Annotated in this window: 103 protein-coding genes, 4 tRNA genes and 10 pseudogenes (2 of these 117 cut by a window edge); 57 read left to right on the plus strand and 60 right to left on the minus strand. The window is 72.2% G+C overall.

The window, feature by feature from the left end:
- Positions 1-230, minus strand: partial view of an O-antigen ligase family protein gene (locus tag DAA34_RS04150; RefSeq protein ID WP_106817741.1) — the start only. The gene continues 1,090 nt to the left of window position 1, outside the view; only the first 230 of its 1,320 coding nucleotides appear in the window; the start codon lies at positions 228-230; the stop codon falls past the left edge of the window.
- Between the two features lie 475 nt (positions 231-705).
- Between DAA34_RS04150 and clpB the strand changes: the two genes are divergently transcribed.
- From clpB to DAA34_RS04165, 3 genes are read left to right on the plus strand one after another with little or no spacing between them, the layout of a single operon-like run.
- A complete protein-coding gene (gene clpB / locus DAA34_RS04155) occupies positions 706-3,288 on the plus strand; it encodes an ATP-dependent chaperone ClpB (RefSeq protein ID WP_106817742.1) in 2,583 nt (860 codons plus the stop codon).
- Positions 3,289-3,320: 32 nt separating this feature from the next.
- Complete coding sequence (locus tag DAA34_RS04160) at positions 3,321-4,013, plus strand: LppX_LprAFG lipoprotein (protein ID WP_106817743.1); 693 nt, start codon at positions 3,321-3,323, stop codon at positions 4,011-4,013.
- Positions 4,010-5,758: an MFS transporter gene (locus tag DAA34_RS04165; RefSeq protein WP_106817744.1), complete on the plus strand. Its 1,749-nt coding sequence runs from the start codon at positions 4,010-4,012 to the stop codon at positions 5,756-5,758. The genes DAA34_RS04160 and DAA34_RS04165 overlap by 4 nt, the downstream gene beginning before the upstream one ends.
- 1 nt (position 5,759) lies before the next feature.
- Here the strand turns inward: DAA34_RS04165 and DAA34_RS04170 are convergent, their stop codons facing one another.
- The 6 genes from DAA34_RS04170 to DAA34_RS04195 all read right to left on the minus strand — a co-directional run bounded on the left by DAA34_RS04170 (position 5,760) and on the right by DAA34_RS04195 (position 10,301).
- Positions 5,760-6,647: an alpha/beta fold hydrolase gene (locus DAA34_RS04170; protein WP_106817745.1), complete on the minus strand. Its 888-nt coding sequence runs from the start codon at positions 6,645-6,647 to the stop codon at positions 5,760-5,762.
- Positions 6,644-7,480 (minus strand): exodeoxyribonuclease III, encoded by an 837-nt coding sequence (locus DAA34_RS04175; RefSeq protein ID WP_106817746.1) that lies wholly within the window; start codon positions 7,478-7,480, stop codon positions 6,644-6,646. The genes DAA34_RS04170 and DAA34_RS04175 overlap by 4 nt, the downstream gene beginning before the upstream one ends.
- A gap of 54 nt (positions 7,481-7,534) precedes the next feature.
- On the minus strand, positions 7,535-8,122 hold the full coding sequence (locus DAA34_RS04180) for a hypothetical protein (RefSeq protein WP_234354099.1): 588 nt from the start codon (positions 8,120-8,122) through the stop codon (positions 7,535-7,537).
- Positions 8,123-8,156: 34 nt separating this feature from the next.
- A complete protein-coding gene (locus tag DAA34_RS12715; protein WP_106817748.1) occupies positions 8,157-8,480 on the minus strand; it encodes a putative toxin in 324 nt (107 codons plus the stop codon).
- A protein-coding gene (locus tag DAA34_RS04190) for an IS3 family transposase (protein WP_234354100.1) occupies positions 8,431-9,686 on the minus strand; the annotation gives its coding sequence in 2 pieces (ribosomal slippage) (positions 8,431-9,401 and positions 9,401-9,686; 1,257 coding nt in all). The genes DAA34_RS12715 and DAA34_RS04190 overlap by 50 nt, the downstream gene beginning before the upstream one ends.
- Positions 9,687-9,881: 195 nt before the next feature.
- On the minus strand, positions 9,882-10,301 hold the full coding sequence (locus DAA34_RS04195; RefSeq protein ID WP_325027825.1) for a nuclease-related domain-containing protein: 420 nt from the start codon (positions 10,299-10,301) through the stop codon (positions 9,882-9,884).
- On the opposite strand from DAA34_RS04195, the gene DAA34_RS12425 reads away from it, so the two are divergent.
- On the plus strand, positions 10,234-10,398 hold the full coding sequence (locus DAA34_RS12425; protein WP_234354101.1) for a hypothetical protein: 165 nt from the start codon (positions 10,234-10,236) through the stop codon (positions 10,396-10,398). The genes DAA34_RS04195 and DAA34_RS12425 overlap by 68 nt on opposite strands.
- Before the next feature lie 347 nt (positions 10,399-10,745).
- Here the strand turns inward: DAA34_RS12425 and DAA34_RS04200 are convergent, their stop codons facing one another.
- Complete coding sequence (locus DAA34_RS04200; RefSeq protein WP_199847417.1) at positions 10,746-11,141, minus strand: DoxX family protein; 396 nt, start codon at positions 11,139-11,141, stop codon at positions 10,746-10,748.
- A gap of 27 nt (positions 11,142-11,168) precedes the next feature.
- Entirely contained in the window at positions 11,169-11,600 is a 432-nt protein-coding gene (locus DAA34_RS04205; protein ID WP_047310897.1) for a MarR family winged helix-turn-helix transcriptional regulator, read from the minus strand.
- Between the two features lie 114 nt (positions 11,601-11,714).
- On the opposite strand from DAA34_RS04205, the gene DAA34_RS04210 reads away from it, so the two are divergent.
- The 4 genes from DAA34_RS04210 to DAA34_RS04225 all read left to right on the plus strand — a co-directional run bounded on the left by DAA34_RS04210 (position 11,715) and on the right by DAA34_RS04225 (position 15,411).
- On the plus strand, positions 11,715-12,143 hold the full coding sequence (locus DAA34_RS04210) for an organic hydroperoxide resistance protein (RefSeq protein WP_106817751.1): 429 nt from the start codon (positions 11,715-11,717) through the stop codon (positions 12,141-12,143).
- Between the two features lie 90 nt (positions 12,144-12,233).
- On the plus strand, positions 12,234-13,622 hold the full coding sequence (locus DAA34_RS04215; protein WP_106817752.1) for an NAD-dependent succinate-semialdehyde dehydrogenase: 1,389 nt from the start codon (positions 12,234-12,236) through the stop codon (positions 13,620-13,622).
- 73 nt (positions 13,623-13,695) lie between these two features.
- Positions 13,696-14,379 (plus strand): type 1 glutamine amidotransferase domain-containing protein, encoded by a 684-nt coding sequence (locus DAA34_RS04220; RefSeq protein WP_047310894.1) that lies wholly within the window; start codon positions 13,696-13,698, stop codon positions 14,377-14,379.
- 27 nt (positions 14,380-14,406) lie between these two features.
- On the plus strand, positions 14,407-15,411 hold the full coding sequence (locus DAA34_RS04225) for an NADP-dependent oxidoreductase (RefSeq protein ID WP_106817753.1): 1,005 nt from the start codon (positions 14,407-14,409) through the stop codon (positions 15,409-15,411).
- A 252-nt stretch (positions 15,412-15,663) separates the two neighbouring features.
- Here DAA34_RS04225 and DAA34_RS04230 read toward each other — a convergent pair.
- The 3 genes and pseudogenes from DAA34_RS04230 to DAA34_RS12720 form a co-directional block, all read right to left on the minus strand.
- Positions 15,664-15,957 (minus strand): annotated as a pseudogene (locus DAA34_RS04230) (integrase core domain-containing protein); the annotation flags it as partial.
- A gap of 4 nt (positions 15,958-15,961) precedes the next feature.
- Positions 15,962-17,401, minus strand: a complete 1,440-nt coding sequence (locus DAA34_RS04235) for an IS30 family transposase (RefSeq protein WP_456077578.1) — start codon at positions 17,399-17,401, stop codon at positions 15,962-15,964.
- A 12-nt stretch (positions 17,402-17,413) separates the two neighbouring features.
- Positions 17,414-17,593: pseudogene (locus tag DAA34_RS12720) on the minus strand (IS481 family transposase); the annotation flags it as partial.
- 22 nt (positions 17,594-17,615) lie between these two features.
- On the opposite strand from DAA34_RS12720, the pseudogene DAA34_RS04240 reads away from it, so the two are divergent.
- The 4 genes and pseudogenes from DAA34_RS04240 to pyrE all read left to right on the plus strand — a co-directional run.
- A pseudogene (locus DAA34_RS04240) lies at positions 17,616-18,068 on the plus strand (integrase core domain-containing protein); the annotation flags it as partial.
- A gap of 166 nt (positions 18,069-18,234) precedes the next feature.
- Positions 18,235-19,002, plus strand: coding sequence for an SDR family NAD(P)-dependent oxidoreductase (locus tag DAA34_RS04245; RefSeq protein WP_106817754.1), 768 nt, complete (start codon positions 18,235-18,237; stop codon positions 19,000-19,002).
- Positions 19,003-19,281: 279 nt separating this feature from the next.
- Positions 19,282-19,704: a hypothetical protein gene (locus tag DAA34_RS04250; protein ID WP_106817755.1), complete on the plus strand. Its 423-nt coding sequence runs from the start codon at positions 19,282-19,284 to the stop codon at positions 19,702-19,704.
- A gap of 121 nt (positions 19,705-19,825) precedes the next feature.
- Positions 19,826-20,398, plus strand: a complete 573-nt coding sequence (pyrE, locus tag DAA34_RS04255; protein ID WP_106817756.1) for an orotate phosphoribosyltransferase — start codon at positions 19,826-19,828, stop codon at positions 20,396-20,398.
- 19 nt (positions 20,399-20,417) lie between these two features.
- Here the strand turns inward: pyrE and DAA34_RS04260 are convergent, their stop codons facing one another.
- Positions 20,418-21,056 carry a DedA family protein gene (locus DAA34_RS04260; protein ID WP_106817757.1) on the minus strand — a complete coding sequence of 213 codons (639 nt, stop codon included), beginning with the start codon at positions 21,054-21,056 and terminating at the stop codon, positions 20,418-20,420.
- A gap of 176 nt (positions 21,057-21,232) precedes the next feature.
- Between DAA34_RS04260 and DAA34_RS04265 the strand changes: the two genes are divergently transcribed.
- The 4 genes from DAA34_RS04265 to DAA34_RS04280 are packed head-to-tail and all read left to right on the plus strand — an operon-like array spanning position 21,233 to position 24,361.
- Entirely contained in the window at positions 21,233-22,093 is an 861-nt protein-coding gene (locus tag DAA34_RS04265; protein ID WP_106819794.1) for an ABC transporter substrate-binding protein, read from the plus strand.
- Between the two features lie 20 nt (positions 22,094-22,113).
- Entirely contained in the window at positions 22,114-22,992 is an 879-nt protein-coding gene (locus tag DAA34_RS04270) for an amino acid ABC transporter permease (protein ID WP_106817758.1), read from the plus strand.
- Positions 22,989-23,720 carry an amino acid ABC transporter ATP-binding protein gene (locus DAA34_RS04275; RefSeq protein ID WP_106817759.1) on the plus strand — a complete coding sequence of 244 codons (732 nt, stop codon included), beginning with the start codon at positions 22,989-22,991 and terminating at the stop codon, positions 23,718-23,720. Before DAA34_RS04270 ends, DAA34_RS04275 begins: the two co-directional genes overlap by 4 nt.
- Positions 23,717-24,361, plus strand: a complete 645-nt coding sequence (locus DAA34_RS04280; protein WP_106817760.1) for a TrmH family RNA methyltransferase — start codon at positions 23,717-23,719, stop codon at positions 24,359-24,361. The genes DAA34_RS04275 and DAA34_RS04280 overlap by 4 nt, the downstream gene beginning before the upstream one ends.
- Here the strand turns inward: DAA34_RS04280 and DAA34_RS04285 are convergent.
- Together DAA34_RS04285 and DAA34_RS04290 are read right to left on the minus strand one after the other, a co-directional pair.
- Positions 24,340-24,966: a GtrA family protein gene (locus DAA34_RS04285; RefSeq protein WP_106817761.1), complete on the minus strand. Its 627-nt coding sequence runs from the start codon at positions 24,964-24,966 to the stop codon at positions 24,340-24,342. The genes DAA34_RS04280 and DAA34_RS04285 overlap by 22 nt on opposite strands.
- Positions 24,967-25,017: 51 nt before the next feature.
- Positions 25,018-26,010: an endonuclease/exonuclease/phosphatase family protein gene (locus DAA34_RS04290; RefSeq protein WP_106817762.1), complete on the minus strand. Its 993-nt coding sequence runs from the start codon at positions 26,008-26,010 to the stop codon at positions 25,018-25,020.
- 75 nt (positions 26,011-26,085) lie between these two features.
- Between DAA34_RS04290 and fbaA the strand changes: the two genes are divergently transcribed.
- Genes fbaA through DAA34_RS04305 form a run of 3 tightly spaced genes read left to right on the plus strand, consistent with a single transcriptional unit; the run spans position 26,086 to position 28,835 of the window.
- Positions 26,086-27,117, plus strand: a complete 1,032-nt coding sequence (gene fbaA / locus DAA34_RS04295) for a class II fructose-bisphosphate aldolase (protein ID WP_106817763.1) — start codon at positions 26,086-26,088, stop codon at positions 27,115-27,117.
- Positions 27,114-27,527 (plus strand): DUF3151 domain-containing protein, encoded by a 414-nt coding sequence (locus tag DAA34_RS04300; protein WP_106817764.1) that lies wholly within the window; start codon positions 27,114-27,116, stop codon positions 27,525-27,527. Before fbaA ends, DAA34_RS04300 begins: the two co-directional genes overlap by 4 nt.
- A gap of 3 nt (positions 27,528-27,530) precedes the next feature.
- Entirely contained in the window at positions 27,531-28,835 is a 1,305-nt protein-coding gene (locus DAA34_RS04305; protein WP_106817765.1) for an adenylosuccinate synthase, read from the plus strand.
- A gap of 126 nt (positions 28,836-28,961) precedes the next feature.
- On the opposite strand, the gene DAA34_RS04310 is transcribed toward DAA34_RS04305, so the two are convergent.
- The 4 genes and pseudogenes from DAA34_RS04310 to DAA34_RS12600 form a co-directional block, all read right to left on the minus strand.
- Positions 28,962-29,723, minus strand: coding sequence for a hypothetical protein (locus DAA34_RS04310; protein WP_106817766.1), 762 nt, complete (start codon positions 29,721-29,723; stop codon positions 28,962-28,964).
- A gap of 3 nt (positions 29,724-29,726) precedes the next feature.
- Positions 29,727-29,888: pseudogene (locus tag DAA34_RS12725) on the minus strand (hypothetical protein); the annotation flags it as partial.
- Between the two features lie 154 nt (positions 29,889-30,042).
- Positions 30,043-32,247, minus strand: coding sequence for a HelD family protein (locus tag DAA34_RS04315; RefSeq protein WP_106817767.1), 2,205 nt, complete (start codon positions 32,245-32,247; stop codon positions 30,043-30,045).
- 93 nt (positions 32,248-32,340) lie between these two features.
- Entirely contained in the window at positions 32,341-33,381 is a 1,041-nt protein-coding gene (locus DAA34_RS12600) for a helix-turn-helix transcriptional regulator (RefSeq protein WP_158707607.1), read from the minus strand.
- 290 nt (positions 33,382-33,671) lie between these two features.
- Between DAA34_RS12600 and purD the strand changes: the two genes are divergently transcribed.
- From purD to purL, 6 genes are all read left to right on the plus strand, one after another.
- Positions 33,672-34,952 (plus strand): phosphoribosylamine--glycine ligase, encoded by a 1,281-nt coding sequence (purD, locus tag DAA34_RS04325; RefSeq protein ID WP_106817769.1) that lies wholly within the window; start codon positions 33,672-33,674, stop codon positions 34,950-34,952.
- Between the two features lie 221 nt (positions 34,953-35,173).
- Entirely contained in the window at positions 35,174-35,602 is a 429-nt protein-coding gene (locus DAA34_RS04330) for a hypothetical protein (protein ID WP_158707608.1), read from the plus strand.
- Positions 35,603-35,629: 27 nt separating this feature from the next.
- On the plus strand, positions 35,630-36,523 hold the full coding sequence (locus DAA34_RS04335) for a phosphoribosylaminoimidazolesuccinocarboxamide synthase (protein ID WP_106817771.1): 894 nt from the start codon (positions 35,630-35,632) through the stop codon (positions 36,521-36,523).
- A 53-nt stretch (positions 36,524-36,576) separates the two neighbouring features.
- The gene (gene purS / locus DAA34_RS04340; RefSeq protein WP_106817772.1) at positions 36,577-36,894 is read left to right on the plus strand and encodes a phosphoribosylformylglycinamidine synthase subunit PurS; all 318 of its coding nucleotides are present in this window, start codon (positions 36,577-36,579) and stop codon (positions 36,892-36,894) included.
- Entirely contained in the window at positions 36,891-37,562 is a 672-nt protein-coding gene (purQ, locus tag DAA34_RS04345; RefSeq protein ID WP_106817773.1) for a phosphoribosylformylglycinamidine synthase subunit PurQ, read from the plus strand. The genes purS and purQ overlap by 4 nt, the downstream gene beginning before the upstream one ends.
- On the plus strand, positions 37,559-39,889 hold the full coding sequence (gene purL, locus DAA34_RS04350; RefSeq protein ID WP_106817774.1) for a phosphoribosylformylglycinamidine synthase subunit PurL: 2,331 nt from the start codon (positions 37,559-37,561) through the stop codon (positions 39,887-39,889). The genes purQ and purL overlap by 4 nt, the downstream gene beginning before the upstream one ends.
- Before the next feature lie 49 nt (positions 39,890-39,938).
- Here purL and DAA34_RS04355 read toward each other — a convergent pair whose 3' ends face one another.
- From DAA34_RS04355 to DAA34_RS04375, 5 genes and pseudogenes are all read right to left on the minus strand, one after another.
- Complete coding sequence (locus tag DAA34_RS04355; protein WP_106817775.1) at positions 39,939-41,459, minus strand: aldehyde dehydrogenase family protein; 1,521 nt, start codon at positions 41,457-41,459, stop codon at positions 39,939-39,941.
- Positions 41,456-41,947, minus strand: coding sequence for a hypothetical protein (locus tag DAA34_RS04360; protein ID WP_199847418.1), 492 nt, complete (start codon positions 41,945-41,947; stop codon positions 41,456-41,458). Before DAA34_RS04360 ends, DAA34_RS04355 begins: the two co-directional genes overlap by 4 nt.
- Entirely contained in the window at positions 41,944-43,350 is a 1,407-nt protein-coding gene (locus DAA34_RS04365; protein WP_106817776.1) for an FAD-dependent oxidoreductase, read from the minus strand. Before DAA34_RS04365 ends, DAA34_RS04360 begins: the two co-directional genes overlap by 4 nt.
- 208 nt (positions 43,351-43,558) lie before the next feature.
- Positions 43,559-44,044 (minus strand): annotated as a pseudogene (locus tag DAA34_RS04370) (ISL3 family transposase); the annotation flags it as partial.
- 44 nt (positions 44,045-44,088) lie between these two features.
- Positions 44,089-44,559: pseudogene (locus DAA34_RS04375) on the minus strand (transposase); the annotation flags it as partial.
- On the opposite strand from DAA34_RS04375, the gene DAA34_RS04380 reads away from it, so the two are divergent.
- Together DAA34_RS04380 and DAA34_RS04385 are read left to right on the plus strand one after the other, a co-directional pair.
- Positions 44,558-45,819, plus strand: a protein-coding gene (locus tag DAA34_RS04380) for an IS3 family transposase (RefSeq protein WP_106817777.1) whose coding sequence is annotated in 2 segments (ribosomal slippage) — positions 44,558-44,909 and positions 44,909-45,819 — 1,263 coding nt in all. Because the reading frame shifts where the segments join, the coding sequence is not laid out codon by codon here. The pseudogene DAA34_RS04375 and the gene DAA34_RS04380 sit on opposite strands and share 2 nt — an antisense overlap.
- 35 nt (positions 45,820-45,854) lie before the next feature.
- Positions 45,855-47,000, plus strand: a complete 1,146-nt coding sequence (locus DAA34_RS04385; RefSeq protein ID WP_019310328.1) for a glycerol-3-phosphate dehydrogenase/oxidase — start codon at positions 45,855-45,857, stop codon at positions 46,998-47,000.
- Positions 47,001-47,241: 241 nt separating this feature from the next.
- Here the strand turns inward: DAA34_RS04385 and DAA34_RS04390 are convergent, their stop codons facing one another.
- The 5 genes and pseudogenes from DAA34_RS04390 to DAA34_RS04410 all read right to left on the minus strand — a co-directional run.
- Positions 47,242-48,627 carry a Dyp-type peroxidase gene (locus DAA34_RS04390; RefSeq protein ID WP_044496630.1) on the minus strand — a complete coding sequence of 462 codons (1,386 nt, stop codon included), beginning with the start codon at positions 48,625-48,627 and terminating at the stop codon, positions 47,242-47,244.
- Entirely contained in the window at positions 48,627-49,343 is a 717-nt protein-coding gene (locus tag DAA34_RS04395; RefSeq protein ID WP_044496629.1) for a hypothetical protein, read from the minus strand. The genes DAA34_RS04390 and DAA34_RS04395 overlap by 1 nt, the downstream gene beginning before the upstream one ends.
- A gap of 24 nt (positions 49,344-49,367) precedes the next feature.
- The gene (locus tag DAA34_RS04400) at positions 49,368-50,447 is read right to left on the minus strand and encodes a catalase family protein (protein ID WP_154594327.1); all 1,080 of its coding nucleotides are present in this window, start codon (positions 50,445-50,447) and stop codon (positions 49,368-49,370) included.
- A gap of 82 nt (positions 50,448-50,529) precedes the next feature.
- Positions 50,530-51,015: pseudogene (locus DAA34_RS04405) on the minus strand (ISL3 family transposase); the annotation flags it as partial.
- 19 nt (positions 51,016-51,034) lie between these two features.
- Positions 51,035-51,676: pseudogene (locus tag DAA34_RS04410) on the minus strand (ISL3 family transposase); the annotation flags it as partial.
- Between the two features lie 143 nt (positions 51,677-51,819).
- Here DAA34_RS04410 and DAA34_RS04415 point away from each other — a divergent pair.
- Positions 51,820-53,019: pseudogene (locus DAA34_RS04415) on the plus strand (ISL3 family transposase); the annotation flags it as partial.
- A gap of 314 nt (positions 53,020-53,333) precedes the next feature.
- Positions 53,334-54,404: an IS110 family RNA-guided transposase gene (locus DAA34_RS04420; protein WP_106817779.1), complete on the plus strand. Its 1,071-nt coding sequence runs from the start codon at positions 53,334-53,336 to the stop codon at positions 54,402-54,404.
- A gap of 142 nt (positions 54,405-54,546) precedes the next feature.
- On the opposite strand, the pseudogene DAA34_RS04425 reads toward DAA34_RS04420, so the two are convergent.
- The 6 genes and pseudogenes from DAA34_RS04425 to DAA34_RS04450 all read right to left on the minus strand — a co-directional run.
- Positions 54,547-54,906: pseudogene (locus DAA34_RS04425) on the minus strand (transposase family protein); the annotation flags it as partial.
- Positions 54,907-55,203: 297 nt separating this feature from the next.
- Positions 55,204-55,881 (minus strand): hypothetical protein, encoded by a 678-nt coding sequence (locus DAA34_RS12090; protein WP_158707609.1) that lies wholly within the window; start codon positions 55,879-55,881, stop codon positions 55,204-55,206.
- A 128-nt stretch (positions 55,882-56,009) separates the two neighbouring features.
- Positions 56,010-57,317 carry an AAA family ATPase gene (locus tag DAA34_RS04435; RefSeq protein ID WP_106817781.1) on the minus strand — a complete coding sequence of 436 codons (1,308 nt, stop codon included), beginning with the start codon at positions 57,315-57,317 and terminating at the stop codon, positions 56,010-56,012.
- 181 nt (positions 57,318-57,498) lie between these two features.
- Positions 57,499-58,344 carry a spermidine synthase gene (locus DAA34_RS04440; protein WP_234354102.1) on the minus strand — a complete coding sequence of 282 codons (846 nt, stop codon included), beginning with the start codon at positions 58,342-58,344 and terminating at the stop codon, positions 57,499-57,501.
- A complete protein-coding gene (locus DAA34_RS04445) occupies positions 58,341-58,715 on the minus strand; it encodes a sterol carrier family protein (protein WP_106817782.1) in 375 nt (124 codons plus the stop codon). Before DAA34_RS04445 ends, DAA34_RS04440 begins: the two co-directional genes overlap by 4 nt.
- Positions 58,716-58,735: 20 nt before the next feature.
- Entirely contained in the window at positions 58,736-59,776 is a 1,041-nt protein-coding gene (locus DAA34_RS04450; RefSeq protein ID WP_234354103.1) for a Gfo/Idh/MocA family protein, read from the minus strand.
- Between the two features lie 34 nt (positions 59,777-59,810).
- On the opposite strand from DAA34_RS04450, the gene DAA34_RS04455 reads away from it, so the two are divergent.
- The 5 genes from DAA34_RS04455 to DAA34_RS04475 are packed head-to-tail and all read left to right on the plus strand — an operon-like array spanning position 59,811 to position 64,131.
- On the plus strand, positions 59,811-60,023 hold the full coding sequence (locus DAA34_RS04455; RefSeq protein WP_106817783.1) for a hypothetical protein: 213 nt from the start codon (positions 59,811-59,813) through the stop codon (positions 60,021-60,023).
- 4 nt (positions 60,024-60,027) lie between these two features.
- Entirely contained in the window at positions 60,028-60,732 is a 705-nt protein-coding gene (octT, locus tag DAA34_RS04460) for a diglucosylglycerate octanoyltransferase (protein WP_106817784.1), read from the plus strand.
- Positions 60,733-60,774: 42 nt separating this feature from the next.
- Positions 60,775-62,361 carry an amidophosphoribosyltransferase gene (gene purF, locus DAA34_RS04465; RefSeq protein WP_106817785.1) on the plus strand — a complete coding sequence of 529 codons (1,587 nt, stop codon included), beginning with the start codon at positions 60,775-60,777 and terminating at the stop codon, positions 62,359-62,361.
- 4 nt (positions 62,362-62,365) lie between these two features.
- Positions 62,366-63,499, plus strand: coding sequence for a phosphoribosylformylglycinamidine cyclo-ligase (gene purM, locus DAA34_RS04470; RefSeq protein ID WP_106817786.1), 1,134 nt, complete (start codon positions 62,366-62,368; stop codon positions 63,497-63,499).
- Positions 63,496-64,131, plus strand: coding sequence for a response regulator transcription factor (locus DAA34_RS04475; protein ID WP_158707610.1), 636 nt, complete (start codon positions 63,496-63,498; stop codon positions 64,129-64,131). Before purM ends, DAA34_RS04475 begins: the two co-directional genes overlap by 4 nt.
- 38 nt (positions 64,132-64,169) lie before the next feature.
- Here the strand turns inward: DAA34_RS04475 and DAA34_RS04480 are convergent, their stop codons facing one another.
- The 7 genes from DAA34_RS04480 to DAA34_RS04510 form a co-directional block, all read right to left on the minus strand.
- A complete protein-coding gene (locus tag DAA34_RS04480) occupies positions 64,170-64,361 on the minus strand; it encodes a DUF3073 domain-containing protein (RefSeq protein WP_106817788.1) in 192 nt (63 codons plus the stop codon).
- Between the two features lie 291 nt (positions 64,362-64,652).
- On the minus strand, positions 64,653-65,789 hold the full coding sequence (locus DAA34_RS04485; RefSeq protein ID WP_199847419.1) for a glycosyltransferase: 1,137 nt from the start codon (positions 65,787-65,789) through the stop codon (positions 64,653-64,655).
- Positions 65,786-67,510 carry an ABC transporter ATP-binding protein gene (locus DAA34_RS12650; RefSeq protein WP_325027420.1) on the minus strand — a complete coding sequence of 575 codons (1,725 nt, stop codon included), beginning with the start codon at positions 67,508-67,510 and terminating at the stop codon, positions 65,786-65,788. Before DAA34_RS12650 ends, DAA34_RS04485 begins: the two co-directional genes overlap by 4 nt.
- On the minus strand, positions 67,497-68,399 hold the full coding sequence (locus tag DAA34_RS04495) for an ABC transporter permease (RefSeq protein WP_106817789.1): 903 nt from the start codon (positions 68,397-68,399) through the stop codon (positions 67,497-67,499). The genes DAA34_RS12650 and DAA34_RS04495 overlap by 14 nt, the downstream gene beginning before the upstream one ends.
- Entirely contained in the window at positions 68,396-69,658 is a 1,263-nt protein-coding gene (locus DAA34_RS04500; RefSeq protein WP_106817790.1) for a nucleotide sugar dehydrogenase, read from the minus strand. The genes DAA34_RS04495 and DAA34_RS04500 overlap by 4 nt, the downstream gene beginning before the upstream one ends.
- On the minus strand, positions 69,648-71,528 hold the full coding sequence (locus DAA34_RS04505) for a glycosyltransferase family 4 protein (protein WP_199847420.1): 1,881 nt from the start codon (positions 71,526-71,528) through the stop codon (positions 69,648-69,650). The genes DAA34_RS04500 and DAA34_RS04505 overlap by 11 nt, the downstream gene beginning before the upstream one ends.
- 67 nt (positions 71,529-71,595) lie before the next feature.
- Positions 71,596-72,279, minus strand: a complete 684-nt coding sequence (locus DAA34_RS04510) for a hypothetical protein (protein ID WP_158707611.1) — start codon at positions 72,277-72,279, stop codon at positions 71,596-71,598.
- Between the two features lie 151 nt (positions 72,280-72,430).
- Here DAA34_RS04510 and DAA34_RS04515 point away from each other — a divergent pair, with 151 nt between their 5' ends.
- The 3 genes from DAA34_RS04515 to DAA34_RS04525 all read left to right on the plus strand — a co-directional run bounded on the left by DAA34_RS04515 (position 72,431) and on the right by DAA34_RS04525 (position 76,474).
- Complete coding sequence (locus tag DAA34_RS04515) at positions 72,431-72,976, plus strand: YceI family protein (protein WP_106817792.1); 546 nt, start codon at positions 72,431-72,433, stop codon at positions 72,974-72,976.
- 145 nt (positions 72,977-73,121) lie between these two features.
- On the plus strand, positions 73,122-74,216 hold the full coding sequence (gene wecB / locus DAA34_RS04520; protein WP_106817793.1) for a non-hydrolyzing UDP-N-acetylglucosamine 2-epimerase: 1,095 nt from the start codon (positions 73,122-73,124) through the stop codon (positions 74,214-74,216).
- A complete protein-coding gene (locus DAA34_RS04525; RefSeq protein ID WP_106817794.1) occupies positions 74,213-76,474 on the plus strand; it encodes an acyltransferase family protein in 2,262 nt (753 codons plus the stop codon). Before wecB ends, DAA34_RS04525 begins: the two co-directional genes overlap by 4 nt.
- 85 nt (positions 76,475-76,559) lie before the next feature.
- On the opposite strand, the gene DAA34_RS04530 is transcribed toward DAA34_RS04525, so the two are convergent.
- Positions 76,560-78,725, minus strand: coding sequence for a glycosyltransferase family 4 protein (locus tag DAA34_RS04530; RefSeq protein WP_106817795.1), 2,166 nt, complete (start codon positions 78,723-78,725; stop codon positions 76,560-76,562).
- Between the two features lie 63 nt (positions 78,726-78,788).
- The gene (locus DAA34_RS04535; RefSeq protein ID WP_106817796.1) at positions 78,789-80,642 is read right to left on the minus strand and encodes a glycosyltransferase family A protein; all 1,854 of its coding nucleotides are present in this window, start codon (positions 80,640-80,642) and stop codon (positions 78,789-78,791) included.
- Positions 80,643-80,747: 105 nt separating this feature from the next.
- Here DAA34_RS04535 and DAA34_RS04540 point away from each other — a divergent pair, with 105 nt between their 5' ends.
- The 10 genes from DAA34_RS04540 to DAA34_RS04585 all read left to right on the plus strand — a co-directional run bounded on the left by DAA34_RS04540 (position 80,748) and on the right by DAA34_RS04585 (position 92,842).
- Positions 80,748-82,046, plus strand: a complete 1,299-nt coding sequence (locus DAA34_RS04540; protein WP_158707612.1) for a serine/threonine-protein kinase — start codon at positions 80,748-80,750, stop codon at positions 82,044-82,046.
- 157 nt (positions 82,047-82,203) lie between these two features.
- Positions 82,204-83,208 (plus strand): acyl-CoA dehydrogenase family protein, encoded by a 1,005-nt coding sequence (locus DAA34_RS04545; protein ID WP_106817798.1) that lies wholly within the window; start codon positions 82,204-82,206, stop codon positions 83,206-83,208.
- The gene (locus DAA34_RS04550; protein ID WP_106817799.1) at positions 83,205-84,680 is read left to right on the plus strand and encodes a bifunctional PIG-L family deacetylase/class I SAM-dependent methyltransferase; all 1,476 of its coding nucleotides are present in this window, start codon (positions 83,205-83,207) and stop codon (positions 84,678-84,680) included. The genes DAA34_RS04545 and DAA34_RS04550 overlap by 4 nt, the downstream gene beginning before the upstream one ends.
- Positions 84,677-85,405, plus strand: a complete 729-nt coding sequence (locus DAA34_RS04555; protein WP_106817800.1) for a glycosyltransferase — start codon at positions 84,677-84,679, stop codon at positions 85,403-85,405. Before DAA34_RS04550 ends, DAA34_RS04555 begins: the two co-directional genes overlap by 4 nt.
- Positions 85,402-86,499, plus strand: a complete 1,098-nt coding sequence (locus DAA34_RS04560) for a glycosyltransferase (RefSeq protein WP_106817801.1) — start codon at positions 85,402-85,404, stop codon at positions 86,497-86,499. Before DAA34_RS04555 ends, DAA34_RS04560 begins: the two co-directional genes overlap by 4 nt.
- Complete coding sequence (locus DAA34_RS04565; protein WP_158707613.1) at positions 86,496-87,578, plus strand: glycosyltransferase; 1,083 nt, start codon at positions 86,496-86,498, stop codon at positions 87,576-87,578. The genes DAA34_RS04560 and DAA34_RS04565 overlap by 4 nt, the downstream gene beginning before the upstream one ends.
- Positions 87,575-88,444, plus strand: coding sequence for a glycosyltransferase family 2 protein (locus DAA34_RS04570; RefSeq protein ID WP_106817803.1), 870 nt, complete (start codon positions 87,575-87,577; stop codon positions 88,442-88,444). The genes DAA34_RS04565 and DAA34_RS04570 overlap by 4 nt, the downstream gene beginning before the upstream one ends.
- Positions 88,441-89,538, plus strand: coding sequence for a glycosyltransferase family protein (locus tag DAA34_RS04575; RefSeq protein WP_106817804.1), 1,098 nt, complete (start codon positions 88,441-88,443; stop codon positions 89,536-89,538). Before DAA34_RS04570 ends, DAA34_RS04575 begins: the two co-directional genes overlap by 4 nt.
- Positions 89,535-90,464, plus strand: a complete 930-nt coding sequence (locus tag DAA34_RS04580; RefSeq protein WP_106817805.1) for a WcbI family polysaccharide biosynthesis putative acetyltransferase — start codon at positions 89,535-89,537, stop codon at positions 90,462-90,464. The genes DAA34_RS04575 and DAA34_RS04580 overlap by 4 nt, the downstream gene beginning before the upstream one ends.
- Positions 90,461-92,842, plus strand: a complete 2,382-nt coding sequence (locus DAA34_RS04585; RefSeq protein WP_106817806.1) for a glycosyltransferase — start codon at positions 90,461-90,463, stop codon at positions 92,840-92,842. Before DAA34_RS04580 ends, DAA34_RS04585 begins: the two co-directional genes overlap by 4 nt.
- Positions 92,843-92,864: 22 nt before the next feature.
- On the opposite strand, the gene DAA34_RS04590 is transcribed toward DAA34_RS04585, so the two are convergent.
- Together DAA34_RS04590 and DAA34_RS04595 are read right to left on the minus strand one after the other, a co-directional pair.
- A complete protein-coding gene (locus tag DAA34_RS04590) occupies positions 92,865-93,863 on the minus strand; it encodes an NAD(P)H-binding protein (RefSeq protein WP_106817807.1) in 999 nt (332 codons plus the stop codon).
- Positions 93,864-93,943: 80 nt separating this feature from the next.
- Positions 93,944-94,681, minus strand: coding sequence for a CPBP family intramembrane glutamic endopeptidase (locus DAA34_RS04595; protein WP_106817808.1), 738 nt, complete (start codon positions 94,679-94,681; stop codon positions 93,944-93,946).
- A gap of 117 nt (positions 94,682-94,798) precedes the next feature.
- Between DAA34_RS04595 and DAA34_RS04600 the strand changes: the two genes are divergently transcribed.
- A complete protein-coding gene (locus tag DAA34_RS04600; protein WP_106817809.1) occupies positions 94,799-95,293 on the plus strand; it encodes a pyridoxamine 5'-phosphate oxidase family protein in 495 nt (164 codons plus the stop codon).
- A 49-nt stretch (positions 95,294-95,342) separates the two neighbouring features.
- Positions 95,343-95,588, plus strand: coding sequence for a hypothetical protein (locus DAA34_RS04605; RefSeq protein ID WP_106817810.1), 246 nt, complete (start codon positions 95,343-95,345; stop codon positions 95,586-95,588).
- A gap of 61 nt (positions 95,589-95,649) precedes the next feature.
- Here DAA34_RS04605 and DAA34_RS04610 read toward each other — a convergent pair.
- The 4 genes from DAA34_RS04610 to DAA34_RS04625 form a co-directional block, all read right to left on the minus strand.
- Positions 95,650-95,723: transfer RNA gene (locus tag DAA34_RS04610), tRNA-Phe, on the minus strand.
- 35 nt (positions 95,724-95,758) lie between these two features.
- Positions 95,759-95,832, minus strand: a tRNA-Asp gene (locus tag DAA34_RS04615).
- A 27-nt stretch (positions 95,833-95,859) separates the two neighbouring features.
- Positions 95,860-95,932, minus strand: a tRNA-Glu gene (locus DAA34_RS04620).
- 110 nt (positions 95,933-96,042) lie between these two features.
- Complete coding sequence (locus DAA34_RS04625; protein ID WP_106817811.1) at positions 96,043-97,107, minus strand: PHP domain-containing protein; 1,065 nt, start codon at positions 97,105-97,107, stop codon at positions 96,043-96,045.
- Positions 97,108-97,444: 337 nt separating this feature from the next.
- Here DAA34_RS04625 and DAA34_RS04635 point away from each other — a divergent pair, with 337 nt between their 5' ends.
- Together DAA34_RS04635 and DAA34_RS12095 are read left to right on the plus strand one after the other, a co-directional pair.
- Positions 97,445-98,710: a DUF445 domain-containing protein gene (locus DAA34_RS04635; RefSeq protein WP_234354104.1), complete on the plus strand. Its 1,266-nt coding sequence runs from the start codon at positions 97,445-97,447 to the stop codon at positions 98,708-98,710.
- Between the two features lie 85 nt (positions 98,711-98,795).
- Positions 98,796-99,110, plus strand: coding sequence for a hypothetical protein (locus DAA34_RS12095; RefSeq protein ID WP_158707614.1), 315 nt, complete (start codon positions 98,796-98,798; stop codon positions 99,108-99,110).
- Positions 99,111-99,152: 42 nt separating this feature from the next.
- Here the strand turns inward: DAA34_RS12095 and DAA34_RS04640 are convergent.
- From DAA34_RS04640 to DAA34_RS04650, 3 genes are all read right to left on the minus strand, one after another.
- Positions 99,153-99,225 (minus strand) — tRNA-Lys (locus DAA34_RS04640).
- A 44-nt stretch (positions 99,226-99,269) separates the two neighbouring features.
- Positions 99,270-101,123 (minus strand): hypothetical protein, encoded by a 1,854-nt coding sequence (locus tag DAA34_RS04645; RefSeq protein WP_106817813.1) that lies wholly within the window; start codon positions 101,121-101,123, stop codon positions 99,270-99,272.
- A 131-nt stretch (positions 101,124-101,254) separates the two neighbouring features.
- Positions 101,255-102,841 (minus strand): phytoene desaturase family protein, encoded by a 1,587-nt coding sequence (locus tag DAA34_RS04650; RefSeq protein WP_106817814.1) that lies wholly within the window; start codon positions 102,839-102,841, stop codon positions 101,255-101,257.
- Positions 102,842-102,957: 116 nt separating this feature from the next.
- Here DAA34_RS04650 and DAA34_RS04655 point away from each other — a divergent pair, with 116 nt between their 5' ends.
- The 4 genes from DAA34_RS04655 (at position 102,958) to DAA34_RS04670 (ending at position 106,188) form a co-directional block, all read left to right on the plus strand.
- Complete coding sequence (locus DAA34_RS04655) at positions 102,958-103,674, plus strand: enoyl-CoA hydratase/isomerase family protein (protein WP_106817815.1); 717 nt, start codon at positions 102,958-102,960, stop codon at positions 103,672-103,674.
- Positions 103,671-104,321 carry a hypothetical protein gene (locus tag DAA34_RS04660; protein WP_234354105.1) on the plus strand — a complete coding sequence of 217 codons (651 nt, stop codon included), beginning with the start codon at positions 103,671-103,673 and terminating at the stop codon, positions 104,319-104,321. The genes DAA34_RS04655 and DAA34_RS04660 overlap by 4 nt, the downstream gene beginning before the upstream one ends.
- Positions 104,322-104,576: 255 nt before the next feature.
- The gene (locus tag DAA34_RS04665) at positions 104,577-105,197 is read left to right on the plus strand and encodes a DUF47 domain-containing protein (protein ID WP_106817817.1); all 621 of its coding nucleotides are present in this window, start codon (positions 104,577-104,579) and stop codon (positions 105,195-105,197) included.
- A 1-nt stretch (position 105,198) separates the two neighbouring features.
- Entirely contained in the window at positions 105,199-106,188 is a 990-nt protein-coding gene (locus DAA34_RS04670; RefSeq protein WP_106817818.1) for an inorganic phosphate transporter, read from the plus strand.
- A 71-nt stretch (positions 106,189-106,259) separates the two neighbouring features.
- Here DAA34_RS04670 and pstB read toward each other — a convergent pair whose 3' ends face one another.
- The 7 genes from pstB to DAA34_RS04705 form a co-directional block, all read right to left on the minus strand.
- The gene (pstB, locus tag DAA34_RS04675; protein ID WP_106817819.1) at positions 106,260-107,039 is read right to left on the minus strand and encodes a phosphate ABC transporter ATP-binding protein PstB; all 780 of its coding nucleotides are present in this window, start codon (positions 107,037-107,039) and stop codon (positions 106,260-106,262) included.
- Positions 107,040-107,067: 28 nt separating this feature from the next.
- Positions 107,068-108,141: a phosphate ABC transporter permease PstA gene (gene pstA / locus DAA34_RS04680; protein WP_106817820.1), complete on the minus strand. Its 1,074-nt coding sequence runs from the start codon at positions 108,139-108,141 to the stop codon at positions 107,068-107,070.
- Positions 108,141-109,091, minus strand: coding sequence for a phosphate ABC transporter permease subunit PstC (gene pstC / locus DAA34_RS04685; protein WP_106817821.1), 951 nt, complete (start codon positions 109,089-109,091; stop codon positions 108,141-108,143). Before pstC ends, pstA begins: the two co-directional genes overlap by 1 nt.
- A 149-nt stretch (positions 109,092-109,240) precedes the next feature.
- The gene (pstS, locus tag DAA34_RS04690; protein ID WP_234354106.1) at positions 109,241-110,332 is read right to left on the minus strand and encodes a phosphate ABC transporter substrate-binding protein PstS; all 1,092 of its coding nucleotides are present in this window, start codon (positions 110,330-110,332) and stop codon (positions 109,241-109,243) included.
- 198 nt (positions 110,333-110,530) lie between these two features.
- Complete coding sequence (locus DAA34_RS04695; protein ID WP_106817823.1) at positions 110,531-111,487, minus strand: NUDIX hydrolase; 957 nt, start codon at positions 111,485-111,487, stop codon at positions 110,531-110,533.
- A 457-nt stretch (positions 111,488-111,944) separates the two neighbouring features.
- Entirely contained in the window at positions 111,945-112,817 is an 873-nt protein-coding gene (gene mshD / locus DAA34_RS04700) for a mycothiol synthase (RefSeq protein WP_106817824.1), read from the minus strand.
- A complete protein-coding gene (locus DAA34_RS04705) occupies positions 112,814-113,515 on the minus strand; it encodes a winged helix-turn-helix transcriptional regulator (RefSeq protein WP_106817825.1) in 702 nt (233 codons plus the stop codon). The genes mshD and DAA34_RS04705 overlap by 4 nt, the downstream gene beginning before the upstream one ends.
- A 36-nt stretch (positions 113,516-113,551) precedes the next feature.
- On the opposite strand from DAA34_RS04705, the gene DAA34_RS04710 reads away from it, so the two are divergent.
- Both DAA34_RS04710 and DAA34_RS04715 read left to right on the plus strand, forming a co-directional pair.
- Positions 113,552-114,403, plus strand: a complete 852-nt coding sequence (locus DAA34_RS04710; RefSeq protein WP_106817826.1) for a hypothetical protein — start codon at positions 113,552-113,554, stop codon at positions 114,401-114,403.
- Positions 114,404-114,434: 31 nt separating this feature from the next.
- Positions 114,435-114,494, plus strand: partial view of an FABP family protein gene (locus DAA34_RS04715; protein ID WP_106817827.1) — the 5' portion only. It continues 438 nt past the right edge of the window; the window shows 60 of its 498 coding nt (coding positions 1-60); its start codon is at positions 114,435-114,437; the stop codon falls past the right edge of the window.

The following is a 114,494-nucleotide window of genomic DNA, read 5'->3' on the forward strand; positions in this document are numbered from 1 at the left end:
GTGCGCCATCGGCTGGGCCGCAGACCGGCGACGATGAGGGCGATGAGGCCGAGGGCCGTGATGACGCGGATCGGGGTGATGAACAGGAAGATCGGGTCGTCGGGCAGGACGTCGACCGTGGCCTCGAGGAGGGCGGCGACGAGGGCCAGGAGCGCGACCGCGGTGGCCGCTCCGGGGACGAGCCCGGGGTCTGGCAGGTTGCTCCGTCGTGTCTCGACGCTCGTCGCCACGACATGACCCCTTTCCCGCCGACGTCCCAGGGCCACTCCATGACCCGTCTGTTCCCGGCGAGCGTATCGGCCGGGTGTGGGCGCGGCACGTCACCCCGTCGGGCGGCCCGGATGGCCTGCGGCGGGGCGCCGATCCCACGCCGCCCGCGCGGGCAGCGGCGGGCCAGGCGGGCGACCGCCGTGGCGGCGCCGGCGGTGCCGAGGCTGCCGACGAGCATCGTCAGGCAGCCGATCGGCAGGCAGCACCCGCCGACCGTGACCCGGGTGCCGCCGCGCGTGCGGGTGCTCCAGTGGGGGAAGGGGAGGAGGCCCCCACGGCTGCGGTCGGTCGGCTGCGTCATGCCCGGCACGCTACGCGGCGACGGGGGTGCAGGCTTCACCCGAGAGGGCGAGACACGGGCGGGTTGAGCGGAATAGGCTCAACTTCGAGCCGGTTGCAGCAAGCAGGTCCCGATCCACCCCCAAGGAGACGCCCATGGAGCTCAAGCCGACCGCCAAGGTCGCCGAGGCGATCGCCCTCGCCCAGCGCGCGGCGCAGTCCGACGGCCACGCCGAGGTCACGCCCGCCCACCTCGTCAGTGCCCTCGTGCGCCTCGACACCCCGCAGGTCGACGCCCTCGTCACCGCCGCCGGGACGGGCGCCGCGCACGTCCTCGCGATGGCCGACAAGGCCGTCGCCGCGCTGCCCCGCACGTCCGGCTCCAACCAGACGCCCGGGATCGGGCGGGAGCTGCTCGCCACGCTGCAGCACGCCGACACCCTCATGCGCGCGAAGGGCGACACCCACCTCGCCCTCGACGTCCTCCTCCTCGCGCTCGCCGAGAAGGGCCACCTCGCGGCGATCGAGGCGCGGGGTGCCAAGGACATGGAGGCGAAGATCGACGAGCTGCGCGGCGGCCGGAAGGTCACCTCCGAGACGCCCGCCGAGGGCGGCGACTCCCTCGCGGAGTACGGCACCGACCTCACCGCGGTCGCGCGCGAGGGCAAGCTCGACCCGGTCATCGGCCGCGACGCCGAGATCCGCCGGGTCGTGCAGGTCCTCTCCCGCCGGACGAAGAACAACCCCGTCCTCATCGGCGAGCCCGGCGTCGGCAAGACCGCCGTCGTCGAGGGGCTCGCCCAGCGGATCGTCGACGGCGACGTGCCCGAGTCCCTCCGGGACAAGCGGCTCATCAGCCTCGACCTGGGCGCGATGGTCGCCGGCGCGAAGTACCGCGGCGAGTTCGAGGAGCGGCTCAAGGCCGTCCTCGAGGAGATCCGGGCGAGCAACGGCCAGGTCGTCACGTTCATCGACGAGATCCACACCGTCGTCGGCGCCGGCGCGTCCGGCGAGGGCGCGATGGACGCGGGGAACATGCTCAAGCCGCTGCTGGCCCGCGGCGAGCTGCGCCTCGTCGGCGCGACGACGCTCGACGAGTACCGCCAGCACATCGAGAAGGACCCGGCGCTGGAGCGGCGGTTCCAGCAGGTCTTCGTCGGCGAGCCGAGCGTCGAGGACACGATCGCGATCCTCCGCGGCCTCAAGGAGCGCTACGAGGCGCACCACAAGGTCGAGATCGAGGACTCCGCGCTCGTCGCCGCCGCCTCGCTGTCCGACCGGTACATCACCGGCCGCCGCCTGCCGGACAAGGCGATCGACCTCGTCGACGAGGCGGCCTCCCGCCTGCGGATGGAGATCGACTCCAGCCCCGTCGAGATCGACGAGCTGCAGCGCGCCCTCGTCCGCCTGGAGATGGAGAAGAGCCACCTCGTCAAGGAGTCCGACGCCGCCTCGCGCGAGCGCCTGACCAAGCTCGAGGCCGAGATCGCCGAGCGCTCCGAGGAGCTCGCCACGCTCACCGCCCGGTGGGAGGCCGAGAAGGCCGGCCTGAACAAGGTCGGGGACCTGCGCGCGCGGATCGACGAGCTGCGCACGACGGCCGACCGCCTGCAGCGCGAGGGCGACTACGAGGAGGCCGGGCGCCTGCTCTACGGCGAGATCCCCGCGCTCGAGGCGCAGATGCGCGACGCCGAGGCTGCGGAGTCGCTCGTCGCCACCGAGGACCCGATGGTCAAGGAGCGGGTCGGGGCCGACGACATCGCCGAGGTCATCTCGGCGTGGACGGGCATCCCCGCCGGGCGGCTGCTGCAGGGCGAGACCGAGAAGCTCTTGCACATGGAGGAGATCATCGGCAGCCGGCTCATCGGCCAGACCGCCGCCGTGCGGGCCGTCTCCGACGCGGTGCGGCGCAGCCGGGCCGGGATCGCCGACCCCGACCGGCCGACCGGCAGCTTCCTCTTCCTCGGCCCGACCGGCGTCGGCAAGACCGAGCTCGCGAAGTCGCTCGCGGACTTCCTCTTCGACGACGAGCGGGCGATGGTGCGGATCGACATGTCCGAGTACTCCGAGCGGCACTCGGTCGCGCGGCTCATCGGTGCGCCGCCCGGGTACGTCGGGTACGAGGAGGGCGGTCAGCTGACCGAGGCCGTGCGGCGCCGCCCGTACTCCGTCGTCCTCCTCGACGAGGTCGAGAAGGCTCACCCGGAGACCTTCGACATCCTCCTGCAGGTCCTCGACGACGGTCGGCTCACGGACGGCCAGGGCCGGACGGTCGACTTCCGCAACGTCATCCTCGTCCTCACGAGCAACCTCGGGTCGCAGTTCCTCATCGACCCCCGGCTCGACGAGCACGCCCGCCACGAGGCGGTCATGGGGACGGTGCGGGCGTCGTTCAAGCCCGAGTTCCTCAACCGGCTCGACGAGGTCGTCGTCTTCGACCCGCTGAGCACCGAGGAGCTGGGCACGATCGTCGAGCTCCAGGTGCGGGCGCTCGCGACGCGTCTGGCCGACCGGCGCATCGAGCTCGAGGTCACCGATGCCGCCAAGGCGTGGCTCGCCCGCACGGGGTACGACCCGGCCTACGGCGCCCGTCCCCTGCGGCGGCTCGTGCAGAAGGAGATCGGCGACCGCCTCGCGACGGCGCTGCTCGGCGGCGAGGTCCGCGACGGGCAGAGCGTGACGGTCGACCTCGCGGGCGACGGCGAGGACCACCTCGTCCTCGTCCCCGCGCAGGCCTGAGCGGCGGGGGCGAGGGCCAGTACGGTGTCGCCATGCTGCGCCGCACCGCACTCGCCCTCGTCCCCCTCGCCGTCGTCGCGGGGGCGGCGGGTTGCTCCCGGACCCCCGAGGCCGCACCGCCGGACCAGGCGCTGAGCACCGCGAAGCAGCGCCTCGACGAGGCCTCGACCGTCCACGTCGAGCTGACCTCGCAGGGCGTGCCGAAGGGCAAGAACGGGGTCACCGCGGCCAAGGGCGACGGGATCGTCAGCGCCACCCAGCCGAAGTTCGAGGGTGAGGTCACCGCCACGATCCAGGGCAACAACGGCGCCGTGCGCATCATCGCCATCGGCGAGAAGACGTGGATGTCCTTCTTCACGGAGGAGTACAACCCGATCGACCTCTCCGAGCTCGGCGCCCCGAACCCGTCCGGCTTCTTCGTCCCCGAGAAGGGCCTCTCCCGCCTGCTCACCGAGACCACGGGCGTGAGCGCGGGCGAGGCGAAGCGGCAGGGCGACACCGTCCTCCAGACCTACACCGGCACCCTGCCCGGCGCGCCGGTCGACGACCTCCTGGGTCTCGGCGACGGCAAGGGCACCTTCCAGGTCACCTACGGGATCGACCAGGCCTCGGGCGAGCTGCGCACCGCCGACATCAGCGGACCCTTCTGGACCGGGTCGACCTCGACGTACACGGTGAAGCTGTCCGACTACGGCAAGCCCGTGACGATCGAGACCCCGCGATGACCGGTCACGGCGGGCGGCGGGGCGTCATCGCCGCGCCCCCCGTCGTGCTGCTCGGGATCGCCGCCGTGGCCGTGGCCCTCGCCGCGGCCGACACGTACGTCGTCGTCCTCGCCCTCACGGACATGATGGCCGGCGTCGGGATCGGGCTCGACGCGTTGCAGCGGGCGACCCCGATCCTGTCCGGCTTCCTCCTGGGGTACATCTCGGTGCTGCCGCTCGTCGGACGCCTGTCCGACCTCGTCGATCGCCGCCGGATCCTCCTGTGGTGCCTCGTCGCCTTCGCCGTCGGCTCGGCGGTGACAGCCGTCGCGGTCGAGCTGCCCGTCCTCGTCGCCGGCCGGGTCGTCCAGGGCGCCGGCGGCGGCGGGCTCGTGCCGGCGACGCTGGCGCTCGTCGCCGACCTGTGGCCGCCCGGGAAGCGAGGGGTGCCGCTGGGGATGGTCGGCGCGGTGCAGGAGATCGGGTCGGTCCTGGGCCCGGTGCTCGGGGCGGCGGTCCTCGCGATCGCCGACTGGCGCGCCATCTTCTGGCTCAACGTCGTCCTCGCGATCGTCCTCGCGCTCCTCGTCGCAGTCGTGCGGCCGGTCGGTGCCCGGCAGACCGCCGATGGGCCCGACCCCGACGGCGCCCAGGCACCGGCCCCGACGACCTCGCCCACCCGGCGGTGGGCAGGGGCCGGCGTCGGAGCTCTCGCGCTCGCGACGGGCCTGCTCGCCCTCGCCGCGCCGGCCGTTTTGGCCACCGACGTGACCTTCGGGATCCCGTTCGTGCCCTTCGTCGGCGACTCGCGCGTCCTCACCCCCGTCGGCATGGCGGCCCTCGCGCTCGCCGTCGGGTGGCTCGTCCTCGAGGCACCGAGGTGGCTGCCCGTGCTGCGCCGCGCCGACGTACCGGGCGCGATCCTTCTCGGCGGGGCGCTCGGCTGCGTCGTCCTCACCTTCGCCGCGGCCGACCCCGCGCGCGAGGTCGTGGGTCCGCTCGGCTGGGTGCTCCTGCCGGTCGGGCTCGCCCTCGCCGTCCTCTACGCGTGGCGCGCGCGCCGGGTGCCGGCGCCGCTCGTCCCGCGGGAGGCGCTGCAGGGGCGCGCCCGGTTCGCCCTCGCCGTGAGCGCGCTGTCCGGGGTGGCGCTCGTCGCGGTCGTCGTCGACGTCCCGCTGCTGGCCCGGGTGGCGATCGGCGCGACCCAGGAGGAGGCTGCGCTCGTCCTCGTGCGCTTCCTCGTCGCGGTGCCGCTCGGCGCACTCGCCGGCGGGTGGATGCTGCGCCGCGCTGGCGCGGGCACGGTCGCCGGTCTGGGGCTCTTCCTCGCGGCGCTCGGGCTGCTGACGATGTCGACCTGGGGCAAGGACGCGCTCGACGCGTGGTTCGCCACCCCCGTCCTCGTCGTCGTCGGGCTCGGCCTCGGGCTCGCTCTGGCACCGGTCAACGACGCCGCGCTCGCCGATGCCCCGGCGGACGCCCACGGCACGGCGTCGGCGCTCGTCGTCGTGGCCCGGATGGTCGGGATGGTCGTCGGCCTGGCTCTGCTCACGGCCGTCGGGCTCCACCAGTACTACGAGGCCGTCGGCCGGCTGGCGGACAAGACGGACGGGGGCGCGCTCGTCGACGCGGCCGTCGTCCAGGTCCGCACCGTCTTCCTCGGGGCGGCGCTCGCCGCGGCCCTCGGCGGACTCGCGGCCTTCCTCCGGCTCGGGGTCCGGCCGCCCAGGCGCACCGACGTGCCGGACGGGATCCCCGCGGCCTGAGTCAGACGTTGCCCGGCAGCTGCTCCCCGGTGAGCAGGCCGGCGAGGACGTCGGCCACCTCCCCGGTCGCCTCGTACATCGGCATGTGCCCGACGCCCTCGATCATCGTCAGGTGCGCCCACGGCATCGTCGCGTGGTACTCCCGGACCCACCGGTGCGAGATGAGCCGGTCGCGTCGGCCCGCGACGACATGGGTCGGGACGGAGGCGAAGGCTGCGAGCGAGGCATCCTCGTCGAGTCGGTTCAGGGCCCCGAAGTAGAGCCCTGTGGTGCGCGCCGACGTCCGCCGCATGATCCGCCCCGCGGCGGCGACGTGCTCGGGGTCCGGGTTCGGGCCGAAGGTGTTGCGGACCATCTGGGCGCTGAGCCCGGGGATCCGGGGGACCGGCCCGGGGATCCGGGTCAGGACCCGCATGGCCATCGCCTCACCGCGGATGGCCTTGCGCTGCGAGAGGTTCGGTGCGGTCGCGACGAGGGCGACGCCGGCCAGGCGCGAGGCGACCTCGTCCGGGTACAGCCCACCCCACGCCATGACCGTCATGCCGCCCATCGAGTGCCCGGCGAGGACGATCCGTCCGGTCGGCACGGCCGCGTCCAGCACGCACTGCAGGACGTGGCCCAGGTCGCGAACCTCGGCCGGGCCGTCGCCGAGCCGGGAGCGCGCGTGACCCGGCTGGTCGTACGCGACGACCCGGACGCCGAGGCGGCGCTGCAGGTCGGCAACCACCGGCAGCCACGTCTCGTGGCTCAGGGTCCACCCGTGGGCGAGCACGAGCACCGGGAGGTCGGGGTCGGCCTGCGGGGGATCGAACTCGAACACGGCGATGCGCGCCCCGTCGGACGTGACGACCTGTCGCGTCCGTGCCGCCGTGATCCCGGTCCCGCTCATGCCGTCTCCTCGATGGTCTCGATGCTTCCGGTCGCGACGTCCGCGCCGTCGATCTCCACGACGACCGGGGCGTGGTCGCTCGCGCCCTTGCCCTTGCGCTCCTCGCGATCGATCGCCGCCCCGACCACCCGGTCGGCGAGGGCCGGCGTCGCGAGGACGAAGTCGATCCGCATCCCCTGCTTCTTGGGGAAGCGCAGCTGCTGGTAGTCCCAGTAGGTGTACACGCCCGGGCCCGGTGCGTGGGGCCGGACGACGTCGACGAGCCCGTCGTCGAGGAACGCCCGGAACGCTGCGCGCTCCGGCTCGGAGACGTGGGTCGAGCCCTCGAAGGCGGCCATGTCCCAGACGTCGTCGTCCTGCGGGGCGACGTTGAAGTCCCCGCACAGCGCCAGCGGGAGCCCCGGCTCGGCGCTGCGCCACGCGGCGGTCTGGGTTCGCAGGACCTGCAGCCAGTCCAGCTTGTACGCCATGTGCGGGTCGTCGAGGGTGCGGCCGTTCGGGACGTAGAGCGACCACACCCGGACGCCGCCGCAGGTGGCGCCGATCGCTCGGGCCTCGGGGGCTGCCGGGTCCCCGAAGCCCGGGACGTCGGGGAAGCCGACGGAGACGTCGTCGAGCCCGACGCGGGAGACGATCGCGACCCCGTTCCACTGGTTGAGCCCGTGGTGGGCGACCTCGTAGCCGAGCTCGGTGAACCGCGCGTGGGGGAACTGGTCGTCCCGGGCCTTCGTCTCCTGGATGGCCAGGACGTCGGTGTCGGAGCGCTCGAGCCACGCGGCGACCCGATCGATCCGGCTGCGGATGGAGTTGACGTTCCACGTGGCGAGGCGCACGACCGCACCCTAGCCCCGACCTCTGACGGCCGTCCCGTCGCGGCGCGGGTCTGGTCAGGTCTTGCGGGCCTTCTTCGCGGCTCGCTTCCGAGCGCGGGTGACGAACGCCGTGGCCTCCTTGCCGACGACCGGGTCATCGACGAGGGACTCGATGACCCGCCGGCCACGCTCCCCACCGAGCTTCCCCAACGTCTTGACGAAGAACACCCGAACCTCTCCCTGGGTGTCGTCGGTCAGCAGCTCGATCAGGTCATCGACGTGATCGGCGGTGGCGCACGCACTCAGGGCGATCGCGACACCGTCCTGCTCCGGCTCGCTCTGCGCGTTCTCGTGGCAGGCACGAAGCCGGTCCCAGTAGCCGATGGAGTCCCGCACCGCCAGCGCACGCCCGATGCCCTCCATGATGACCGGCGGGTACCCCCCGGCCTCGAGGTGCTTCATCAGGACCGGCAGCGCCTGGGGGTATGGCTCGGAGGTGTTGACCAGGTCGTACACCGACTCGGTCACCGGCGCCCCCACCTCTTCGAGGTCCGCCACCAGCGGCCGCTGAGCCAAGTTCAACTCGCGGCGCCTGGCCACGCGCTTCTCCTCCTCCGCGCGTTCACGTGCCTGGAACTCCGGGTCGTTCGCCAGCTGGTCCATCAGCTCACCAGCCGTGATGTCACCTGATTCTCGTCTACCCATTCGGGATGTACCTCACCTTGATCGATCCGTCGCGAATCTTTTCCTTGAGCCTGCCGGACAGCCGGGTGTCGCTCCGCACATACAGGTAGAACGTCTTGTCACCCTTGTAATCAAGATAATCCCGGATCTGTCGCGTCAAACCTTGGTATTTCACATTCTTGATCTCCGTGATCGAATCTCTCGTGACCCCGTCGGCAATTCGGGGCTCTTCCCAGATGAGGGTGGAGTCGGTGGTGTGAGGTGGTGAATCGCACTGGGTTGAGTTCCTATGCGTTCCCTTGGCCAGCGAGTGCCGGCTGGGCTGATTCTTGGGCAGCGTAGTACGCCGCCTCGACCTCGAGCGGGGTGCGCATCTCTAGCTCCCCGTGCAGGCGCTGGTTGTTCCACCACCACACGTACTCCAAGGTCGCGAGCTCGACCTGCTCGATCGTGCGCCACGGTCCGCGCCGTCTGATGAGCTCGGTCTTGTAGAGCCCATTGACGGCCTCGGCGAGCGCGTTATCGAAGGAGTCCCCGACGGTTCCCGTGGATGGCTTCGCGCCGAGCTGGCCGATGCGGTCGGTGTAGACGATCGAGAGGTAGTTCGACCCGTGGTCGGCGTGGTGGACCAGGCCCGTGAGGTCGACCGCGCCCTCGCGCTTGGCTTCCCAGGCGGCCATGTCGAGGGCTTGTAGCGGGAGGACGTCGGACTTCAACGTCGCAGCGACGTTCCATCCCACGATCCGCCGCGAGTAGACGTCGGTCACGAACGCGACGTAGGCGAACCCCGACCAGGTCGCGACGTAGGTGATGTCGGCAACCCACAGCCGGCGCGGTGCAGGCGCCTGAAAGCGGCGTTGGACCAAGTCAGCCGGCTTCACCGCCGCGGGGTCGGACTTGGTGGTGAAGACCTTCTTCGACCGCTTCACGCCCCGCACGCCCGCGATCCCCATGAGCCGGGCGGTCTGGTCGCGACCGACTTCCCATCCCTGGCGCCGCATCAGGGCGTGCATCTTCCGCACGCCGTAGACGCCGTAGTTCTCGCCGTGCAGCCGGAGGATCTCGGGCACCAGCAGCTCGTCCTTGAGCGACCGGGCCGAAGGTGGCCTGGTCTTGGCGGCCCGGTAGCCGCGGGAGGTGATGAACCCACGAACTGCCGGGCGCAGCACCCGGCAGATGGCCTCGACCCCGAACTGATCCTTGTGCTCGTCGATGTAGCGGATCATCTCGTCGTGGGACGGTCGAGCTCCTTGGCGAAAAACACCGAAGCGGACTTCAAGATCTCGTTCGCCCGGCGAAGCTCGGCCACCTCACGCTTGAGCCGCTTGATCTCATCAGCCTCCTGCGACGTCGTCCCCGCGCGTTGTCCGCTGTCGATCTCGGCACGATGCACCCAGAGCCGAAGAGTCTCGACGTTCATCCCCAACAGCCCCGACACATGCCGCAGAGCGGCCGTCTCGTGCGGGTGCTCGGAGCGAACCTCGGCGACCATCCGGACCGCGCGCTCACGCATCTCGTTCGTGTACCTGGCCATCGTTCCCATCCTGACTGATCAAGCGGAACTCAACCCAGTGCGATTCACCGTACAGGNCGTCTCGTGCGGGTGCTCGGAGCGAACCTCGGCGACCATCCGGACCGCGCGCTCACGCATCTCGTTCGTGTACCTGGCCATCGTTCCCATCCTGACTGATCAAGCGGAACTCAACCCAGTGCGATTCACCCGTCAGACCTCGGGATGTCACGCGGGCGGGAAATATGAGGCCAATGTCTCGCGGGCCGCCTGTACATCGACTGACCCTTTCGTCTCGATGAGTAACTTCGCGAGCCGCTTGGGCCAGAGCGCGTGGACGCCCCTCGTAGCGAAGGCTCCGCCGATAAGCGGCCAGTCCGCCTCGACGAAGCAGAGCGCACCCGTGACAGGGATGTCGCCGACGACGTCACGCACGAGGTCGATCTGCTTCAGCACGCCGTCGACGAGCTTGGTGCAGTCGCGGCGACCGACCAGAACCTTCTCGACGCGGGCTCGAAGGATGCCGCCTTCGATCTTCAGTTCGGGCCGCCCCTTGTACCTCTTGGCGTCGATCACCCAGATGCCGGCGGCCGTGATGGCGATGTGGTCGACGTTGGCCTTCGTGCCGGCGATGCGCCGGTCATGCAGGACCGCGACCGACTCCGCCAGCGACTTCTACGTCAGCCAGTTCGTCGACAAGACCACCGGCGTGCACGGCCTGATCCGCAAGTCCGACTTCTGCTGAGACCGGGGCCCGACCGCCGTGACAGGGCTCATGGCGGCCGGTGGCACCGTCGCGCTCCGACGGGGTGCCGGCCTGCATGCCAGGGCTGGCACTCCAGCGTGCCTCCCGGGTTGGACGGTCAAGGCCGCGAAGCCGGTTCCGCAGGGCCCGGGAGGTGCCACCCGTCGCGTTCGACCTCCTTCTCCACACCTGCGCGTCGTCCACGCCCAGCACGGTGTGCTGGGCGTGACGGCCATGGTCGAGACCTCCCCGTCCTGACAGGAGGTGCGCTGCGCGTGCACCTCCACGTCGCGATGCCGACCGGTTGCGCCCGGCCCCTGGGCGTGGGGCCCGGGGTCGGTCTTCTGCTACGACCGGGGCAGGCCGGCCGACCACAGCGCCGCGGCGATCAGGGCGGGCTGGCCGAACAACCGCGCGAGTCGCTTGCCATCGGTGTCGAGGCCAAAACTGTCTCGCCGCGCCGCATACTGGTCGATGTTGCCGGGGAAGACCGCGGCATAGAACCCAGCCAGGGCACCACCGGTCAGCATGCGATGACGCGGCAGCGCCAGCATCGCGCTGCCGGCCAAGACTTCGGCGACGCCGGAGCCGATGACCACGGGATCCTTGTCACCGGGGAACCAGTCGGGCACCTGTGCCTGGAACTCCTGGCGCTTGAAGCTCAGGTGGGAGACGCCGGCGTAGACCATGAACGCTCCGAGCGCGATTCGTGCGAGTTCTTGGGAGCGGTGTGTGGTGGGCATGGAAATGATCCTCCTGGATGGTGGTTGTCACTCGAGTTGGGTGGACAGGTCGTCCAGGAATGCCTTCACCTGGACGAGCTTTTCTGGTGGGCCCGGGTAGAGCGCGAGCATCTGTGCGGGAACTCCGGTTGCCCTGCACCGCAGCGAACTCCCCTCCTGGGTCAGGCTGATCAGGCGGCGCCGTTCATCGTTGCCACTCCACGACCGGGTGACGAGACCAGCCTGCTCCAGCCGTCGCAGCAGGGGGGTCAGGGTGCCGCTGTCGAGGTGCAGCCGAGCTCCGATGTCATTGACACCGACGGGCTTGTCAGCGTGCCACAGGACGAGCATGACGAGGTATTGGGGATAGGTGAGGCCGATGTCCTCGAGCAGTGGCCGGTAGGCGCGCGTCACCGCCCTGCTGGCCCTGTACAGGGAGAAGCAGAGCTGGTGGTCGAGGTCGGGGATCTGGTCACTCACACCCCAAGCCTACCTCAGACACAATCTGATTGTGCGCAATCCACTTGTGCGCTATGTTGTCTCTGCAATCGCGAGGCAGGAGAGGCCTCGCACAGACGCCGCCCAGGAGGCACCATGATCGAGATCGAGCCCGTCTACACCACCGAGGCCATCGCCACCGGCGCAGGCCGCAACGGCCACGTCCAGACCGCCGACGGCCGGCTCTCGTTCGACCTGGCCATCCCGCAGGAGATGGGCGGCAGCGGTGAGGGCGCCAACCCCGAACAGTTGTTCGCCGCCGGTTACGCCGCCTGCTTCCACTCCGCCCTGCAGATGGTGGCCCGCCACGCGCACAAGGATCTCGGCGATTCGTCGGTGGGTGCCCAGGTGAGCATCGGCAAGGCCGGTGAGGGGTTCGGCCTGGCAGTCACCCTTGAGGTCGTCATCCCCGACCTGCCCGACGACGAGGCGCAGCAGCTGGCCAACCAAGCCCACCAGGTGTGCCCCTACTCGAACGCCACCCGCGGCAACATCCGCGTCGACGTCGTCGTCGTCGACGACTGACCCTCCCGCCTCGCCGCGACACCAACGCGTTGGGCCCCACCCACCGCGCCACCTGCACCGCCCCAACCCATCGACACAACGGAGGCAACCATGACCACCTACCGCACACAGAACCCCTCGACAGGCAAGGTCGTCCGCAGCTGGGGCTCCCTCGACCCACGCGAGGTGGGCACGGCCATCGACACCGCCGAGGAGGCCTTCACCTCCTGGCGGCGCACGAGCGTCGAGGAGCGCGCCGGTGTGCTGGCCCGGACCGCGCACCTGTTCGAGCAGAGGGCGGAGGAGCTTGCCGGAATCGCGGCCTCCGAGATGGGAAAGCCCGTCTCCCAGGGCATCGCCGAGGCGCAGCTGGTCGCCCAGATCTTCGACTACTACGCCCAGCGCGCCGACGAGCTGATGGCCGACGAGGTCCTGCCGGACCAGGGGGCGAACTCCTCCCGCGTGGAGAAGCAGCCCCTGGGCGTCCTGCTGGGCGTGATGCCGTGGAACTTCCCCTACTACCAGATCGCCCGGTTCATCGCACCCAACCTGCTGCTCGGCAACACGCTGCTGCTGAAGCCGGCCTCGATCTGCGCTGCTTCCGCCCTCGAGATGGAAAAGCTCCTCGACCAGGCCGGTCTGCCGAAGGGAGTCCACCAGACGCTCCTCGTGGACAGCTCCCAGATCGAGGACATCATCGCCGACCCGCGCGTGCGCGGTGTCTCCCTCACCGGGAGTGAGGGCGCGGGGGCCTCGGTCGCCGCCGCAGCCGGCAAGCACCTCAAGAAGGTGGTGCTGGAGCTCGGAGGTTCCGACCCGTTGATCGTCCTCGGTGGTGACATCGACGCGGTGGCGAGCACCGCCGCCCGGGCGCGGTTGAGCAACGCCGGCCAGGCCTGCAACTCGCCCAAGCGGATGATCGTGCTCGACGAGTTCTACGACACCTTCGTCGACAAGCTGTCGGCTGCCTTCTCCGCAGCGGTCGTCGGGGACCCCCAGGATGGGGCCACCGACGTGGGCCCCATGTCGAGCACCGATGCCCGCGACGAGCTGATGGAGCTTGTCGACGATGCCGTGGGCCACGGCGCCCACGTCCTCGTCGGCGGCTACCCGCGCGAGGGTGCCGGCGCCTTCATGGAGGCGACCGTACTGACCGACGTGACCCGCGACATGCGGGCCTGGTCGGAGGAGCTGTTCGGACCGGTCGCGGTCGTGTGCCGCGCCGCGGACGTGGACGAGGCCGTTGCCCTGGCCAACGAGACCGACTTCGGACTGAGCGGCTCGGTGTGGTCCGACGACCTCGAACTCGCCGAGGCCACCGCCCGCCGCCTCGACGTGGGCATGGCCTACGTCAACGAGCACGGCACCAGCCTCGCCGGACTGCCCTTCGGCGGCGTCGGCCGCTCTGGCTTCGGCCGGGAACTGGGCGACTACGGCGTCGACGAGTTCGTCAACAAGCGTCTGGTCCGCGTTTCCGACCCCGTGGGTCCTGAGCAGTGAACCCCGCCCCAACCCGGGGCACAGCCACCCCTGACCATGGAACCACTCCACGAGACATCGAAAGGAAGATGCCATGTCCCGCATCCTGATGATCCTCACATCCCACGACCAACTCGGTGACACCGACCGTAGGACCGGTTTTTGGCTCGAGGAGTTCGCCGCTCCCTACTACGTGTTCCGCGATGCCGGACACGACATCACCCTGGCCTCGCCGAAGGGCGGGCGACCGCCGGTCGACCCGACCAGCACGCTGCCGCAGATGCAGACCGACTCCACCCGTCGATTCGAGGCCGACGACGCGGCCAAGGCTGCCCTGACGACCAGCACCCCTTTGTCGGAGGTTGACGTGAGCCAGTTCGACGCGGTCTTCTACCCGGGCGGCCACGGCCCGCTGTGGGACCTCGTGGAGGATCCCACCTCGCAGCAGATCATCCTCGACAGCGGCGCCGCCGGCAGGCCGCTGGGCCTGGTCTGCCACGCCCCCGGCGTGCTGCATGCCATCAAGAAGCAGGACGGGACGTCGTTCATCACCGACCGTTCGGTGACTGGCTTCACCAATGGCGAGGAGGAGGCCGCCGGGCTGACCGACATCGTCCCGTTCCTGGTCGAGGACTCCCTCAGGGAAGCGGGCGCCCGCTACAGCAAGGGCCCCGACGGTGACAGCTACGTCGTCACGGACGGCACGCTGGTCACCGGGCAGAATCCGGCCTCGTCGGCTGATGCCGCCCGCCGCCTCCTCGACCTGCTGACCCACTGACCACCACCCACCCACAGAAGTACAGGGATGACCACACACACCCGCGAGATCCACCTCGCCTCCCGCCCCGACGGGAAGCCCACCCTTGACAATTTCCGCACCGTCGAGGTCGACCTGCCCGATCTCGATGACGGTCAGGTCCTCGTCCGCAACACCATCATGTCGGTGGACCCGTACATGCGCGGCCGCATGAACGACGTCGAGTCCTACGTGCCCCCCTTCCAGATCGACCAGCCGCTGGACGGCGGCGCCGTCGGCACGGTGATCGAGTCACGGGTGGAGCAGTTGCCCGTGGGCACCAAGGTGACCCACGGCCTCGGGTGGCGGGAACACGCCATCCTGGCCGGTGATGCGGTGCGACCGTTGACAGCCCGGGGCGTGCCGGACAGCGCCTACCTGGGCGTACTGGGCATGCCCGGCCTGACCGCCTACGCGGGTTTGCTGCTGGCCGGCGAGATGCGTGAGGGCGATGCCGTCTTCGTCTCCGGCGCGGCGGGAGCAGTCGGCTCGGCCGTCGGACAGATTGCCAAGCTCAGGGGCGCTTCCCGGGTGATCGGCTCGGCTGGCACCCCCGAGAAGATCGCCCGTCTGGAGGAGCTCGGCTTCGATGCTGCCTTCAACTACCACGACGGCGACGTGACCGAGCAGCTCGCGAAGGCCGCCCCGGAGGGCATCGACGTGTACTTCGACAACGTCGGCGGTGACCACCTGGAGGCCGCGATCGCGAACCTGCGCACCGATGGCCGGGTGGCGATGTGCGGGGCCATCAGCCAGTACAACTCCACCGAGCCGGCCTCCGCCCCGCACAACCTGGCGCTGGCCATCGGCAAGCGGCTCACGCTGCGTGGGTTCGTGATCGCCAAGTACGCCGAGCAGGCGAGGGCGGACTTCGAGCGGGACATGGGCCGTTGGATCGCCGACGGCTCCATCCACTGGGACGAGACCGCCCGTGACGGTCTCGACGCCGCCCCACAGGCCTTCATCGATCTGCTGGACGGTGCCAACACCGGCAAGATGATCGTGAACCTCTGAGCAGGTCATCGGCTGCCTTCGTCCGCGGTGACATCACCACGGACAGTTGACCGGGGGGACCTCCGAATGGGCTGGGCGTTGGCATGCCCACGATCCTGCGGAGGTCCCCCCGGTGCGCCCCGAGGCCTGGTGGCCGCCAGTGGTGACGGCGGCCTGCTGGTAGCCGACGCCCCTCGGCGGCCGCACGTTGCTGATGCAGTTGCGCTCCGCGTCGTGGGGGGCCTACCCCCGGTTCGTGGACACGGGGGTTGTTTACGCTGCGAGCGCCAGCGTAGCGGTGTAGGCGCGCTCGTAGGCGTTCGGGGAGAGGTAGCGGCACCAGGAATGGCGGCGCTTGGTGTTGTAGCGGGTCAGCCATCGGAACATCTTGCGGCGGCAGGACAGCTCGTCGGTGAAGCACGCGGCGTCCCGGAGAACCTCGCGCTTCAGCGTCGCGTTGAATGACTCTGCCATCGCGTTGTCGGCGCTGGTGCCGACGGCTCCCATCGACTGGATGACGCCGAGTTGCTGGCAGAGCTCGGCGTAGGCCTTGGAGGTGTAGACGGCAGGTTCAACCAGTCGATGCAACACCGTGTTGTTGAAGGGAGCGTAGTTGCTCTTCGAAGACCTCGGCGGGGGTCTTCCACCCGAGGACCTTGCGGGGCCTGTTGTTCAGTGCGTATGCGACGGCTTCGAGGTCCTCGGCCGACCAGCGGGACAGGTCGGTGCCCTTGGGGAAGTACTGCCGCAGAAGCCCGTTGGTGTTCTCGTTGGTCGGCCGCTGCCAGGGCGAGTGCGGGTCGGCGAAGAACACCTTGGTGCCGGTCGCCAGCGCGAACGTTGCGTGGCCGGAGAGTTCCTTGCCGCGGTCCCAGGTGATGGTCTTGCGCAGCTGCTCGGGCAGCGTGGTCATCGATCTGGTGAGCGCGGCGTTCATCGCTTCGGCTCCGTAGCCACCCAGGGCCGGCCCGTTCTTCACGTGCGGCTTCTCGCCCCAGCCCTCCAGCCGCGGCAGGTATACGAGCAACGCGCTCCGGCTGCTGCGTTCGACGAGGGTGCCGATCGCTGACCTGCCGGTGCCGATGATCAGATCGCCCTCCCAGTGACCGGGTACGGCACGGTCATCGGCCTCGGCCGGACGCTCGGACAGGACGACATCAGCGGTGACGTGCCCTTGCGCCTTGTTGCGCGTACGGGCCCGCGGCCGCCGCAGCGCTCGACCGGTGCGCAGGCAGGCGACCAGCTCGCGCTGGAGCGCGCCACGCCCCTGGATGAACAGCGACTGGTAGATCGCCTCGTGGCTGATGCGCATGGACTCATCATCGGGGAAGTCGACCTTCAGCCGCTGTGAGATCTGCTCCGGGCTCCACGCCGTCGACCACGGACGATCCTGGCGGTGCGGCTTGTTCAGCCCCTTCCACGCAGGCGGTCTCGGACCCTCGACGGGCGTGCCGTCAGGTCCCCGGACGCTGCCCGCGAGCCGTTCTTGGACGTACTGCCGCAACCGTTCGTTCTTGACGAGTTTCGCGGTCTTGGGGCGCTTGGCCGCCTGCTGAGCCTTCCACTGCGCCACCCCCGCCCGGTACTCCAGCTTCCCGCCACGGGTGGCGGCGTTGCGGCGCAGTTCGCGTGAGATCGTCCCCGGGTCACGACCGATCGCGTGGGCGATCTGGCGCACTCCCTGACCTCGGGCGCGCAGGATCGCGATCTCCTCGCGTTCCTCGAAAGACAGGTAACGGCCCATGGGCTCGGCCAGACAGATCGGTGGCATGCCGCCAGCGTGACGAAACCAGCGCGAGCCCACCGGCACGGACACGCCCACCCTCACCGCAGCCTCGGCCGAGGTGATGCCCGTGGCGATCAACCGCCAGAACTGTCGCTGCACCGCCCGCGAGGGCTCGGGCCGTCCAGGCGAACGCATTGGCGGGCGCAACGCCCGATCCGCACGCCACTGCCGACGAAGCCCCTCCGGTACATCGCTGGTCTTCCTACGCCAGTCGCTCGTCGCCATCCCTGAACACCTCCATGATCGAGGTGTTGCGACGACCAGTTGAATCCGCCNGAAGTACTGACCGGCGCGGGCCAGGAACGCCGCGCAGGTCGTGCCCTTCTCGTCGGGGTGGATCTCGCTGTAGGCCAGGCGGGAATGGTCATCGACGGCTGAGTGCACGTAGTCGAAACCGATCCGGGCCCGACGGTTCTTGGCGGCGGTGGCCGCCGCCGCCAGGAACCGTCGGGCCCGTATCGGTTACGACTACGTGCACTCGGCCGTCGATGACCATTCCCGCCTGGCCTACAGCGAGATCCATCCCGACGAGAAGGGCACGACCTGCGCGGCGTTCCTGGCCCGCGCCGGCCGGTACTTCGCCGCGCACGGCATCACGCGGATCGAGCAGGTCATCACCGACAACGCGTTCGCCTACCGGCACAGCCACGCGTTCGCCGACGCGGTGACCGGCCTGGGTGCCACCCACATCTTCATCAAGCCCCACTGCCCCTGGCAGAACGGGAAGGTCGAGCGGTTCAACCGGACCCTGACCACCGAATGGGCCTACCGGCAGGCCTACCCCAGCAACACCGCCCGAACCCTCGCCCTTGACCCCTGGCTGACCTACTACAACACTCGCCGACGCCACTCAGCCCTCGCAGGCCTCCCCCCGACCAGCCGTCTGTCATGAACGTCTCTGCCGGGTACAGCTAGGCGGGCGGCGGGTCATCGAGTCCCTCGTCGATGACCCGGTCGTCGGCAAGGAGGCCACCGCCTTCGTCACCCGCGCCCGGAAACGAGCCGCGAAGAAGGCCCGCAAGACCTGACCGGCGCCCTTCGGCTGCCATGCTCGGGGCATGTCGACCGCACTCGTCACCGGGGCCTCCGCCGGCCTCGGCCACGCCTACGCCACCGCCCTCGCCGCCCGGGGCCACGACCTCGTCCTCGTCGCCCGGGACGCCCCCCGTCTGGAGGACCTGAGCGCCGAGCTCGTGGCTGCCCACGGCGTCGAGGTGGAGGTGCTGCCCGCCGACCTCGCCGACCGTGAGCAGCTCCAGCGCGTCGCCGACCGTCTCGCCGACCCCGCCCGCCCCGTCGACCTGCTCGTGAACAACGCCGGCTTCGGCATCGCGACGCCGTTCCTCGACACCCCGGTCGAGGACGAGGAGCGGATGCTCGACGTCCTCGTGCGGGCCGTGCTCGTCCTGACCCACGCGGCGGCCGGGTCGATGCGGGAACGGGGCCACGGGGCCGTGCTCAACGTGGCCTCGGTCGCTGCCTTCATCACCTCGGGCACGTACTCGTCCGCCAAGTCGTGGGTCACGGTCTTCTCGGAGTCGCTCGACGGGCAGCTCGCCGGCACCGGGGTGAGCGTCACCGCCGTGTGCCCCGGGTTCGTCCGGACCGAGTTCCACGAGCGCGCGGGCATCGACCAGGGCGACCGGACGGGGCTGTTCTGGCTGTCGGCCGAGCGGGTCGTCGACAGCTCGCTCGACGCGCTGGGCGCCGGTCGGCCGGTCGTCGTGCCGTCGCCGCAGTACGCCGCGCTCGTCGGGGTGCTGCGGCACCTCCCGCGCCCCGTGCTGCGCGGGGGTCTTGCCCGTCGCCACCGCCCCACGCGGTGACGGTCGATCCCGCCCTCCCGACATGCAGAAGCGCTGGGAACCCATCCCGCGCGCCCGACAAGAGGACTTCTGCATGCCCGGCGGGTGGTTGTTTGGGGATCCAGCGGGGGCGTCGCCTCGGGTCACAGGACGGTCACGACAGCACGGTTACCCCGGACAAAGTTTGAACAAACGCTGGACATGTGTCTAAGGTTTGAGTGTTTGCGCTGGTCAGGCCCCCCCTGGCTGGTTGGACAACGACCGCCGTATCCGGCGGTCGAACCACAAGGAGAGACACACATGCGCAAGTACCTCGTTCCCGTCGCGGCCGCCGCGGCCGTCATGACCGCCCCGGTCGTCGCCCACGCCGAGGCCCCGGCCGCGCAGATCGTCGCCGCCGACAGCTCGTCCACCTCCGACGCTGGCGACACCGCCAGCGACGCCGTCGACAACGCCAGTGAGGGTGCGACCGACGCCACGGACTCGACCAAGGACACCGCCAAGGACGTCGAGGACGAGGGCAGCTGGAAGTGGGGCCTCCTCGGTCTCCTCGGTCTCCTCGGCCTCGGTGGTCTGCTGAAGAAGAACCGCCCCGAGCACCACGACCACGTCGCGACGGCCACGCACACCACCCCGGCCCGCCGCGTCGACACCGACACCACCGCCCGTCGTGTGGACGTCGACCGCGACGGTCGCGACGACCTGGGCCGCGACCGCATCTGATCCGATCCGGTCGGCTCGTCCGACCACCGGGGGCCCGCCCCCTCGAGACACCGCCCGCTGGGGCGTCGACCATCCGGTCGGCGCCCCAGCGGCGTTCGTGAGCCTCCCTAGACTCGGTGCCATGACCGCACCCGAGAGCCCCGACATCGCCGCCGACCGCGCCCGCCTCCTGGAGATCATCCGGGCGAAGGCCGTCGTCCACGGGCGGGTCACCCTCTCGTCGGGCGCCGAGGCGGACTACTACGTCGACCTGCGTCGGATCACCCTCGACGGCGAGGCCGCCCCGCTCGTCGGTCGCGTCATGCGTGACCTCGTCGCCGACCTCGCGCCCGACGCCGTCGGGGGCCTGACACTCGGCGCCGACCCCGTCGCGACCTCGGTCCTGCACGCCGCCGCGGCGGCCGGCGACCGGGTCGACGCGTTCGTCGTCCGCAAGGCGGGCAAGGCGCACGGGCTCCAGCAGCGGATCGAGGGCCCGTCGATCGCCGGGCGCCGGGTCGTCGTCCTCGAGGACACGACGACGACGGGCGGGTCCCCGCTCGAGGCGGTCTCCGCGGTCCGCGAGGCCGGTGGAGAGGTCCTGGCCGTCGCGACGATCGCCGACCGGGCGACGGGGGCGGGCGAGCGCATCGAGGCCGAGGCCGGGGTGCCCTACCGCTTCGTCTACTCCCTGCAGGACCTCGGGCTCGCCTGAGCCGCCAAGGGTCCTGGGGTCAGTCCAGCGCCTCGTCGAGCTCCTCGACCGCGGTCTTGCCGCCCCGGCGGGCCCGCCACCACTCCCAGACCATCGGCAGCACCGAGACCGCGACGATGAGGAGGATCGCGATCTCGAGGTTGTCGTGGACGGCCTTGATCCCGCCGAGGGCGTACCCCAGGAGCGTGAGCGAGCATGCCCACAGGACCGCCCCGACGGCGCTCCACGTGAAGAACTTCGCCCGGTCCATCCGGCCCACCCCGGCGACGACGGTGACGAAGGTGCGGACGATCGGCACGAACCGGCCGATGACCAGCGCCTTCGGTCCGTGGTGCTCGAAGAACTCGATCGTGTCGTCGAAGTACTTCTTGCGCAGGAAGCGCCCGTCCCGCTCGTACAGCGCCGGGCCGATCTTGCGGCCGATCTCGTACCCGACGACGTTGCCGAGGAACGCGGCCGCCGTGAGCAGCGCGCAGGCCAGGGCGATGTTGAGGTCGACGTCACCCCGGCGGATGAACATGCCCACGGCGAACAGGAGCGAGTCCCCGGGCAGGATCGGGAAGAAGAGGCCGCACTCGACGAAGACGATGACCATCGACACCCAGAAGAAGGCGTTGCCGAACCGGGCCAGCAGCCACTCGGGATCCATCCAGCTCATCGGGGTCGCTCTCTCGTCGGGGGGTGCCGGCGGGGTGCGGCGCAGACAGGGTAGGCGCTGACCCGGGACGTCCGCTGGACGTGCGCGTCGCTCGCCGCGCCGGCGGGCGGATCCTCGTCCGACCCCTGCACCCGTGCCGGACCCCCGCCGGCCCCTCCCCAAAGGTCCTTGCCGCCATGCTCACTGCCCGCCGCGGTCTCGCCGCCGCCTCCGTCCTCGCTGCGCTCGCCCTCGGTGCGTGCTCCGCCCCCGCGTCCGACACCGCCGCCAGCTCGACCGGCGCGGCGGCCGACTGCTCGACCGACGCCCTGCAGACGAAGGCGAAGGGCAAGCTCACCATCGCCACCGACAGCCCGGCCTACGCCCCGTGGTTCGTCGACGACGAGCCGTCGAACGGCAAGGGGTACGAGTCCGCCGTGGCGTACGCGATCGCCGACGAGCTCGGTTTCGCCAAGGACGACGTCGTCTGGACGAAGGCGACGTTCAACAGCGTCGTCCAGCCCGGCGACAAGAAGTTCGACCTCGACCTCAATCAGGTCTCCATCAGCGACAAGCGCAAGAAGGCCGTCGACTTCTCCAGCGGCTACTACGACGTGCGCCAGGCCGTCATTACGACGAAGAAGAGCAAGGCCGCGGGTGCGAAGTCCGTCGCGGACCTGGCCGACGTCAAGCTCGGCGCGCAGGTCGGGACGACCTCGTACACGGCGATCCAGGACCAGATCAAGCCGGCCCAGGACGCGAGCGTCTTCGACACGAACGACCAGGCCGTCCAGGCCCTGAAGAACGGTCAGATCGACGCCCTCGTCGTCGACCTGCCGACGGCGTTCTACATGACCGCCGCCCAGCTCGACGACGGCGTCATCGTCGGCCAGCTCCCGAGCACCGGTGAGGGCGAGCAGTTCGGCGCGGTCCTGCCGAAGGGCTCGCCGCTCACCGAGTGCGTGAGCAAGGCCGTCGACACCCTCCGCGAGGACGGCACGCTGGAGAAGCTGCAGAAGCAGTGGCTCGCCGGCAAGGGCGCCCCCGAGCTCTCCTGAGCCCGGACCTCGAGGACCGCATGAGTCACGCCAGCCCGCCCGGTGCCGACGCGCCGGCGTGGACCCCGTCGCAGGTCGAGGTCGACCGGCGCCGCTTCCGGCAGCGCCGGACGGCCCGGTCGACCGGCCTGTCGGCGCTGAGCACCCTCGCGGTCCTCGGCGTGCTCACGGCGCTGCTCGTCGGGTCGCCGGGGTGGCCGCGGGTGCGGGAGACGTACTTCGACCCGGCCAAGGCGGTCGAGAGCCTGCCCGCCGTCGCCGAGGGGATCTGGCTCAACGTCCGGATCATGATCGTCTGCGCGGTGCTCATCGCGGTCCTCGGGCTCGTCATCGCGATCATGCGGACGATGCGGGGCCCGGTCGCCTTCCCGCTGCGCCTGGCCGCCACCGTGTACGTCGACCTCTTTCGCGGGCTGCCGCTGCTGCTCGTCATCTACCTCCTCGGGTTCGGCGTGCCCGGCCTGGGGCTGTCCGGGGTGACGTCCTCGGTGCTCGTCTGGGGCTGTGCGGCGCTCGTGCTCTGCTACGGCGCGTACGTCGCCGAGGTGTTCCGGGCCGGGATCGAGTCGATCCACCCCTCGCAGCGGGCGGCGGCGCGGGCGCTCGGCCTCACCCACCGCCAGACGCTGCGGCACGTCGTCGTCCCGCAGGCCGTGCGGCGGGTCATGCCGGCCCTGATGAACGACCTCGTGTCGCTGCAGAAGGACTCCGGCCTCATCGCGGTGCTCGGCGTCGTCGACGCGATCCGCGCGGCGCAGATCAGCAGCGCGAGCGACTTCAACTACACCCCGTACGTCGTCGCCGGGGTCCTGTTCATCTGCCTCACGGTCCCGATGGCGCGGTTCACCGACTGGCTCGCCCGGCGCCAGGGGATGCACGTCTCCGGGGGTGCCGTGTGAGCCTGCTCGACGTCCGCGGCGTGCGGAAGGCGTTCGGGGAGACCCTCGTCCTCGACGACCTGGACCTCTCGCTCGACGAGGGGGAGTGCGTCGTCCTCATCGGTGCCTCGGGGTCGGGCAAGTCGACCCTCCTGCGGTGCATCGACCTGCTCGAGGTCGTCGACGACGGGACGATCCATCTCGACGGGCAGGACATCACCGACCCCCGGGTCGATGCCGACGCCGTCCGCGCCCGGATGGGGGTCGTCTTCCAGCAGTACAACCTCTTCCCGCACATGAGCGTGCTGGACAACGTCGTGCTCGCGCCGGTCCGGGTCCACGGCGTGCCGCGGGCTGAGGCGCGCGAGCGGGCCACGGCGATGCTCGAGCGCGTCGGCCTGGCGGAGAAGGCCCACGCCCGCCCGGACGACCTCTCCGGGGGTCAGCAGCAGCGCGCGGCGATCGCCCGGGCCCTGGTCACCGACCCGCGGCTGCTCCTGCTCGACGAGGTGACCTCCGCACTCGACCCCGAGCTCGTCGGGGAGGTGCTCGACCTGCTGCGGGCCCTGCGGGACGAAGGACGGACGATGCTGCTCAACACCCACGAGATGGGGTTCGCCCGGCGCGTCGCCGACCGGGTGTGCTTCCTCTCCGGCGGGCGGGTGCTCGAGCAGGGCCCGCCGGAGCAGGTGCTGGAGAACCCCCAGCACGAGCGGACGGCCGGCTTCCTCTCGCGCCTGCACACGTGACGCAGCCGCGGGAGGTCGGCGTCGGGCCGTGGGAAGGCCCGTGGCCGGAGGACCCCCGGCTCGACCCGGACCTGCTGCGCGAGGGGGACCGGCGCAATGTCGAGGACCGCTACCGCTACTGGCGGCACGAGGCGATCGTCGCCGAGCTCGACACCCGGCGGCACGAGGTCCACGTCGCCATCGAGAATTGGGAGCACGACCTGAACATCGGCTCGGTCGTCCGCACCGCGAACGCCTTCAACGTCGCCGCCTTCCACGTCGTCGGGCGCCGGCGGTGGAACCGGCGGGGCGCGATGGTCACCGATCGCTACCAGCACGAGCTCCACCACCCGGACGCCACCGCACTCGCGACGTGGGCGGCCACCGGGGCACCCGACGGCGGCCCGGTGACGGTGCTCGGCATCGACAACGTCCCCGGTTCCGTCCCGCTGGAGACCTACGACCTGCCCCGGCACTGCGTCCTCGTCCTCGGGCAGGAGGGTCCGGGGCTCACTCCGCAGACCCAGGCGGTGTGCGCCGACGTCCTGCATATCACCCAGTACGGCTCGACCCGCTCGATCAACGCCGGCGCGGCGGGGGCCATCGCTCTGCACGCGTGGGTCCGACGCCACGTCGAGGGTCAGCGCCCCGTCCGCTCCTGAGGCTCCTCGAGCGGGGTGCCGTCCTCGTCGACGAGCTCCGGTGCGACGACCGGGGCGACGAGCGGCACGGGCGGGTGGTGCCCCCGCACGGCGCGGAAGGTCCACAGCTTGTTGACGACGAAGTTCACCGGGGTCGTCAGGACGATGGTGACGAGCTGGCTCCAGTACTCGCGCGAGCGCAGGCCCGAGTCCTCGTGGAACCACGGCTCCGGCAGGTAGAGCGCCGACGTCGGGTTGGTCATCGCGACCTTGGCGAAGATGCCGACGAACGCCGAGACCGACCCGACGAGCAGGAACGGCCAGAACTCCGAGACCCACGACGCGTGCCGGCTCGAGCCGAAGGTCCACGACCGGTTGAGCTGGAAGTTCGTGAGGTTCGCGACGAGGAAACCGGCGATCCACACGAGGATCGAGAAGCGGAGGTTGAACTGCGAGCCGGGGATGTCCCAGATGATATCTTGGGCGTTCCGGGTGCCGCCGTTCGCCTTGTTCATCAGCACCGCGACGGCCATGTTCACGAGCACGCCGGACGCACCGACGACGCCGAACCGGAGGAACTGCTTCAGGTTCTGGCGGTGCCGGTGGGAGAGGCGGGCAGGTGTCATCACGGGGTCATCACTGACCGGCCACCCTACGGGTGCGGTCTGGGAGCTGCCTCAGCGGCGCGCGAGCGTCGCGATGACGGCGCGGTGCTCGGTGCCGCCGACCCGGGCGGTGCGGGTGTCGACGACGGCGAGGTCGGTGAGGACGTACGACGTCCGGGCGACGGCGATCGGGTTGGCCGGTGAGCCGGCGTACGTCGCGTCGAGGCCGTGCCCGACGGCGTCTGCGGCGTCGGTCAGGCCGCAGCGGGTCAGGGCCGCGCGCAGGCTCGGGTGGTCGACGCTGCCGTTGAGGTCCCCGGCGGCGACGGTGGCGGTGGGGCCGGGCTCGATGCGCGGGTCGCTCCACCGGCACCCGCGCGCGACGGCGTCGAGGTCGGCACGCCACTGCATCTCCCGCCCGCCCAGCGGCGAGGTGGTGTGGACGTCGGCGACGACGACCGGGCCGAGGTCGGTGCGGGCGATGACGCGCGGCGAGTAGCGCGGCATCCCCTCGACGGGCTCGGCGAGCGTCATCGGTTCCCGCGACCACACGACCGCCGCGTAGGCGCCGGTCGTCATGTGCTCCTCGAGGGTCGGGACGCGGCCCTCGCGGTGGGGCAGGAGCTGGTCGAGGTTCGTCCCCTCGGCGTTCGTCAGGGTCCCCGGCGTGACCTCCTGGCCGACGAGCACGTCGACGTCGTGCTCCTCGACGAGGCGCGCGACCTGCGCCACGTCCGCCTTGCCGAACCGCATGTTGAGGGTCATGACGACGAGCCGGTCGTCCCCCTGCGGTGGTGCGGTCGAGCCGACCGCCCGCGGCACGAGCACCGCCGCGCACGTCAGGGCGGCGACGGTGAGGGCGGCCGCGAGCCGCCGGGCGCCCAGGAGGGCGGCGAGCGCCCCCGCCACCGCAGCGCCGAACCCCACCCACGGCCACAGCGTGAGCAGCGCCAGCGGCAGGTCGGACCCGTCGCGGTCGGCGATCTTCGCGGCGACGAACACCGCGACGACCGCGAGCGCCCCCCAGCCGACGATGCGACCGCCCCAGCGTGACACGAGTTCCACGGCCCTGATCCTCCCAGCCGCCGGGTCGTGGAAGGATCGGAACGAAGAATCATCCCCCGCCCGAAGGAGCGCACCGTGCCCATCGCAACCCCCGAGGTCTACGCCGACATGCTCGACCGCGCGAAGGCGGGCTCCTTCGCGTACCCGGCGATCAACGTCACCTCGAGCCAGACGCTCAACGCCGCCATCCGGGGCTTCGCCGAGGCCGGCTCGGACGGCATCGTCCAGGTGTCCACCGGCGGCGCCGACTACCTCTCCGGCCCGACGATCAAGAACATGGTCACCGGTTCGCTCGCCCTCGCCGCCTACGCCCACGAGGTCGCGAAGAACTACGACGTGAACATCGCGCTGCACACCGACCACTGCCCCAAGGACAAGCTCGACGGCTTCGTCCGGCCGCTGCTGCAGGCCTCAGCCGAGCAGGTGAAGCAGACCGGTCTGCCGATCTTCCAGTCCCACATGTGGGACGGCTCGGCCGTGCCGCTGGAGGAGAACCTCCAGATCGCCCAGGAGCTCCTCGAGCTCGCCGCGGCCGCGAAGATCATCCTCGAGGTCGAGATCGGTGTCGTCGGGGGCGAGGAGGACGGGGTCGCCAACGAGATCAACGACCAGCTGTACACGACCCCCGAGGACGCGCTGAAGACCGTCCAGGCCCTCGGACTGGGCGAGAAGGGCCGGTACATGGCCGCCCTGACGTTCGGCAACGTCCACGGCGTGTACAAGCCGGGCAACGTCAAGCTCCGCCCGGAGATCCTCAAGCAGTGCCAGGAGGCGATCGTCGCCAAGCACGGTGCGGACAAGGGTGAGCACCCGCTCGACCTCGTCTTCCACGGCGGGTCCGGCTCGACCGCCCAGGAGATCTCCGACGCGGTCGACTACGGCGTCGTCAAGATGAACGTCGACACCGACACCCAGTACGCCTTCACCCGCCCCGTCGCGGCCTGGATGATGAAGAACTACGACGGCGTCCTCAAGGTCGACGGCGAGGTCGGCAACAAGAAGCAGTACGACCCGCGCTCGTGGGGCAAGGAGGCCGAGGCGAGCATGGCCGCCCGCGTCGTCGAGGCCTGCGAGGCGCTGCGCAGCGCCGGGACGCACCAGAAGTGACGCACGGCAACCTGCTCGGCATCCCCGACACCCTCCTGCCGGAGGACCCGGCGGTCGCGCGGCTCGCGGCGGGGGAGTCCCCCGCCGCGGTCGCGGCCGCCGTGCCGGCCTCGAGCGCCGCCTGGGCCACGCTCGCCGAGGACGCGCTGGCCGACGGCCGCGACGTCGAGGCGTACGCGTACGCCCGGACCGGCTACCACCGCGGGCTCGACGCGCTCCGGCGCGCGGGCTGGCGGGGGCAGGGGCCCGTGCCGTGGTCGCACGAGCCGAACCGCGGGTTCCTCCGCGCGGTCGCGGCCCTGTCGCGCGCGGCGGGGGCGATCGGGGAGGCCGACGAGCAGGAGCGCTGCGCGGCGCTGCTGCGGGACTCCAGCGCCGACGCGGTCGGCGAGCTGCTCGGGAAGGACTGAGAGATGCCGGCGATCGTGCTGGTCGGCGCCCAGTGGGGCGACGAGGGCAAGGGCAAGGCGACCGACCTCATGGGCCGGGACGTCGATGTCGTCGTGAAGTTCAACGGGGGCAACAACGCCGGCCACACGGTCGTCATCGAGCAGCCGGACGGCACGAGCGAGACCTACGCGCTCCACCTGCTGCCCAGCGGGATCCTCACCCCGGGCGTGACAGCGGTCATCGGCAACGGCGTCGTCATCGACCTCGGCGTGCTCTTCGAGGAGATCGACGGGCTTCAGGCCCGCGGGGTGGACACGAGCAACCTGCGGATCAGCGCCAACGCCCACGTCATCGCGCCGTACAACCGGACGATCGACAAGGTGATGGAGCGCTTCCTCGGCAAGCGCAAGATCGGCACGACCGGGCGGGGCATCGGCCCGACGTACGCCGACAAGATGAACCGCATCGGCATCCGGGTCCAGGATCTGTTCGACGAGGGGATCCTGCGGCAGAAGGTCGAGGCGGCGCTCGAGGTCAAGAACCAGATGCTCGCGAAGATCTACAACACCCGCGCGGTCGAGGCCGATGCCGTGGTGGCGGAGCTGCTGTCGTACGTCGACCGGCTGCGGCCGATGGTGTGCGACACGGCGGAGCTGCTCGAGCGGCGGCTCGAGGCGGGCGAGAACGTCCTGCTCGAGGCCGGTCAGGCGACGCTGCTCGACGTCGACCACGGCACGTACCCCTTCGTCACCTCGTCGTCGGCGACGGCGGGCGGGGCGTGCACGGGGTCGGGGATCCCGCCGACGAAGGTCTCGCGGGTCATCGCGATCCTCAAGGCGTACACGACCCGGGTCGGCGAGGGGCCGTTCCCGACCGAGCTCGACGACGAGGACGGTCAGCGGCTGCGCGACGTCGGCCACGAGTACGGCACGACGACCGGTCGCCCGCGGCGGTGCGGCTGGCTCGACGCGGTCGTCGGGCGGTACGCGACGCGGATCAACGGCGTCACCGACTTCGTCATCACCAAGCTCGACGTCCTCACCGGTTTCGAGCAGCTGCCGGTGTGCGTGGCCTACGAGGTCGAGGGGGTGCGGCACGACTCGATGCCGGTGAGCCAGAGCGACTTCCACCACGCGGTGCCGGTGTACGAGATGCTGCCGGGGTGGTCGGAGGACATCTCCGGCTGCCGCCGGTTCGAGGACCTGCCGGAGAACGCGCAGCGCTACGTGCTGCGGGTCGAGGAGCTGATCGGCGCGCGGGTGTCGGCGATCGGCGTCGGCCCCGGTCGGGCACAGATCATCGAGCGCCACCCCCTCCTCGACGCCTGACCCGGGGCTCTCCGCGCACCGCTCCCTCGGCCCCGGGCCCGTCCGCCGCGATGTCGGCCGCCGACCGCGGCCACGGTCGCGGCGTCCGGCCTCAACCGCGGCGCGCAGGGTGGGTGAGCCGGCCGGTCAGATCGGGCCGCCGGGCGGGAAGGTCCGCTCCAGCCACCCCGGGCGGCGCAGGTCGGCCCAGGTGACCCGGACGACGCGGAACCCCGACGCGCGGATGAGGTCCTCCCGGCGTTTCTCCGCCACGAGCCCGGCCCGCCCGCCGGCGCCGTCGTACTTGAGCAGCCCGTCGAACTCGATGACGGTGCGCCCCAGAAGCAGGTCGACACGCGCGCCGAGGGTGCCGTCGGCGTACCGGAGCTCGACCTGCGGGCGCGGGTCGTGCCCCAGGTCGACCAGCCGGACCCGCAGGACGGACTCGCCGGGTGACTCCGACCGCGGGTCGAGCAGCTCCACCGCTCGCCGGGCCGCCGCGATCCCTGTGTGCACGAGCCCCGATGCGAGGACCTCCTCGAGCCGTGCGCGGGAGGTCAGGCCACGTCGGACGGCTGCGTCCATCGCCGCCACCCCGGCGTCGCGCCCGCTGGTGGCGCCCGTCTGGACGCACGCGGCCGCCGCGTCGACGACCTGGCGGGTCCGTCCGGCCACGTGCTCGACCTCGTGACGCCGGTGGACGTGGACGATGCCGCGCCGCGCCGAGCGGCCGACGGGCGCGCTGACGTGGACGACCGAGAGGTCGGCGTCGACGACGGGCAGGCCGAGCACCGCGAGGGCGCTGTGGTGGGACGCGGCCCAGGCCGGGCGCGAGGCGAGGACCGCCTGCACCCGATGGGCGTACTGCTCGAACGGCGGGCGGTTGCCGACCTCTCCGTCGAGGTACACGCCGGGGCGGACGCGCAGGAGGTGGCCTTGGCCGACGGCGGTGCGGAGCGACCTCCGGGTGATGCCGTGGCGAGCGAGGTCGGACGCCGCCCCCCCCCCCCCCCCGGCCCGCCCCCCCGGCGCCCCCCCCCCCCCCCCCCCCCCCCCCCCCCCCCCCGCCGCCACCCCCCCCCCCCCCCCCGCCCCCCCCCCCCCCGCCGGTNCACCAGTACCGCTTGTTTAGCCCATGTTAACTAATATCATTGATTGAATGTTAACAGCAGGACACATTTTATCATCAATTTCGTTTAATTCTATTCAACGGCATCGCCTGTCGTGATTAAAGGGCGGCGCGGGTCAGCACGACGTAGAGCACCCGCACCCCGCCGGGGGACTCCTCGACGATCGCGTCGGGGTCCACGACGACGGTCGCGTCCCACTCCAGGCCCTTGGTCGACAGCGGGTCGAGGACCCGGACCCGCCCGTCGGCGAACCCCTCAAGGCCGGCGACCCGGTCGGCGTGCCGGGCGGGCGTGATGATTGCGATCGACCCGTCGACGTCGTCCAGCAGCGTCTCGACGGCCGCCCCTGCGGCCTCGCGCACCGTGTCCCGCACCCCGTCGATCCCGATCCCGAGCTCGAACGTCGCCTCGATCGGCTGCACCCCCGTCTCGCGGACCGCGGTGGGGATGTCCGCGTCCGGCACGAGCGGCAGGATGACGTCGCGCGCGTAGTCGAAGATCTCGCGGGCGTTCCGGTAGTTCGTACCCATGTGGAACGAGCGGCGCGGCGCCTTCCCGAAGGCCTCGTCCCGCGCGCGGGCGGCCTCGGCGGCGTCGGGCCACGACGCCTGCGCCGCGTCCCCGACGACCGTCCACGACGCCCGTCCCCCGCGCCGGGCGATCATCCGCCACTGCATCGGCGACAGGTCCTGCGCCTCGTCGACGAGGACGTGCGCGAACTCCGCCACCCGTCCGATCGACCCCCGCAGCAACCGCTCCCGCGGGGCTCGCGGCATCGTCGAGTACCCGACGTCGGACCCCGGGACCCGCGCGCGGCCACCGAGCTCCTCCACCCCGTCGAGCTCCTCGATCTCGAGGAACTCCCGCTCCTCCTCGACCTCCTCGACGACCCCGAGCCGCTGCGCGAGGTCGTCGACGAGCGCGACGTCGGCCACCGTCCACGTGCCCAGCTCCAACGCCTCGCGCATCGACCCGGCCACCGCCGCGGCCTCGTCGAGGTCGAGCACCCCGCGAGCGAGGGAGTACGCGAGATCGGTGTCCGCGAGCCAGAGCAGAGCCTCACGCGGATCGATCTGCGGCCACCACGCGGCCATGAAGTCGTCGACCGCGAGCGAGTCCTCGAACGCCGACATGAACTCGTCACGCTCGCCGGAGCGCACCGCGTTCCACGCCGCCTGGGCCAGCGCCTCGCGGGCCGCCTTCGTGGCCTGGTTGCGCCGCTGCCCGCGCAGGACGCCGCGCCGCACCCGTTCGAGCTCGTGGGCGTCGAGGTGCACCGCGTGACCGCCGACGAACGCCCGGAACGACGCGGGCGATCCCGGCACCGCGGCCCCCGCCACCCGCGCGAGCAGCTGGCGCATCCGCAGCGACCCCTTGACCGCGGCGACCGCGGGCGGGTCGAGGCGTGAGGTGTCGATGGCGTCGACGACGTCCCCGAGCGCACGCAACGTCACCGAGTCCTCGCCGAGCGAGGGCAGCACCCGCTCGATGTAGGCCGTGTACGCGGCCGACGGCCCGATGACGAGGATCCCGCCGACCTCGAACCGACGCCGGTCGGAGTACAGCAGGTAGGCCGCGCGGTGGAGCGCGACGACGGTCTTGCCCGTGCCCGGTCCGCCGGTGATCTCGGTGACCCCGCGGGCCTCGGCGCGGATCGCCTCGTCCTGGTGCTGCTGGATCGTCGCGACGATGTCCCGCATCTGGCCGCCGCGGCTGCGGGTCAGGGCGGCGAGCAGCGCCCCGTCGCCGACGACGACGAGGTCGGCCGGCGCCTCGGGCACCATGAGGTCGTCCTCGACCCCGACGACGACGTCCTCCCGGCTGCGCAGCACCCGCCGGCGGATGACGCCGTGCGGGTCGACCGGCGTCGCCCGGTAGAAGGCCGAGGCCGCCGGCGCCCGCCAATCGACGACGAGCGGCTCGTACTCGTCGTCGCGCACGCCGAGCCGGCCGATGTACCGGACCTCCCGGTCGGCGAGGTCCATCGTCGAGCCGTGGTCGAGGTCGAGCCGCCCGAAGACGAGACCCTCGTGCTGGGTGGAGAGGGATGCCTGGCGCCGCGCGGCGTTGAAGACGAGGGCATCGCGCTCGAAGAGCCCGGACATCTCCTCGTCGCGTACGTCGCCCGTCCGGTCCGTGCGTCCCCGGGACATCCCGTCGACCGCCACGAGACCCGCGCGGTCCGCCGCCTTCGCGAGCTCCACGAGCACCCGGTCCAGGTGCGCCTGCTCGATCGCGATCTCGCGCTCGACGTCCGGCGCGCTGTCGCGGTCGGCGGTCCCGTCAGGTGCAGGTGGCGTCACGATGTCTCATTCGTTCGGGGGTAACGCGGGAGTGTAACCAGCGTCCGGTGACGTGCCGGCGAACGGGCCGTGTCCCCTCCGGGAGGGTGCCGCTCAGAGCAGGCCCCGGCGCGCGACCTCCACGCCGAGCTGGAAGCGCGAGCGGGAGCCGAACCGTTCCATGAGGCGCTGGACGCGACGCTCCACGGTTCGCTGGCTCACGCCCACCTGGCGGGCGACGGTCGAGTCGGACGCACCGGCGGCCAGGAGGGTGAGGATGGCGCGGTCGCGCCGTTCGAGCTCGTCCACCGTCGCCGGGTCGTGCTCGCCGATGGTGAGTCCGTGGTCCCAGAAGTGCTCGACGAGCAGGTCGAGCGCGCGGGCGATGACCTCCGAGCGCACGAGGAACGAGCCACGCCCGCTGGGATCGACCGACGAGAACGCGATGATCGCGGTGTCGCCGTCGACGACGAGCGCGGTGAACGGGAGGTCGGAGAGCACCCGGACCTGCTCGCCGCGGTGGGCCCGCTCCTCGAGGTCGGCGAGCACCCCGTCGATCTCCATGATGCGCGCGTCGAAGACGGACCGGAGGTCGAGATCGTCCCGGCCGAGCGACTGGAGCGACCGGGTGAGCGGGTCGGCGATGGGCCCGCGCTCGGCCAACGGCGTCGGGGCGTGCATGAGGCGGACGGTTCGTCCCGCCCGGGACAGGGCTCCGACGGCCGCCGCGGCGACCTCCTCGATCGTCTCGAGCTCGCGGAAGAGGCGGGGTTCCGTCCGGTCGGGCTCGGGGCGGGCGCGCGCGGCGTCGTAGATGTCCCGGACGGATCGCACGGAGTGGCGCAGGAGCCGCGCGCGCCGGTCGAGGTCCGCCGCGAAGGTGCTCATCGTGATGTCGGGCGGGGGGACGTCGAGCGCGCCGTCGGGCAGGAGTCGGACGAAGTTGCGGGCGACGAGGGTCGGCAGGGCTCGGTCGACCTGGTCCGCCGGGATCCCGCTGTCGACGGCCGACTGCCGGCTGGGCCGGGCTTCGTTGACGAGCGCGAGGTAGACGCGGGTGACCAGCGCCTCCTCGTCGTCCGCAGTCGGGTAGTACCGGGCGACCTCCCCGTCGGAAGACCCCTCCGTGCCGCTGCGTCCGAGCCCGACCGTCACGGTGCGACGGTGCCACCGATGACGGATCGCCGTCAATGTCGCTGCGGCGACATCTGACACTTGAAGGGCGCCTCGTGTTGTTCTAAATTTCAACTCCGTCACCTCAGTGACGTCGCACATGGCGAGTGCCGGTTCCCCCCCTCCGGGCGCCCCGTGTGCCGGGCGCAGTCCCACCGGCGGAACCCCCCTGCCCGCCCGTGGGACTGCGCCCCCACTGCTTTCCCGGCCGATTCGCCTGCGACGCTGGAACGCCCGCTACCCGCGGCGTCCCCCCGCCCTACGCTGGCGGGATGAAGATCCTCCTCCTCGGTTCCGGTGCCCGCGAGCACGCCCTCGCCCGGTCGCTCACCGCCGACCCCTCGGTCGACGAGCTGCTCGCCGCCCCCGGCAACCCCGGGATCGCGCAGGTCGCCACCCTCGTCGCTCTCGACGGCGGAGCCGAGGACCCCGACGCGGTGCTCGCCGCCGCCCGGGCGCACGGGGTAGACCTCGTCGTCGTCGGGCCCGAGGCGCCGCTCGTCGCCGGGGTCGCCGACGGGCTCGTCGCGGCCGGCATCCCGTGCTTCGGACCGGTGGCCGCCGCGGCCCGGCTCGAGGGCAGCAAGGCATTCGCGAAGGAGGTCATGGCCGCCGCGGACGTCCCCACCGCCGTCGCCAGGGTGTGCTCGACGCAGGACGAGGCGGCGGCCGCCCTCGACGAGCTCGGAGCGCCGCACGTCGTCAAGGACGACGGCCTGGCCGCCGGCAAGGGCGTCGTCGTCACGACCGACCGGGACGAGGCGCTCGCCCACGCGCGCGCCTGCCTGGCCAAGCCTGACGGGCGGGTCGTCGTCGAGGAGTTCCTCGACGGCCCGGAGGTCTCCCTCTTCTGCCTGTGCGACGGCACGAGCGTCGTCCCGCTCCAGCCGGCCCAGGACTTCAAGCGCGTCGGCGACGGCGACAGCGGGCCGAACACCGGCGGGATGGGCGCGTACAGCCCGCTGGACTGGGCGCCGCAGGGGCTCGTCGACGACGTCGTCGACCGGATCGCCCAGCCCGTCGTCGACGAGATGGCCCGCCGCGGTACCCCGTTCACCGGGGTCCTCTACGTCGGCCTCGCCCTCACCGCCCGGGGGCCGCGGGTCATCGAGTTCAACGCCCGCTTCGGCGACCCGGAGACGCAGGTCGTCCTCGCCCGGCTCGAGACGCCGCTCGCGGGCGTCCTTCACGCCGCGGCCACCGGCGCGCTCGGCGCCCTGCCCCCGCTGCGCTGGTCGCCGGACGCGGCCGTCACCGTGGTCGTCGCGTCCGAGGGCTACCCGGCCGCGCCCGCCACCGGCCGGCCGATCGGCGGGGTCCCCGCCGACGAGCCCGACGCCTGGGTCCTCCACGCCGGGACGCGCCTGGCGGACGGCGGCCTCGTCGCGTCCGGCGGCCGGGTGCTGTCCGTCGTCGGGACGGGCGCCGAGCTCGCCACCGCCCGGGAGCGGGCGTACTCCGTCGTCGGCCGCATCGACCTGCCCGGCGGGCACCACCGCAGCGACATCGCGCTGCGCGCGGCCGAGGGCTCGATCGAGGTCCCCGCCGGCTGACCTGTCCGATCGCTCGCCGGATCCGTCTACGGGGCGTCGTCGATCGGTGTGCGCGTCCGGGTGGCAGGTTCTGGTCGCGCGGGGAAGGATCGGTGACACCGACCGATCGAAGGGGATTCGCCGTGACCGAGACGACCGACCGGGCCGGAACCGATCACCCGGCTGCAACGGCCACGTCCTCCCCGGGTGGTCCCGCAGTCCGCCCGGGCCGTGCTGCGCGCATGATCGTCTCGCTCGGCATGGCCCCCGTGGCGTGGCTGATCACCCTCGTCGGGATCGGGCTCGTCTTCCAGCAGTGGTGGCGTGTCCCGCAGATGCGGCAGTGGGATGTCGGTGTCACCACCGGCATCCTCAGCGGCACCGCGCTCCTCGTCCTCGCTGCGCTGCTGTGGGCGGTGAGCGCCTCCCTCTCGTCGGTGGGCCCGTTCTTGGCCGGGGCGGGGACCCTCGCCCTCGGCCTGTACGCGAGCACGTACATCGGGATGCGGCAGATCCTGCGCGGGGTCTACCACCTCCCGCGAGAGCTGATGAACGCGGTGTCGGTGACTCTCTCACCGGGTGCGCTCCTCCCGCTCGGGGCGATGCTCGTCGCGGTCGGCCTCACCGGGCTGGTGTCACGTCGCCTCGCCCGCCGGGAGGCCCGCGCCTGACGGCGCGTCTGCTGGGAGGATGGGCGCATGACGCTCGAGCTCCCCGGTTACGCCCACGTCTACTCCGGCAAGGTCCGTGACCTCTACGCCCCGCTCGACGAGTCGGGCCTGCCGCGCGAGGACGCGGTCCTGCTCGTCGCGAGCGACCGGATCAGCGCCTACGACGTCGTCCTCGACACCCCGATCCCGGACAAGGGCGAGGTCCTCACCCGGATGTCGTTGTGGTGGTTCGACCAGCTGGCCGACCTCGCGGACAACCACGTGATCGCGACCGGAGCGCCGGACGTGCCCGAGCAGGTCGCCGGCCGCGCGATCCTCGTCGAGCGGCTCGACATGCTCCCGGTCGAGTGCGTCGCCCGGGCCTACCTCACCGGCGGCGGGCTCAAGGAGTACGAGGCCGACCGGCGGGTCTCCGGCATCGAGCTGCCCGAGGGCCTCGTCGACGGATCGCGCCTGCCGGAGCCGATCTTCACCCCGAGCACGAAGGCGCCCCAGGGCGAGCACGACGAGCCGATGCCGTACGCCGACGTCGAGGCGGCGATCGGGACCGAGCGCGCCACGCAGGTGCGGGACCTGACCATCGCGATCCTCGCCCGCGGCAACGAGATCGCCGCGCAGCGGGGCATCCTCCTCGCCGACACGAAGGTCGAGTTCGGGACCCGCGCCGACGGCACCCTCGTCCTCGCCGACGAGGTCCTCACCCCCGACAGCTCCCGCTTCTGGCCCGCCGACGGCTGGCAGCCGGGTCGCCCCCAGCCGAGCTTCGACAAGCAGTTCGTCCGCGACTGGCTCACCTCGCCCGAGTCCGGCTGGGACCGCGCCTCCGGCGAGGCTCCGCCCGCGCTGCCCGAGCACGTCGTCGAGCAGACCCGGGCCAAGTACGTCGAGGCCTACGAGCGGCTCACCGGCGAGCGCTTCTGACCCCGGAATAGACTTCCGACCCGGCCCGAGATCCCTCACCCCAGGAGCCCCCAGTGGGACGCATCGTCGTCGACGTCATGCTCAAGCCCGAGATCCTCGACCCGCAGGGGCAGGCCGTCGCCGGCGCTCTCCCGCGCCTGGGCATCGACGGGTTCACGGACGTCCGCCAGGGCAAGCGGTTCGTCCTCATCGTCGACGGGGAGGTCGACGCGGCCGCGCTCACGAACGCCCGCCGGGCCGCCGAGACGCTGCTGAGCAACCCGGTCATCGAGGACGTCGTCTCCGTCCACGACGAGGCCGACGAGTACGCCGCTCCGACGCAGCCCGAGGCGGTCGCCGCCACCGACGCGCTGAAGGACCAGGCGCTGTGAGGATCGGCGTCGTCACCTTCCCCGGGTCGCTCGACGACCACGACGCCGCCCGTGCCGTCCGCTCGTGCGGCGGAGAGGCGGTCTCCCTGTGGCACCGGGACGCCGACCTCCACGGGGTCGACGCCGTCGTCCTGCCCGGCGGCTTCTCCTACGGCGACTACCTGCGGGCCGGGGCGATCTCCCGGTTCGCGCCCGTCATGGACGTCCTCGTTCCCGCGGCGCACGGCGGGCTGCCCGTCCTGGGCATCTGCAACGGCTTCCAGATCCTCTGCGAGAGTCACCTGCTGCCCGGCGCGATGATCCAGAACGACCACCGGACGTTCGTCTGCCGCGACCAGCGCCTGCGGGTGGAGAACAGCTCGACGGCGTTCACCTCCGACTTCGAGGCCGGCCAGGAGATCACCGTCGTCCTGAAGAACCAGGACGGTCAGTTCGTCGCGGACACCGACACGCTCGACCGGCTCGAGGGGGAGGGGCGCGTGGCCTTCCGCTACCTGGGGGTCAACCCGAACGGCTCGGCTCGCGACATCGCCGGCATCACCAACGAGCGCGGCAACGTCGTCGGGCTCATGCCCCACCCCGAGCACGCGGTCGAGGAGGGCTTCGGCCCGAGCCTCGACGGCCGCGGGTTCTTCACCTCCGTCCTGAAGCAGGTCGTCTCCGCATGAGCAGCACCCACAGGGTCACCGGCACCCGCGAGGCCATGGACACCGTCGAGCGGGCGAGCACGACGCCCGACGTCGAGCAGCCGTGGGCCGAGCTCGGCCTCAAGGAGGACGAGTACGCCCGCATCCGCGAGATCCTCGGGCGTCGCCCGACGTCCGCCGAGCTCGCGATGTACTCGGTCATGTGGTCCGAGCACTGCTCGTACAAGAGCAGCAAGGTCCACCTGCGCCGGTTCGGTGAGCTGCCGAGCGAGACCCCGCTGGGGAAGACCCTCGCGGGCATCGGCGAGAACGCCGGCGTCATCGACGTCGGTGACGGCTGGGCGGTGACCTTCAAGGTCGAGTCGCACAACCACCCGAGCTACGTCGAGCCGTACCAGGGCGCCGCGACCGGCGTCGGCGGCATCGTCCGCGACATCATGGCGATGGGCGCCCGCCCGATCGCCGTCATGGACCCGCTGCGGTTCGGTGCGATCGATCACCCCGACACCGCCCGCGTCCTGCCCGGCGTCGTCCACGGCATCGGCGGGTACGGCAACTGCCTCGGCCTGCCGAACATCGGCGGCGAGATCGTCTTCGACCCCTGCTACCAGGGCAACCCGCTCGTCAACGCCCTGTGCGTCGGGGCGCTGCGGCACGAGGACCTGCACCTGGCGAAGGCGTCCGGGACGGGCAACAAGGTCGTCCTCTTCGGCGCGAAGACCGGCGGCGACGGCATCGGCGGCGTGTCCGTCCTCGCGTCGGAGACCTTCGAGGAGGGCGGTCCGGCCAAGCGGCCCGCCGTCCAGGTCGGTGACCCCTTCGCCGAGAAGGTGCTCATCGAGTGCTGCCTCGAGCTGTACGCCGCGAACGTCGTCGACGGCATCCAGGACCTCGGCGGCGCCGGGCTGTCCTGCGCGACGAGCGAGCTCGCCTCCGCCGGCGACGGCGGCATGCGGGTGTGGCTCGACGACGTCCCGCTGCGCGACTCGACCCTCCTGCCGGAGGAGATCCTCATGTCGGAGTCGCAGGAGCGGATGATGGCCGTCGTCGAGCCGGGCAAGCTCGACGCCTTCCTCGCGATCACCGACAAGTGGGACGTCGAGGCGACCGTCGTCGGCGAGGTGACCGACACCGGGCGGCTCGTCATCACGTGGCACGACGACGTCATCGTCGACGTCCCGCCGCGCTCGGTGGCCCACGACGGCCCGGTCTACGAGCGGCCCTACGCCCGACCCGACTGGCTGGACGCGCTCCAGGCCGACCGGGCCGAGGCGCTGCCCCGCCCGGCGGACGGTCAGGAGCTGCGGCACACGCTCCTCACCCTCCTGGGGTCGGCCAACCTCTGCGACAAGAGCTGGGTGACGAACCAGTACGACCGGTACGTCCTGGGCAACACCGCCGTCGCGATGCCCGACGACGCCGGAGTCGTCCGCGTCGACGAGGAGACCGGCCGCGGGGTCGCGGTCTCGACGGACTGCAACGGCCGGTTCGGCCGGCTCGACCCGTACGCCGGGGCGCAGGCCGCGCTCGCCGAGGCGTACCGGAACGTCGCGAGCAAGGGCGCGCTGCCGCTCGCGGTCACCGACTGCCTCAACTTCGGCTCACCGGAGGACCCGGCGGTCATGTGGCAGTTCGAGCGGGCGGTCGCCGGGATCTTCGACGGCTGCCTCGCGCTCGGCATCCCCGTCACCGGCGGGAACGTCTCGTTCTACAACCAGACCGGTGACGTCGCGGTCCACCCCACGCCGGTCGTCGGCGTCCTCGGCGTGCTCGACGACGTGCGCTGCGTCGCGCGCTCGGCGTTCCCCGGCGAGGGCGAGCACCACGTCCTCCAGCTCGGCACGACCCGGGAGGAGCTCTCGGGCGGGGAGTGGGCGCACGTCGTCCACGGCCACCTCGGCGGCCGCCCGCCGGTGGTCGACCTGGAGGCCGAGCAGCGTCTGGCGAAGCTGCTCGTCGCGCAGGTCCGGGCCGGGGTCGTCACGAGCAGCCACGACGTCTCCGACGGCGGCCTCGCGATCACCCTCGCCGAGTCGGCGATGTCCGGCGGGGTCGGCGTGCGCGTCGACCTGTCGGCGGTCATGGACCGTGACGGGGTGGACGCCTTCAGCGCGCTGCACGCCGAGTCCGGTGCCCGTGCGGTCGTCACGGTGCGGGCGCAGGACGTCGAGGCGTTCACGCTCGCGTGCGGCGAGGTGGGTGTCCCCGTCGCGCCGCTGGGGACGGTCGGCGGCGACGCGCTGGTCATCGAGGGCCTCTACGAGGTGCCGCTGCCCGAGCTGTGCGAGGTCCACACGGCGACCATGCCGCGGCTCTTCGGCGAGACGGTCGCCGCCGAGACGGTCTGAGGCCAGCCGCTCGGGTCGGGGACGCCGCTGGTGCCCCCGACCCGCGCCCTCAGGGGCGGCGGGACCTCTTCGCCAGGCCCTCGAGCTTCGTGCCGAGCACCCCGAACCGCGCCAGCCGCAGCGGCGAGTCGGTGAAGTTCGCGACCATCATCTTCGTGAACAGCCGGTACTTCTCGCCCGTGTACGGGTACCAGTTGGCCTCGATCTTGTCGCCGTCCTTGTCGAGGATGACCGACTTGGCGTTGCAGAACGTGCGCAGACCGTGCACGCCCTTGTACCGCCCGTACCCGGACTGCCCGAGCCCGCCGAACGGCAGCGCCGGCGTCGCCTCGGTCGCCATGACGTTGTTCACCGACACCCCGCCGCAGCGCAGCGCCCGAGCCACCCGCTCGGCGCGCTCGAGGTCGGCGCTCCACACGCTCGCCGTCAGCCCGTAGACCGTGTCGTTCGCGCGGGCGACCACCTCGTCCTCGTCGGAGAACCGGAACACGGGGATGACCGGGCCGAAGGTCTCCTCGACCGCCATGAGCGCATCCTCTGGCAGGTCCGTGACGACCATCGGCGGGATCACCGGGTCGGTCCCGTCCCAGTCGCCCCCGGTCCGGAAGGTCGCGCCACGGTCCTTCGCGTCCCGCACGTGCTGCGCGACGACCTCGACCTGGAAGTCCGTCGTCATCCGGCCCAGGTCGTTGTCCTCGGCCGGGGTGTCGGCCTGGGTCAGCCGCGAGACGTGGTCGACGAGCGCGTCGACGAAGCGGTCGTGGATCGACTCGTGCACGTAGAGCCGCTCGACGGACGTGCACGACTGGCCCGTCGCCGTGAGCGCGCCGAACGCGGCCCCGGCGACGGTCCGCTCGATCTCGACGTCCTCGAAGACGATCATCGGGTCCTTGCCGCCGAGCTCGAGCTCGCACGGGATGAGGTGCTGCGCCGCCTGCGCAAGGATCTTGCGGCCCGTGCGCGTCGACCCGGTGAACATGACCTGGTCGGGCCGCTGGTCGATGACCGCCGAACCGACCGCCCCGTCGCCGTAGACGACCTGCACGTGGCTCGGGGCGAACCCCGCGTCCTCGAGCAGCGACTCGACCAGCCCCTCGAGGGGCGTGTGCTCGCTCGGCTTGTAGACGACGGCGTTGCCCGCCGCGTACGCGCTCGCGATCGGCACGAGCGCCTGGAAGAACGGGTAGTTCCACGGCGAGATGACGAAGACGACCCCGCGCGGCTCGTACCAGACGCGCGACCTCTTGTCCATGAGCGTCAGCGGAGTCGGGATCTTCTCGTCCGCGAGCGCGTCCTGCGCGTTGTCCTCCAGCCACGCGAGCGCGTCGAGGACCCCGAACACCTCGGACATGAGGATGTCGCTGCGGGACTTGCCGGTCTCGGTGCGGACGCGGTCGATGATCTCCTCGCGGCGGGCGAGGACGACCTCCCGCAGGCGCTGCAGGTGGGCGCAGCGCTGCCCGACGGTGAGGCGGGCGATCGCTGGCGCGGCCCGGCGGGCGCGCTCGACGACGCCGTCCACCTGCGCGCCGGTCGGGCCGGTGGTCTGCGTGGCTTCCTCGTGCGTCACGGGGTTCCCTCCCTCAGCGACCGCTCGTAGGCGGCCTCGTCGATGTGCGCGTCGTACCCGATCCGGGTGTGGACCCGGCCCGTCCCGATGTCGGACCAGTAGAGGCTCTGGACGACGCCCTTGATCCCGGTGTTCGCCATCCGCAGCACCCCCGCCACCGGCTCGGGGTACCGCGCCGCGGACGCCGCGAGGGCGACGATGCCACGGATCGCCGGCCTCGGCAGCCGGGCGCACGCGTCGAGGAGCAGCAGGAGCGAGGAGCGGTCGCTCTCGTACATGTACGGCAGCATCCGATCGATCCCGTCGGCCGCGCCCGACCCGCTGAAGCTCGGCAGGTCCTCGTCGCCGGGGATGACGACGTCGCCCAGGCGCAGCAGGCCGCGCAGCTGCTTCGGGGTGAGCCGTCGGAACGCCGGGACCTCCGGGGTGATCGCGTCGATCGCCGGGGACAGCGGGTTGGCCGCGCCCTCGTGGGCGGGGGTGCTCATCGGGCCGCCTCCAGGATCGTCTCGGACGCCCGCAGCGAGAGCGCCATGATGGACAGCGCCGGGTTGATGCCGGGCGCGTTGGGGAAGATCGAGGAGTCCGCGGCGTGGATGCGGCTCGAGCTGTGCAGCGTGAAGTCCTCCCCGACGACCGAGCGCCGCGGGTCGGTGCCGATGGCGCAGCCCCCCATGAGGTGCAGGCCGATGCCCATCTCACCCTCGACGATCCGCTTCGCGCCCATCGCGTTCAGGACGTTGCGGATCGCGTCGGCCCCGGCGCGGCGGCGGCGCCGGTCCTCCGCGTCGAGCCGCTTCTCGACGAGGACGGCACCCTTCTTCCCCAGCCGGATGCGTCCGGGGTGCTGGTCGCGGATGCACACCTCGATGCACCCCAGGTGGGTCAGCTGCTTCATCACGTCGAGGTGCGCGGCGGCGAAGCCGGGAACGAGCATCGCGATCGACGCCGGGCCGGCGAAGACGTTCTCGAGCTTGAAGCCCTGCCGCCGGAAGCCCGGGTCGGCGCTCCTGTAGCTCTGCAGCGGCCCGTCGTGGGCGTTGACCGGATCGTCGAAGATGCCGAAGTTCATGAACTGCGGGTGGCTGTAGAAGCCGGTCCCGATCGCCGGGAGCCGCTCGCCGAACCCGGAGGCCAGGAGCAGCCGGGAGTTGCCGATCGCCCCGCTGGCCAGGACGGCCCGGTCGGCGAGCACGGTGCTGGTGGTGCCGCCCAGGTCCCGGACGTGGACCTCGACGTGGTCGGGCCGCTCGACGATCCCGACCGCCTCGTGCTGGGCGCGCAGCTCGAAGCCGTGCTCCTCGGCGACGGGCAGCGCCGTCAGCGCCGTCGACTGCTTGGAGTCGATGCGGCACCCGCCGAGGCACTCGATGCACGAGTTGCCGTCCTCGAACCGGCAGTCGGCCTGGGCTCGCCGCAGCGGGGCGCACCGGTAACCGTTGGCCTCGAAGCCCTCGGCGAAGATCCGGGCGTTCTCGTTGCGCCGGTCCTCCGGGACGATCTGCAGCGCGATGTTCGCCTCGGCCCGCTCGTACCAGGGCGCCATGTCCTCGCTGCGGAAGAACGGGATGCCCGAGGCCGCCCGGAAGTCGTCCCAGGCGACGTCGTCGAACCGGTCCATGAGCGCCTGGTTGACGACGGACCCGCCACCGACGACCTTCGGCCGGAGGATGGCGATCGCCGCGTCGGTCGTCAGCTCGACGCCGCCGCCCCAGAACAGCTGGGCGCTCGTGTCGACCTCGGTGCGGGGGTAGGTCCTGCGGGAGTAGCGGGCGCCGGCCTCGAGGCCGAGGACCCGCATGCCGGCGCGGGACAGCTCGCGGGCGACGGTGAGCCCCGAGGTGCCCGCTCCGATGACCACGACGTCGTGGCGGGGGGCGGTACCGGACATGCGCGCGACGCTAGCAGCGCGCCGGAAGCCCGTTCCGCTCCTCGCGCGACAGTGCTGGCGGCGGGTGTGCGCGCGGGGAGACTGGCGCCAGCGGCACCGCCCCGCCCGGCTGGCCTCGAGCGGCGACTGCATGGCAAGTTGCACCTCGCCATCACCTTCGGGTCGGGCGAATTGTGGGCTCTTCAACTTTGAGCGTGGTGCTGGGTGTTCACGCCGCGATCGGTCGGGGCGCATAGCCAATGATGCGGCATCTGTAGTTCCGATGGTTGCGGTACCCGCGCCCGACCCTCTTGATCGTCTTGGCGGTCAGGTTCGCCGCCTCGGTGCGAGCGTTCGTGACCCTGGTTCGGCAGAAGGTGAGCAGCTCACGACGCCAGGCCAGCAGGGTCCGGAACAGCGCGGCCGGCTCGGGCAGGTGGGTGGCTCGCACGGCGCTCTCAAGGCGGGCCCAGTGCCGCTGGAAGGAGGGCGTGTCGGTGGCGGTGAGGACCTGGCGGACGTGTTCCTTGATGCCCCACGCGACGGCCAGCTCGACGTCCTCGGCCAGGATCTGCTGCAGCTTGGTGCGCTGCCGGACGGTGAGCCGGTCACCGGCGCAGGTGAGCAGCTTGCGGTACTTCCACGGGGTGTCGGTCGCCCGCCCTCGGCGCTCGTGCAGCTCCCACACCCGGCGCCTCCTCACCTTGGTGACCATCTCGTGGGACTGTCCGCCTAACGGTGTAAGTGGCGTTTTCATGGTCAGCGGTCTTCGGCGGCCGGCATGCGGTCGGCGAAGGTGATAGCAAAGGCGTTCAACGCTGGCTTCCAGCGCATGGTCCATCGTGTCTGTCCGGTGCCCTTGGGGTCCAGACTCCGAGTGACGAGGTACAGGGTCTTCATCGCGGCCTGCTCGTTGGGGAAGTGGCCCCGGGCGCGGATCGCCCGGCGGTAGCGGGCGTTGAGGGACTCGATCGCGTTGGTCGAGCAGATCACCTTGCGGATCTCGATGTCGTAGTCCAGGAACGGGATGAACTCCGCCCAGGCGTTCTCCCACAGCCGCACGATCGCCGGGTAGGGCTTGCCCCATTTCTCGGCGAACTCCTCGAACCGGTCCCTGGCCGCGGCCGCGGTCGGGGCGGTGTAGATCGGGCGCACGTCGGGGCTTGACCCCGGTTCTTGGACACGCTGAATCCAGCACCTGCTGGGGAAGCGAGATGATCCAGGAATCATGGCCAGGAAGAACTACTCCGAGGAGTTCCGTCGTCAGGCCGTCGACTTGTACGAGTCCACCCCGGGCGCCACGGTCCGCGGCATCGCCGAGGATCTCGGCATCGTGCGCGGCACGCTGCGGCACTGGCTCGCGGTCTACGGGACCGGCAAGAAGACCGCCGCTGACGGGACATTGACCTCCAGCCCACTGCAGTCCAAGCCGTCGCCGACAAGCCCTACGGGTCCCGCCGGTGAGACGCCTGAGCAGAAGATCGCCCGGCTCGAGGCCCGGGTCAACGAGCTCGAGGTCGAGACGACGAAGCTGACCACCGAGCGGGAGATCCTCCAGCGGGCGGCCAAGTATTTCGCTGGGGAGACGGGCTGATGAGTCGCTTCCAGTTCGTCGCCGACAACTCCGCCACCTTCGAGGTGAAGCGACTGTGTGAGCCCGTCGAGATCGAGCGCTCGTCCTACTACGCCTGGCTCAAGGCTGCCCCGGCCCGAGAAGCCAGGGCAGCTGACGACGCGGCGCTGGCAGAGCGGATCAGGGCTGTCCATGCCGAGGACAACACCCAGGGTGCGCCACGGATCACCGCCGAGCTCAACGACAGCGCGCCTGCCGGTGAGCGGGTAAACCACAAGCGCGTCGCCAGGGTGATGCGGCTGCAAGGAATCCGGGGCTATGTGAAGAAGCGGCGGGTGCGGACCACGATCCCCGAACCGTCTGGCCAGAAGTACCCCGACCTGGTCAAGCGCGACTTCACCGCCCCGGCGCCAGGGCTGCGCTACGTCGGCGACATCACCAATCTGCCGATCGCCGACGGCACGAACCTCTACCTGGCGACCGTGATCGACTGCTACAGCCGTCGGCTTGTCGGGTGGGCCATCGCTGACCACATGCGTACCGAGCTCGTCGAGGACGCGTTGAAGGCCGCCGCCGCAACCCGGGGCACCCTCAAGGGCAGCGTATTTCACAGCGACCACGGGTCGGTCTACTGCTCGAAGGACTACGCCAAGCTCTGTCGCAAGCTCGGCGTCACCCAGTCCATGGGCGCCGTCGGGTCCAGCGCGGACAACGCGTTGGCCGAGTCGTTCAACGCCACCATGAAGCGCGAGGTTCTCCAAGACGCCGCCTGCTGGAGCAACGAACTGGTCTGCCGCCGGCAGGTCTTCAGGTGGCTCGTCCGCTACAACACCAAGCGACGCCATTCGTGGTGCCGCTACGTCCCGCCGGTCCTCTACGAGACCGGCAACACCGCTACGCTGCCGACGGCTGCGTAATCACACCCCGTGTCCAAGATCCGGGGGTAGGGCCCTTGCGCGGTGCCGTCTACTACACCGACGGTCAGCTCGAGGACGACGCCCGCCTCGTGATCGCGCTGGCCCGCACCGCCGCGGCGCACGGCGCGGACGTCCTCACCCGGTGCGCCGCGACCGACCTGCGTGAGGACCGACTCACCCTCACGGACGAGACGACGGGCGAGAGCGTCGAGGCTCGGGGCACGGTCGTCTCGGCGACCGGCGTGTGGGCCGGTGAACACGACCCGTCGTTGCGGATCTCGCCGAGCCGCGGATCCCACCTGGTCGTGCGGGCCGAGGCGCTCGGGTGTCCCAGCGCCGTGTTCACCGCGCCGGTGCCGGGTCACTTCGGCCGGTTCGTGTTCGCTCTGCCACAGAGCGACGGCCTCGTGCTCGTCGGCCTCACCGACGACGCCGCTCCCGGGGTCGACGGCATCGCTCCGCCGGTGCCGGAATCCGACGAGGACTTCCTCCTCGCCACGATCAACCGCGCGCTGGAGCGCCCCCTGACCAGGCAGGACGTGGTGGGCCGGTTCGCCGGGCTGCGACCGTTGGTGCTGCCGACTCCGTCGGGCGGGTCGACGGGAGGGACGAAGAGGCGGATCGGGAGGCACGGGTTCGGGGAGAGGCGCGAGCACGGCGCGTCGGGGGATCTGTCGGAGGGCGCGGAGCGCGCACTCGTCGAGGCGGGCGCGACCGCCGACGTGTCCCGACGGCACCTGCTCATCGACGAACCTGGCCGGCCCCTGACGATCGCCGGGGGCAAGCTCACGACCTATCGCACGATGGCCGAGGACGCCGTGGACGCCGCCTGCCGTCGTCTCGGGACGGACCGGGAGTGCCGGACGAGGACGCTCCCGCTCGTGGGCGCGGCGCCGCGGGAGGTGCTGGCCCGTCTCGAGGAACCGACCCGTCTCGTGCGCCGTTACGGCACCGAGGCCGGTCGTGTCGCGGAGTTGGGCCGTCGGTACCCCCGGTTCGCGGGCCCCGTCGCCGAGGGCGTCGCCTACACCGGTGCGGAGATGCTCTTCGGCGTGCTGGCGGAGGGCGCCCTCACGGTGGAGGACCTCGTCGAACGCCGCACCCGCACCTCCTTCGTCGAGTCCGCCGTCCCCGCCGCCCGCGAGGTCGCCGCCCAGGTCCTGGAACTCGCGACCACCTGACCCCCGCCCCCCGGATGACGTCATCGATGACGTCATGCGGGGTGAGGAAGGGGGCAGGGGGGCCATCGACACGGCTGAGCGCGTCGAGCGCGTGCTCGCCCTCGTGAGGTCCGAGGGCGCGGACGGCCCCAGAGCCACGGCGTTCCAAGTCGAGAGGCCCCCTCCCGGGTTGGGAGGGGGCCTCTCGTTCATCGCCGGTGCGGACGACCGGGCGAGCACCGGTCTCGATCCGCCGGCCTGGTCAGCTCTCCCAGCCCGCGTCGGCGATCCAGCGGAGGGCGGTGAGGGAGGGCATGAACATGTATTCGCCGCCGCGGAGGCGGTTGAACGTGGTCACGCCGTCGACGCGCTTGCGGACGGGGCGGTCGGGGATGGTGAACCGGCCCGGTTCCTCGTGGAGTCCGACGACGGGGTCGCGTTCGGTGCCGAGGTCGACGAAGTTGCCGCGGTTGATCCACTCCTGCTGGAGGAACTCGACCGTGTCGTAGGCGCGGGCGCTGATGAAGATGAAGAACAGGCCGCGCTCGTCGTCCTTGTCGTCGGCGGCGGTGAGGTCGGGGTCCCATTCGGGGCCGAACGTCGAGGAGCGGCGGATGATCCGGTGGATGTTCTCGTCCGTGAGGATCGTCAGCTCGCTGCCGCGCGGGTTCATGCGGCGCACGTGCGCCGAGTGGGGGCACATGAGGCCGCGGCGGTCGTCGGAGTAGTCGAAGTCGTCGTTGCGGGACTGATCCATGCCGAGGTCGACGTCGTCCTTCTCGGGGGAGAGGACGAGCGGCGCCCCCGACCGCCACCGGCCGACGAGCTTCGCGCCGAGGGCGTCGCGGGACTCCTGCGTGTCCTCCTCCGCGTGCTCGCGGAGGAAGTCGTTCCAGGCGCCGACACGGCTGTCGTACTTGCGGAGCACGACGAACGAGCCGTTACGACCCAGCACGTCCGGCGAGGGCATGGCGACGGGCGAACCCGTCTCGCTGTCCTCCCCGAGGATGAACTCGCCCGCGGCGATGGCCCGCTCCTGCCCCGGGAGGGCGTCGACGCCGGCGCCCGCGACGAGCGGCTGGCTGAGCGAGTCGTGGTAGCCGAACGGGTTGGCCGCATCCGGCGCCCCGAACGCGTGCGTGCCGAGCAGGGTGACCCCGTCGATCTCCTCCAGGTACCCCAGAGCCTTCTCCACGGCGTCCGCCAGGGACTCCTCCGAGTCGGCGTAGATCGTCACCGCGACGTGCAGGGAGTCGTCCTTGTAGAACTCCTCCCACGTCTCCGGGGCGTTCTCGCCCGTGTCCATGAGCTGGCCCGCGCGGGCCGCCATGCCCTGCCGGAACGGCAGCGGGAAACTCGCGAGGGACTCCTCCGGCAGGCCCATCGCCTTGAGGCCGGCGTGGCTGATCGCCACCCCCGTCCACGCGTGCATGTCCGCGGTCCAGTCCTGCGCCGAGGGGACGTACTCGACGAGCCGCCCCAGCAGGGCACGACCCCCCTCGGGGGTGTCGACCCGCAACCCCGCGTGGATCCCGACGTAGGGCTCGGGCCGCGACCGCAGGATGAGGGACTGGATGTCGTCGAGCTGCAGCGTGACGCTCTCCCGACGGAACCGCTTGCGCAGCTCCCTGAGGTGCTCGAACGGCATCAGTAGTCCACCCCCTGCGGCGTCGCCACCGCGTCCGACAGCGCCGACAGGGCCTCCCGGGTCGTCGCGTCCATCGCGGTGTTCGCCGCCATCGCGTCGAAGAACGTGTCCAGGGCCTGCTCCATGCGCTGGTACCGGCGCACGTCCACGACCGTCACCTGCGGGTTCGCGACGAACCACGCGGCGGCGTCGATCTGGTGGTCGGCGATGAAGTCCTTGACCTTCGGGGAGTCGATCCCCGGCCAGCCCTCGACGTTGGCGAACAACAGGTCCATGAGCTCGGGGATCTTCGTCGCGAAGTCGTCGATGTAGGTGTCCCAGTCGCCGTCGTAGGCCGTGGCGAACAGCACACGCGTGTCGTCGTCGAGGAACACGAACCGCATGTTGTGCAGCGTCGAGACGCGCTTGGCGCCGTCGAAGTCGCCGCCGGTGAGGCCGAAGATGCGGCGCAGCCGGTCGGCGCCGCCGGGCCTGAGGTCGGCGATGGCGGTCAGCTCGGACACGTTGCCGGAGCGGGCACCGGCCCGGCCGGCCGACTCGTACGTGCCCTCGTGGAGCGGGTTCTTGTCGGTGAGCAGGGAGTTGATCGCGATCTGGGAGATCGTCGGCGCGTCGGCCGCGACCTCCTTGACCACGCGGCGGAACTCCTCCATGCGGCTCTCCTCCGAGAGGCGCGGGTCGATGCGGGTCTGTTCGGACGTCAGCTTCTCGTTCATGGGGTCCTCCAAGGGGGTGAGGGGTCAGGCGGTGAGGTCGGCGAGGGAGTCCGGCTCCCGGCGGGCCACGGCGTTGAGGTCGTGCCGCTGCCGCGAGGACGACTCGTAGGCGAGCTTGCGCACGCGCATGATCGACCCGAGGGGCCGATGGGCCTCGACTCCGTTCCACGGGTTGAACGCGAGGTGGTCGTCACCGGCGACCCGACGGGCGGGTCCGCCGACGTCCTGCGGGTCGAAACGGACCGTCGCGACCACGCGGAACGGAGACTCGTCCTCGTCCCAGAGCACGGCGGCGTCCTCGACGGGCATGGTCTTCAGGTCGGTGCACAGCTGCGCCCGCAGCTCGTACGTCGCGCCCTTGGTCATGAAGTGGCGGACGACCGCGGTACGCATCGCGTCGAAGTCGTCGCCGACGTCGACGCCGGTGAGCTCGGCGACCTCCCCGGTCGGCGCGAGGGACATCTTGGCGACGTGGTCGCCGTAACGGATCGCGGCCTGGGTGTAGAAGGTCTCACCGAGCATGTGGGAGTAGTCGTTCGCGAGGCCCTGGACGGTCGCGCCGGGGGTGCGACCGAGTTTCTCGGTGATCGAGGCGATGCCCCGGGCGGCGGCGGAGACCGCCTTCTGCGCGGCGGCCGGGTTGCTCGCGTTCTTCTCGAGGATGTCGAGCATGTCCTCGTACTTGGTCACGGTGCCGAACGCGAGCGTCGGGAAGTTCACCATGAGGAAGTCCTGGTTGGCGCCACCGAGGTCGGGGGACAGGCGCTCGCCCTCCACGCCGATGATCTTGAGCGCGAAACCCCGCGGGGCAGGGATCTCGTCGGAGTGGATGTCGCCGGGTGCCGACGAGAGGCGGGCGACGACCTCGTGGGTGCCGGGGGTGGCGAAGATGCCCTGCGCGAGCTCGTGCGGCAGGTCGTCGTGGACGGTGAGTTGCCCGGTGATGATCGCGTGGCTCTTGGCGTGCGCGTCGCGGTGGGCGTGGCGGTGACGGTCGGCGTTCTCCGCCTGGGTGGCGGCCATTCGTTCGACGATTCGCTGGGAGATCTCGGCCTCGTTCTCGACGGGGACCTCGATGTCATCGTGGTAGCGGATGGGGTTCATCGGTATGCCTCCTCGACATCGTGACAACAATATTGTATTGGACTCAATTTGGCTCTTCAGCTTTGAGCGTGGTGCTGGGTGTTCACGCCGCGATCGGTCGGGGCGCATAGCCAATGATGCGGCATCTGTAGTTCCGATGGTTGCGGTACCCGCGCCCGACCCTCTTGATCGTCTTGGCGGTCAGGTTCGCCGCCTCGGTGCGAGCGTTCGTGACCCTGGTTCGGCAGAAGGTGAGCAGCTCACGACGCCAGGCCAGCAGGGTCCGGAACAGCGCGGCCGGCTCGGGCAGGTGGGTGGCTCGCACGGCGCTCTCAAGGCGGGCCCAGTGCCGCTGGAAGGAGGGCGTGTCGGTGGCGGTGAGGACCTGGCGGACGTGTTCCTTGATGCCCCACGCGACGGCCAGCTCGACGTCCTCGGCCAGGATCTGCTGCAGCTTGGTGCGCTGCCGGACGGTGAGCCGGTCACCGGCGCAGGTGAGCAGCTTGCGGTACTTCCACGGGGTGTCGGTCGCCCGCCCTCGGCGCTCGTGCAGCTCCCACACCCGGCGCCTCCTCACCTTGGTGACCATCTCGTGGGACNGTGGCGGTGAGGACCTGGCGGACGTGTTCCTTGATGCCCCACGCGACGGCCAGCTCGACGTCCTCGGCCAGGATCTGCTGCAGCTTGGTGCGCTGCCGGACGGTGAGCCGGTCACCGGCGCAGGTGAGCAGCTTGCGGTACTTCCACGGGGTGTCGGTCGCCCGCCCTCGGCGCTCGTGCAGCTCCCACACCCGGCGCCTCCTCACCTTGGTGACCATCTCGTTGGCCAGCCGCACCACGTGCCAGTGGTCCACGCTGACCTTCGCCCGCGGTAGTGCCTTGCGGACCGCGGCCCGGAACTCACTCGACATGTCCAGGGCGACGACCTGCACCCGCCGGCGCCACCACCGCGGCCGCGCCGCGAGCCAGGAGGTGACGACCTTGCCGCGGCGGCCGTCGACGACGTCCAGGATCGCGCCGTCGTCCAGGTCGGTGAACACGATGGACCACGGCTCGACCCGCTTCACCGCGTGGGTGTCCGGGTCGCGCAGGTAGCGCACGGTGCGGAACCGGTGCTCATCGATCCCCAGGTGCCGCACGTGCCGGCGGTCCACGCCGGTGTCCAGGTCCAGGGTGGTGGTGAGCATCCGCATCACCGTGGGCCAGGACAGGTGCGCCTCGTGCGCGACCCGGGACACCGCCCGCGGCTCGGCCCGGCAGGCGGATATCAGGCTCTTCCCAGATGAGGGTGTAGTCGGTGGTGTGAGGTGGTCGGCGTGCGTCGGTCCTGGGGGAGAGGTCGAGGTCTCCCGAGGATGAAGGTTCCTACACGCCTCATCCGGAAGACCTCGACGTGCCTGACGCTACCCCGCTGGCGGGCTTCGCCTGCCCCGATCTGACCGTGTTCTGCCGCCTGGACGAGCTCGGGCTCGAGGTCACCGGCCAACGCATCGAGCCCGACCGAGCGGTGCTCGCGTGCCGGGTCCTCGAGCCGGACCAGTGGTGCCGACGCTGCGGTTGCCAGGGCGTGCCGCGTGACAGCGTCGTGCGGCGGCTGGCGCACGAGCCGCTGGGGTGGCGGCCCACGGTGTTGGAGGTGACCGTCCGGCGCTACCGGTGCACCGGTTGCGGGCACGTGTGGCGTCAAGACACCAGCCGTGCGGCCCAGCCGCGAGCGAAGCTTTCGCGTCGCGGCCTGCGGTGGGCGCTGGAAGGCATCGTGGTCCAGCACCTGACGGTGGCCAGGGTCGCCGAAGGGCTCGGGGTCGCGTGGGACACCGCCAACGACGCGGTCCTCGCGGAGGGCAAGCGGGTCCTGATCGACGACGAGCACCGGTTCGACGGGGTCACCGCGATCGGGGTCGATGAGCACGTGTGGCGGCACACCAGGCGCGGGGACAAGTACGTGACCGTGGTCATCGACCTGACCGGGATCCGTGACGGGACCGGCCCGGCCCGGCTGCTGGACATGGTCGAGGGCCGCTCCAAGCAGGCGTTCAAGACCTGGCTCGCCGCCCGCCCGAGGGTCTGGCGCGACGCGGTGGAGGTGGTCGCGATGGACGGGTTCAACGGCTTCAAGACCGCCACCACCGAGGAGCTGCCTGACGCGGTCGCGGTGATGGACCCCTTCCACGTCGTCCGGCTCGCCGGCGATGCCCTCGACCGTTGCCGGCGCCGGGTCCAGCAGGAGCTGCACGGTCACCGCGGCCGCAAGGGCGACCCGCTCTACCGGGCGCGGCGAACCCTGCACACCGGCGCCGGCCTGCTCACCAACAAGCAGAAGACCCGGCTGGAAGCGCTGTTCGCCGTGGACGAGCACGCCGAGGTCGAGGTGACCTGGTGGATCTACCAGCGGATGATCGCCGCCTACCGCGAGCCCGACCGGTCGAAGGGCCGCGAGCTGATGGCCACGCTGATCGGATCGATCAGTCACGGCGTCCCCGCCACGCTGGCCGAGGTCGTCACCCTGGGACAGACGCTGAAGAAGCGCGCCGACGACGTGCTCGCCTACTTCGACCGACCCGGCACCAGCAACGGCCCCACCGAGGCCATCTGTGAGTGTCTACCTGGCTGGTCCGGGACCGGCTGGTCAGGATGGTTCCGGTCGCGCTGAACAGCGTGTGACTCTCGAAGCAATTGGCCCGCTTCGGCGGTGCTCTTCCGTTGAATTGTCCACGCTGGGAAGCGCGGCCGGCACCGTCCGGCCCACCTCGGTGACCTGATCAGGAGACTGTCCGACCCCATCTAGATTCACGGGGTCGTGGCCCATCACAGATATGCCCCGACGTGACCTCTACCCGGGCCGGTGCCGGCCGCTTGGCGACCGAGACATCACATCCCCGTCACGAGGAAGGAACGTCGATCACCATGTCGATCGTCGCGCACACCCGCCCATTCGTCATCGGCGTAGACGCCCACGCCCGAACCCATGCACTCGCCGTGCTGGCCTGCCCGACCGGAGAGGTCCTCGATGAGGCACAGTTCCCAGCGACGACTGCCGGCCTTGCCCGTGCCGTCGCCTGGGTCGCACGCCGCACCGGCGCGGACCTCGACGCGCTCTGGGTCATCGAGGGCGTCGGCACCTACGGCGCCCGCCTGGCGCGTGCAGCTGCCGATGCTGGGTACGCCGTGGCCGAGGCACCACGGATGAACGCTCGCGCCAACCGCGGCGTGGGCAAGTCCGACCCCCTGGACGCTCGCCGGATCGCTCAAGCAGCCCTCCCGCTCGACCACACCCAGCTGCGTCTGCCGCGCACCGACGAGGGAGCCCGGGCCGCCCTGCGGATCCTGATCGCCTCCCGCGACCACATCACCAACGAGCGCACCGCCGCGATCAACGCCCTGATCGCGCTGCTGCGGGTCGTCGACCTGGGGATCGATGCCCGAGGCACCCTCAACACCGGCCGGATCAGCGAGATCGCCGCGTGGCGCGCCCGCGCCGAGGAGCTCTCCATCGGCGTCGCCCGCGCCGAGGCCGTCCGCCTCGCCAAGCGTGTCCGCACAGCCGACAGGGAGCTGGGCGACCTCACCCGCCAGATGACCGCCCTGTTGAACGAGAGCCCCGCCGCGGGCCTGCTGGACCAGCCGGGCATCGGACCCGTCACCGCCGCGATCGCCTACGCTGCGTGGTCGCACCCCGGCCGGATCCGCTCCGAAGCCGCCTTCGCCAGCCTGGCCGGCGTCAACCCCATCCCGGCCTCATCCGGCAACACCGTTCGACACCGCATCAACCGCGGCGGCGACCGACGCCTCAACCGCGCCCTGCACATGGCCGTCGTCACCCGCATGCGCATGGACCCCGAGACCCGCGCCTACGTCGACAAGCGCACCGCGCAGGGGCGCACCCCGCGCGAGATCCGCCGCTCGCTCAAGCGCTACCTCGCCCGTCAGATCTACAGGCAACTCAACGCCACGATCACACCTGCGGCGGCTGCTTGACATACATAGGAGATTCAACGGCCGCCTCGAACACCTGCGCGGCTCCGCCCTCGGGTTCCGCAACCTCACCCACTACATCACCCGCAGCCTCCTGGAAGCCGGCAGGTTCAGACGGCACCTACACCCTTGATTGGGAAGAGCCGGATATCACCTGCTCGGTCAGCCGGGTCGTGACCCTCGCCCGCGCGGGCAGCTGCTCGGTCTCCTCGGTGAACGACCGCCGCGGGCACAACGACTCACGGCAGGCGTAGCGGCGCTTGCGCACGAGCACGTCGAGCCGCTCACCCCCGCACGGCACGTCCTTCACGCGCTGGGTAGGTCTTGCCTGGATCCGCGAGGACAGCACCCCGCAGGAGGGGCAGGCGCCCTCGCTCGTGGTCGTCTCGATCAGCACCTGCCGCGGTTGCTCAACGCCGACGCCAGGGGTGGCCGAGACGACTCGGTAACCGGACAGGTTGAACAGGATCGACGCCGCATCGACGTCGAACGTAGGCTTGTGCACGCTCGCGGTCCTCGCTCATGAGATGTCTAGACAACACCCATGCTGGCGTAGGGCCGCGAGCCCTACTTCAGGGCCCCACCACGCTCAAAATTGAAGAGCCGAATTGTGGCGCCCAAGCAGGACGCAGATTAGATGGCCATCGGCCCCAGTCTGAGGCGTAATCGCGAACGTGGCCGGGCCCTTCTGCGCGGCGGTTTCCTCGGTGAACGCACGGTACTGGATCGCAGATCTCGTCGCGTGGTCCCCCGTGATCTGCCGGCTCCCTTGCATTCCGGGCCGCCTGCCTCCGCCGTCACGTCAGGCGGCGTGCTCGATGAATGTATCGATGGGCGCACCATTCTTGGTAGCCCAATCTGATAACGCCCGACCGGTGGGCGTGGAGAAGAACTGTGCGGAGTCGATCGCGACCATGAAGTTTGACTGCACTTGGTCGCGGCCGAATGATCTGGCGCCCCATGAGACTATTAGGTGGAGATCGTGACCGCAGCACTGCGAGATTGACGGCGGGCGAGAGAAGGCGGCCTCCAAGTGGCTAAGGAATTTCTCGCGCCCCATTGTGACCCCCAATGCATCTGCAGCCGCGGTAAGGTCGGAAACCGCTAGGCGAGAGGCTTTGACGTCTAAGCGGTCGACGTTTAGTCCCAAGCCCAAATCAAAGGATGTCTCACGGACTGCGCGCCGCAAGTGCGCATGCTTAAGTGCGGAGTTGGCGAGCTCCAGAAGTCTGGACTTTTCCGAAACGCGATGAACGGATCGGATGACCTTCTCCAATACCCCCGGTAGCGCGGCCAGTTCGGCGTCGAGATCGCGGCCCTCAGTTCGAAGGACCTGACCGTCCCAGCCTGAGGTCCTGTCGTCGTCGCGATCGACAAGGACCGCGATGTGAGCAGACTTCGATGCCAGCGCGTCATCTTTCGCAACGATTCGCGACGCCTCCAAGGCCGTCGACTTCGAGTTTGCGACGAGAAAGGTCAAGCCTTGGGTTTCTGCGAATGCTGAAAGGACTAGACGATCGGAGTCTCCCTCTAGGATGAGGGCCAGCGAGGTCCCGTACAAAAAGAGTGCCTCGGTCGCTAACTCTCGAGCAGTCGCTGAAAGTCCCATCACCGGACATCTCCGCCGATGGCTACCATCCGGTCAGTCCATCCGCCCACGATCTGAGGAGAGTGGGTCGCGACTATGAACCTCAGGCCGTCAACGCCGGCGATTCGCCGCAGGTCGTCCAGAAACTTGCGTTGCCACTTGACGTGGAGCGACACCTCGGGCTCGTCGATCATTACCAGTTGTTGGGGTTGTGAATCAAAGATGAGCCGGTAGGTCATCACTATCTCGTGCTGCTCTCCAGACGACAGGTCGCTAGGACGCAGTGGTCCGTTCGCTGTTTCAACCAGGTAGCCCTGGTCGGCGCTGATCGAGAACTGCTTGCCCGCCAGTTTTCCGCTGACTAGTTCATGGAAGAGTAGAATTCTGTCAGCGAGGGGTCGAAGCTGCTTCAGCTTCTCAAGCGAGTCTAGGTAGTGCAGACTTAGGGCCGACAGTTTCCATGGCTCCGTGTCGGTGTGAACGTTGATGGCCGTCAATGAGGTGTCGGGCTCTAGCAGTGCGGCACGTTCCAGCCTCCGACTCAACTCCTGCACCGCAGTCTGAAGGTTCGCGACTTCCATGTGACTGACGCTGCGGCTCCCGCCCTGCAACAGCCGTCCAGGGTATGAAGCGTCCAGTTTCTGGGCGTCGACCGCGTGTTTCGATCTCGCAACGGTGATGCGTCGGGCAAGGTCACGAGCATAGTAGTCGGCAGCTTCGACCGCCGCTGTCGGCTCCCGCATCCCGGTAGTGTACCGCTCAGGGTGTGCTTCCTGAATCGAACGCAAGCGGTTTACCTCGATTAGCGCCGGATCCATCCCGCGGACAAATTCCAAGACATCTTTGGGGACCGGCAACTTGCGAGGGTCGATGTCGCCGAGGTAGCGATCAACCGCTTCTTGCGCGGTTAGCTGGTCGCCCGACTCTGCATCGCGGAAACGAGGTCCGTCCAAACCCGGTCGCGGCAGCCGTCGGATGAGTCCCTGCTCCATCAGATCTCGGGCAGCCATCTCGAGAGCGCGTTGGTCGTCCGTCGATGTAAATAGTTCGCGGTCGGGCTGCGCCGACACCCGCCACGTCGTCTTGCCTGCGGGCCGCTTGACCTCTAGCCACGCGTGATCGCTGAAAGAAAGACGGAGGCGGTGGAAAGGAGTCCTTCGGTCCGGGGGGCGGCCGGCCAAGATATCCCGAACGAGCTCGAGGAGGCGAGTTTTGCCGACCCCGTTTGGTCCATGTAGAATAACGAATTCTTGGTCGACCGGAAACTCGACTCGGTGGTCGAACTGGTTTAGGAGGCCGTCCACGTCGATCCTCGTGAGAACTCTCATAAACTCACCCTCTGCGTGTTCGTCAATAGTCGGGTCGGAACGTGAGGCGTGTGCACCCGAGGCGCCCTCGCCGTCCGGTGTAGGTCATCCGTTCCACCGTGCTTGCGGCTTTCCGTTAGCTGTACCTTAGTCCGATGTCCCCGATTCATGGCCATTCGAGTTCGACTCGTTGGCTCCCCTATCAGCGGTGGCGCAGGAGGGTTTCTGGAAACGGGTCGGAGGTCATCGGGTCGGCTGCGGTCAGGGGGGCCGCGCTGCGGCTCAGGCCTGCGAGGTCGTCGTCCCACCGGGCGCGGGCCGGGACGCTCTCGTCGCGGACGATCGCGTCGACGAGCTCCCGGTCGAGGACGGTCGCGGCCTCGCCACCGCCTCCGTCATCGTCGCCCGGCTCGTCCCACGCGACGACGACGTGGTTGGCGAAGCGCTTGCCGTCCCAGCCCGACCGGTGCGTGATGACCCCAAGGTGGCCGAAGCCGACCGTCTCGAGCGTCGCGAGCACCCGGGCGACGAACCGCCGCTGCGGGTGGTCGGGGATGTTGAGCGCGACGACCCCGCGCGCCCCGAGCACCCGACGGATCTCCGTGAGCATCTCCAGCGTCGTCAGCCCCGGCACCGTCACCCCACCGGCGAAGGCGTCGACGAGCACGAGGTCGGCGCTGCCGTCCTTGAGCTGCGGCACTCCCTCCTCGCCCGTCTGCGCCCGTACCCGGATCCGGTGCCCGCGCGGCAGCGGCAGCTCGCGGCGGACGGCCTCGGTCAGCTCGGCGTCCGGCTCGAGGACGATCTGCGGCGACCCCGGCCGCACGTCCTGCACCCAGCGGGGCATCGTCATCGCCGCGCCGCCGACGTGCGTCACCCGCAGCGGCGCCGGTGCCGGCGGGTTCACCCCGCGCAGCACCGCCGCGAGGTGCGCCATGTACTCCATCGCCAGGTGCCGCGGGTCCTCGAGGTCGACGTGGCTCTGCGGCAGCCCGTCCATCTCGAGCAGGTACCCGCCGGCGTGCGGCACGATCTCGAAGCGGCTCACACGCCCCCTCCCGTCAGGGGCAGGTGCGCGGACAGGTCGGCGCGCTGGCCGCTCGTCCGCAGCCGGCCCGAGGCCAGGGCGTCGGACCACGCGAGCGTTCCCGCGACGAGCCCCAGCCACGTCGCGGCGTCGGTCTCGACGACGTTCGGGGGCGTGCCCCGGGTGTGCACCGGACCCGCGATGCACTGCGTCGCCCCGAACGGCGGCACCCGCACCTCGACCGTGCGCCCGGGGGAGCGGGTCGCGAGCTCCTCGAGGGCCCATCGAACAGCCGTGGCCGTCGTCGTCCGGTCGGCCGCGGCGGGGTCCGCCTGCCACGCGGCGAGGGCGGCCCGACCGGCGTCCGTGGCGATGCGGCGACGAGGTGGCATGCGCCCATCCTCCCCGACGGTCAGAGGCGCGCGCGGATCGCGTCCATGAGCTCCATGAGGTGGATCGAGTCGTCGAGCGGCATGAGCGGGCTCTCCTTCTCACCGGCCGTGACCCGCCGGGCGAGCTCGGCCGCCTGGTAGCGCAGACCGCCGTGGTCGGTCCCCGCGGCCCGGCCCCACGCGCCGAGCACCATCCCGTCGTTCCCGACGAGCCGCACCTGGCTCGGGGCGTAGAAGTCGCCGTCGACGTCCAGCCGCGCCCACGTCCCGCAGACCGACGCCGTCGTCGGCGTCCGCACCCCCATCGAGGTGCTCACGTGCGCCAGCCGCGGGCGCGAGCCCGGCGACCCGGCCGCGGCCAGGGTCGCGACGACCCACTCGTCGACCCCCTCGGGCGTGAGCTCGCCGTCGACGCTGCGCAGCTCCAGCTCCCCGAGGACCAGGTGCGCGAACGACAGCGGGTAGATCCCCAGGTCGAGCAGCGCGCCGCCGGCGAGCCGGGGGTCGGCCAGCCGTCGCGGCCCGACCGGCCAGAGGTTCTGCCCGTGGTCGGCGTGCACCGCGAGGACCTCCCCGAGGACACCGCGCTCGAGCGCGTCCCGGATGACGTCGACGTGCGGCAGGAAGCGGGTCCACATCGCCTCCATGCAGAAGACGTCCGCCGCACGGGCCGCGTCGACGACCGCCCGGGCCTGCGCCGCCGTCGCGGTGAACGCCTTCTCGACGAGGACGTGCCGCCCGGCGGCGATCGCCAGGAGCGCGTGCTCGTGGTGCTCCGAGTGCGGCGTCGCGACGTAGACGACGTCGACGAGGTCGTCCGCGACGAGCGCCTCGTACGAGCCGTGCGCGTGCGCCGGGTCGATGCCGTGCCGCGCGGCGAACGCCGACGCCCGCTCCGACGAGCGCGAACCGACCGCGACGACCTCCTGCTTCGTGCGCCGCAGGGAGGTCGTCAGCTCGTCCGCGATCCACCCCGGGCCGAGGATGCCCCAGCGCAGGGCGGGGGCGTCGGCGGGGTCGGGCACGCGGGGCGCGTTGAGGCGCATCTCGGAGGGGTCCACGGGCACATCCTCGCCCGTGACCTACCGTGGTGGGGTGCGCCCCACCCGTGAGCCCCGCATCCCCGCCTTCCTCGCGACGGGGGCCGTGCTCGGGGCGCTGGTCTTCCTCCTCATCGACCGGCTCGGCCCGCAGGGCGGCCCGTTCACCGAGAGCTCGACGACCGGGTACCTGCTCGTCGTCGGGCTCGCGCTCGGCGCGATCCTCGGCGCCGTCGCCGCGGCGGTCGCCTCCGCCCTCCGCCGCTGAGCCGGTGCCGCGCGACGCCCTCGTGGTCCTCGGCGACTCGCTGACCCACCACGACGCGCGCCGCCTCGTCCCCGCCGACGACCCCGTCCTGTGGCCCGTACAGGTCGCCGACGCGCTCGGCTGGGACCTGCACCTCGCCGCCCGCGCCGGCTGGACGTGCCGCGACGCGTGGTGGGCCCTCACGGCCGACCCGGCGCTGTGGGCCGCGCTGCCCCGCGCGGGGGCCGTGATCGTCGCGACGTCGACGATGGACTCGATGCCCTCCGCGCTGCCGACCACCGTGCGCGAGTCGATCCGGGCGATCCGCCCGGCGGGGCTGCGACGACGCGTGCGTGCCGGCTACAAGGCCGCGCAGCCGCACGCCGCCCGGCTCGGCCGGCCGCAGGCGTTGTCGCCGGGAGCGACGGCCGACCACCTCGGCCGGATCGTCACGGCGCTGCGGGCCGTGCGCCCGGGGACGCCGGTCATCGCCACCCTGCCGGCGACCCACCGCTCGCGCGAGTACGGCTTCGCCCATCCCGCCCGGGCGCGGACCCGGCGGGCGATGGAGGGGGTCGCCGCCACGCACGGGCTGCCGCTGCTCGATCTCGGCGTCACCGACGACCACGTCCGCTCCGGCCGCGGCAACCCCGACGGCATCCACTGGGGCCCCGAGGGGCACGCGCTCGTCGCCGACGCCGCCCTGGCGCTCCTGCGTCCCCCCACCTGACGCGCGGGCCGGGCCCGACGGGCCGCGTGGGAGACTGCTGCGGTGGCACGCGGCGACGGACGACTGACGCACGACCTCCTCGAGGACGACCGCTCCCCCCAGGACGCGTGCGGCGTCTTCGGGGTGTGGGCGCCGGGCGAGGACGTCGCCAAGCTCGCGTACTACGGGCTCTACGCGCTGCAGCACCGCGGGCAGGAGTCGGCGGGCATCGCGACGAGCGACGGGTCGAAGATCCTCGTCTACAAGGACATGGGCCTCGTCAGCCAGGTGTTCGACGAGCAGCACCTGGGGGTGCTCACCGGGCACATCGCCGTCGGTCACTGCCGGTACTCGACGACGGGCGGTTCGACGTGGCACAACGCCCAGCCGACCCTCGGCGGGCACGACGACGGCACGGTCGCGCTCGCGCACAACGGCAACCTCATCAACTCGGCCGAGCTGCGCGACCTCGTCGACTCCCGCGCCGACGGCGCGCACCGCGGCGAGCTGCGGCACGGCAACACGACCGACACCGCGCTCGTCACCGCCCTGCTCACCGACTCGCCCGGCACGCCGGTCGAGGAGCGCGCCCGCGAGGTCCTGCCGCTGCTGCGTGGCGCCTTCTGCTTCGTCTTCATGGACGAGCACACCCTGTACGCCGCCCGCGACCCGCAGGGCATCCGCCCGCTCGTCCTCGGCCGGCTCGAGCGCGGCTGGGTCGTCGCCTCCGAGACCGCGGCGCTCGACATCGTCGGGGCGTCCCTCGTCCGCGAGGTCGAGCCGGGCGAGCTCGTCGCGATCGACGAGGACGGCCTGCGCACGAGCCGGTTCGCCGACCCCGAGCCGAAGGGCTGCGTCTTCGAGTACGTCTATCTCGCCCGCCCTGACACGACCATCGCCGGCCGCGCCGTCCACGAGGCCCGCGTCGAGATGGGGCGCGTCCTCGCCCGGGAGCACCCCGTCGAGGCCGACCTCGTGATCCCCACCCCGGAGTCCGGCACGCCCGCGGCGATCGGGTACGCCCAGGAGTCCGGCATCCCGTTCGGGCAGGGGATGGTGAAGAACGCGTACGTCGGGCGGACGTTCATCCAGCCGAGCCAGACGATCCGCCAGCTCGGCATCCGGCTCAAGCTCAACCCGCTCGGGCACGTCATCAAGGGGAAGCGGCTCGTCGTCGTCGACGACTCGATCGTCCGCGGCAACACCCAGCGTTCCCTCGTCCGGATGCTGCGCGAGGCCGGCGCCGCCGAGGTCCACGTGCGGATCTCCAGCCCGCCCGTGCGCTGGCCCTGCTTCTACGGCATCGACTTCGCCACCCGCGCCGAGCTCATCGCCACCGGCCTGGGCGTCGACGACGTACGTGCGTCGATCGGTGCCGACAGCCTCGGCTACATCAGCGAGGACGGGATGGTCGAGGCGACCCAGCAGCCGGCCGACCGGCTGTGCACCGCGTGCTTCACCGGCCGCTACCCCGTCGCGCTGCCGCAGGACGGGCGCTACGGCAAGGACGTCCTCGAGCTCGAGGTGCCGGTCGACGCGGCCGCCCCGGCGCGGGCGCACGTCCGGGCCGAGCCGCCGCCGGAGCGGAGCGCCGAGCCTGTCGACGTAACGACGGTCGGGACGCTGGACGCGACGATCTCGTTACCCTGAGCCGGTGACCGAGCAGACCCCGCCCGCCGAGCCCATCACCTACGCCTCCGCCGGCGTCGACGTCGAGGCCGGCGACCGCGCGGTCGAGCTGATGAAGGCCGCCGTCGGGCGCGCCACCCGACCCGAGGTCCTCGGCGGTCTCGGCGGCTTCGCGGGGATGATCGACGCCAGCGCGCTGAAGGACATGCGCCGGCCGGTCCTCGCGACGAGCACCGACGGGGTCGGGACGAAGGTCGCGATCGCCCAGGCGCTCGACGTCCACGACACGATCGGGCACGACCTCGTCGGCATGGTCGTCGACGACATCGTCGTCTGCGGCGCAGAGCCGCTGTTCATGACCGACTACATCGCGTGCGGGAAGGTCGTCCCCGAGCGGATCGCGGCGATCGTCTCCGGCATCGCCGACGCGTGCGCCCGCGCCGGGGTTGCCCTCGTCGGCGGGGAGACGGCCGAGCACCCCGGCCTGCTCGGCCCGAGCGAGTACGACGTCGCGGGCGCCGCGACGGGGGTCGTCGAGCACGAGCACGTCATCGGCCCCCACCTCGTCGCACCCGGGGACGTCGTCCTCGGCCTCGCGAGCAGCGGCCTGCACAGCAACGGGTACTCGCTCGTCCGGCGGGTCGTCGACGCCGCCGGGTGGGCCCTCGAGGACGAGCTGGACGACCTGCCCGGCACGCTCGGCGAGGCGCTCCTCACCCCGACGCGGATCTACGCCCGGCCGCTGCTGACGCTCATCGAGCGGCTGCGCGGCGACGGCCCGGCGGCCGCTGGTGTCCACGCGCTCAGCCACGTCACCGGCGGGGGGCTCGCAGCGAACCTCGCCCGCGTCCTGCCGACCGGCACCCTCGCGACGGTCGACCGCGCGACGTGGACCCCGCCGCGGATCTTCACGCTCGTCGGGGAGGCCGGCGGGGTGCCGCGCGAGGACCTCGAGCGGACGCTCAACATGGGTGTCGGCTTCGTCGCCGTCCTGCCGGCCGACCACGCCGACACCGCCCGCGAGGTCCTGGGCGCCGAGGGCATCGACGCGTGGGTGCTCGGCGAGGTCACCGCGGGCGAGGCCACCGGCGGGGACGTCGTCCAGGGCGCCAAGGGCGTCGACGGGGGAGCGGTGCAGGTGGTGGGCGAGCACCCGTGATCCGGGTCCTCGTCGCCGATCCCCGTCCCGAGGTCGCGCGCCTCGTCGACGGGTTGCGCGCCGAGGGTGACCTCGAGGTCGTCGCGGTCGCCCCGGACGTCGAGACCGCCGTCGATGCGGCGGTGGGCGTCGACGTCGTCCTGCTCGACCTCGCGCTGTGCCGGGCGGACGGCTCGCCGATCGCCGCGACCGTCGTCACCCGGGTGCTCACGGGCCCGGCCGGGGCGCGGGTCGTCATCCTCACCGACGACGACAGCGACCCCCAGCTCGTCGCGTGCATCGACGCGGGCGCGGCCGGCTACATGTTCAGCCACAACGCGCCCGTCCACGTCGCCACGGGCATCCGGGCCGCCGTCCGGGGTGAGCTCGTCATGGCACCCGTCGTCACCGGCGCGATCCCGGTCCGGCCGGCAGACGGGCGCGACCGCGGCCCCGTCGAGCTGTCCCGACGGGAGTACGAGGTGCTCTCCGGCGTCGCCCGCGGCCTGAAGAACCGCGAGATCGGTGCGGAGATCTTCCTCAGCGAGCCGTCGGTGAAGGGACACCTGCGCCACGTCTGCGGCAAGCTCGGCGTCTCGACCCGGAAGGCTGCGGTGGCCGAGGCTCGACGTCGGGGCGTCGTCGTCCGCTGAGGCGGTCGCGCCGGAGCCCCGAACCGAACGAGGGTGGCTCAGTCGGTGCGACGACCGCTCGGGTCGTCGTCGTCCTCGTCCCAGCGGGAGGAGTCGTACGACGGTTCGTCGCGCTCCTTCGTGGAGCCGTGCAGCTCACGCTCCAGCTGGGAGAAGTCGGTCTCCGGCGAGTAGTACTTCAGCTCGCGAGCGACCTTGGTCTGCTTGGCTTTGGCTCGGCCGCGCCCCATGGCGTGACCCCCTCGTTCGTCAGCGGGCGCGCATCGCTGTGCCGTCGGGAACCGTTGCGGAGCCGACGACTCCGCGGAGCGGTCCCGGGAATCGTGTGTTCGTGGGGGCAACGCTACATGGTCGGTGAGCGTTCCCGCTCACCGGACCGTCCTGGCGGGTGACGGGGCCGCTCCGCCGGGGTCGAGGGAGCGCGCTGGCGTCTGCCGGTCGCCTCGCGCGCACCGAATCTGCTCGCAGTCATCGGATCCGGTGACCACGAGTCGATTGGCGAGGCGCGAGGAGAGCGCGGGTCACCGCAGCGGCGAACGCTCCGCGGCGACCTGGGCGAGGGAGGCGGCGAACGCCGGCCCCTGGGTGGCCCAGTCGTAGTGCTCGGCGACGTGGGCGTGCCCCGCGGCCCCCATCGACGCCGCCCGCTCGGGGTCGGCGCGCAGCGCGAGGATCGCGTCGGCCGCGGCCTGCGGGTCCTCGAAGGGCACGACCAGGCCCCCGCCGCTCGCCTCGACGAGGGCGACCGCGACGGGCAGGGGCGTCGTCACGGCGGGGGCGCCCCGCGCCAGATACTCGACGACCTTCGTCGGCATGCTCGGTCGGTAGTTCGGCAGGTCGTGCAGGAGCGAGATGCCGCACAGCGCGCCGTCGAGCAGCGGCAGCGCCTCCTCGCTCGGGACGTACCCCCGCCAAGTCAGCAGACCCTGCTCACGCGCCCTGGTGAGCATCTCCTCCGAGGCCGCATCGGCGGCGTGCCCGATGACGTCGAGCCGCACGGGCCGCTCGTCCCCGGCCGTCGCCTCGCGCAGGATCTCGGCCAGCCGCACCATCTCCGTGCACCCGCGGGCGGTCGTCACGGTGCCGAGGTAGACGACCCGGTCGTCGCCCACGGGCGTCACCGACGTCGGGACGACGACCGTGTTCGTCACGACCGGGTGCTCCCGGTGGAAGCGCGCGGCGTACGCGTGGTCGGCGAGCTGCAGCGACCAGCGCCGCTCGGCCACCCGCTCGAACGCCCGCCAGGCGCTCGCTGCCAGCCCCCGCACGGGCTTCGGCAGGTACTCCTTGACGACGAACGTGGCCGCCGTGTCCTCCTCGACGTCCCACACGAGGTGGTCGATCCCGAGCCCGACCGCCGCGGTGAGGATCTCGGGGTCGTGGGCGAGCACGACGTCGAACTCCCCGGCCCGTTCGCGCAGCAGGGCCCGGACGGCCCGCCACGCGGCGCCGCGGCGACGACCCCGGGCGCGAGGCAGGTCGAGGGTCGTCAGCCCGTCCGGACCACCGTGGAGGGGCAGGTCGAACGCGCCGAAGGGGGCCGCCTGGACGACCTCCCAGCCGGCGTCGAGCAGCGCGCCGACGAGCCGGGTCCGCACGCGGCTGTCGTCCGGTCGGTGGACGACCGTCACGGACAGGCAGCGCAGGGGCCGGGTCACGGCACGAGCTCCCCGAGGGCCTTGAGGACGCCGGGCGAGGGGCTGTCACCGAGGACGACGATCCGTCCCGGACGCAGCCGGCGCAGGGCCTCGACCGTCGCGTCGGGCACGTCGTCCTTCGTCACCCCGAGGAACGGCGCGCCGGCGTCGAGGGCGGCCACCGCGGCGCCCAGGACGGTCTCCACCGCCCCGGTCGTCGCGACGACGTACGCGGTCTCCACCGGACCCTCGTCGTCGGCAGCCGTCGACCGCGTGACGAACGCCTTCTCCAGCGGCTCCCAGTCGAGCTTCACGGCGCGCCCCACGAGGCGCTGCCGCAGCTCCGGTGACATCGTCTCGGGAGCCACCATCGCCTCGACCCCGCTGGGGACGCACTCGCCGAGCAGCTCCACGACCCCGTCGTCGTCGAGGTCGGGGTCGAGGACGAGCAGCGGCGAGCCCGACCGCGCGGCCTCCAGGACGAGGGGGACGGCGAGCCGGCGCTGGCTGTCGCGCAGGACGTACGGCGGGTGCGGGGTGTCGTCGACCATCTCCTCGGCCGCGCGCAGCGAGGCCTGCGTGGCGTCCTCGACCTCCCACGTCTCGACCTCGTCGATCCCGAGCTCGACGAGCTGCGCCGTCACCTCCGGCATCGCCGGGCCGACGAGGACGACCCGACGGGGGGCGAGGCGGGCCAGCTCGGTCCGGGTGACCTCGGGGACCACCCCGGCCTGGACGAGGAGCACCGGCCACCGGTGGCGGGTCGCCGGGGGGACGAGGGTGAGCAGGGTGCCGGCATCGGCACCGGTCGCCAGGAGCACCGTGTCCACGCCCGGGCCGTGCGTCCGGCGGGACAGCTCGGCGGCGGTCTCCCAGCGGTTGCGACCGGCCCAGCGCTCGACGCCCGGCACCGTCGGGTCCTCCGGCGGCGCACTCTTCTTGCGGCGCTTGGGCAGGGTCGCCTCGTACGCCGCGAGGACCTCCTCGGCGGGCCCGTCCATGAGGAGCTCGCCCGCCTCCATCCACAGCGCGCGGTCGCAGATCTCGCGGACGGTCGAGTTGCTGTGCGAGACGAGGAAGACCGTCGCGGCGTTCTCGCGCATCTGGGCGATGCGTTCCCCGCTGCGCGCCCGGAAGTCGGCATCACCGGTCGCGAGCGCCTCGTCGACCATGAGGACGTCGGGCTGGGCGGCCGTGGAGATCGCGAACCGCAGCCGCGCCCCCATGCCCGAGGAGTACGTCGACATCGGCATGTAGACCGCGTCGCCGATGCCGGAGAAGTCGACGATCTCGTCGAAGCGCTCCTTGATCTCGGCCTTCGTGAGGCCGAGCGCCTGGCACCCGAGGTAGATGTTGCGCTCGCCCGTGAGCTTGCCCATGAGGACGGCGTTGACGCCCAGGAGGGCCGGCTCGCCCGCGACCCACACCTGGCCGCCCGAGGGCGGGATGAGCCCGGCGACGGCCCGCAGCAGGGTCGACTTCCCGGAGCCGTTGCGGCCGATGATGCCGATCGACTCGCCGTGGTGAGCGACGAACGAGACGTCCTTGACGGCCTCGACGGTCTTCACCCGCCCCGGAGCCGGCTCGCCCCGGCGCAGGAGCCGGTCGAGGGCGCTCCGGTCGCCGGCGGGCCGGCCGGCGCCGGTGACGCGGTAGGTGACGTCGAGGTGGGAGACGACGACGGTCGCGCGGGGCGCCGCCGTCGCGCCGTCCGGTCCGGACGCCGGCTCAGCCGCGGCCATACTTCGCCTCGTCCCACCAGAAGAAGACGGTCCCGACGATCAGCGTGCCGACCGCCCACGCGGCGAAGACGATCCACGCGACGGGCTGGAACTCGTACCCGGGGCTGCTCATCAGCGCCTCGCGCACCGTGGTCATCGCGAGCGCGAAGGGCTGGTACTCGATCGCGCTGCCGCCGATCCCGCCGATGCGCTCGGCGGCCGCGGCGACGGGGAAGAAGACCCCGGACAGGTAGCGCAGGACGCGGATGGCCACGGGGATGAGGTTGCCCAGGTCGCGGGAGAGGTTGACCAGCCGCGCCCCGATCATCGCCGTCCCGGCGAGGAACATCGCCTGGAGCCCGAGGGCGACCGGGAGCAGGAGCCAGTGGAGCGTCGGGTGCTCGCCCGTGAGGACCATGACCCCCAGGAGCAGGAGGAACGCCGGGATGTGGGCGATGAACTGCGTGAGGACGACCGACAGCGGGAGGATCGCGCGGGGGAAGTGGAGCGCCCGGACGAGGTTGGTGTTGTTGACGATCGACGTCGAGCCGGAGGTGACGGACGCGGAGATGACGCCGAAGATGATGACGCCGACCGACAGGAAGCCGATCTTGTTCCCCGTGCCGTTCGTCGTCCCGATGATGACGCCGAAGATCAGGTAGTAGCTGCCGATGAGCAGCAGCGGGTCGAGGATCTTCCACAGCTGGCCGAGCTGGTTCTGCTGGTTCTTCGCGTAGCTCTGCCCGGAGGAGAGGGTCCACAGGAAGGATCGACGGCGCCACACGTCCCGCAGGTACGTCGGCAGCGGGGGGCGACGGCCGAGGACGCGGAGGCCGTTCTTGTGGGCGAGGGCCTCCGCGTCCTGCGGGCTGGGCGCGACCGGTCGCGGTCGGGCGACCGCCTCGGTCACAGGCGCTGGACCTTCTCCCCGTCGGCGGCGACGCCACGCGTGTCGAAGAAGGCGACGGCCTGGGAGGCGAGGGCGTCGACGTCGTACTCCCGGTGGTTCTGGACGAGGATCGTCAGGTCGGCCTCGCGGACCCCCTGCTCGAGGTCCTCGACGCGCTGGACCTGGTCGCCCGCGGCCGTCCACTCCGTGACGTGCGGGTCGTGGTAGGTCACGACCGCGCCCTTGGCGAGCAGCTGCTGGGCCAGCGGGACGGCCGGGCTCTCGCGCTGGTCGGCGATGTTCGGCTTGTACGTCACGCCGAGGAGGAGGACGGTCGCACCCTTGAGGGCCTTCGCGTCCTCGTTGAGGATGTTCTGCGCCCGCTGGACGATGTACGCGGGCATGGTCGCGTTGATCTCCTGCGCGAGCTCGACGAAGCGGAACGGGTAGCCGAGCTTGGCCCGGACGTTGTAGCTGAGGTAGTTCGGGTCGATCGGGATGCAGTGCCCACCGACGCCGGGGCCGGGGTAGAACGCCTGGAAGCCGAAGGGCTTGGTCTTCGCGGCGGCGATGACGTCCCACAGGTCGATGCCGAGGTCGTGGCAGAAGCGCGCCATCTCGTTGACCAGGGCGATGTTGATGTGCCGGTAGGTGTTCTCGAGCAGCTTGGCCGTCTCGGCCTCGCGGGTGCCCTTGGCACGCACGACGGTGTCGACGAAGCGGCCGTAGAACGCCGCGGCGGCGTCGGTGCATGCCGGGCTGTGCCCGCCGACGACCTTCGGGGTGTTCTTCGCGCCGAACGTCTCGTTGCCCGGGTCGATGCGCTCGGGGGAGAAGGCGAGGTGGAAGTCGGTGCCGGCGACGAGCCCGCCCTTCTCGAGGACGGGACGGACGACCTCGTCGGTCGTGCCCGGGTAGGTCGTCGACTCGAGGATGACGAGCATGCCCGGCTGGAGGTTCTCGGCGATGGTGGCGACCGCGGACTCGACCGGCCGCAGGTCCGGCCCGCCGTCCTCCGACAGGGGCGTGGGGACGCAGATGACGACGGTCTTCGCGCCGCCGATCTCCGCGGCGTCGGTCGTCGCGCGGAAGCCCGCCTGGCGCATCTGCTCGATGTCGTCGTCGGAGAGGTCGTCGACGTGGCTGCGGCCCTCGTTGAGACCGTCGACGACGCGCTGCGAGATGTCGTATCCGAGGACTCCCAGGCCGGCGCGGGAGGCCTCCTGCGCCAGCGGCAGGCCGACGTAGCCCAGCCCGATGATCGCGACGTCAGCCGTCATGGTCCGTGTCTCCTTCGTCCGGGCCGTGCGGCTCGGTGTCGGTGGTCGTGCAGGCACTGGTCGGGGTGTCGGCAGCGGCGCCGATGCCGGCGTACACCCGGCGGTAGGTCTCGACCGCGGCCCGCCACGTGCGGTGCTCCGAGGTCCAGGCCCGGGCGGCCTTCCCCCGGGTGCGTCGATCCGCCGCATCATATAGGGAGGTCATCGCTGCGGCCCATGATCGCGGGTCGTCCGGAGTGGCGAGCAGGCCGGCGTCGGGGTCGGCGAGGAGCTCGCGCAGGGCGGGCAGGTCGGAGAGGATCACCGGTCGACCGCTGGCCATCGCCTCGAGCGGCTTGAGCGGGGGCACGAGAGCGGTGACGGGGGAGTCCCACCGCGGGACGCAGAACACGTCGATCGCGGCGTGGTACTCCCGGACGCGGGCGTGGGGCACCCGTCCGGCGAAGGTGACCCGTCCGGCCCGCATCGGGTGCGCCGGGTCGGCCGCGAGCTCCTCCAGCGCCGCCCGTTCGGGGCCGTCCCCGACGAGGAGGACGTGCGGGCCGGCGTCGTGCGGGGTCGTCTCCTCGACGAGGTGGTCCAGCGCGCGGATCAGCGTCCCCAGGCCCTCGTAGTCGTAGAGGGTGCTGACGATGCCGAAGACGGTGCGCCCGGCCGGGATGCCGAGCGAGTCGCGCAGCGCGGCGGTCTCCTCCGCGGGGGGCAGCGGCTGCAGGAAGATGTCGGCGACGGAGTTCGCGACGACGCTCACCCGCTCGGGGGGCACCCCCCGGGAGACGACGTCGGCGCGCAGCGACTCGCTGATGGCGACGACGTGGTCGGCGGCGGCCATGCACGCGTCCTCCGCGGCTCGGGCCAGGGCGTACTCGTCGGCATCGGTCGCCCCGCCGCGGCTGCGCCACGTCTCCTCGAGGAACCCCCGCACCTCGTAGACGACGGGGATCCCCAGCCGTGCGCCGACGGCGAGCGCCAGCTGGGCGTTGTCGTGCTTGCTGTGGGCGTGCAGCACGTCGGGGCGCAGGTCGGCGACGAGCTCGGCGAGGGCCTCGACCCCGGCGTCGAGCCGCCCGGCGGCGGTCAGCGGCAACGGGCGGCCCGGGATGAGCCGGTGGTGGGTGATCCCGTCGACGTCGACGGTGCGCTCCGCGGCGACCCGTCCGATGTCGACGGGGAAGCCGAGCCGGGTGACGACGTGGACGTCGTGCCCGGCCGCGGCCTGGGCGAGCGCGATGCCCTGGGTGCGCAGGGTGTACCCGGCCTGCACCTCGGGCAGGGCGTTGGTCACGACGTGGAGGACCCGCAGCCGCTCGACCGGGCGCGCACCGGGCCGTCGGGTCGCCGGGCCGCCGGCTCGCCGGACGCGGGCGGCGACGTCGAAGAGGTCCCGTTCGCCGCGCAGCCGGGTGGCGAGGGCCGACCGAGCGCGGGACCGGGCGCCGCTCGGGGTGTCGAGGACGTCGAGCGCCTCGGTGTACCGGCCCCGCTCGAGCAGGCACAGGGCCGTGAGGCGGGCGCGGTCAGGGTCGTCGACGGGGACCCGCGCGAGCGCGGTCTCGGCGGTGTCGATCTCGTGGATCGTCGCGGCGGCCGCGACGACGTCGCGCAGCGGTGCGCCGGTCGCCGTGGTCGCGAGCTCGGCGAGGAGGGCCCGGGCCGCGGGGCGGTCCCCGTCGGCGTCGAGGGCGAGCGCGCGCAGGACGGTCGGGTCGGCCAGTCGGGCCAGGAGGCGGGCGCGGACCCCCGTGGGCAGGCCCCGCAGGAGGACGGAGGTGGCCTTCCACCGGTCGCGCCCGACGTGCCGGGCGAGGACCGACGCCGTCACCGGGGCGTTGCGCAGCACGGTGGCGGCGCGGCGGGGCGCGGAGGTCACCGCTCCACCCTAGTGGGCCGGTCGCTCCGCGCCGTGGCACGACCGGAGGGGGTGGCGCCAGCGGTCGTCAGAGGGACGAGGCGAGGTCGTCGGTGGTCCGGCCGACGAGGAGCGCGGGCAGCCCGGGTGCCTCCTGCATCGAGGCGGTGCGGGGAGCCCCCGACACGCGACCGTCGACGACGCGGTAGGTGCCCGCGGCGCCGTGGGCCGTGTGCCGCCGACCGCCGACGGACTCGGACGGAGACTGCGTGCCCACGACGAGGACGACCTCGTCGCCCGGCTCGAGCCACGGCTCACCCGGTTCGGTCAGTCGACGCGCGTCCTGGGCGCTGCTCTCGCCGCCCTCGGCCCACTCGTACATCCCGTTGCCGACGGTCACGCTGTCGAGACCGCCCAGGTCGCCGTGCAGGACGTCCTCGACCTCGACGGTGACCTCGTGGACCGCCATGAAGGAGTCCACCTCGCCGCTGCGGGCGTCGTGGCGCACCGTGACGACCCGACCGACGACGACCGCGTCCACGCGGGGGTCGGACGGGGTGGTGGGTCGGGGTCGGAGCAGCTTCGGATGGTAGGCCCGGACACCGGGGTCGACCGCCTGCGCAGACGTCGCAGCCGTCGTGGTGGTTGCGGGGGAACCGACCGTCGTCGAGGTTGGTGGCGTGCTCGCGGTGGGCGTGCTGCACCCCGCGACGGCGAGCGCGCCGACGCCCGCAGCGACGATGGCGGTCACTGGCGATGCGGTCCGTCCCATGAGACGAGGGTCTCGCGCCACCCCCCCGCGGCCGTCCCGCGCAGGATCGAGACCAGTTCGTGACCAGCGCGCGGGCCGCCTTGACAGCGGGGTGCGTTCGTGAGAACTTGTTGAACATTCAACCAACAACTCCGACCCCAAGGAGCACCGCATGACCACGCTCGACCAGCTCAACGGCACCTACGTCATCGACCCCACCCACTCGCAGATCGGTTTCGTCGCCCGTCACGCGATGGTCACCAAGGTGCGTGGCTCGTTCACCGAGTACTCCGGCCAGGCCGTCACCGGTCCCGACCTTGCCGACGCGAAGATCGACGTCACGGTCCAGATGGCTTCGGTCGACACGCGCAACGCGGACCGCGACGGCCACCTGCGCACCGGCGACTTCTTCTCGGTCGAGGAGTTCCCGGAGATGACCTTCACCTCCACCTCCGTCGAGAAGGCGGGCGAGGACGCCCTCCGGGTCACCGGCGACCTGACGATCAAGGGCACCACCCGCCCGATCACGCTCGACCTCGACTTCCAGGGTGCCGCGACGGACCCGAACGGCAACGAGCGCATCGGCTTCGAGGGCTCGACGACCATCAACCGCAAGGACTACGGCGTCAACTTCCACGCCGCGCTCGAGAGCGGTGGCGTCCTCGTCTCCGACAAGATCCAGCTCGAGCTCGAGGTCTCCGCGATCAAGCAGGCCTGAGCCTCGTCGCTCCCGCAGGCCCCGGCGTCCACCCGACGCCGGGGCCTGCGGCGTGCTCCGGGGCGCGCCGACGGCGGTCGACCGGTCCCACCGGTCCCCCCGTGCAAGACTGTTTCGACCCCTTGACCCCCCGTGGAAGGTCCCCATGGCACCTCTCGTCGTGCACGTCACCGGCGCCCGCCCGAACTTCCCCAAGGCCGCTCCCGTCCTCGCCGCTCTCGGTGAGCAGCCGGTCGAGCAGCTCCTCGTCCACACCGGGCAGCACTACGACGACAAGATGTCCGACGTCTTCTTCCGGCAGCTCGGCATCCCGAAGCCGGACGTCAACCTCGGCGTCGGCTCCGGCAGCCACGGGCGCCAGACCGCGAAGGTCATGGAGGCGCTCGAGGAGCTCTTCGAGGACCGTCGTCCCGACATGGTCATCGTCTACGGCGACGTCAACTCGACCGTCGCGGCCGCCCTCGTCGCCTCGAAGATGGGCATCGCGATCGCCCACGTCGAGGCTGGTCTGCGCTCCTTCGACATGACGATGCCCGAGGAGATCAACCGGCTCGTCACCGACCGGCTCTCCGACCTGCTCCTCACCACGAGCGTCGACGCCGTCGCCCACCTGGGCAACGAGGGCGTCGCGCCGGAGAAGATCCACTTCGTCGGCAACCCGATGATCGACACGCTCCTGAAGAACAAGGAGCGCTTCGACCCCGCCGCGGTCCGCTCCGAGGTCGGGATCGAGGGCGACTACCTCGTCGCCACGCTCCACCGCCCCGGGAACGTCGACGACCCCGACGACGTGCGCGAGCTCGTCGCCGCGATGCACGCCGTCGCCGACCAGGCCCAGGTCGTCATCCCGCTCCACCCGCGCGGCCGGGCACGTCTCGAGGAGGCCGGCTTCCTCGGCCACGACGGCATGCGCGTCATCGACCCGCTCGGGTACATCGAGTTCATGGGGCTCATCTCCGGCTCCGCGGGCGTCGTCACCGACTCCGGCGGCGTCCAGGAGGAGACGACGATCCTCGGCGTGCCGTGCCTCACGCTGCGCCCGAACACCGAGCGCCCGGTGACGATCACCCACGGCACGAACCGGCTCGTCCGTCGGGACACCCTCGCCGACGAGGTTCGCTCCGTCCTCGCCGCCGGGCGCGCTGCGCAGTGGCCGACGCCCCCGCTGTGGGACGGGCATGCTGGTGAGCGGATCGCGCAGGTCGTCATGGCGACGCTCCGGGAGCACGCGCAGGCGTGACCGAGGACCTCACCCAGTTCACCAGCCGGGCTCAGGTCAAGGCCGCCCGCGCCGAGGCCGCCCGCCGGGCCCGTCGTCGACCGGCTGTCCCCGCGTCCGTCGGTGGCGCGGTCGCGGACGACCGGTCCGAGGACGGCGTCGGCGTCGCCCGGTCGTCCGAGGAGGTCACCGCAGCCCGTCGGTCCCACGCCGGGACCGCGCTGCGGGGTGACATCGAGGGCCTGCGGGCCATCGCGGTCGGGACCGTCCTGCTCTACCACCTCGGGCTCCCGTGGCTGCCGGGCGGGTTCGTCGGGGTCGACGTCTTCTTCGTCATCTCCGGCTTCCTCATCACCTCGCTCCTGCTGCGCGAGTCGACGAAGACCGGCACGGTCTCGATCAGCGACTTCTACGCCCGGCGGGCCCGGCGTCTGCTGCCCGCCGCCTCGACGGTGCTGCTGTTCACCGCCGTCGTCGGGTGGTTCGTCCTTCCCCGAGCGGCGCGCGGCGATCTCGCCACGGACGTCGTCGCGTCGACCTTCTACGTCGTCAACTGGGCGCTCGCGAACCGCAGCGTCGACTACCTCGCGGAGGACTCGGCACCCTCGCCGCTGCAGCACTACTGGTCGCTGTCGGTGGAGGAGCAGTACTACGTCGTCTGGCCGCTGATGATCCTCGTGGGGCTGTTCCTCGCGCGGCGTGCGCGGCTCAAGGCCAAGCCGGTCCTCGCCGCCATGCTCGCGGCGACGGCCCTGGCGTCGTTCGGGCACTCCGTCCTGCACACCCGCGCGGAGCCCGCGACCGCGTACTTCTGGACCACGACCCGCGTGTGGGAGCTGGCGATCGGCGCGCTCCTGGCGTTCCTCGTCGTCCGCCTCCACGGGCTCGGCCGCTGGGCCGCCCAGGCGCTCGCCCTCGCCGGGCTCGTGCTCATCGGCTGGTCGGCTGTCGTCCTCACGAGCAAGAGTCCGTGGCCGGGCCACCTGGCGCTCCTGCCGACGCTCGGGGCCGCGGCGATCATCGCCGCCGGGTGCAGCTCCCGCTTCGGGCAGCGCACGGCCGTCGCGCGACTGCTGTCGCTGCCCCCCATGACGTGGATCGGCGGGCTGTCGTACGCGATCTACCTATGGCACTGGCCGCTCATCATCCTCGCGAAGACCCGTTGGCCGGCGATCTCCTGGCCCGGGCTCGCCGCGATCGGGCTGCTGTCCCTGGCGCTGGCGTGGGTGACGAAGCACGTGATCGAGGACCCCATCCGGTTCAACCGGGCGCTCGCCGCTCGGGCCGTCCGGGGCATCGCCTTCGGCCTCGCCGCCATGCTCGTCACCGGCCTCTCGGGCTACGCCGTCAGACGGACCGTGCCGGTCTACGACCGGGGTGCCGCGACCGCCGGCTCGCGCGGTCTCGTCGCCGACCCCGGCGCGAAGGAGTGGACGGTACGGGCCGACCCGCAGGCGGTCTTCACGACGAGCGGGCGCGTCACGCCCGACCCTGCCCTTGCCCCCAAGGACGTCCCGAGCTACTACGCGGACGACTGCCAGGTGAAGCCCGGCGACTCGCAGGTGCGCACCCGGTGCTCGTACGGCGACCCGAAGGCCGAGAAGGTCATCGCGATCGCCGGGGACAGCAAGATGGGCCAGTGGTTCCCGGCGTTCAAGGCGATCGCCAATGACGAGGGCTGGCGCCTGGACCTCTACCTCAAGTCCTCGTGCACCTTCACCTCGTCGGGGGCGAAGGAGGACTGCAACGCCTTCGGCCGCAGCGCCGTCGCCGCGATGCGCAAGCGCCCCCCGGACATCCTCGTCACCTCGCAGGGATCCGGTGGTCGGGGCGACCGGGTCGACGGGATGGTCGACGTCCTCTCCCAGGTCCAGCAGATGGGGACGAAGGTCGTCGTCCTCGCCGACAACCCCACGCCGCCGAGCAGCAAGGTCTACGACTGCGTCGACGCCCACCCGGGGGACTACCTCGCCTGCGCGTTCCCCGCCACCGACGGCGCCCGTGAGGGCAGCGGAACCCCCGCGCTCACGGCCGCCGCGAAGGGGGTCGGCGTGCCCGTGCTCGACCTCAACCCGTGGATGTGCCCGGAGAGGTCGGACGTCTGCCCCGCCGTCATCGACGGGACGCTGCTCTACCGCCAGGGCACGCACGTCACGGCCAGCTACGCCCGGACCCTCACGCCGATGATCTACCGCTACCTCGCCCGCCTCGGCCTGACGAAGCGCACGCCGCAGGACATCACGCTCGACGACGTGCCGACCGGCAGCGACGCGACCTGAGCAGGCGCCGCGGCGCGTCGCCCGACGCGGCAGCGCCCCGCCCCGGACGACCGGGGCGGGGCGCTGCGGTTCCCGCGGCGGAGGGTCAGTCGAGGAGGCGGTGGTACTGGCCGTCGACGATGCGGCAGATGTCGGACCAGTCGCGCTCGGCGAGGACCCACTCGCGGGCCTGGCGGCCCAGCCGCTCGCGCAGCGCGGGGTCGTCGAGGTAGGTGCGGATCTTCGCCGCGAGGTCGTCCGCGTCGCCCTTCTCGAACACCAGGCCGCGGACGTCGGCCTCGACGATCTCCGTCAGCGCGGCGACCGAGCTGGAGATGACGGCCTTGCCCATCGCCATCGACTCGAACGGCTTGATCGGGCTGATGAGCTCGCACACCGGCAGCGGCAGCCGGGGGAACGGGGTGATCTGGAAGATCGAGATGTACCGGGCGACCTCCGCGTGCGGGACCCGGCCGGTGAACTGGACGACGTCGCTCACGTCGAGGTCGCGGGCCAGGGCGTGCAGGTGGGGCTCCATGTGCCCGTCGCCGACGATGATGACCGCGAAGTCGTCCCGCTCGGCCTTGAGCGTGGCCGCAGCCCGCAGCAGCAGGTCGAGGCCCTCGTAGTCGACGAGCCCGCCGGCGTAGCCGATGACCGTCTTCCCGGCGAGCCCGAGCTCGTCGATGAGTGCCTGGTCGGGCTGGCGGGGCTCGAACTGCGCGGTGTGGACGCCGTTGGGGAGGACGACGAGTCGGTCGGCGGGGGCGCCCCGGCGGATCATCTCCTCGCGCAGCGCCTCGGTGATGACGAACGTGAGGTCGGCCTGCTGGGCGATGTGCGTCTCGAGGCCGGTCATCCAGCGGTACGCGCTCGTCGTCGCGAACGCCGGGCGGCGGGAGACCTTCATCAGGTCCTCGAGCCCGCGCATCTCGTAGACGAACGGGATGCCCAGGCGGCGCGCGGCCCGCAGACCCGCGAGGCCGTTGTTCTGGAAGCTGCTCGCGTGGATGAGGGCGGCGCCGTGGCGGCGGGCCTCGTCCTCGAGACGGCGCGCGAAGCGCTCGATGTACGGCGCGAGGGGGCTGTCGTCGTAGACGCGCTCGCCGGGCTCGAGGAGCCGACGGTAGGTGATGCCGTCGACGACGTCGAAGGGCTCGACCTCGGTGCGGTCCTTCGGGTCCGACCGGTCGTAGGGGAAGCCGAGCCGGGTCACGGCCTCCATGTCCCAGCCGAGGGCGGCCAGGCCCGTGATGACGCCGTGGCTGCGGGTCGCGTAGCCCCCCGAGCGGTGCGGCAGCGACTGGGCCAGGAGCGAGAGGACGGCCCGGGGGCGGGGCTCGTAGGCGCGCGGTCGGGGGGCGTCGACCGGCCACCCGACCTCCGCGGTGTGGATGACGTCGAGCGCCTCCTGGTGCAGACGGCGCACCTGGCGGGAGGTCGGGGCCGTCTCGATGAGCCGCTCGCAGATCGCTGCCGTCGTCTCGACCCAGCCGGCGCGCAGCGCACGGCTCGCGGCGGACTGCGCGTGGCGGACGTAGAGCTGCTCGACGTGCTCGGCGGGGGCGGCGCGGCAGATCTCGCGCAGCGCCTCCCACGCGTGCAGGTCCGGGAGGACCCGGGTGGCGGCGCGCAGGCCGACGGCGCTCTGCGCGGCAAGGTGCCGGGCGGTCTCGAGCTGCTGCTCGGTGTCCCCGGCGGACAGGATCGCCGTCTCGAGCTCGTAGCGGGCCAGCGCGGTGGCGTCGACGTCGGCCGGCCAGCGGGTCCGGGCGTTCTCGACGAACCGCGCCGCGAGGTCGGTGTCGTCCGTCGGCATGAAGACGACGAGGAGGTCGGCCTCGCGGGCGTCCCGGGGGACGGCCCGGGTCGCGAGGTCCTGCATCCGGCCCAGGAGCGCCGAGTCCTTGAGCGCTCGGGCGACACGCAGCCCGGTGACGACCCCCTGGACGTTCGGGGTGCCGTCGGCGAGCGCGGACTCGGCGTGCACCCGCGCCTGCTCGGGGCGGCCCAGGTCGACGAGCGCCTGGGCCATGAGCGCGTGGGTCGCGCCGTCCCGCGCGCTGTCGGGGACGGACTGCAGCAGCGCCAGGCCGCGCTCCGTGCCGTCCGGGGTCCCCAGGAGGAGGCGGGCCTGCGCCAGGAGCGCGCGGTGGCCGAGCGGGCCACCCTGCGCCGGGAGGGAGGCGAGGGCCGACAGGGGCACCGTGCGGGCGACCTTCCGGACGACGCGGCGCCCCTGGGTGCGGACGGTCTGGCGGTCGATGGCCATCGGTCGGGCCTTCCTCTCGTCGGGGCGGTCGCCCCGGGGTCGTCGGTCGCTCGGTCTCGGTCGTCAGATGCTGACGTGGTCGCGCGGGTCGCCGTGGAACAGCAGGCGGCCGGTGGCCGTCATGAACGTCGCGTCGGACACCGTCCACGTGTGCGCGTGCCGGTCGCTACCACGGATGGAGACGTAGTTGTAGCGGTCCCCGGAGTAGACCTTCACGCCCTCGGCCATCGACCGGTCGAGGATGTCGGAGTCGACCGCGCGCGGGATGTCGCTGAACCGGACGGATCGGACGACGTCGCCCTCGAAGAGCATCGAGCCGCCCTGGACGCGGCGCTCGTAGCGGTTCTCCGAGTCGAAGTAGCGCAGGACGACGGCGCCGCTGGACCGCAGCCACACGTAGTGCGCCCACTTCCCGACGATGCCGGCATCGGTGTACCGGAAGCAGTCGAGCAGGTCGGCCAGGTAGTGCTCGCCGTAGAAGTTGTCGTCGTCCATCTTCGCGACGTACCGGCCCGCGGACCGGTCGACGCCGAGGTTCATGCACGCGCCGAGCGTGAGGGAGGGGTCGGCGCGGACGATCTCCAGGCGCTCGATCCCCTGGTCGGCCGCACGGGCCCGCAGGTCGTTCTCGTCGGGCTCGACCCCGTGGAGGACCAGGACGAGCTCGAGGTCGTCGTGGCTCTGACGGCCGACGTTCGCCAGGACGTTGTCCAGCTCGTGCGTGCGGTTCGTCGGCACGATCGCCGAGACGCTGCGGTCGCGCTGCGGGGCCGGTCGCCCGGCGGCGGCCAGGAGCGCGTCGACCCGGTCGGCGGCGCTGTGGCCGTGGAGCACCGCGCGCTGCAGGCGCAGCCCCTCCCGGTCACGCAGCTCGGCCTGCTCGATGCGGGCGATGAGCTCGCTGCGCAGCTCGCGCTGGTCGTCGCGCCGGGTGATCAGGGTCTCGAGCTCGGCCGGCAGCCGGTCGTCCTCCCGCCGCGGGAGGAGGCCGTCGGTCCCGACGACCGGCGTGCGGCTCGTCGCCGCGTGCAGCGTCGTCCACACCGCGGCGGGGCAGGAACCGGTGAGGTCGAGCAGCACGGCCGCGTCGGGGATCCGGGCGCGCACCGAGTCCCACGAGCCGTACTCGACCTGCCGCTCGCCGAGCAGCGGCGGGAGCGTCGTCGTCGACGACTTCCCGGCGACCCGTGCGACGGGGGTCTGCCTCGCGGGGAGCTTCGAGAGGGCGGGGGCGATCACCTCGTCGAGCACTGCCGGGTCGTCGACGTCGGCGAGCCCGTCGACGACGACGAGGGCGCCGGTGGTCCGCCGGGTCGTCGTCGGGGTGTCGTCGTCGAGCCCGGACAGGCGGGGCTGGCCGAACGGGTGCCAGAGCGCGACCTCCCGGCCGAGCAGGGCCACCGCCTCGTCCCGCAGGCTCCCGGTGGTCGCCCCGACGGCGGTCGCGGCGCGCAGCCAGCCCGTGTCCGGGACCGGGCCCGCGGTGAGCCACACGAGGACGGGGATGCCCTGGGCGACGGACTGCTCGACGACGCCGGTGAGCTCCGCGTCCGCCCCGAGCCAGCCGGTGACCTCTCCGCCGGCGGACTCCAGGAGCACCATCTCGGCCTGCGCGAGGTCCGTGCGCCAGGTCCGCCGGTCGAGCGTCGTCTGGTCCCACTCCGGGGCGAGGAGCTCGGCGAGCCGCGGGGAGGTCGCGGCAGCGACGCGGACGTCGGTCTCGGGGGCGCGGGTCGGCGCGCTCGCGCGGGTCGTGGCGTCCGACGCCGTCGGGGTCGGCGCCTGGACCGGCGAGGCCTTCGGCGTCGTCCCGGGCGGGGTGGACGCGCGCTCCTCGCCGCGGAACGCCTGGGCACCGGCGCGCCCCGCGGCGGCGAGGCGACGGGCAAGGTCCTTGGGCGACGACGGGATGCTCACGGGTCGCCAGTGTTCCACGCGCGAGGGGCCGCGCGGCGGGGGCGCGGCGGAGGGGCGGTCCGCGGTGGTTTCACCCGCACGGGCGTTCGCGGGAGGATGGCCCGCATGGACGAGACGACGATCGCCGGCCGGTACCGCCTCGGAGAGGTCCTCGGGCGTGGGGGGATGGGGACGGTGCGCCGCGCCCACGACGAGCGCCTCGGGCGCGACGTCGCGATCAAGACGGTCGACCTGTCCGAGGCCCACGACGCGACGGTCGGGGATCGCTTCACCCGCGAGGCGCAGGTGACGGCGAGCCTGGCCCACCCGAACATCGTCACGGTCCACGACTTCGGCGTCGAGGGCGAGACCGGCTACCTCGTCATGGAGCTGCTGTCCGACCCGACGCTCGCGGACCTGCTGCGCGAGCGGGGCACCCTCACGGTCCCGCAGGCGGCCGACGTCGCCCGGCAGGTCGCCGAGGCGCTCGCCGCCGCCCACGCCCGCGGGGTCGTGCACCGGGACGTCAAGCCCTCGAACATCGTCGTCGGGCCCACCGGCCGGGTGCGCGTCCTCGACTTCGGCATCACCCGGATCGTCGACGAGGCGACCTCCACCCAGCTCACGGCGGCGCAGGAGGTCGTCGGGTCACCGGACTACATGTCGCCCGAGCACGCCCGTGGCGAGGCGGTGGACGCCCGCTCCGACCTCTACGCGCTCGGCTGCGTCGCCTACCAGATGGTCGCGGGCGAGCCGCCGCTGAACGGTGCGACCCCGATGGCGACCCTCCTGCGCCAGGTGAACGACGAGCCGACGCCGCTGACGGAGGTCGCGCCGGGCACCCCCGCCTGGTACTCCGACCTCGTCGACGCGCTGCTCGCCAAGGATCCGGCGGACCGGCCCGCCGACGCCTCGGCGGTCGTCGCCCGCCTCCGCGAGGGCGTGCGCGGTGCGAGCGTGCCGCTGGTCGCCGACGCGGCGCCGACGGAGCGACTCGACGCGGCCGACTCGACCCGGGTCATGCCCGCCGCACGCCAGCCGGTACGGCCCGCCGCTCCCGTGCCCGCGGCGCCGGCACCCGCCCCCGTGCCGGTTCGGCGCCCCGTCCCGCCGGCCCGCCGGGGGAGCGCCCTGCCGTGGGTGGTCGGCCTGCTCCTCCTCGCGACCCTCGCAGCCCTCGCGTGGTTCCTCCTCGCGGACCGGGACGACGAGCCCCGCTCGCCGGTGACGACGACGCGGACGAGGACGACGACCCCGTCGAGCTCGACCCCGCCGGCGACCTCGCAGCAGCCCTCGTCCACGCCGCCGCCGCAGACGACGACCCAGGCGCCCCCGTCCACCAGCACGCCGACGTCGAGCTCGACACCACCACCCACGACGACCCCGCCGACGACCCCCTCGGCCCCGCCCACGTCNGTCTACTGAGTGAGCGCGAGGTGCCTGGTCGTGTCGCGGATCTAGTGTTGTTTCTTTGTCGCCGCGACCACGGGCAACTACCCCTCTCTATTCGCGGGAAGCGTCAGGTGTGTAAAAGAGCCAGGCCCCGTCCGTGGGCCCGTCGTCGACGGCGGGAGGAGCCGAGGTGCGCGAGCTCATCGACCCTGTCCTGTCCGCCGCGGCCCGCGCCGTCGGTACGGACGTCCCCGCCGCGCTCGACCTGGCCCGTCGGCTCGGGGTGGAGCACGCCGCCGACCTGCCTGGCGACGCCACCGGGCGGCTCACCCTCCTGGCCTCCCTCGGCCACGGCGACCTCACCTGCGCCCGGGTCGTCGAGCCGCACCTCGACGCCCTCTCGATCCGCGCCGAGGCCGGCCAGGCCGGTGACGACGCCTCCCGCGGGGTGTGGGCCGCGCACGCCCCCGGCCACCGGCTGAGCGCGACTCCCGAGGCCGGCGGGTGGGTGCTCACGGGCTCGAAGCCGTGGTGCTCGCTGGCCGACGTCCTCGACCGCGCCGTGGTCACCGCCACCGGGCCCGACGGCCACGGCCGGGCCTTCGACGTCGACCTGGGCCACCCCGGCGTGAGCCGCGGCGACGAGCCTTGGCCGTCCCGAGGGCTGGCCGCCGTCCGCTCGGGGTCGACGAGGTACGACGCCGTGCCCGCCGAACCCGTCGGCGGTCCGGGTTTCTACCTCGACCGCCCCGGCTTCGCCTGGGGCGGGATCGGTGTCGCCGCCGTGTGGTTCGGCGGGGCGCGCGCGCTCGCGGACCGCCTCGTCGCCTCTCTCGTGTCCGCGGCACCGCGGCGGACGCCGGACCAGATCGCCCACCTGCACGTCGGCCGAGTCGACGAGGTGCTCCACGGGGCGGGCCTGGTGCTCCTCGACGCCGCCGCCCGCATCGAGCGCGGCGAGGCGACAGGGGAGGACGGTCGGCTCCTGGCGCTCCGGGTGCGCGGCGCGGTGGCGCGCGGGGTCGAGACGGTGATCGAGGTCGTCGGCCACGCCCTCGGGCCCGGGCCGCTGACGGGCGACGAGGAGCACGCACGCCGCGTCGCGGACCTCACCGTCTACGTGCGCCAGCACCACGCGGAGCGGGACACCGCCCGGCTCGGTGAGGCGGTCCTCGCCGGAGGGTGCGTGGCATGACCGACCGCGCGGGCGCGCCGCCCGCCGACGGCTCGATGGCGCGCTTCCACCACACCGACCTCGGCACGAGCGAGTCGACCTGGTTGCTCGACGACGCCTGGGACGAGGTCCCCGTCGTCGGCGTGGTGGCCCTGCTGCAGCGCTTCGACGCCCTCGTCGTCGTCGTCGCCCACCCGGACGACGAGACCGTCGGTCCGGGCGCGACCCTCGCCGCCGCTGGGCTGGTCGGGCTCCCGACGACCGTCGTCGTCGCGACCGACGGCGCCCACGGCGCGCCGAAGGGCTCACCGTGGCGCGGCGAGCCCGTCGCGGCCCTCCGGGCCCAGGAGGTGAGCGATGCCTGCGCCGCGCTTCACCCGGGCGCCCGCCTCCGACGTCTCGACCTGCCCGACGAGCACCTCGCCGACCACAGCCTCGCCCTGGCCGACGTGGTTGCGGAGGTCGTCCACGGGATGACGGGGCGGATCCTCCTCGTCACGACGTACGACGCGGACGGCCACAGCGACCACGCGGCCGCCCACGCCGCCACCCGGGACGCCCTCGACCGGTCCGACCCGCACCGGGAGCGCACCACCCTGCTCGCCGCGCCCATCTGGGCGTGGCTGTGGGGATCGCCGCAGGAGCTGCCGTGGGAGCGTTGTGTCGCGCTCGACGTCCCGAACGCGGCCCGCCACGCCCGCACCCGGGCCCTCGGCGCCCACCGCAGCCAGGTCGTGGGGCTCGGGGTCGGTGCGGAACCGCTCGTCGGGCCGCGGCTGCGCGAGCGCGTCGAGCGGGTCGTCGAGACGCTCGTCGTCGAGGACCGGCCCGGGGCCCGCGACGCGCTCCTGGGCGCGGTCGAGCCGTCCGGTGCGCTTGACCGCGCGGGCCGCGTCCGGCGGCTCGACGCGATGTTCGACGACGGCAACGAGGACCCGTGGGGGGTCGAGGACTCCTTCTACGAACGGCGCAAGCGCGCGCTCACCCTCGCGGCGCCGACCCGGGACCGGCTCGGTCGCGTGCTCGAGATCGGTTGCGCGACCGGGGTACTCACCCGGGAGCTCGCCCCGCGCTCGGACGCGGTCGTCGCGGTCGACGTGAGCGCTCCCGCGCTCGAGGTGGCCCGGCGGCGCGACCTGCCCGGCGTGACCTGGGTCGAGGGCCATGCGCCAGGCGTCCTCGGCGACCCGGTGGTGACCGGCGGCGCCCCGTACGACGTCGTCGTCCTGTCCGAGGTCGGGTACTTCCTCACCGGGTCCGAGTGGCTCGCGACCCTGCGCGGCCTGTCCCGGTTGCTCGCCGCCGACGGCGAGGTCGTCCTGTGCCACTGGCAGCACCCCGTCCGGGACCTCCCGCTCGACGGTCCCGCCGTCCACGCCCAGGCCCGTGCCGCGCTCGGTCTGCCGGTCCGGTCGAGCTTCCGGGACGGCGACGTCCTCATCGAGGTCCTCGGCGGCCCGGAGTCCCTCGCCCGCGAGGAGGGGCGCCGATGATCCGCCTCGTCACCGTCGTCGTGCCCGTCCACGACGAGGAGGACCTGCTCGGCGCGTGCCTGGCCAGCCTCGACCTCGCCGGACGCCACCTGCGACTGACGCACCCCAAGGTCGCCCTGCGCGTCCTCGCGGTCCTCGACCGGTGCACGGACGCCTCGCCCCGGATCGCCCGCCGCGAGGGGGTGACGCGGCTCTTCGTCGACCACGGCAACGTCGGGGCGACCCGGTCCGCCGGGGTGCGTGCCGGTCTGGACCAGGCCACGGGGGCCGGCGTGCCCCCAGACCGGGTGTGGGTCGCGACGACGGACGGCGACTCCCGGGTCCCGCTGCGCTGGCTCACCGAGATGGTCGACCTCGCCGACGCCGGGATGGACCTCGTCGTCGGCACCGTCGAGCCCGATGACATGGCCGACCCGCTCGTGAGGGCCCGTTGGCACGCGGAACACCACCTGACCGAGGGCCACCCGCACGTCCACGGAGCCAACCTCGGCTTCCGCGGGAGCGCCTACCTCGCGGTGGGTGGCTTCCGCCAGCAGGCGGTGCACGAGGACGTCGAGCTCGTCGAACGGCTGCGCGAACGGACCGACCGGTGGATCGCCACCGATCGCACCCGCGTCCTCACCAGCGGTCGGGCCGCCGGCCGCGCCCGCGGCGGGTTCGCCGACTACCTCGCCGGCCTCGCGCCGGCGCTGACGCCCGCCACGGCGCCGCAGGCCGGCGCATGAGGATCGCCGTCGTCGGACCGAGCCGACACCCCGTCGTCGAGCCCTTCGCCGGGGGACAGGAGTCGGCGACCGCGGCGCTCGTCACCGGCCTGCGGGAGCGCGGCCACACCGTCCGGCTCTACGCCGCGCGCGGGACGAGCCCGGGTCTGGCCGACGAGGTCGTCGAGCACGAGGCGCTCCCAGAGCTCAGCGCCGTCGCCGCGATCGACCCCCACCTGCCGGAACCGGACTTCCTGCGCGACCACCAGGCGTACAGCGGCGTCATGGGCCACCTCCTCGCGAGCGACCCCGTCGACATCGTCCACAACCACTCGCTGCACCACCTTCCGCTCACCCTCGCCCCCGCGGTCCTTCGGGTCGTCGGTGCGCCGACCGTGACGACGCTGCACACCCCGCCGTTCCCGTGGACGGAGCTCGGCGCGCATCTCGCGGGCGAGCGGGCCCGGTTCGTCGCCGTGAGCGGCGCTCTCGCCCGGTGCTGGACGACGCTCGCGCCCGCGGCACTGACCGTCATCCCCAACGGGGTCGACCCGCGACGCTTCCCCCTCGGTGAGGGTGGGACGAGCGCGGTGTGGGTCGGCCGGATCACCCCCGAGAAGGGCCTCGACCTCGCCGTACGCGCCGCGCGGTCGGCCGGCGTGGGGCTGCGGATCGTCGGTCCGATCCACGACCGCGAGTACTGGGAGCGGGACGTGCAGCCGCTGCTGAAGGGTGCCGACGTCGAGGTGCTCGGCCCGCTCGACCACGTGAGGTCGGCCGAGATCATCGGGTCGAGCGCGGTCTCCCTCGTCACCCCCCGCTGGGACGAGCCGTACGGGCTCGTCGCGGCCGAGGCGATGATGTGCGGCACCCCCGTCGCGGGACTCGCCCGCGGCGGGCTGCCCGAGGTCGTCGGGGGAGCGGGCGGGCTGCTCGTCGGCGGCCCGGACGTTCCCGAGGACGAGGCGGTCACCGCGCTCGCGGAAGCCATCCGGACGCTCACCGGGCCGCAGGCACCCGACCGGCGGCTCGTGCGAGACGCCGCGGTCACCCGGTGCGGGATCGAGGCGATGCTCGACGCCCACGAGGACCTGTACGAGGAGACGACCTCGTGATCGGGGACGCGGCGTCACCCGGCGGTGCCCGCGTCGGGTATTACGTCCACCATGCCGGCGGCGGTCACGCGGCCCGGGCAGGGGCGATCGGACGTGCGCTCGCGCGGCGCGGCGCTGCGGTCACCTTCCTCGGGAGCCGGCTGGCCGACCCGGCCCTGCACGCCGACGGGCATGCCGTGGTCGCGCTCGCGGACGATGGCGCGCCGGGGGGCCTGCCCGCGGACGCCGACCCGACGGCCGGCGGTCTGCTCCATTGGGCGCCGCTGCACCACCGGGGGTACCGCGACCGGGCCGCCGCGCTCGCGGCGTGGGTCGCCACCGCCGCCCCGGACGTCGTCGTCGTCGACGTCTCCGTCGAGGTGACCCTGCTCGTCCGGCTCCTGGGAGTGCCCGTCGTCGTCGTCACCCAGCCGGGGGACCGCCTCGACGCCCCGCACCGGGCCGGGCGCGCGGCAGCGAGCGCGATCCTCGCGCCGTGGCCGATCGGACTCACCGAGGCCGGCGCGGCCCCGCACCTGATCGGCGACGCGCCTCCCGTCCAGCACACGGGCGGGATCTCCGCACTGCCCGCGCGACCGCGTCGCCGCGAGGTGCCCGGTGGGGCGCCGCGCCCCCGGCGCGGGGTGGTGCTAGCCGGACGCGACGGCTTCGACGATCCCGGGCTCGTCGACGACCTCCGCGGCGCGACCCCCCGGGTCGACTGGCGAGAGCTCGACGGCTCGCTCGGCCGGCCCGAGCTGGCGCAGGCCCTCGCCGAGGCGGAGGTCGCCGTCACCCACGCGGGTCTCGGCGCTCTCGCCGATGTCGCCGTCGCCGGCGTGCCGGCCGTCGTCGTGCCCCAGCCGCGCCCGCACGGGGAGCAGGCCGCGACCGGCCGGGCGCTCGACGCGCTCGCCTGGGCCCCCGTCGCCCCGACCGGGCGGGATCGCAGCACCGACTGGGCCGCCCTCGTCGACCGCGCGCTCACCACCGACCCGCTCGGCGCCCGCTGGTGCGCCGACGGCGCGGCCGACCGGGCGGCCGCCGCGATCCTCGACGTGGTGGCCCGACCGGGGCCGCCGGCCGGAGGCACCCGATGACCGGCCCGACCAGCCGCGCGGAGAACCCCGCCGTCGTGACGATCGCCCACGGGCGGCACGCGCACCTGGAGCACCAGCGGCGCCACCTGGCGGTCGTCGCGCCCGGCGTCCGGCACGTCGTCGTCGCGATGGACGACCCGGTCCTCGCGCAGCGGTGCGGACCCGACGTCGTCACGATGCCCGCCCACCCCGAGGGGCTGCCGCTCGCCGCGGCCCGCAACGCCGGGGTCGCCGAGGCGATCGACGGGGGTGCCGACCTCATCGTCCTCCTCGACGTGGACTGCGTGCCCGGGCCCCGCCTGCTGCGGCGGTACGTCGACGCGGCGGCCCGCACCGACCGGGCGCTCCTGGCCGGCCCGGTGACCTACCTGCCCGAGGGCACCGCCGTCCCCGCCCCGGCCCCGCCGGGCGGACCCGACCCGTTCGAGCACCTCACCGACCCCCACCCGGCCCGTCCGGCCCCCCCGGACGGGCAGCTCGTCCCCGGCGGCGACCCGGCGCTCTTCTGGTCCCTCAGCGTCGCGCTGACCCCCGCGACGTGGGAGGAGCTCGGCGGCTTCTGCGAGGAGTACGTCGGCTACGGCGGCGAGGACACCGACCTCGGCGTGGTGGCCCACGAGCGGGGGGTCGACCTCGTGTGGGTGGGGGGCGCGCACGCCTACCACCAGTTCCACCCCGTGTCCCGGCCGCCGGTCGAGCACGCCGCGGACATCGTGCGCAACGCCCACGTCTTCCGGCGCCGCTGGGGCCGCTGGCCGATGGAGGGCTGGCTGCGCGACCTCGACGCCCTCGGGGTGCTCCGTTGGGGCGGCCCGGCGAGCGACGAGCTGCGCCTGGCCGACCCCGGCGAGGGAGGGCTGCGGTGACCTCACCCGGTGGCGTCGACGACCCCGTCCGGGTGCGGTCGGTCCCGGCGGGGCATCCCTACGTCGCGGCCGCGCTCGGCCACCCTCGACTGCACCTCGTGCCCGACCCGCCCGTGCCCGGGGCCGGCCCCGGCGTGTGGTGGCCCCACCCCGCGCTCTCGATCGGGCACGTCCGGGAGCACGCGCACGAGTGGGACGTCGTCCACCTCCACTTCGGTGCAGAGCACCTGAGCGTCGAGCAGACCAGGGCGTGGGTGGACGCGCTCGCCGACGCCGGCGTCCCGCTCGTGGTCACGGTCCACGACCTCGACAACCCGCACCTGCGCGAGCAGGACCACCACCGCGCGCTGCTCGACGTCCTGGTCCCCGCGGCGGCGGCCGTGCTCACCCTCACCCGGTGCGCGGCGGCGCGGATCGCCGACCGGTGGGGCGTGCGGGCGCGCGTCCTCCCGCACCCGCACCTGGCGCCGCTGGCCCGGATCGAGGAGGCCGAGGGTCGGTGGGGCGACAGCGAGGGCGAGCTGCTCGTCCGGGTCGTCCTCAAGGACCTCCGCGCGAACGTCGAGCCGGCGATCGTCGAGGCCGTGCTCGCCGGGGTCCGTGCCAGCGAGGTCCCGGCACGGCTCGTCGTCGACGTCCACCCCGGGGTGCTCGCCCCGGACGGGGACCGCCCGGAGGTCGCGCAGCTCCTCGAACGCGTCGCCACCGACCCGCTGGCGAGGGTCGACGCGCACCCGCCGTGGTCGGACGAGGAGGTCCACGAGGCGCTCGGCGCGACGAACGTCCTCGTCCTGCCGTACACGCACGGGACGCACTCCGGCTGGCTCGAGCTGTGCGCCGACCTCGGCGTGCTCGCGGTCGTCCCGGCGCACGGTTGCTACGCCGACCAGCACCCGGCCGTCGCCGCCGACGGCACCGTCCCCGGGGCGTTCGCTGCCGCGGTCACGCGTGCCCTGCGCGACGTCGACGCGCACCGCCGGTCGGGCGCCGAGATCGCCCCGTGGCAGGCGACCGCGGCGGCGCGGGACGAGCAGCGGCGGGAGGTCGCCGCGGCCCACGCCGAGATCCACCGGGCGATCGGGAGGACCCCGTGACCACCGCGGCCGAGGTGGACCCCCGGCGCTGGCACCGTGCGGCCTTCCACGGCCTCGAGCCCCTGCCGCCCGACGACGGTCGCCCGCTCCTGGGCGTGTGGGGCAACTGTCAGGCCGAGAGCCTGCGTGTCCTCCTCGGCGACGGTCCGGACGCGGCCTTCCGCACCGTCCGTCTCCCCCCGGTCTTCGAGATCACGGCCGAGGAGCTGCCCGACCTCGTCCGCACGGCCGCCGCCCTCGACGTCCTCGTCGTCCAACCGGTGCGCGACGACTACCGCGGCCTGCCGATCGGCACCGCCCAGGTCCGCGCCCTGCTGCGGTCCGGGGCGCGGGTCGTCGTCGTCCCCTCGATCCACGACCAGGGGCTCTACCCGTACCAGGCGATGGTCCACGGTCCGGGGGTCGTCGAGCCCTCGCCCGTGCCGTACCACGACCTGCGCACGCTTGCCGAGCACCTCACCGGCACCCGCCCGACGCCCCTGCCGGTCGAGCGGATCCGCACCATCGCCGAGGCGTCCGTCGCCGAGCTCGCCCGCCGCGAGCGGCAGCACGGGGCGATCCCCGTGTCCGACCTCCTCCGGCCCGCGGGGATCGACGCCGGCCACACCGTCAACCACCCCGGCAACACCGTGCTCGTGGGGCTCGCCCGCCGGATCGAGGAGGCGCTCGGGGTGGGCGCGCGCGCCACCGATCCCGGGCGCGTCCTGCTCCGCGCAGTCATCACTCCCATCTGCGAGGATGTGGTGCAGGCGCTCGACCTCGGGCAGGGCAGCCGCCGTCCGGAGTGGACGATCGACGGCATCGAGGTCACCGACGAGACCGTGCGGCGCGCCCAGCTCGACTGGTATCGACAGCATCCGGAGGTGTCCGTGGCCGTGGCCGCGATCGTCAAGGACCGTCTCGCCGGGCTCGGGGTGTCCGCGTGAACGCCTCGGGTCGCCCGGCGGGCGAGGGGGTCACCCACCTCGTCGTCGGCCCCCGCAGCCACGGGGTCGTCCGGCACGCCGAGCAGCTCCTGTCGACGGAGGCGATGGCCGGGGTCCCGGTCGTCCGGCTCGAGTCCTTCGAGGCGCTCGACGACCTCGCTGCCGACGTCCTGCCCGCCCGGCTGCACCTGCATGTGACCGACAACGTCCTCGGGTCGGACGCGACCGACGCCGCGGACCGGATCGAGCGGCTCGCCCAGGGTCGGGTCCTCACCGCCTCGCTGCACGACCTTCCCCATCCCGAGGACGACCACGCCCGCTACGAGCGCCGCCGGCGCGCCTACGGCCGGATCGCGCAGGTGTGCCGCAGCGTCGTCGTCGCCTCCGAGCACGAGCGATCGCTGCTCACCTCCTGCGGCGCCGACCCCCGTCGCTGCGTCGTCGTGCCGCTCCCGCTCGACCGCTGGGACGAGACGGACGAGCCCGGCGCGCCCGCCCCCGGGACGACCACCGCCCCCACCGCGACACCGTCCGCCACCACGACGGCGCTGCCGTGGGACGGGCCGTGCGTCGCCGTCCTCGGGCACATCTACCCGGACAAGGGGCACCTCGACGTGCTGCACGCGATGGTCGACATCGACCCGTCGGTCGCATTCGTCGCGCTCGGTGCCGTGACACCCGGGCACGAGCCGCTCGTTGCCCGTCTGCAGGCCGTGGCCGCCGAGCAGGGCCGCCAGCTGATCGTCACCGGGTTCGTCGAGGACGACGACCTGCCCCGCCACCTCGCCGGGGTGACCGTGCCCGTCGCTGCGCATCACGCGGTGTCCGCGTCGGCGTCCGTGACGACGTGGATCGAGGCCGGGCGGGTGCCGATCGTCACCCCCGGGCCGTGGGTGCTGGAGACCGCGCAGCGGATGCCAGGGTGCGTCTCGATCGTCCGGGACATCTCCGGGGCGATCGGTCGCGCGCTGACCGACCCCGACCTCACGCGTCTGCCGGAGGACGTCGAGCTCTCGCCCTCGCGCGAGGAGGCGGGGATGCTGCTGGCCGAGGTCACCGAGACCGGCGAGGCGCTCATCAGCGTCGTCATCCCGTGGTACGACGACCAGGCGCGGCTCGAGAAGGTCCTCGCCGCGCTCGACGCCCAGGCGTGGCCCGCGTCGCAGATGGAGGTCGTCGTCGCCGACGACGGTTCGCCGGTCCCGCCGGTGACCGGCTCGCACGACTACCCCGTGGCGACCGTCCGGCAGGACGACGGTGGCTTCCGGGCCGCTGCCGCCCGCAACCTCGGCGCTGCGGCGACCGGTGGGCGGGTCGTCCTCTTCCTCGACGGCGACACGATCCCCGAGCCGGGCTTCGTCGAGGCGATCGTCACCCCGATCCTCGCGGGCGAGGCCGACCTCGTCGTCGGACGGCGGCGGCACGCCGATCTCGCCGGGCTGGACGTGGAGGAGACGATGGCCTTCCTCCGCGGGATCTCCGTGCGGCAGGTCACCCCCGCCAGCCCGGTCGCCGGGGGCGCGCCGGATCCGGACGAGGTCGTGCGGCGCGTGCCGCTGCTGCCGGAGCCCCGGTGGTTGGCCCAGGGATACGAGCAGACCGAAGACCTCCGGGCCGCCGACGACCGGTCCTACCGATACGTCATCAGCTCGGTCCTGGCGGTGCGTCGCTCGCTCTTGGACGAGCTCGACGGTTTCGACCCCGTCTTCGTCGGCTACGGCGGGGAGGACTGGGACCTCGCCCACCGCGCCTGGCTGGCCGGGGCGAGGTTCCGGCACGTGCCCGACGCGGTGGCCTGGCACGACGGCCCCGACTTCGCGGGCCGGTCCGACGAGGAGCACCGCGCGCGGACGAAGAACGCCGAGTCCCTGCGGCTCGCGGCGATCCTGCCCGACCGGCAGGCCCGCGCCCGGGGTGTCATCTGGGACGTGCCGGAGATCGTCGCCGAGGTGGACGTGTCCGGGATGAACCCCGCGACCGCGCTGCTCGTGTGCGCTCAGCTGCTCGAGGGGTCGGACTCCCGGGTGTGGTTGCGGGGGACGCCCGCGGACGTCGAGGCCGCCATCACCGCGTGGCCGTGGTCGGACCCGCGGGTGCGCGTCGGGCCGGTGCCGCAGCGGATCTGCGAGCGGGCGCCGTGGCAGGTCGTCCTTCACGGTGCGGCCCGGCTGGTCGGCATGACCCTGGAGCAGGTGGTCGACCTCGGTGAGTGGCACTACCTCAGCGACGAGGGCACGGCCGAGATGACGGTGCGTCGGACCCGCTCGACGAACATGGCGGCGCCCCCGCCCGGGACGGTCCGCGTCTCGTGGCTGCGCCCGGTCAAGCCCGGCGTGCCCTCCCTCGAGGCGACGTGGGGCTGGTCCGCCGACTGGTGAGTCCGGCCCGGTCGTCTGCGGATCAGGGGGCGAGCGAGGTCCACCCGCCGGCCCAGTCCGGGTCGGTCGGGAGCGGGCCCATCGGGTCGAGCTCATCCTCCGGGGTGCCGGGAACCTGACGGGCCAGACCACGGCGGATCGCGTCCTTGACCGTCACCATCTCGTGGCCCGGCGGCAGGAGGTCGGTGCGGAAGTCGTCCTCGTGGCAGACCATGTCGTGCCGCAGCGACTCCACGAGCGCCTCGACGACGGGACCGGGGACGTCGGTGAGGTTGCCCGCCATGAGCCCCACGAGCTTCGAGGGCAGCAGGGGCACGGAGATCTGCGGCCGCTGCAGGCCGGCGACGTCGGCGAAGATGTCGAGGAGGGCGCTGTAGGCCATCTGCTCGGGGCCGCCGATGTCGTACGCGCGGGTGACGGCCGGTGCGTCGAGGGCGCCGACGAGCGCGGCGACCGCGTCCGTCACGGCGATCGGCTGGACGTCGGAGCGCATCCACGTCGGGATCGTCTGGATCGGCAGGCGCTCGCTGATCTGGCGGACGATCTCGAAGGACGTCGAGCCGCTGCCGATGAGGATCGCTGCGCGCAGCGAGATCGTCGGGACGCCGTAGTCGCCGAGGACGCGCTCGACCTCGAGCCGCGAGGAGATGTGCGGCGACAGCTGGTCCTCCGGCACCTGCGGCACGAGACCGGAGAGGTAGACGATCCGCTCGAGCGAGGCGTCGGCCGCGGCCTGCCCGAAGATCTTCGCCGACAGGCGGTCGCGCTCGACGAAGTCGTCGCCGTCCATGCCGTGGATGAGGTAGTAGGCCGCGTCGCACTGGTCGAGCGCGCGGCGGACGGTCGCGGCCTCGAGCACGTCCATGGTCGTGACGTCGAGGCGGGGGTGGCCGGCCCACCAGAAGCGGTCGGCCGAGGAGGTGTCACGGAAGGTGGCCACGACGTCGTGCCCGGCGTCGAGGAGTGCCGGCACGAGCCGACCGCCGACGTAGCCGCTGGCGCCGCTGACGAGGATGCGCATGTGGGGTTCCTGATGGTCGTGCCCCGGACGGGGCGTCGGATGGGGCGGGCGCCGATCGGTACCCGGGGCGTACGGTGTGCTCAGCCGAAGGCGTCGAGCGTGGGTTGGAGGAGGAAGAGCATCCCGATCGACCACGTGAGGTGGGTGATGGTCGGGGCGAGGATGCCGCCGGTGACCCGGCGCTGGAGCCCCGTGACGAGTCCGAGCAGCGCGCCGGCGAGGGTGAGCAGCGGGATGAGGCTCGTCGCGGTGACGAGGGTGTAGACGATCGTCGAGATCGCCACGGGATGCCGACGCCCGATCGCGGCGAACAGGGCCCCCCGGAAGTAGAGCTCCTCGGCGATCCCGTTGACCGCGGTGATGACGAGGACGAGCCAGAACGACCCGACGCTGGCGTGGTCGAGCAGCTCCTCGACGGGTCGGCGCAGGAACGGGATCTGGGCGACGACGACCGCCCCGGCGAGGAAGAGGCCCAGGAGGAGCAGCCCGAGGACGAGGGCTTGGACGACGGGGACGTTCTCGCCCTCTTGCTGGGCGAACCCGCGCCGGGTCCAGCCCCGGCCCAGGTGCAGGGGCCCCGAGGCCACCGCCCCGACGGCCCAGGCGGCGGCGAGGGCGAAGGTGCCCCAGTAGAAGCGTGGGTCGCCGGGCGGGAGCTGGAGGGACCAGCCGAGCAGCGCAGCGCCGATGAGGAGGGTGACGGCCGCACAGGTGCGGCGCCACCGGAAGGCGGCGTCGGACTGCTGGTGGTCTCGGGGGACGGGCCGGAACAACGCGGCGTCGACGAAGGCGCGCACCTCGGTCACCGGATTGATCACGGGTCGAGGGTAGGGGGTCGATGGCAGTTTGGACAAACCTTGTGCAAGACTGGCCGGGCTGGCGCGGCGGTCACGGCCGTCGATGGCGCCGGCGATCCGAGACGAAGGAGTCGCACGATGTCGCACGACAGCCCGAGCCGCGACGAGGCGGTGGCGAAGGTCCGCGAGCTGGTCGAGGGTGAGCGCACGGCGATGCTGACGACGATCGGTGAGCAGGGCCGGATCGTCAGCCGTCCCATGGCCACCCAGGACGTCGAGTTCGACGGGGACGTGTGGTTCTTCGCCGACCGGCAGTCGCCGAAGGTGGCCGAGATCCAGGCCGACCCGCGCGTCAACGTGACGTGGACCCCCGACGGCAGCTGGGTGTCCCTCGCGGGCACGGCCGAGCTCGTCCATGACATGGACAAGAAGCGTGAGCTGTGGGACGCCGGGACGAAGGCGTGGCTGCAGTGCGAGGTCGACGACCCGAAGGTCGCCCTCATCCGCGTCGACGGTGAGAGCGCGGAGTACTGGGACAGCCCGGGCGGCGCGAGCACCGTGCTGTCGATCCTCAAGGGCGCCGTCACCGGCAACCGCCCCGAGCCGGGCGATAACGAGCAGGTCCGGCTCTGAGCCGGGCGCACCGACCCCGCACCACCCCCAGACCGAAGGAGCCAACCCCATGAGCGAGATCACCACGAACACCACCCCGGACGACGCCGACCCGCGCGCCGAGGTCCTCCAGGCCGTCGTCGACCGCGTCACGTCCTGGCAGGACGGCGCGACCGAGGAGACCGTCCGCGCCGAGCTCGACAAGGCCGTGTCCGAGTCCGACGTCGAGATCAGCGACGACGTCCGTGAGCGGATCGTCAGCCACCTCGTGGACGGCGAGGGCGACCACGTCGACATCGCTGAGCTGCTGGGCTGACCCACCCGATGACGAAGGCCCCCGCCGGATGATCCGGTGGGGGCCTTCGTCATGTCGTGGGTGGCCAGGGGCGGGGTCGAACCGCCGACCTTCCGATTTTCAGTCGGACGCTCGTACCAACTGAGCTACCTGGCCAGTGTCATGGCCGGGCGGTGACCCGACATGACGAGCGACCCCGACGGGACTCGAACCCGCGACCTCCGCCGTGACAGGGCGGCGCGCTAACCAACTGCGCTACGGGGCCTTGTGCGGTGACAAGACCGGTACTGCGTATCCCCAACGGGATTCGAACCCGTGCTACCGCCGTGAAAGGGCGGGGTCCTAGGCCGCTAGACGATGGGGACCCGTCACTGGACCGGACCCTCGCCTGTGCGGCAGGCGCACACGAATCCGTCGAGGACTCGCAGAGCATACGGGGTGGCGGGGCCCACCGCCAAACCGGATCGAGGCCCGCTCAGTCCGTGACGGGTCGGCGGCGACGGGACCACGCGAGCAACCGCTCCCGGTCCCACGTCGTGACGATCCGGTCGGGGTCGATCCCGTGCCGTTCGGCGCGCTCGCACCCGTACCGCTTCATCTCCAGCTGGCCGGGGGCGTGCGCGTCGGAGTCGATGGCGAACAGGCACCCGATCTCCAGCGCCATCTCGATGAGCTCGTCGGGCGGGTCGCACCGCTCGGGGCGGCTGTTGATCTCGACGGCGACCTCGTTGTCCCGGCACGCCTCGAAGACCGCGCGGGCGTCGAACCGGCTCTCCGGGCGGGTGCCGCGTCCGCCGGTGACGAGCCGTCCGGTGCAGTGCCCGAGGACGTCCGTCGCCGGGTCGTTCACCGCGGCGACCATCCGTCGGGTCATCGCCCTCGGCTCCATCTTCAGCTTGCTGTGGACGCTCGCGGTGACGAGGTCGAGCCGGCCGAGCATCGCCTCGGTCTGGTCGAGCGAGCCGTCGTCGAGGATGTCGACCTCGATCCCGGTCAGCAGGTGGAAGGTGTCGCCGAGGCTGCCGTCGATCGCCCGGACGACGCCGATCTGCTTCGCCAGGCGCTCGGCGCTCAGCCCGTTGGCGACCCTGAGGCGGGGGGAGTGGTCGGTGAGGACGAGCCAGTCCTGGCCGAGCTCGGCTGCGGTGAGCACCATCTCCTCGATGGGGGAGCCGCCGTCGGACCACGTCGAGTGCGAGTGGCAGTCCCCGACGACGGCCGCGAAGAGCTCGGCCCCGCCCTCGGCGAGCGGCTCTGCCGTCTCGTCCTGGAGCTTCTGCAGCCGGTCGGGGAGGTCCCCGGCGAGCGCCTGCTGCACGATCGTCGCCGTGGAGGCGCCGATTCCCTCAAGGTCGGTGAGCGTGCCGGCGCTCGCGCGGGAGGCGACCTCGTCCTCGTCGAGCCCGGCGAGTCTTGCCATCGCGGAGCGGAACGCCTCGATCCGGTAGCTGCCGGCGCGCTGGCGCTCCATGAGCGTGGCGATCCGCCGCAGCGCCTCGACGGGTGAGACAGGGCCGGTCAGCGGGGTCAGCTCGTGCACGCCCCCACTGTCCCACCCGCCCTTCCCGCAATTGCGCGCGCAATTGACATCTGCGCGCCGAAGTTCACGCGCAGATGCACCACATGGCGCGCAGATTCGATCAGGTCGCGGACCTCCTGGGGCACCCCCACGGCGGTGGCCGAGTCGATCGTCGAGGTGGTCCGCCTGCGTTCCCGCAACCCCCCGGACATGCAGAAGCGGCCACACGGCACCGATCAGCCGCCTCGTCGCGGCTTCTGCCTACCCGGCGGGTGATGCCAGCGACCCACCCACGGGCTCGGAGGTCGCCTCCGAACCGTGTGGGCGACGCCGCCGGCAACGGTGCGAGGATTCGACGGTGAGCTTCCTGACCCCCTCACCCGCCGACGAGGCGCGGCGCTCCGCCCTGCGCCGGATGCGGCTGATCGCCACGGGCCTGCTCGTGCTCGCCGCGGTGATCTTCGTCGCGACGCTCCCGTTCGAGGACGCGAGCGTCCTGGGCTACGTCAACACCGCTGCCGAGGCCGCGATGGTCGGCGCGCTCGCCGACTGGTTCGCCGTCACGGCGATCTTCCGACACCCGCTCGGGCTGCCGATCCCCCACACCGCGCTGGTGAAGAAGCGCAAGGACGAGATCGGTCGGAACCTCGAGGAGTTCGTCGACGACAACTTCCTCACCGAGGAGATCGCACGCGACCGGCTGGCCCACGCGCAGATCGGCATGCGCCTGGGGGTCTGGCTCGACGACGCCGAGCACCGGCAGGTCGCGCTGCGGGAGATGGCCCGCGTCGCGCGGGTGGGACTGCAGCGGATCGACGAGAAGGAGGTGCGGACCTTCCTCACCGACGTCGTGCTGCCCCGCCTGGCCGAGGAGCCGGCGAGCCCCATCGTCGGCGACTTCCTCGCGGGGATCGTCGAGGACAAGGCGCACCGCGGGCTCATCGACATCGGGGTCATGGAGCTGCACGACTGGCTCGCGCAGAACCCCGACGCGTTCGTCGCGGTCCTCGAGGAGCGGGCGCCGACGTGGACCCCGAAATGGGTCGACGACCGGGTCATCACGTGGACCTACCAGCAGGCCCTCGGGTGGCTCGAGGCGATCCACGACGACCCGGAGCACCCGGCGAAGAACGCGATCGACGACCTCCTGCGCACCCTGGCGTCCGACCTCCAGCAGGACCCGACCGTCATGGAACGGGCGGAGGCGCTCAAGGAGCGGGTGCTCACCCATCCCCAGGTCGGGGAGACGGCGGAATCGCTGTGGGTCTCGATCCGCGCGTCGCTGCTGCGCTCGATCGACGACCCGAGCAGCCTCGCGTGGCAGCGCGGGGACGGGTGGCTCACGGAGCTCTCCGAGAAGTTGCGCACGGACGAGGAGTTCCGCGGTGGGCTCGAGTCCCGGCTCGGTGACGTCGTCGCGTTCTTCGTCAACACGTACGGCGCCGAGCTGGCGCAGGTCATCAGCCACACGGTCGAGCGGTGGGACGTCGACGAGGCGAGCGAGCGGATCGAGCTCTTCGTCGGCCGCGACCTGCAGTTCATCCGGATCAACGGCACGATCGTCGGCGCGCTCGCCGGCCTGCTCATCCACACACTCGCCCAGCTCGTGCTGCAGCTGACGTGAGCGGGCTGTCGGACGGGCGGCGGGCATACTTGCCCAGGGCCCACCAAAGGACTCGTTCGACAGCGCCGAGCCAAGGAGACGACGGATGGCTGACTACATCGCAATCGGTGGGGACGGGCAGCCGCCTGTCAACGTGTGGTGGGACAAAAAGGTGCCGGGGGCGATTCATGTGACGACGAACGACCCGCGGTTCACCGAATCTGACGGGTCGAAGCCCGGGTTGCGGGCCGTCTTCTCGGCGAACCCAGGATCGGCCGACTACAACCCCGGGAACTTCAACCGATGCGCGCGCGCCCTCAAGGCAGCGGGTTGTGCCGCGCCAGGAGAGATCGAGGAGCACCCACGCGCTTTGGCTCAGCGCGAGGAGGTCGTCGCCTCGGTGCGCGGAACGGCTCTCTGAACCGCCTCGTACCAGTGTTGCGGGAGGACCGGTAGAGCGCGGTAGGCCCCGTGGGACTCGAACCCACAACCTACGGATTAAAAGTCCGCAGCTCTGCCAATTGAGCTAGAGGCCCGAGGGCGCACGGCGCCCGACGACACAGGGTACGACGCGGCACGATCAGTCGACCTCGTCCGACGGGGCCTTACGACGCCATGGGCCTGTGGTGAGGCGTCGGCGCCCGGCATCGCGTTCGGAGTTCTCGACGGCCGCACGCTCCTCCCCGGGGTCCTCCCCGATCGTGGCCTCGGCCGGTGCTAGCCCGCGCAGTGCCATCCAATTGAGGGCGTTCTGCACGCTGTCCAGCTTGCGATTGGCCTCGCGCAGCACCTTCGAGTCCGAGTCGCAGACCCGGGCGAGCCGCTCCTGGTCGGACGCGAGCTGCGACTCCATTGCAACAAGGGCGTGCCAAGTTTCGTACCGGTGGCCCGTGATCTGCAGCCGGTAGCAAGCCTCCGCGTGCGACTGCATGAGGATGACGTTCTTCTGGAGCTCTGCACTGCTCCCACCGATGAGAGCGGCCGCGGTAACGGTACCGCCGATCCCGCCGACGGCGCCGACGACAGCGAGACCGCCGAGCATCCCACCGGGTCCGAGCGCGGCGAGCCCGCCGACGATGGCTGCGCCACCAGCCAATGCTGCGGGTGCCGCGGCGAGGACGAGGACGGGCGCCGCGGCAATCGTCACGACGCCGATGGCGACACCCGCCGCCTTCCCCCAGGCCGGCCCCGAGTGCGCCTTGCGGGCGACATCCGAGACGTCCTCGACGACCTCGGCCCACCGGGCAGGGAGGCCGAGGTCGTCGGCCAGATTCGCGATCGCCGCGCGACGGTCATCGAGGTCGACGTCGATCTCGTACGGAGCGATCGGGTTTCCCTGCCACGCCGTAAGGAGGACGGTGAGGGCGGTGGGCGGGTCAAGACGACCGCGGATGACCTCGGAGTTGTCCCGGGACAGCCGGTTGAACACGGGGTGCTCGATTCCGGCGCTGTCCGCCTTCGTCGCGAGCTCAGAGTTGACGAGCGCACGGGCGTCCCCGAACTTCCGACGTCGCTTCCCCGACTCCATCGACTGCTCTACCCGCAGCGCGTACTGGGCGCCTGCGACGATCGCGACCAGCGGGCCCTCGAGCGGCTGGTCCGCGCGCACGACCTCGCCCGCGCCCTTGGGCCGGGTGACCCACTCAAGGGCACGGACCACCACGTCTTGGGAGAGGTACTTGCGCGCGTCGTGGGCGGCGAGCGCCACGCCGGTGTCGACGAAGGCGTCGCGGGCTTCCGGGAATACCCGGGCGATCCCTCGGGACATCGTCACCGGATCTCCACGCCCGACCACGTTGAGCCAGGACTCGACGCGGTGGAACGGGAACGCCTCGGTGAGCCGCACGAGGTGCTTCCGAACGTACGGGTGGCCAAGAGGACTGCCAGCGGTGAGGAGGAGGTCGACCGTCACCTTCCGCGGGAGGTGGTAAATGAGATCCGCGGCAACGACCGTGCCGAGGCTGTAGGCGACGATGACCAGCCGACCCTCGTCCGGCAGTTCGTCGAGGACCGTGCGGAGGATCGCCCTCCGACGCCGCTCGCTCCGCACGTAGGAGGCCGCTTGCGCGGTGACGTGCGGCGCGACGGCCGGCACGACCGGATCGATGGGCGTGCCGGCATGGAGCGCGGGACCTGAGTGGGTGACTCCGTCGAGGGCGCGCTCGAGGTCGTTCTGGCGAAGCAGGTAGACGCCGGCGTGGTCGGCGCCTACCTGTTTTTTCGGTCGCAGACGGATGTCGTCGGGCTCGTCGTCCTCAGGGGGCTCGCCGCTGAGGAGGTGGAGATACGACGGTGCGACGACGGAGAACCCCTTCTCCTCGAGCGTTTCCGCGCCGTCACGACGGAGAGCCCCGTCGAGAGCCACCCTCCGGTCGCCGTCCGGGTGGTCGTTGTTGATCCCGTGCAGGAACAGCAGGGTCTTCTTCCCGGTCATCGCTGGCCTTTCCGCGCGATCTACGAGGTCGTCGCCACGATATGCCGCACGGCAGCGTGGCAGCAGAGTGGCGTCCAGAGGCGTGGGTGCGGCCGACTTCTGCTGACGCCCGCGCGGAGTGGTCGGTGCTGTCAGCCGCCGTGGATCCGGCCGAGGAGGCCCCGCTGGGCGCGGGCGACGGGACGGCCCCACCAGCGGTGGTCGCGCAGCGCCGCGTTCGCCGCGAGCCAGCCGCACCCGCCGTGCACCCCGCCACCGGGATGGATCGCCGCGCTGCCGAGGTACAGCCCCGCCAGGTGCGTCCGCGGCCCGCCGAGCCCCGTCACCGGACGGAAGATCGCCTGCTGGAACAGCTGCTGCGTCCCGCCGCCGACACCGCCCTGCCCCAGGTTGGCGTCGCTCTCCTGCAGCGAGGTCGGGGTCTGGTCCCACCGGTCGAGGACGACCTCGCGGAACCCGGGTGCGAGCCCCTCGAGCATCTCCTCGACCCGCTCGATCCCGGCCGCGACGACCTCGTGGTCGGCCCACGACTCCCGCGGCACGTGCGAGTACGCCCACAGCGCCTCGGTCCCCTCCGGCGAGCGCGTCGGGTCGACCGTCGACATCTGCCCGACGAGGGCGAACGGCCGCTCCGGCAGCACCCCGCTGTCGATCGCCGCGGCCCACCGCACGAGCCCCCGGGACGACTGCCCCGCATGGACGACGGCCGCCCCCCGCGCCGCCTCCGAGCGCCACGGCGCCGGCTCCGACAGCCGGAAGTTCAGCTTGATCGTCGGCAGGTCCCACTCGAACCGCTCGAGCCGTCGCCGGAGCCCCGCGGGGACGGCCGACGCAGGCAGCAGCCGGTCGTACAGCGCCGGCGCGCTCGTGTCCGCGACCACGGCCCGCCGCGCCCTGACCCGCCGCCCGTCGGCGGTGACCACCCCGGTGGCCCGGCCGCCGCGCACCGGCACCGCCTCGACCCGCACCCCCGTCTCGACCCGCGCGCCGCCCGCCTCCGCCCGCGACCGCAGCGCCTCGGCGAGCATCCGCGTCCCCCCGACGGGCGAGGGGAAGCCGACGTCCTGGGCGAGCATCGTCATCATCCAGCCGTACAGCCCGCTGCCGGCGCCGGTGGGGGAGATGTCCGCGTGCAGCGCGTTCCCGGCCAGCAGCGACCGACCCGCCTCCCCGCCGAACCGCTCCCGGCCGAGCCGGTCGACCGGCAGGAGCGCGAGCCGCGCGAGGTCGAGCGAGTCCGACAGCCCCAGCCGCCGCACGAGCCGCGCGGTGTCGGTCACCGGCGGCCACGCCGTGAGCAGGGCCGCCAGCAGCGGCTCCCGCACCGTCTGCCAGTGCTCGACCATGGACACCCACGCCTCGCCGTCACCGGGGTGGTCGGCCTCCAGCGTCGCGGCCGTCGCAGCCGGGTCCCGCTCCATGACGACACCGGGGTCGTCGTCCTCCCCGACGTGTGCGACGACCCGCGGCGCGTGCGCCCACGACAGCCCGTGATCCTCCAGCCCGAGACCGGTGAGCACCGGCGAGGCCACACCAAGCGGGTGGCACGCGCTGAACTCGTCCATCACCCAGCCGTCGACCTCGCGGCTCGCGACGGCGCCGCCGACCTCGTTGCGCTCCTCGAGCACGAGCACGTCCCACCCGGCATCGGCGAGGACCGCCGCGCTGACCAACCCGTGGTGCCCCGCCCCGATGACGACCGCGTCGACCGATTCCATGCCCCCATCCTGCGCCGCACGCCCCCGACGAGGGCAAACGCGTCTGCGGTCCCCGTGGGCATCCGGGCGGTCCGAACCGGTCGGGCGAGCCCCGGAGAGTGCCCTAAGGTGGCGCCGTGGCCGTGAACTACACCGTCGGGGATGGCGTCGCCCGGATCGAGCTGGCCGACGCCGAGGGACACAACGCGCTCACCCTCGACGTGGCGAAGGAGCTCCGGGACGCCCTCCGCCAGGCACACTCCGACGCCCGGGTGTCGGTCGTGCTGCTCACCGGCTCCGGCCCGTCGTTCAGCGTCGGCACCGACGCGGGGCGCTCCACCGGCGCGGCGGGCCCCGCAGCGATGCTCGAGCTCGCGACCGTCGTCGACGAGGTCCTCAGGCTCCTCGAGTCGGCGACCCGCCCGACGATCGCCGGGGTCGACGGCCTGGCTGCCGGCGCCGGCCTCTCGCTCGTCCTCGGGTGCGACCTCGCGATCGCCACCGGCCGCGCGACCTTCAGCATCACCGCCCCGGGCCGCCCCGCCATCCCGGACATCGGCCTGACGTGGCTCCTGCCGCGCGCGGTCGGCTCCCAGCGCGCTCTCTCCCTCGCCCTCGTCGACGAGACGATCGACGCCGAGCGGGCCCACCAGTGGGGGCTCGTCGCGCAGGTCGTCGACGCCGACGAGTTCGCCGAGCACGCTCAGGAGCTCGTCGGGCGGATCGGTGGCGAGCACGCGTGGGCGACGAACCAGACGCGTCGGCTCATGCGCCGCACCTGGGAGACCTCCCGCCAGGAGACGACCGAGTCCGAGGCGGCGACCCTCGCCCGCGCGCTCATGCGGGCCCGGTGAGCGACGAGGGAACACCCCGACGCCCGCGTCGGCCCCTGCACTTCGGGCCCGACGCGATGGAAGCCCACGGCGGATCGATCGCCGGACCCGCGGAGGCTGCCGAGGCCGCGCACGCCGCGGCCGCGACGCTCGTCGGAGCCGGGCGGGAGGGCGACGACCCGCAGCGTGCCGCCTGCCTCGTCCGGCTCGTCGAGGACGTCGGTCTCGACACCCTCGCGGACCTCTGGGCCCAGCGTCCCGCCCGCTCCCTCCCGGGCGTCCTCTGGCGCCTCTACGTCCTGCGGGCCTGGGTGTGGCGCGCGCCCTCCGTCGCGGCGCGGGAGTACGCCGAGGGGATGCGCACCGCCGAGGTCCAGCACGTCGTCGCGGGGATGGCCGAGCCCCCCGGACCCGACGAGGTCCGTGACCTCGCCGACCAGATCCTCTCCGGGTTGTTCACCGGCGACCTCGCCGTCGCCCTCGAGCGCGCGGCGGCGTTCTGCCGGGTCGTCGCCATCGGCCGCACCGCCGGTGCCGTGGAGCTCGGCACGGCCGACGAGAACGCGGACGAGGCGCACGCCCTCACCCGGTCGGCCGCGAGCATGATGACGATGGCCGACGACCTCACGGCGAGCGCCGGCCTGCACCGGAGCGGCGCACTGCACTGAGCGGGGCCCCCGGGCGGAACAACCGAGGGTGACGCGGGGTTATGGTTCAGCGTGCGCCGGGCCGCGGCAGCCCCGGGTCCCAACATCAGCCGCCACGAGCGGCCACGCGCCGTGAGGCGCTCCCGGTCCGGCGCACACCTCCTCCTCCCGGCCGACCCTGGTCGACGATCGAGAGCAGGGGCGTGAACACCCGGTGTCGGACAGGTGACGGCGAGGCTTACGCTGGGTGACCATCCCATCCTCGGAGATCGCCACATGGGCTTTCGCCTCCTCCCGCCGAACGACGCCTTCTACGACCTCCTCACGGCCAGCGCCGCGCTGTCCGTCGACGGGTCCCGTGAGCTCACCGCTCTTCTCGCCGCGAGCACGATCGAGCGCGCGGCCATCCGGGACCGCCTGCAGGAGATCGAGCGGGCGGCCGACGACGCGACCCACGAGATCGTCGACCGGCTCGCCCACTGCCTCGTCCCGCCGATGGACCGCACGGACATCCACGACCTGGCCATCGCCATCGATCGGTGCGTGGACGCGATGGAGGAGTGCGCCGACCTCGTCACCCGGTACCGCCTGGACGTCCTCGTCCGAGGCATCGAGGAGCAGGTGTCGGTCGTCGCCCGCATGGCCGACCTCACCCACGAGGCGATGTCCCGCCTGCGACGGCCGCGCTCGCTCACCGACTACTGGGTGGAGATCAACCGGCTGGAGAACGTCGCCAACGCCGCCCACCGTGACGTGCTCACCGAGCTCCTGCGACCCGGTGCCGACCCGATCGTGGTCCTGATGGAGAAGGCCGTCGTCGACGCGCTCGAGGACGCCGCGAACGCCTTCGAGCGGGTGGCCGACCGGGTCGAGTCGATCGCCGTCAAGGCCGTCTGAGGTGGACCCGGGTCAGTGGGTGATCGTCGGGCTCGCGCTGGCGTTCACCGTCACCTTGGGGCTGCACGACACGTCGAACGCGGTCGCGACCTCGATCGCGAGCCGCGCGCTCACGCCCCGGGTCGCCGTCGTGATGGCGGCCGTGGCGAACCTCGTCGGGGCCGCCATCGGGTATCTCAGCCCGGGGATCACCCTCGCCGAGACGGTCGGCACCGGGCTCGTGCGCCCCGATGTCGATGCGGGTCCAGCCGCCGTCGGAGCCCTCGTCGGCGCGATCGCGTGGAACCTCGCGACATGGTGGCGCGGCATGCCGTCCTCCTCGTCGCACGCCCTGCTCGGGGGCCTGCTCGGCGGGGCGCTCGCCACCGGTGTGACGATCCGGTGGGAGACGATCAGCCTGCGTGTCCTGCTCCCCTTCCTCTTGTCCCCGGTCGTGGCGTTGACGCTCGCGGTGCTCGTCGTCGCCGCCGTCCTCCGGCTGCTGGGCAGCCGGTCGGCCGTGGCCGCAGCCCCGGTGTTCCGGCTGTTCCAGACCGGCTCGGCCGCGGCCATCGCGCTGGGTCACGGAGCGCAGTCGGCGGCGAAGGCCGCGGGGATCGTCGCGATCGCTCGCGGGACCACCATCCATCTCGGTCACCCGCCCCACCCGGTCATCCTCGCGCTGTTCGCCGCGCTCTTCGTCGGGACCCTCCTCGGGGGGTGGCCCGTGATCCGCACGCTCGGCGAGCGCATCACCCGGATCGACCCGATGCGGGGGTTCGCCGCGGAGGTCTCGGCCGTCGCGGTCCTCTACCCGGCGACCCTGCTCGGCGTGCCGGTGTCGAGCACGCACGTCGTCGCGTCCTCCATCGTCGGCACCGCCCTGGCGTCGCCGACCCGGTCGGTCAACTGGGCGGTGGTCCGCAGGATGGTGCTCGTCTGGCTGCTCACGGTCCCCGCGTGCGCCCTGGCCGGTGCCGCGGTCGCGATCGCGGTCCGCGCCGCCGCCTGAGCATGCCGAAGGGGCCCGGCGCCAGCGGCGCCGAGCCCCTTCCGTCCCTCGCCCCGGGGGGGCTCGGTCGATCAGCCGAACCTGCCGGAGATGTAGTCCTCCGTCGCCCTCTCGGCCGGGTTGTTGAAGATCTTCTGGGTGTCGTCGAACTCCACCAGCTTGCCGGGCTTGCCGGTGCCCTGGATGTTGAAGAACCCGGTCCGGTCCGAGACCCGAGCGGCCTGCTGCATGTTGTGCGTGACGATGACGATCGTGTAGTCCCGCTTCAGCTCCTCGATGAGGTCCTCGACGGCGAGCGTCGAGATCGGGTCGAGGGCCGAGCACGGCTCGTCCATGAGGACGACGTCCGGCTTGACCGCGATCGTCCGGGCGATGCACAGACGCTGCTGCTGACCACCCGAGAGGCCCGAGCCCGGCTTGTCGAGCCGGTCCTTGACCTCGTTCCACAGGTTGGCGCCGGTGAGCGAGCGCTCGACGAGCTCGTCGGCGTCGGCCTTGTTGATGCGGCGGTTGTTCAGCTTGACGCCGGCGAGGACGTTGTCCCGGATGGACATCGTCGGGAACGGGTTCGGGCGCTGGAAGACCATGCCGACCTGGCGGCGGACCGCGACCGGGTCGACGCCCTTCCCGTAGAGGTTCTGCCCGTCGATGATGACCTCGCCCTTGCAGTACGCGCCCGGGATGACCTCGTGCATCCGGTTGAGCGACCGCAGGAAGGTCGACTTGCCGCAGCCCGACGGGCCGATGAGGGCCGTGACCGACTTCGGCTCGATCGAGACGGTGACGTCCTCGACCGCGAGGAAGTCGCCGTAGTAGATGTTCAGGTTGTTGACGTCGATGCGCTTGGACACGTCAGTGGTTCCTTGTCTGATCTGGCGGTCAGCGACCGGTCTTGGGGGCGAAGAACTTCGAGATGAGTCGGGCGACGATGTTCAGCAGCATGACGATGAACATCAGGACGAGCGCGGCCGTCCACGCGGCGTCGAGCGAGGCCTGCTTGTTCACGCCCGGGCTTGCGTACGACTGGTACGCGAACAGCGGCAGCGCCGACATCGACCCGTCGAACGGGTTGAGGTTGACCTTGCGCGCGTACCCCATGGTGATGAGCAGCGGCGCCGTCTCACCGATGACGCGGGCGATCGCGAGCGTGATGCCGGTGGCCAGACCAGCGATGGCCGTCGGCATGACGACCTTGACGATGGTCAGCCACTTCGGGACGCCGAGCGCGAGGCTCGCCTCGCGGAGCTCGTTCGGGACGAGCTTGAGCATCTCCTCGCAGGACCGGACGACGACCGGGATCATCAGCACCGACAGTGCGATGGCGCCGACGATGCCCGCCTGGAACTTCGGGCCGAAGATCAGCGTGAACAGACCGATCGCGAACAGGCCCGCGACGATCGACGGGATGCCCGTCATGACGTCGACGAAGAACGTCAGGCCGCGCGAGAGGGCGTTCTTGTTGCCGTACTCGACGAGGTAGATCGCCGCGAACAGGCCGATCGGGACGGAGATGAGCGTCGCGAGCGCGGTGACGATGAGCGTGCCCATGATCGCGTGGTACGCGCCGCCGGTCTCCTTGGCGCCGACGCCCTCCATCGAGTACGAGAAGAACTTCCCGTCGAGCCGGTGCCAGCCGTTCTGGACGATCGTGAGGATGACCGACACCAGCGGGATCATCGCGAGCAGGAACGCCGTCGTGACGATCGCCGTGACGAGCCGGTCGACGGCGTGGCGGTGGCCCTCGACGACCGCCGAGGCGGAGTAGATCGCGACGGAGTAGATGAGGGCCGACACGAGGACGACCGCGAGGACGTTCCACCCGAACAGCAGGGTGACGATCGCGGCGCCGAGGACGACGGACGCGGCGAGGATCCCGAGCCGGATCGGCTGGGAGAGCGTGCGGTGGTTGCCCGTGGTCTCAGCCGACGGGACGGTGGCGGGTGCGGTCGACATCAGTTCGCTCCAGAGAACTCGGACCGGCGGGCGATGATCCACCGCGCCAGCATGTTGACGGCCAGGGTCAGCGCGAAGAGCGTCAGACCCGACACGAAGAGGGTGCTGCGCGGGACACCGGGCGAGGCCTCGGCGAACTGGAGCGCGATGTCACCGGCGATGGTGCCGGGGGTGTTCGAGGTGAGCAGCTCCCACGAGAAGCCGCCGCCGCTCGCCGAGAGGATGATGGCGACGGCCATCGTCTCACCGAGCGCTCGACCCAGGCCGAGCATGGCGCCCGAGACGACACCGGACCGGCCGAACGGGATCACCGCCTGCCGGATCATCTCCCAGCGGGTCGCGCCCAGGGCCAGCGACGCCTCCTCGTGCAGCCGGGGCGTCTGGAGGAAGACCTCACGGTTCACGGCCGTCATGATCGGCAGGATCATCACCGCAAGGATGATCCCGATCATGAGCATCGTGCGACCGGTCTTCGTCGCCTGGTCACCGCCGAAGAGCGGGATGAAGTGCAGGTTGTCGAAGAGGAAGTTGAAGAACGGCACCGCCTTCATCGCGATCGCCGTGCCCCAGAGGCCGAAGATGATCGACGGGACCGCGGCGAGCAGGTCGACGACGTAGCCGAGCCCCTGCGCCAGCCGGCGCGGCGCGTAGTGCGTGATGAACAGCGCGATCCCCACCGACAGCGGCAGCGCGATGAGGAGGGCGATGATCGAGCTGAGGAGCGTGCCGAAGAGCTTCGGCGCGATGTAGCTGACGAGACCCTTGCCGCCGCTGATCTCCTTCGGGTCGGCCTGGAGGGCTGGAACGGCCTGGTAGAGGAGGAACGCAGCGACGGCCGCGAGGATCACGAAGATGAGGACGCCCGAGATGGTCGACAGGCCGGAGAAGATCGCATCTCCTGGGCGCTGCTTCGCCTTCGCCGGGGCGCCGCTCGACGCGGTGGTGGACACAGGGGGTGGCTCCTATCGGGAGGACCGGCGCGCGACTGCTCGCGCAGGAGGTACGTGGGGGAGGTGGCGCACGAACGGCCCCGCGACCAGGTCGCGGGGCCGCTCGTCAGCCGTGATCAGGCCTCAGCCGAGGTCGGATCTCGAGAGGGTCAGGCCGTCTCGATGTTCTCGAGGGCCTTCTTGGCGGTGTCGACCGCGCTGGTCGGCATCGGGGCAGCGCCCGCCTCGCCAGCGACCTTCTGGCCGTCCTCGGACGAGACGTACTCGAGGTACGACTTGACCGTCTTGGCCGTCTCGGCGTCGTCGTACGTGGAGCACGCGATCGCGTAGGAGACGAGGACGACCGGGTAGACGCCCGCGCCCGTCTTGCCGCGGTCGAGCTTGACCGAGTAGTCGGTCTTGCTGTCGGGCATGGCGCGCTCGGCGCCGTCGAGGATCTTGGCCGCGGCCTCGGGGCTGTACTCGATGTACTCCTCGCCCGACTTGATCTTGGCGGCCTTGAGCTTGTCACCGATCTGGGAGGCGTCGGCGTAGGTGATCGCGCCGTCGGTGGACGAGGCGACGTCGACGACGCCCGAGGTGCCCTTGGCGGCCTCCTTGCCCTTGATCGGCCAGACGTCGTCCGGCTCGTGCGTCCAGGCCTTCGGCGCAGCCTCACCGAGGTAGGCCGAGAAGTTCTTCGACGTGCCCGAGTCGTCCGAGCGGTTCACCGGCGTGATGTCGGTGTCCGGGAGCTCGACGCCCTCGTTCTCCTTGGCGATCTTCGGGTCGTTCCACTTCTTGATCTTGCCCTCGAAGATCTCGGCGACGACGTCCGCCGAGAGGTTCAGGCTGTCGACGCCCTCGAGGTTGTAGGCGACGGCGATCGGGGCGACGTAGACGGGGAACTGGATGGTCTCGCCCTTGCAGCCCTTCTTCTTGGCGTTGGCCATCTCCTCCTCGTCCATCGCCGAGTCCGAGCCGGCGAAGTCGACGGCGCCCGAGATGAACTTGTCGCGGCCCGCGCCCGAGCCGTCGGGCGAGTACTCGACGGTGGCGTCCGAGTTCGCCTCGCCGAAGGCGTTGATCCACTCGGTCTGGGCGTTCTCCTGCGTGGAGGCGCCAGCGCCCTTGATCTTGCCGCTGACGGCCTCGCCGCTGGCGGCGCCGTCGGTGGAGTCGGACTCGTTGCCCGCGCCGCAGGCGCCGAGGCCGAGGGCCAGGGTGAGGGCGAGAGCGGCGGGGAAGGCAGTGCGCTTCAAGGGTGAACCTCTCTGTGTGTGTGGCCACGCCAGGTAGCTCAGGGAGATATCCCGGGCGCAACCGTCGTGGTCGTACATCTCGAACCTAGGGGCGCCGGGTGACGCTCCGACCTGCCCAAGGTGAATGGCAGGTGAACGAACAGTCCATTTCGGTAACGGATCGGGGCTGGTTGGGCGAACGGCGGTCGTGGACCGCGCTCAGGCGGTGTCGCCCGGGTGGTGGCGCTCGACGGCGACGACCCGGGCCGCCGAGCCGGTCCCGACGAGGTGGGCGACGAGGACCTCGCCCTTGTCCATCCCGTCCTCGATGAGGGCGTCGAGGACGGCCGCGCCGACCTCGCCGTCGGTGTCGGCGGGGTCGACGATCCCGCGCAGCACCTGCGCGAGGGCGGGGAGCACGGGGCCGTGGCTGCACAGGGCGGCGGCAGTTCCGCGCTCGAGGAGGCGCTCGACGTGGTGGACCGCGCGACCGGGGTCCTCGGCGAAGCCCTCCTCGGACAGGCCGGGCTTGAAGCGCAGCGGCTGCCCGACGGTGACGGCGTAGGGCGCGAGGGTGTCGGCGGCGCGCACGGACGGGGAGCTGATGAGCCGGCTCAGGCCGTATGCCGCGAGGAGCGGGACGAGGTGGACGGCCTGGTCGCGGCCGCGGTCGTCGAGGGGTCGCAGCTGGTCGTCACCGGTCCAGCCCTTGCGGGGCTGCGCCTTCGCGTGGCGGACGACGGCGAGGGACCACGTCGACAGGCGCCCGGCCTCGTCGGCGCGGACGAGCGAGTCGAGCTGGTCGCGGTCGTGGGGGTAGCTGAGGCGTTCGGCGGCGGCCGGGGCGGGCAGCCAGGCGACCTCGTCGACCTCGGCGTCGAGGGTGCCCGTGCCGCCCGTGACCTCGGCGGCCCAGTAGCGGACCTCCTTGAGCGCGAGGCGGCCCTTGGAGTCCCGGAAGGTGTAGGTCGTCGTGGGGAGCGGGCGCCCGAGCCGGACCTCGTGGCCGGTCTCCTCGCGCGTCTCGCGGACGGCGGTGACGGGGAAGAGCTCCCCGGGGTCGACCTTCCCCTTGGCCCACGCCCAGTCGTCGTAGCGGGGTCGGTGGACGAGTGCGACCTCGAGCTCGCCGCGTCGGCGGCGCCACGGCAAGGTGCCGGCGGCGAGGACGGTCATGCGCCCATCCTTCCACCCCACCTCTCCCTCCCCGCAATTGCGCGCGCAAGTGACATCTACGCGCGATATGTCGCGCGCAGATGAATGTGATGGCGCGCAGATCTCGTCGCCCCGGTTGCGTGGTGGTGCCCGTTCGGCCCGTCCGCGGGTGAGCTGCGACCGACAAGCCTCGGGCCCGGCGGCGGCCTGGCGGACGTGAGGGGCTGACGGGTCCGAACGCATGCGTCGGCCGCGCTCGCGATCGAGCCCAGCCAGCGATGCCCGGTGAGGCCCCCGTCCCTGGTCGCGGATGACGCGGCGGCGCGGCGAGGACCCTGCGCGATCGCACCGGGGTCGAAATCTGCGCGCCACATGGTTCAGACGCGCGCGATGTATCGCGCGCAGATGTCACTTGCGCGCGCAATTGCAGCTCTGTCCTCTACACATCTGCCGCCGCCGNGTGGGGTGGGGTGCAGGGTCAGGGGTGGGCGAGCATGACGTCCGTCGCCGCGATCTCGAAGCCTGCTCGGCGGTAGGTGCGCAGGGCTCGGTCGTTGTCGCCGTCGACGTAGAGGCTGATCGACCTCGCACCCGTCCGCGCGAGGTACCCGATCCCGAGCGCCGTCACCGGTCCGGCGAGCCCTCGTCCCTGGACCTGCGGGTGCACCGCGACCGCGTACACCTCGCCCTCGTCCGACCCCGGCTCCCGCTTCGTCCAGTGCGACGCGACGAGCCGCGGCCGATCACCCGAGACGTCCTCCACCAGCACGAGCCCGGCCGGGTCGAACCACGCCTCCGCCTGGCGCTCGTGCAGGTCGGCCAAGGTCATCCGGCCCTGCTCGGGGTGGTCGGCGAAGGCCGTCGCGTTGAGCTCGAGCCACGCTTGCTCGTCCTGCCCGACGACGAACGACCGCGCCACCAGCCCCTCGGGCAGCCCCACCGGCTCCCGGTCCTGGGCCCGCACGGGTCGAGCCATCCGGTGCAGCTCGCGGACGACCTCCAGCCCCCGGTCCGCGCCGAGCGCCCGCGCCGGCGCGAGCCCGCCGTGGGCCCAGAACCGCGCCCCCGGCTCGTCCGCCAGCACCGCGTCGACGAGCGAGCGCCCCACCCCACGACGCCGCGCGTCCGGGTCGACGACGAGCTCGACCGCCCCGTCGGCCGCGACCTGCCCGTACCCGACCAGTCGGCCACCCTCGCGCGCCATCAGGTGGCTCGAGCGCTCCCCGTCGAGGTCGAGGAGGAACTGCTCCGACAGCGGCGCCACCCCGTCCGTCGCAGTCGCCCGCCGCGCGAGCTCCCGGACCTCGTCGACCGCTGGGCCCAGCAGCCACCCCGTCCGCTCGAGACTCACGGCGCCGTCTCCACGCTCGCCTCGACCGCGTCGGGCACGAACCGGTACCCGACGTTGCGCACCGTCCCGATGAGGACTTCGTGGTCCTGCCCGAGCTTGGCCCGCAGCCGCCGCACGTGGACGTCGATCGTCCGCGTGCCCCCGTAGTAGTCGTGACCCCAGACCTCGTGCAGCAGCTGCTCCCGGGTGAACGCGCGCCCCGGGTGCTGCACGAGGTACTTCAGCAGCTCGAACTCCTTGTACGTGAGGTCGAGCTGCTGCCCCCGCAGCCGCGCGCTGTACGCGTCCTCGTCGATGACGATGTCCCCGGCCTCGATCTCCGGTGCCGCCACGGCCTCGGAACGCGCCGCGGCCCGCCCCCGCGCCAGCCGGACCCGCGCCTCCACCTCGGCCGGCCCGGCCGTGTCGAGGAGGGCGTCGTCGACCTCCCACTCGACCGTGAGCGCGGCGAGCCCACCCTCGGTGAGGACGGCGACGAGCGGTGCGAGCGTGCCCGTCGCGCGGATCATGCGGCACAGCGCCCGTGCCTGGGCGAGCTCGCGGCGGGCGTCGACGAGGAGGACGTCGTGCTCGGGCGCGTCCACCATCACCGCGGGTTCGGCCGGCAGGACCCGCACCGCGTGACCGAGCAGGCCGAGCGCAGGCAGCACCTCCGTGCTCGGGGCGAGCGCGTTCGTCAGGAGGAGGAGTCGGGCCATCCGGGTCAGGATACGGGCGGCCGCTACCCTCGGCGCGTGACCACCGAGCCGGCTCGACGCGACGCGGAGGAGGCCATTCCCACGCGCGCCAGCCGCCGCGCGGCCCGCACCGTGCGCGTGGACGCCGTGGGCGCAACCCCGGGTCCCGCCCCCAGGGCCGACCGTGCCACGGCCGCCCTCGCCGTGCTCGTGGGTGTGCTCCTCGCCGCCGCGGGTGTCGTCGCCGACCGCGCCCCGACCGCCGCTGTGGTCGCGCTCCTCGTGGTCGCCGTCGCCAACGGGTGGCCCGGGCTGCTGCGGCTGCCCTCGGCGCTCGGCGCGCGCACGGTGCTCCTGCTCTCCAGCGCCGCGCTGCTGGCCGCGGTCCTCGTCCGGCGCGACGAACCCCTCCTCGAGCACGTCCCGGTCGCGCTCGCCCTCTCCACCGTCGGCATCTGCCTGCAGCAGCTGGTCCGCTCGGACGGCCGAACCGCGCTCACCCACAGCCTCGCCGTGAGCGCGGCCGCCGTCGCAGTGTTCCTCTGCGGGGTCTGCCTGGTCCCCCTCGCCGCGCTCTACCTCGAGGCCCGCCCCGTCGCACTCGTCGGCGCGGCCCTGGCCGCCGGTGCGCTCGCCGACCTCCTGCCCCTGCGGCGCTGGGCGATCCCACTGGCGATGCTCCTGGGGGCCGGTGCCGCCGTCGTCGCCGACCTCCTCGTGGGGCGGGGTGACCCGGGCGCGAGCGCCCTCATCGGTGTCGTCGTCGCGATGGTTGCCGCATCGGTCCGGCACGTGCTCGCGGGCTCCGTGCGCGTCCGCGGGTGGGCCGACCGGCTCACGGTTGCGGCCGCCGGCGCCCTCGTGCCGGGGGTCGCGGTCTACGCGATCTCCCGGGCCGTGCTCGGCTGAACCGGTCCGCCCCCGCGCTAGCCTGCGGACCGTGCTGACGATCGACGAGAACCTCCATCCCGACATCGCACCCCTGGCCTGGCTCATCGGC

It is taken from the genome of Janibacter massiliensis (genome assembly GCF_900289115.1).
GTDB classification, from domain to species: Bacteria; Actinomycetota; Actinomycetes; order Actinomycetales; family Dermatophilaceae; genus Janibacter_A; species Janibacter_A massiliensis.

Bases quoted from the DNA above. Each gene is read 5' to 3' on its own strand.
- clpB (WP_106817742.1), top strand. From the start codon at position 706: ATGGAGCTCAAGCCGACCGCCAAGGTCGCCGAGGCGATCGCCCTCGCC.
- DAA34_RS04160 (WP_106817743.1), top strand. From the start codon at position 3,321: ATGCTGCGCCGCACCGCACTCGCCCTCGTCCCCCTCGCCGTCGTCGCG.
- DAA34_RS04165 (WP_106817744.1), top strand. From the start codon at position 4,010: ATGACCGGTCACGGCGGGCGGCGGGGCGTCATCGCCGCGCCCCCCGTC.
- DAA34_RS04170 (WP_106817745.1), bottom strand. From the start codon at position 6,647: ATGAGCGGGACCGGGATCACGGCGGCACGGACGCGACAGGTCGTCACG.
- DAA34_RS04180 (WP_234354099.1), bottom strand. From the start codon at position 8,122: ATGGACCAGCTGGCGAACGACCCGGAGTTCCAGGCACGTGAACGCGCG.
- DAA34_RS12425 (WP_234354101.1), top strand. From the start codon at position 10,234: ATGCCGGCGGCCGTGATGGCGATGTGGTCGACGTTGGCCTTCGTGCCG.
- DAA34_RS04200 (WP_199847417.1), bottom strand. From the start codon at position 11,141: ATGCCCACCACACACCGCTCCCAAGAACTCGCACGAATCGCGCTCGGA.
- DAA34_RS04210 (WP_106817751.1), top strand. From the start codon at position 11,715: ATGATCGAGATCGAGCCCGTCTACACCACCGAGGCCATCGCCACCGGC.
- DAA34_RS04215 (WP_106817752.1), top strand. From the start codon at position 12,234: ATGACCACCTACCGCACACAGAACCCCTCGACAGGCAAGGTCGTCCGC.
- DAA34_RS04220 (WP_047310894.1), top strand. From the start codon at position 13,696: ATGTCCCGCATCCTGATGATCCTCACATCCCACGACCAACTCGGTGAC.
- DAA34_RS04225 (WP_106817753.1), top strand. From the start codon at position 14,407: ATGACCACACACACCCGCGAGATCCACCTCGCCTCCCGCCCCGACGGG.
- DAA34_RS04235 (WP_456077578.1), bottom strand. From the start codon at position 17,401: ATGGCGACGAGCGACTGGCGTAGGAAGACCAGCGATGTACCGGAGGGG.
- DAA34_RS04245 (WP_106817754.1), top strand. From the start codon at position 18,235: ATGTCGACCGCACTCGTCACCGGGGCCTCCGCCGGCCTCGGCCACGCC.
- DAA34_RS04250 (WP_106817755.1), top strand. From the start codon at position 19,282: ATGCGCAAGTACCTCGTTCCCGTCGCGGCCGCCGCGGCCGTCATGACC.
- pyrE (WP_106817756.1), top strand. From the start codon at position 19,826: ATGACCGCACCCGAGAGCCCCGACATCGCCGCCGACCGCGCCCGCCTC.
- DAA34_RS04260 (WP_106817757.1), bottom strand. From the start codon at position 21,056: ATGAGCTGGATGGATCCCGAGTGGCTGCTGGCCCGGTTCGGCAACGCC.
- DAA34_RS04265 (WP_106819794.1), top strand. From the start codon at position 21,233: ATGCTCACTGCCCGCCGCGGTCTCGCCGCCGCCTCCGTCCTCGCTGCG.
- DAA34_RS04270 (WP_106817758.1), top strand. From the start codon at position 22,114: ATGAGTCACGCCAGCCCGCCCGGTGCCGACGCGCCGGCGTGGACCCCG.
- DAA34_RS04285 (WP_106817761.1), bottom strand. From the start codon at position 24,966: ATGACACCTGCCCGCCTCTCCCACCGGCACCGCCAGAACCTGAAGCAG.
- DAA34_RS04305 (WP_106817765.1), top strand. From the start codon at position 27,531: ATGCCGGCGATCGTGCTGGTCGGCGCCCAGTGGGGCGACGAGGGCAAG.
- purD (WP_106817769.1), top strand. From the start codon at position 33,672: ATGAAGATCCTCCTCCTCGGTTCCGGTGCCCGCGAGCACGCCCTCGCC.
- DAA34_RS04330 (WP_158707608.1), top strand. From the start codon at position 35,174: ATGATCGTCTCGCTCGGCATGGCCCCCGTGGCGTGGCTGATCACCCTC.
- DAA34_RS04335 (WP_106817771.1), top strand. From the start codon at position 35,630: ATGACGCTCGAGCTCCCCGGTTACGCCCACGTCTACTCCGGCAAGGTC.
- purL (WP_106817774.1), top strand. From the start codon at position 37,559: ATGAGCAGCACCCACAGGGTCACCGGCACCCGCGAGGCCATGGACACC.
- DAA34_RS04360 (WP_199847418.1), bottom strand. From the start codon at position 41,947: ATGAGCACCCCCGCCCACGAGGGCGCGGCCAACCCGCTGTCCCCGGCG.
- DAA34_RS04365 (WP_106817776.1), bottom strand. From the start codon at position 43,350: ATGTCCGGTACCGCCCCCCGCCACGACGTCGTGGTCATCGGAGCGGGC.
- DAA34_RS04390 (WP_044496630.1), bottom strand. From the start codon at position 48,627: ATGCCGTTCGAGCACCTCAGGGAGCTGCGCAAGCGGTTCCGTCGGGAG.
- DAA34_RS04395 (WP_044496629.1), bottom strand. From the start codon at position 49,343: ATGAACGAGAAGCTGACGTCCGAACAGACCCGCATCGACCCGCGCCTC.
- DAA34_RS04400 (WP_154594327.1), bottom strand. From the start codon at position 50,447: ATGAACCCCATCCGCTACCACGATGACATCGAGGTCCCCGTCGAGAAC.
- DAA34_RS04420 (WP_106817779.1), top strand. From the start codon at position 53,334: ATGTCGATCGTCGCGCACACCCGCCCATTCGTCATCGGCGTAGACGCC.
- DAA34_RS04435 (WP_106817781.1), bottom strand. From the start codon at position 57,317: ATGAGAGTTCTCACGAGGATCGACGTGGACGGCCTCCTAAACCAGTTC.
- DAA34_RS04445 (WP_106817782.1), bottom strand. From the start codon at position 58,715: ATGCCACCTCGTCGCCGCATCGCCACGGACGCCGGTCGGGCCGCCCTC.
- DAA34_RS04480 (WP_106817788.1), bottom strand. From the start codon at position 64,361: ATGGGGCGCGGCCGAGCCAAAGCCAAGCAGACCAAGGTCGCTCGCGAG.
- DAA34_RS12650 (WP_325027420.1), bottom strand. From the start codon at position 67,510: ATGGCCGCGGCTGAGCCGGCGTCCGGACCGGACGGCGCGACGGCGGCG.
- DAA34_RS04500 (WP_106817790.1), bottom strand. From the start codon at position 69,658: ATGACGGCTGACGTCGCGATCATCGGGCTGGGCTACGTCGGCCTGCCG.
- DAA34_RS04510 (WP_158707611.1), bottom strand. From the start codon at position 72,279: ATGGGACGGACCGCATCGCCAGTGACCGCCATCGTCGCTGCGGGCGTC.
- DAA34_RS04515 (WP_106817792.1), top strand. From the start codon at position 72,431: ATGACCACGCTCGACCAGCTCAACGGCACCTACGTCATCGACCCCACC.
- wecB (WP_106817793.1), top strand. From the start codon at position 73,122: ATGGCACCTCTCGTCGTGCACGTCACCGGCGCCCGCCCGAACTTCCCC.
- DAA34_RS04530 (WP_106817795.1), bottom strand. From the start codon at position 78,725: ATGGCCATCGACCGCCAGACCGTCCGCACCCAGGGGCGCCGCGTCGTC.
- DAA34_RS04550 (WP_106817799.1), top strand. From the start codon at position 83,205: ATGACCGACCGCGCGGGCGCGCCGCCCGCCGACGGCTCGATGGCGCGC.
- DAA34_RS04555 (WP_106817800.1), top strand. From the start codon at position 84,677: ATGATCCGCCTCGTCACCGTCGTCGTGCCCGTCCACGACGAGGAGGAC.
- DAA34_RS04560 (WP_106817801.1), top strand. From the start codon at position 85,402: ATGAGGATCGCCGTCGTCGGACCGAGCCGACACCCCGTCGTCGAGCCC.
- DAA34_RS04570 (WP_106817803.1), top strand. From the start codon at position 87,575: ATGACCGGCCCGACCAGCCGCGCGGAGAACCCCGCCGTCGTGACGATC.
- DAA34_RS04590 (WP_106817807.1), bottom strand. From the start codon at position 93,863: ATGCGCATCCTCGTCAGCGGCGCCAGCGGCTACGTCGGCGGTCGGCTC.
- DAA34_RS04600 (WP_106817809.1), top strand. From the start codon at position 94,799: ATGTCGCACGACAGCCCGAGCCGCGACGAGGCGGTGGCGAAGGTCCGC.
- DAA34_RS04605 (WP_106817810.1), top strand. From the start codon at position 95,343: ATGAGCGAGATCACCACGAACACCACCCCGGACGACGCCGACCCGCGC.
- DAA34_RS12095 (WP_158707614.1), top strand. From the start codon at position 98,796: ATGGCTGACTACATCGCAATCGGTGGGGACGGGCAGCCGCCTGTCAAC.
- DAA34_RS04645 (WP_106817813.1), bottom strand. From the start codon at position 101,123: ATGACCGGGAAGAAGACCCTGCTGTTCCTGCACGGGATCAACAACGAC.
- DAA34_RS04650 (WP_106817814.1), bottom strand. From the start codon at position 102,841: ATGGAATCGGTCGACGCGGTCGTCATCGGGGCGGGGCACCACGGGTTG.
- DAA34_RS04665 (WP_106817817.1), top strand. From the start codon at position 104,577: ATGGGCTTTCGCCTCCTCCCGCCGAACGACGCCTTCTACGACCTCCTC.
- pstA (WP_106817820.1), bottom strand. From the start codon at position 108,141: ATGTCGACCGCACCCGCCACCGTCCCGTCGGCTGAGACCACGGGCAAC.
- DAA34_RS04695 (WP_106817823.1), bottom strand. From the start codon at position 111,487: ATGACCGTCCTCGCCGCCGGCACCTTGCCGTGGCGCCGCCGACGCGGC.
- DAA34_RS04705 (WP_106817825.1), bottom strand. From the start codon at position 113,515: ATGGCCCGACTCCTCCTCCTGACGAACGCGCTCGCCCCGAGCACGGAG.